Origin of the sequence: Pseudomonas sp. NPDC089408, from assembly GCF_044749445.1 — a bacterium.
GTDB lineage: Bacteria > Pseudomonadota > Gammaproteobacteria > Pseudomonadales > Pseudomonadaceae > Aquipseudomonas.
In genome coordinates this window covers 1-100,163 of sequence record NZ_JBIVHY010000019.1, presented here as the reverse complement: position 1 = coordinate 100,163, position 100,163 = coordinate 1, and the positions used below count along the sequence as shown (strand labels likewise).

Sequence of the window (100,163 nt, the reverse complement as noted above, 5' to 3'; positions counted from 1 at the left end):
TAAGAGCTTTTCGTCTCAACCGAGGCGCGCATTCTACGCTTTCCTCAGAGCCTGTCAAGCGTTTATTTTGAAGTTTTTTGCGAGAAACTCGTTTAACTTCAAACACTTGACTCAACAGGGTGGCTAGCATTGCTCGCTACCGCGTTGGAATGGTGCGCATTATAGGGTGGGGAATTTTTTGGTCAACCTTTAATTTCAATAATTTAGGATATTTTTGAAAAAGTCGCGTTGGGGGTGTCAGGTGCTCGTCGTCAGCCTTGCAGCGCCTGGGAGATCGAGCGCCGCCCGCGCGGCGCTTCGCGGCTAAAGCCGCTCCTACGTTTATTTCGGGCCAATTATGCCTGTGACATCGGCGCGCGCACCCAGGGTGCATGGCGGGAGGTGGATATAAAGAGTGAGCTGGGGTGCAAAACTCTTGGCTAGCACCTTGCTCCACACCCCGACAATTGCGCACTATATTGCTCAGTTGCTCACTTCGCCCAAGGATTGCCGCACACAAATGACCACCCAGCACCGTAGCCTGGCCGCCACCCTCTTCCCGATCGGCCTGCTGCTTATCGCCATGGCATCGATCCAGTCGGGTGCCTCCCTGGCCAAAAGCATGTTCCCCATCGTCGGCGCACAAGGCACCACCACCCTGCGCCTCATTTTTGCCAGCATCATCATGCTGCTGATACTGCGCCCCTGGCGGGTACGCATGACCGCCACCACCCTGCGCAACGTGGTCATCTATGGCATGGCACTGGGCGGCATGAACTTCCTCTTCTATATGGCGCTGCAAACGGTGCCTATCGGCATCGCCGTAGCACTGGAGTTTACCGGCCCGCTGGCCGTGGCAATTTTCTCTTCGCGCCGGCCAATCGACTTTCTGTGGATTGCCCTGGCCATTGCCGGCCTGCTGCTGTTACTGCCGGCAGGCCATGGCGGGCAAGCTCTCGACCCAGTGGGTGCCGCCTATGCATTGGGGGCAGGTGTGTGCTGGGCACTGTACATACTGTTCGGGCAACGTGCCGGCGCCGAGCATGGTATCCAGAGTGCAGCCCTGGGGGTGGTGGTCGCCGCCCTGTTCGTCGCCCCTATCGGCATCGCCCATGCCGGTAGCGCACTGCTCACACCCGCCCTGATCCCTGTCGCCCTGGCCGTTGCCGTGCTATCCACTGCCCTGCCCTACAGCCTGGAGATGATTGCCCTGACACGCATCCCCGCACGCACTTTCGGTACCCTGATGAGCATCGAACCGGCATTTGGCGCACTGTCGGGCCTGCTATTCCTCGGCGAAGTGCTGACCACGACCCAATGGCTGGCGATTCTGGCCATTATTACGGCATCGGTTGGCACTACCTTGTCGATGCGCAAGGAAGCCAGCCCAGCCATCGCAGCGGACTGATATGAGAAATATTTTCATTTGAGACAGCATTAGTGATTGTAGCGGCCCGCCTCGCTGATTAAGCTGTCACAGAATCATCATCTTTACGCTATCTACTGAAGCGAACACGGACGCTGGGGACACTTCAGGAAGAACCGATGCGATAACGACAGGGCCTGACATTTGATTCGCCCTGCTTTTAAGGACAGGAATGAAACGTATTTTTCTCATCCTGGCCATCTTGGCTATTGCTGGATGCGCCGCCACAGCCAAGACTGAGGTCAAAAGGGGCAAGAAGGGCCTGCATATCAATTGTTCCGGCCTTTCGTCCTCGTGGGACAATTGCTACAGCAAGGCCGCGAGCTCTTGCAGCACGCGCGGCTACCGGGTGATCGCCCGCTCGGGAGAGAGTGATGGAGAACCTGGTGACTACTTGTTCGGCATCAACCCCGCGGGTTACACCAGCCGCAGCATGATCGTCATCTGCAAGTAGCATGAAGGGCAGCCCAATGGCTGCCCTTTTCATTGGCCATTACAGCGGCGCAGTACGTGCCTGCAGCCAAGCCAATGCATCCCCGTTGAGCAAAGGGGCCAGGCGCTCGTAAACCGTGGCGTGGTAGCCATTGAGCCAGTCCAGCTCTTCCTGGGTCAGCCGCTCGGGCAGCAGGCAACGGGTATCGATCGGGCACAGCGTCAGGGTCTCGAAGTTCAGGAAGTCACCGAAGGCGCTCTTGCCCACTTCGCGGTTCACCACCAGGTTCTCGATGCGTACCCCCCACTGCCCCGGGCGGTACGTACCCGGTTCGATCGAGCTGATCATGCCCGCTTGCATCGCCGTCTGCGGTGCCGGTGCTGCCTGATAGGCAATCACCTGCGGCCCCTCGTGCACGTTCATGAAGTAGCCCACCCCATGCCCGGTGCCGTGGCCATAGTCGACCTGGTCAGCCCAGATCGGCGCCCGGGCAATGGCGTCGAGTAGCGGAGACAGGACACCACGCGGGAACGTGGCACGCGACAGGGCGATCATACCCTTGAGCACGCGGGTGCAGTCCTCCTTCTGTGCCTGGCTGGGGTTCCCCACCGGCACCATGCGGGTAATGTCAGTGGTACCGCCCAAGTATTGCCCACCCGAGTCGATCAGCAGCAGGCCATCCCCTTCGACCCGCGCATGCGACTGCTCGGTGGCGCGGTAATGCGGCATCGCGCCGTTGCCATTGAAGGCGGCAATGGTCGAGAAACTCAGCGACACGAAGTTCGGGCGACGGGCACGCGCGGCGCTCAATTGTTCGTCAACCGTCAGTTCGGTAATCACCTCGCGACCGAGGTTCGCCTCGAGCCAGGCAAAGAACTCGCACAAGGCCGCGCCGTCCTGCTCCATGACCTGGCGGATGTGCACCAGGTCGTCATCAGTTTTGCATGATTTGCTCAAGGTGGTGGGGTTCAGCCCCTCGACCAGCACCACCTCTGCCGGCAAGTTGTCGAGCAGGCCGCAAGTGACCCGGGCCGGGTCCACCAGTAGCCGGCTGGCCGCTGGAACGGCCCCTAGCGCCTGGCCTGCTTCGCTGTAGTCGCGGACCTCGATGCCATCCGCCGCAAGCACCTGACGCAAGTGCGCATCCACCTTGTCCGGGCCAACGAACAGGATCGCCCGCTGCTGGTTGATCAGGGCAAACGCCAGAAACACTGGGTTATACGAGACATCGCTGCCGCGCAGGTTGAGCAGCCAGGCGATGTCATCCAGGGTGGCGATGAAGTGCCAGTCGGCGCCCCTGGCCTGCAGGCTCTGGCGCAATTGCGCGAGCTTTTCCGCCCGGTTTACCGTGGCGTATGGCGGCAGGTGCTGGTACACCGGGTTGGCCGGCAACGCCGGGCGCCCGTCCCATACCTGGCCCAGCAGGTCCTTGCCGGTCACCAGCCGCGCCCCACGCGCCTTCAGCCGCTCTCTCAGCTGACGCGCCGAGGCCAAGGCCATGACGGCACCGTCCACCGCAACGCTGCCGTTGGGCTCGACATGCTCCCCCAGCCATTCCAGTGCACCGGGCTTACCCGCAAGCAGCTTCATCAGTTCGATACCACTGCCGGCCAGTTCGTGTTCTGCCTGTTCCCAGTAGCGGCTATCGACCCAAAGCCCGGCAAACCCGGAGGTGACCACCAGCGTACCGACCGAGCCATGGAACCCCGATAACCACTGGCGCCCCTGCCAGTAACCGGGCAGATACTCGGAAAGGTGAGGGTCGGCCGAAGGGACCAGCAAGGCATCGATACCTTCTGTTGCCATGGCCTGGCGCACGCGCGCCAGACGCTGTGGCACGCTTTGTTCTAGGGAGGTCTGGACGTTCATGCGCTCTCCTGCGGCTACATCACGGTTGATCCAATCGGCTGATAATGGAACAGCCACCAGAGCCCTGCAATCGTCCCGGCGCAAACAGGACGCTTCCTACATGAGGACCACCGATCAAGTCCCGCTGAACTTCCCCAAGGCCCCGGCTTCAGACACTGTACATTCATCGCACACAGGCAAATGACCATGCCCAGTGCCTGCAACCCGAAAGCCGGCGTGGTGCTGCTCGACACTCGCGAACACACGCCGGAACATGAGCATGCCGTGCACCTCAAGCTTGCCGATGGCCTGGGCCGCCTGCTGGGTTGCCCGCATGTGCAGCCCGGGCAACCGCCCAGCGCTGCCGATGGCTACTATTACCTGCCCACCGAGACCCTGATCGACCCCCGGCGTTATGCCGCCTTGGGCATTCAGGGCGAACAGGACCTGTTTGGCGGTTTGGTGTCACACCCCTACATGGCGACCAAGGCAATCTCCCACCCACTGCCGGCCGGGGGCAACTTCCCGCCAGGCTGGACCGACGCCTTTGCCCGTCAGGCCTGCGACGCCTTGCTGCGCGGCTACACGGTGTTCAGCAAGGCCGATGCCCGCACCGCCGCACAGTTGCTGCTGCTCGACGGCCCGCTGCGGGTCAAACCGGTACTGGCCTGCGCCGGCCGCGGGCAACAGGTGATCAACAGCGCGGATGACCTGGAGCCATTGCTGGCCGGCATGGATGAGCAGCAACTGGCATTGTGGGGGCTGGTGCTGGAAGAGGACCTGAGCGACGTCCAGACCTTCAGCGTCGGCCAGGTGCGCGTCGCCGGCCTGACCTGCAGCTACCACGGCACCCAACAGCTGACCCACGACCACCAGGGCACCGAAGTTTACGGCGGCTCTGACCTGGTAGTGGTCCGTGGCGACTACCAGGCCTTGCTGCAACTGCCGCTGGAGGACCACCTGCGCTTGGCGGTCAACCAGGCCATGGCCTACGAAAAGGCCGCCGAGCAGCATTTCCCGGGCTTTGTCGCCTCACGCCGCAACTACGACATCGCCCGCGGCAGCAACCCTTCGGGCCACCTGTGCAGCGGCGTGCTCGAACAATCCTGGCGCCTGGGCGGTGCCAGCAGCGCCGAGCTGCTGGCCTTGCAGGCATTCGCCGACGATCCGGCCTTGCAGCAGGTACGGGCCTCCACCCATGAAGAGTTCGGCACCCCTGACCTACCCGCTGACGCCACCCTCTTCTATCAAGGAAACGACAGTGAACTCGGACAACTCAGCAAGTTTGCGCGGATTCGCGAGCATGACCATTCAGAGTGAAACCGTTGAGCTACAGGTCGAGAACGACCGCATTGCCGGCACCCTGGTCAGCCCTGGCAGCAAGATGCCGGGCATTCTCTTCGTCCACGGCTGGGGCGGTAGCCAGCAACGTGACCTGGCCCGCGCTCGGCACATCACCGGGCTGGGCTGCGTGTGCATGACGTTCGACCTGCGCGGCCACGAAAAGACCGAAAGCCAGCGCCTGACCGTCACCCGCGAACAAAACCTGCAGGACCTGCTGGTGGCTTACGATCGGCTGATCAGCCACCCGGCCGTCGACAGCAGCGCCATCGCCATTATCGGCAGCAGCTATGGGGGCTACCTGGCCACCTTGTTGACCCGCGAACGGCCGGTAAAATGGCTGGCCCTGCGGGTGCCTGCCATGTATTGGGACGACGAATGGGGCAGCCCCAAGCAAGCCCTCGACCGACAACGCCTGAACGCCTATCGCCAGCGCTCGCTCGGCCCGGCAGACAACCGCGCGCTGGCAGCCTGTGCCGAATTCGGCGGTGATGTGTTGCTGGTGGAATCCGAGCAGGACGACTATGTGCCGCACAGCACCCTGATGAGCTACCGCTCGGCATTCGTCAGCGCCCATTCACTCACCCATCGGATCGTCGACGGCGCCGACCACGCGCTGTCCAGCGAACAAAGCCAGAAAGCCTACAGCTCGATCCTGGCGGCATGGATCAGTGAAATGGTCATGGGTGCCCGCCTGGACCGCTACCCGCACTATGCACCGTGGTACGCCTGAGGCTCGCCCACCTGGCAGTGCAGGCCGCCATCGGCAGCGCGTACCAGGCTGCGCAGGGTCTGGTAGGCGGCGAAGTTGACGCCACGTGCCTGATGCTGGCCCAACAGGTCAAGGAACGGCTCCTCGACGAAGTAAACGGCCGCTGCCGCCCAGGCCTGGCGTGACTGCCATTGCAGGTACTGCAACACCCGGCTGCCATCATCACTGGCCTGGATGCTGACGCCCTGCAGGCCCTCGCAGCGCGCAGCCAATGCTTCGCTACGTGCCACCAGGGCCTCGGCCAAGGCTTGCTGGCACACACTTGGCACTTCGTATTCGATCATCTGGGTGAACCACAAGGTTTGAGGGATTGCCGACATCGACGGTCTCCTGACTATGGGCGCAGGCAGCGCAATGCCGAGCAGGGTAAAACCTCAAGCAAAGTCAAGGTCAAGGGGTTTCTGCAAGGCTATCCCGATACGGCCCCGAAACGGCAAAGCGCCGCCGATAGTCACTGGGCGTCAGGCCAGTGATGCGCTGGAACACTTTGCGAAACGCGCCCGGGTCCTGATAGCCGACCCCCCATGCAATCTGCTCGACATTGCGTCGGGTGAACTCCAGCAAGCGGCACGCCCGCCCCACCCTCACCTGCTGGCAATACTCGGTCGGGCGCAGCCCGGTGGCTGCACGAAAGCGCCGCAGGAACGTGCGCGCCTCCAGCCCCGCGCAAGACGCCATCGCAGCAAGGTCGGCGTCCTGCCCGCCATTTCCTTGCAACCAGTGCTGCACTTTCAATACAGCCTCATCGCCGTGATCCAGTCGCGGGTTGAACAGCGCCCCGGGCAACGGCGCCGTAACCGGCTCAACCGCCAGATAACGGGCGGTCTCGCGGGCCACCGTCGCCCCTAGAAAGCGCTCCAGCAAGCGCAAGCCCAGGTCAGTCCAGGCCATCAACCCCGCCGAGGTGACGATGTCGCCGTCGTCCAGCAGCGGCTGCTGGGCCCCTACCCTCACCCTGGGAAAACGCTGGGCCAACGTATGCACATAATTCCAGTGGGTGCAGGCCGGGCGACCGTCCAGCAGGCCACTGGCGGCGATGAAGAACACGCCGATGCACACCGACGCCAGTACCGTGCCGCGGCCATGCAACTGGCACAGCAACGTGCGATGGCGCGCCAGCAGTTCGCCCTGTGGCGTCGACTCCAGGCTGGGCGGAATGATCAGCACGCGCAGGGCAGACACCTCGCTGGCCGGGCTATCGGCGGCAGGTTGCAAGTGGCCGGCTTCGTTTGCCTGCCAGAAGCTGGTGCGCACCCTTGGCAGCTCGACGGCGCCCAACTCGACAGCCACCCGGTTGGCCACCAGGAACAGGTCGGCCAGCCCATGCACGGCGGCGCGCTGCACGCCGGGGTACAACAGCAAGCCGATGTCCAGGCTGGTTGGGGTGTCAGTTTTTGCCCGCATAGTGTCGTTCGCGCCAATCCTCAGGTCCGTGCACACAGCCTATAACTAACGTCATTGAACGACTACTGCCATAGGAGGCAGCATGAACAAGCAGGCGCTGATCATCATCGATATCCAGAACGACTACTTCCCGGGTGGCAAGTGGACCCTTGACGGCGCCGACACGGCAGCCGACAACGCGGCCCGGCTGCTGGCAGCGGCACGTAAGCGCGGCGACCTGGTGGTGCATGTGCGGCATGAGTTCGACAGCGCCGATGCGCCGTTTTTCGCCCCAGGCTCGCCAGGCGCGGCCATTCACAGCAAGGTCGAGCCGGTGGCGGGCGAGCCGGTGGTGCTCAAGCACAAGGTCAATGCCTTCCTCGGCACCGACCTTGAGCACACCCTGGACCAGCATGGAGTCGAGGCGTTGACCATCGTCGGCAGCATGAGCCACATGTGCATCGACGCTGCTACCCGTGCGGCCGCTGATCTGGGCTATGAGGTGACCGTGGCGCATGATGCCTGCGCGACCCTGCCACTGGCGTTCAACGGTAACCAGGTGCCGGCGGCGCAGGTGCATGATTCGGCGATGGCGGCGCTGGCGTTTGCCTATGCCAAGGTGGTGAAGACCGATGAGTTGCTGGGTCACTGATCAGGTTTGAGATTTTTGGGGGCGCTTTGCGCCCCATCGCGCAAACTCAGATCACCACATTACGCACAAAACGCACTGCTACCGCGCCGTCATTGCGATAGGCATACCGGCAATTGCTGGGAAACACATGAAACTGCCCCACCTTCAGGCGATGCTCAACATCTTCGATGATCAGTGTCAGTTGCCCTTCAGCCACATAGATCTGCTCACTCCAACCCTCGGCATCAGCCTCGCTGGAATAGCACTCACCCGGTGCCAGCGTCCATTCCCAGAGTTCCACTTCACGCCGCGCCGGGCTGGTGCCAAGCAACACCGCCCGGCTCTGCGGATGCTCACCGGCCCAGGCCAGTTCCTCGATGCGCCCGGGGTCACGCAGGTCGGGCGCCTGGATCAGGGTACTGAAGGCCACGCCCAACGCTTCGGCAATCAGGTCCAGGGTGGTCAGGCTCACATTCTTTTCACCCGCCTCGATCGCCACCAGCATGCGCCGGCTGACCCCGGAGCGCTCGGCCAGTGCGGTCTGGCTCATGCCAGCGGCGTTGCGCAGGCTACGGACATTGAGGCTGACGTGTTGCAGCACCGATGCCCGGTGCGTGGAATCTTTGTGCACGTTATTGCTCGCCGGTCAGGATTGCGCAGTATACTGCCCACTTTTGCGGCGATTGTGCGCCGCCTACCGCCGAGTGTGCAAGACCATGAACCAACCCAGCAGCAAGCCGACCCCCGCCATTGCCTTTCGCCTGAGCAAGGCCGAACTGGTGCTGGTGTTCATCACCATGCTGTGGGGCGGCACCTTCCTGCTGGTGCATAACGTGATGACCGTCAGCGGCCCGATGTTCTTCGTCGGCCTGCGCTTTGCGGCCGCAGCGCTGTTTGTGGGTGTGGTCTCGGCGCGAGCACTGCCCGGGCTGACCATTACCGAACTGAAGGCAGGCATGCTGATCGGCGTGTCGATCATGCTCGGCTATGGCTTGCAGACCATGGGCCTGCAAACCATCAGCAGCAGCCAGTCGGCGTTCATTACGGCGCTGTACGTACCGTTCGTGCCGCTGCTGCAGTGGCTGGTACTCGGCCGGCGACCGGGCCTGATGCCCAGCATCGGTATCTGCCTGGCGTTTGTCGGCCTGATGCTGCTGGCCGGGCCGGAAGGCGGCAGCCTGCACTTCAGCGAGGGCGAACTGGTGACCCTGGTCAGCGCCGTAGCCATCGCTGGCGAAATCATCCTGATCAGCCGCTACGCCGGCCAGGTCGACGTGCGCCGGGTCACCGTGGTGCAACTGGCGACCGCCTCGCTGCTGGCATTCCTGATGATCGTGCCGACCCAGGAGCGGATCCCTGACTTTTCCTGGTTGCTGCTGGCCAGCGCAGTTGGCCTTGGCGCCATGAGCGCGGTGATCCAGGTGGCGATGAACTGGGCGCAGAAGTCGGTCTCGCCGACCCGCGCCACCCTCATCTATGCCGGCGAACCGGTATGGGCCGGTATCGTCGGGCGCCTTGCCGGCGAACGCCTGCCAGGCGTGGCCCTGCTCGGCGGCCTGCTGATCGTGATCGCGGTGGTGGTCAGCGAACTCAAACTGCGCCGCCCGCGTGAAAGCGATGCAGCCGCCGAAGCACGTGACGTGCACGACCCAGGCGAGCGCCAGGCCGGGCTGTAAAGCGGCCAGTTGCGGCTATGCTTTGTAAAAAACTGTTATAAAAAAACTGCTTGTCACAGCCTGTTTGTACGATTCTGCGACAGCTTGCGTGTTGGTGATCAACACCTCGGCACGTATGATTCTTTGCAAACTTCTCCAGAATAGGCCGCTATGTCTTTGATAGTGCTATTGCTTCTGCCGTTCGTGGGCAGTTGCCTGGCAGCCGTGCTGCCGCACAACGCACGTAACGCCGAGTCCATCCTTGCCGGGCTCGTAGCCCTGGTCGGTACCGTCCAGGTAGCACTGCTGTACCCACAGGTTGCCCATGGTGGCGTGATTCGCGAAGAGCTCCTGTGGCTGCCCAGCCTGGGCCTGAACCTGGTGCTGCGCATGGACGGCTTCGCCTGGCTGTTCTCGCTGCTGGTGCTGGGCATCGGTACGCTGGTGTCGCTGTACGCGCGCTACTACATGTCGCCGCAAGACCCGGTGCCACGCTTCTTTGCCTTCTTCCTGGCCTTCATGGGCGCCATGCTCGGCCTGGTGATCTCCGGCAACCTGATCCAGCTGGTGTTCTTCTGGGAACTCACCAGCCTGTTCTCTTTCCTGCTGATCGGCTACTGGCACCACCGCGCCGATGCCCGCCGCGGCGCCTACATGGCGTTGATGGTGACCGGCGCGGGCGGCTTGTGCCTGCTGGTAGGGGCTTTGCTGCTCGGCCATGTGGTCGGCAGCTACGACCTGGACAAGGTCCTGGCTGCCGGCGACACCATCCGCCAGCATGCGCTGTACCCGGTGCTGCTGCCCCTTATCCTTGTTGGCGCCCTGAGCAAGAGCGCGCAGTTCCCCTTCCAGTTCTGGCTGCCCCACGCCATGGCAGCCCCCACACCGGTATCGGCCTACCTGCACTCCGCGACCATGGTCAAGGCCGGGGTGTTCCTGCTGGCACGCCTGTGGCCGGTGCTGTCCGGTAGCGAGGAGTGGTTCTGGATAGTCGGCGGTGCCGGTGCCATCACCCTGCTGCTCGGCGCCTTCGCCGCGATGTTCCAGAATGACCTCAAGGGCCTGCTGGCCTATTCGACCATCAGCCACCTCGGTCTGATTACCCTGCTGCTGGGCCTGAACAGCCCACTGGCCGCCGTGGCCGCGGTGTTCCACATTCTCAACCATGCCACCTTCAAGGCCTCGCTGTTCATGGCCGCCGGCATCATCGACCACGAAAGCGGCACCCGTGACATCCGCCGCCTCAGTGGCCTGATCCGCCTGGTGCCCTACACCGCCACCCTGGCGATGGTAGCCAGCGCCTCGATGGCCGGCGTGCCGTTGATGAACGGCTTCCTGTCTAAGGAAATGTTCTTCGCTGAAACGGTATTCATCAGCTCCACTGCCTGGGTCGAGGCCGCGCTGCCGGTGATCGCCACCCTGGCCGGTACCTTCAGCGTGGCGTATGCCCTGCGCTTCACTGTCGATGTGTTCTTCGGCCCGACAGCCCAGGACCTGCCGCACACCCCGCACGAGCCGCCGCGCTGGATGCGTGCACCGGTCGAGCTGCTGGTGCTCACCTGCCTGGTGGTGGGCATTTTCCCTGCCCAGTCGGTCGGCCCACTGCTGGCCGCTGCCGCCCTGCCGGTCGTAGGCGGCACCCTGCCGGAATACAGCCTGGCCATCTGGCATGGCTGGAATGCCCCGCTGATCATGAGCCTGGTGGCCATGAGCGGCGGTATCGTCCTGTACCTGCTGCTGCGCAAGCAGTTGCGCCTGGGCCGCTTCCCTTACCCGCCGCTGATCGAGCGTTTCAACGGCAAGCGCCTGTTCGAGCACGGTCAGGTACAACTGATGCTGCTGGCGCGGCGCATCGAGCGACTGCTCACCACCCGCCGCCTGCAGTCGCAACTGTTCATGCTGGTGGTCGCCGCGTTCCTCGCTGGCCTTACGCCCATGCTGTACAGCGGCCTGGGCTGGGGCGACCGGCCGAAGATCCCGGGTTCCGGTGTGTTCGTCGCGCTGTGGCTGATCGCAATCGCCTGCGCCATCGGTGCCGCCTACCAGGCCAAGTACCACCGTTTGGCAGCCTTGATCATGGTCAGCGTCTGCGGCCTGATGACCTGCATTACCTTCGTCTGGTTCTCTGCGCCCGACCTGGCACTGACCCAGTTGGTGGTGGAAGTGGTCACCACCGTGCTGATCCTGCTTGGTTTGCGCTGGCTGCCACGGCGTATCGAAGGCGTGTCGCCGCTGCCCGGCAGCCTCGAGCGCGCGCGCATGCGCCGCCTGCGCGACCTGCTGCTGGCCGTGCTGGTCGGCGGCGGCATGGCCGTACTGTCGTATGCCATGCTGACCCGGCCAACACCCAACGACATTTCCTCGTTCTACCTGAGCCGGGCGCTGCCCCAGGGCGGCGGCACCAACGTGGTCAACGTGATGCTGGTCGACTTCCGCGGCTTCGATACCCTCGGTGAAATCACCGTGCTGGTGGCGGTGGCGCTGACCGTGTTTGCCCTGCTGCGGCGCTTCCGCCCTCCCAAGGAGAGCATGCAGCTGCCCGCACAACAGCGCCAGTTGGCACCCGACGTGGTGACCGACCTGATCAACCCGCGGCATGCCACCGATACCGCGCTGGGCTTCATGATGGTGCCTGCGGTGCTGGTGCGCCTGCTACTGCCGATCGCCCTGCTGGTGTCGATGTACCTGTTCATGCGTGGCCATAACCAGCCGGGCGGCGGCTTCGTCGCCGGCCTGGTGATGTCGGTGGCGTTCATCCTGCAGTACATGGTGGCTGGCACTCAGTGGGTCGAGGCGCAGATGAGCCTGCGGCCGCTGCGCTGGATGGGCACCGGCCTGCTGTGCGCGACCCTGACCGGGGTTGGCGCGATGCTGCTGGGTTACCCGTTCCTGACCACGCACACCGCCCACCTGCATGTGCCGGTGCTGGGTGATGTGCACGTGGCCAGCGCGCTGTTCTTCGATGTCGGCGTGTATACCGTGGTGGTTGGCTCGACCCTGCTGATCCTCACCGCCCTGGCGCACCAGTCGGTGCGCGCCTACCGCCCGGGCAACCCGGCGAAAACCAGCCAAGCAGGAGCCGCCTGATGGAAGAAGTCATTGCAGTCGCCATCGGTGTGCTGGCCGCCTCGGGCGTGTGGCTGATCCTGCGCCCGCGTACCTACCAGGTGATCATGGGCCTGTGCCTGCTGTCGTACGGCGTCAACCTGTTCATCTTCAGCATGGGTAGCCTGTTCATCGGCAAGGAGCCGATCATCAAGGACGGCGTCACCCAAGACCTGCTGCACTACACCGACCCGCTGCCGCAGGCGCTGGTGCTCACCGCCATTGTCATCAGCTTCGCCATGACCGCGCTGTTTCTGGTGGTATTGCTGGCCTCGCGAGGCCTGACCGGTACCGACCACGTGGATGGCCGGGAGCGTGACGAATGAGTGGCATGAGTCAACTGATCGTCGCGCCCATCCTGCTGCCGCTGCTTACTGCGGCGGTGATGTTACTGCTGGGTGAAAAGCATCGGCGGATCAAGGCCCGACTGAACCTGCTATCGACCTTCGCCGGCCTGGCCATTGCCGTGTGCCTGCTGATGTGGGTACGCACCCAGGGTCAGGCAGAGTCGATTGGCGTCTACCTGCCGGGCAACTGGCCGGCCCCATTTGGCATCGTGCTGGTGGTGGACCACCTGTCGGCGCTGCTGCTGACCTTGACCGGGGTCATCGGTTTCAGCGCGCTACTGTTTGCCCGCGCCCGCTGGGACAGTGCCGGGGCCAGTTTCCATGCGCTGTTCCAGATCCAGTTGATGGGCCTGTACGGTGCGTTCCTCACCGCCGACCTGTTCAACCTCTTCGTGTTCTTCGAAGTGCTGCTGGCCGCCTCCTATGGCTTGTTGTTGCATGGTTCAGGCCGCGCCCGGGTGCGTGCCGGCCTGCACTACATCGCCATCAACCTGTTCGCCTCGTCGCTGTTCCTGGTCGGCGCAGCGATGCTGTACGGCGTGACCGGCACCCTGAACATGGCTGACCTGGCCCTGAAGATTCCGCTGGTGCCGGAGGCCGACCGTGGCCTGCTGCACGCGGGTGCGGCGATCCTGGCCATGGCCTTCCTGGTCAAGGCCGGTATCTGGCCTTTGAACTTCTGGCTGGTACCGGCCTACGCCTCGGCCAGCGCGCCGGTGGCAGCGCTGTTCGCCATCATGACCAAGGTCGGGCTGTATGCCGTGCTGCGCCTGTGGACGCTATTGTTCTCCGGGCAGGCCGGGGCCTCGGCACATTTCGGTGGCCAATGGCTGGTTTACGGTGGCCTGGTTACCCTGGCGGTGGCCGCAGTGTCGATCCTGGCCGCGCAACGCCTGGAACGCATGGCGGCCCTGAGCATCCTGGTTTCCGCCGGCACCCTGCTCGCTGCGGTCGGCTTCGCCCAGTCGGCGCTGACTGGCGCGGCGCTGTTCTACCTGGTCAACTCGACCCTGGCGCTGTGCGCACTGTTCCTGCTCGCTGAGCTGGTAGAGCGTTCGCGCTCGGCCAATGAAGCGCCGCTGGACGAAGAGGAAGACGTCATGCCGCCACCGCTGGAATCACTGCACCCGCCCAAGGGCATCAACCTCGACGATGAGCAGAAGGCGGTGATCGGCCAGATCATCCCATGGACCATGGCCTTCCTCGGCCTCAGCTTCATCGCCTGCGCCCTGCTGATCATCGGCATGCCACCGCTGTCGGGCTTTGTCGGCAAGCTCAACCTGATCAGTGCGCTGTTCAACCCGCAGGGCCTGGGCGTACCCGCCGAGCAGCCACTGAGTGCAGCCGGCTGGGGCCTGGTAGCCTTGCTGATCCTGTCCGGCATGGCCTCGCTGATTGCCTTCGGCCGGGTTGGCATCCAGCGTTTCTGGAAGCCCGAAGAGCGCCCATCGCCGGTGCTGCGCCGCTTTGAATGCCTGCCAATCGTCATCCTGCTCGGCCTGTGCATCATCCTCAGCCTCAAGGCCGAGCCGTTGCTGCGCTACACCCAGGACACCGCCGCCAGCCTGCAGGCCCCCGACGCCTACATCGAAGCCGTCATGGCCGCCAAGCCAGTTCCTGGCCCCACCTCGCTCGACGTACAGGTGCAGCCATGAACCGACTGTTCCCCGCGCCACTGCTCTCGGTCTCGCTGTTCGGCCTGTGGCTGCTGCTGAACCTTTCGGTAAGCCCCGGCAACCTGTTGCTGGGCGCCGCCCTTGGCGTGCTGGCGCCCCTGCTGATGGCGCCCCTGCGCCCGCAGCATGCGCACATACGACGGCCACTGGTCATCGCCCGGCTGATCGGCCGGGTCGGTATCGATGTGATCGTATCCAACCTGCTGGTAGCCCGTGGCGTGCTGCGGGCCGGCAAGCAGCCACCACGCTCAGCGTTCGTTCATATTCCGCTGGCCCTGCGCGACCCGCACGGCTTGGCGGCGCTGTCGATGATCACCACCGTGGTGCCCGGCACGGTCTGGTCCGAACTGGCGCTGGACCGCAGCGTACTGCTGCTGCATGTGTTCGAACTGGACGATGAAGCGGCCTTCATCCAGCACTTCAAGGACACTTACGAACGCCCGCTGATGGAGATCTTCCAATGACTGGCCTGCTCTCCAGTGCTGTTCTTGCCAGCCTGTTCATCTTCGCCCTGGCCATGGGCCTGGCGCTGATCCGGCTGTTCCGCGGCCCCTCTGCCCAGGACCGGGTGCTGGCGCTGGACTACCTGTACATCCTGGCCATGCTGACCATGCTGGTGCTGGGTATCCGTTATGCCAGTGACACCTACTTCGAAGGTGCACTGCTGATTGCGCTGTTCGGCTTCGTTGGCTCGTTTGCCCTGGCCAAGTTCCTGCTGCGCGGTGAGGTGATCGAATGACTGAAACCCTGGTGTTGCCGTTCTGGCTGGAACTGGTCACTGCCGTGCTGCTGCTGACCGGCAGCCTGTTCGCCTTGATTGGCGCAGTGGGCCTGGTGCGCCTGAAGGACTACTTCCAGCGCATGCACCCGCCAGCACTGGCCTCAACCATTGGCGCCTGGTGCGTGGCGTTGGCCTCGATCATCTACTTTTCATGGCTGAAGGACGCGCCAGTGCTGCATGCCTGGCTGATTCCGATCCTGCTGTCGATCACCGTGCCGGTCACCACGCTGCTGCTGGCAAGGGCGGCACTGTTCCGCAAACGCATGTCGAAAGAGCCGGTACCGGAAGAGGTCAGCAGCGGCCACGACCGCGGTAACTGAAGGGCTGCCGCCTCACGCCTGGCTGAGGCGCTGCAACTCGCGGCGGACCATGACGGCATAAGGTGGCGGGCCAAGCCGGTACAGCTCAGCCGCCACCCAGTTCATCCACGCGCCTTGCAGCTCATCGCGCCGGGCCAACAAGCGCTCGGCGTCGGCCACGGCATCTGCCTGGTGCTGCCGATGAAACTCCGCCCGCGTGGCAGGCGTGTCGTCAGCATCGGTCATTCACTGGCCTTGAAGGTGGTCAGTTCACCCTTGCGCCACTTGGCAACTTTGCCGGTCACCGCTTTGAGCAACTTGCCCAGGCCTTCTTGCACTTGCTGCTGCGCGGCAAACACCAGCATCACGCCCTGGCCTTCGCGGAACACAATACCCTCGCCTTCCGGCACGGAGACGAAGGCATAGTCACCTACGCCATACACATTCAGCTTAATTTCGCGAAAGCGCATTTCCAGCTTGCCACCTTCGCGGCTAGGTAATACGGCAGCGCGGAAATGGTCGCCGACTTTCAGCTCCAGGCGCTGCTTGTCATCGACCACCAGTGCACTTTCGGTGTCGATTTCGGCCATGTACAGGCCTTCGGGGCTCTGTTCGGTCACATAGATAAAGCGGCCCTGGAACAGTTGGGCCAATTTACCGCGCAAGTCGCCCAGGGCGAACAACGCATGCGTATCAAGTGTGCTGACTGCCAATGAAGTAATCCTCAACCGGTTACAACCCGCCCTCACCCAAGCTCGGGGAGGCACGGCCATTTCTTATCGATAGGCGAAAAGAGTAATAAAGCGATATGCGAAATGTCTGTGCTCGCTGACGATGCAACGTGCAGGAATCTTTACTCTGGTTTGCCAGAATCGCCCTCACTCGAAGGCGTTTGGCTCATTCCCGACGCGGGAAGCGTGATGCCTGAGATCACTCGCCAGAAAACGCAAACAACGGGGTGAGCCTGTAAAAGCCAAGCCCAAGCGTCGATGTGCGCACTTACTGTAGGACAAATATGCCCGAAAACACTGAAACCCGTCGAGAGGCAATAAACAATTTCAGGCCGCCAGGCCTTTCTTGAGTTGCTGTTGCCACGCAGCCTGGCACTCCAGTGCATCTTCACGTGTGGCAAACGCGGTACCACGGCGCTCACCATTGACCAGTACCACCCAGCAAATACGCTTGCCCAACGCCTGCAAGGTGGCCGGCACGCCTGAACCGATCATCACGGCTACATCGACTCGGCTATTCATCATTCCCTCCGGAATTTAATTAGCACCCTAACGATAAAGCCATGATACGCCTGCCACCTGCGAGGAAACAGCGCATCCCGGTACAGCAGTGTTACGCACGGGGCAACAAAGCCAGCAACCCGCGACAAACGCAAAAAGCCCCAAGGATCGCTCCGTGGGGCTCGGCACCGCCCGCGGGGTTATACCTGGCGCTGGTGGCGGTCGAGCTGCTCGTGGCGCTCCTGGGCTTCGATGCAGTATTTGGTGGTCGGACTGATCAGCAGACGCTTCAGGCCGATTGGCTCACCACTGTCATCGCACCAGCCGAAGCTCTCGTCGGCGATACGGTCCAGGGCCATTTCCAGCTGTGGCAGCAGGCGCTGGTCGCGGTCGATGGCATTTACCAGCCAGCTACGCTCTTCTTCGACCGAAGCCACATCGGCAGGGTCCGACGGGGTGTCCAGGCCTTCGATGGTGGTGCGACTGAGTTCGATGCGTTCATGGGTTTCGACTTTCATCGCCTGCAGCAGCTCAGTGAAGAAGGCCAGCTGGTCGGCGTTCATGTAGTCATCGGCCGACATGGCCAGCAACTGTTCCTTGGTCATCGATTTCTCTATGAAAAAATGTGCATTTGGGCGATTCAGGTGCCGTCGGCGCCGTGGCATCGACAGCGGAATTCTTCAAGCGCCAACTGGCACTCTTTTTACAGGGGGCGGCAGTCTAAGGCGCCACGTCGCGTGGAGCAACTGCAAATGGGTGCGAATTTGCTTCCGGGGCTTACAATCCGCTGGTCGGTGCCTGGGTGGTAGGGCCTTGGTGGGGCCACCGGGTAGATGACGGAGCATTGGATGAGGGCCACCAAATACATGTCGGGATATTGGATTAGGGCCACCAGGTGTTTGCCATGACATTTTCAGCGCCTGGGAGATCGAGCGCCGCCCGCGCGGCGCTTCGCGGCACAAGGCCGCTCCCACATCTGTTTCGGGCCAATTATTCCTGTGACAGAGGCGCGCGCACCCTTGGTGCATGACAGGAAATTGAAGAACAGCAGGTGTGCAACCCTCGATATTGAAGGGAACAAACAAGGCGGACAGAGGTGAAGGCCCAGGAGAGACTGGCCAGAAATAGATGTGGGAGCGGCCTTGTGCCGCGAAGCGCCGCGCGGGCGGCGCTCGATCTCACGGCCACCAGACCTCTCAAGGCATGCACCTGAAGGCCCAGCCCAAATTCCCATCCAGAATCAGCGGTCCTTGAACTGCGCCTCGCGCTTGGCAATAAACGCGGCCATACCTTCTTTCTGGTCTTCTGTAGAAAACGCCGCATGGAACACCCGTCGCTCGAAGCGCACACCCTCGCTAAGGGTGACTTCAAACGCGCGGTTGACGCTTTCCTTGACCATCATGCTCACCGGGATCGACTTGCTGGCAATGGTCGCCGCCACCTTCAGCGCCTCTTCAACCAACTCTGCCTGCGGCACAATCCGCGCCACCAGGCCAGCACGTTCAGCCTCTTCGGCGCCCATCAGGCGGCCGGTCAGGCACAGTTCCATGGCCTTGGCCTTGCCCACCGCACGGGTCAGGCGCTGGGTACCGCCCATACCCGGCAATACACCCAGGTTAATCTCCGGCTGGCCAAACTTCGCATTGTCGGCCGCGAGGATAAAGTCGCACATCATCGCCAACTCACAGCCACCACCCAAGGCAAAACCCGACACCGCAGCAATGATCGGCTTGCGGCGGTTGGCAATGCGATCGGCATCGCTGAACAGGTCGTCGACGTAGATCTGCGGGTATTGCAGTTCGGCCATTTCCTTGATGTCAGCACCCGCGGCAAATGCCTTGGCCGACCCGGTCAGCACCACGCAGCCGATGTTAGGGTCACGCTCGAGCTGATCAAGGGCCTGGTTGATCTCCCCGACAATTTGCGCGTTCAGCGCGTTCAGCGCCTGCGGGCGGTTGAGGGTGATCAGGCCGACCTTGCCGTGGATGTCCAACAGGATGGTTTCGAATGCCATGCAGTCTGCTCCTTCAAAGATTGCGCGCAATGACCATGCGCTGAATGTCGCTGGTGCCTTCGTAAATCTGGCAAACCCGAACGTCGCGGTAGATCCGCTCCAGCGGGAAGTCACTCAGATAGCCATAACCGCCCAGGGTCTGCAAGGCGTCCGAACAGACCTTTTCAGCCATTTCCGAGGCAAACAGCTTGGCCATCGACGCTTCTACCAGCGCCGGGCGCCCGGCATCACGCAGTGCGGCAGCATGCAACACCATCTGCCGGGCCACGGCAATTTTCGTAGCCATGTCGGCCAGGCGGAAGGCCACGGCCTGGTGCTCGATCAGCGCCTTGCCAAAGCTTTGCCGCTCGTTGGCATAATCGCGCGCCACTTCGAACGCCGCGCGGGCCATGCCCACGGCCTGCGAGGCAATGCCGATACGGCCGCCTTCCAGGTTGGCCAGGGCGATCTTGTAACCCTCGCCCTCCGCACCCAGGCGGTTAGCCACCGGCACACGCACATTGTCGAAAACGATCTGGCAGGTGTCGGAGGCATGCTGTCCGAGTTTGTCCTCGACCCGCGCCACCTGGTAGCCCGGCGAATCAGTGGGCACGATGAACGCGCTAATACCACGCTTGCCGGCTTCCGGGTCGGTCACGGCAAACACGATCACCACCCCGGCATTCTGCCCGGAAGTAATGAATTGCTTGCTGCCATTGAGCACGTAGTGGTCGCCGTCCAGGCGGGCGCGGGCCTTCAGGCTGCTGGCATCGGAGCCGGCTTGTGGTTCGGTCAGGGCGAAAGCACCGAGCACCGCACCGCTGGCCAGCGGCGTAAGAAACTGCTCTTTCTGCTGCTCGCTGCCAAAGCGCAGGATCGGCACGCAGCCCACCGAGTTGTGCACGCTCATGATCGTCGAACAGGCACCATCACCGGCGGCGATCTCTTCCAGGGCCATGGCGTAGGCCACATAACCGGTGTCGCTGCCACCCCACTGCTCCGGCACCAGCATGCCGAACAGGCCAAGCTCGGCCATCTCGCCGATGGCTTCCTTGGGGAAGCGGTGTTCCTTGTCCCATTGCTCGGCAAACGGTTTCAGGCGCTCCTGGGCGAAGGCACGTACCGCGTCGGCGATCTGTTGTTGCTCGTCAGTTACCAGCATGGTTCACCTCAGTACAGGCACTCGACAGCCATGGCCGTGGCTTCGCCACCGCCGATGCAGATAGCTGCCACACCCCGGCGCAGGTTGTTCTGGCGCAGGGCCGACAGCAGGGTCACCAGAATACGTGCGCCCGAGGCGCCAATCGGGTGGCCCAGTGCGCAGGCGCCGCCGTGGATATTGACCTTGTCATGTGGCAGGTCAAGGTGCTTCATGGCCGCCAGGGTGACCACGGCGAACGCTTCGTTGATCTCGAACAGGTCGACCTCTGCCAGGTTCCAACCGGTACGCTTCATCAGCTTGTCGATGGCGCCGATGGGCGCAGTCGGGAACAACGCCGGGGCATCGGCGAAGGCCGAGTGGCCGTGAATCACTGCCAGCGGCTTGAGGCCACGTTTGCCAGCTTCGGAGCGACGCATCAGCACCAGTGCTGCCGCACCGTCGGAAATCGAACTGGCGTTGGCCGCCGTCACGGTGCCGCCTTCGCGGAAGGCCGGTTTGAGCTGCGGGATCTTGTCCAGGCGCGCCTTGGGCGGCTGCTCGTCGTCCTTGACCACGCGTTTTTCCTTACCCTCGGTTACTTCTACCGGCACGATCTCGGCAGCAAAGCGGCCGCTCTTGATCGCGTCCTGGGCACGGGTCAGCGAGGCAATGGCGAACTGGTCCTGGGCTTCGCGGCTGAAGGCGTTGGCCTGGGCGCAGTCTTCGGCAAAGGTGCCCATCAGGCGGCCTTTGTCGTAGGCGTCTTCAAGGCCATCCATGAACATGTGGTCGATGATCTTGCCGTGGCCCATGCGGTAACCGCCACGGGCCTTGTCCAGCAGGTACGGGGCGTTGGTCATGCTTTCCATGCCACCGGCCACCACTACATCGGCCGTACCGGCCAGCAGCAGGTCATGGGCCATGATCGCCGCCTGCATGCCCGAACCGCACATCTTGTTCAGGGTGGTGCAGGTGGTGTGCTTGTCCAGCCCGGCGCCCAGCGCCGCCTGGCGTGCCGGGGCCTGGCCCTGACCTGCCGGCAGCACGCAACCGAACAGCACCTGCTCGACACTGGCGGCGTCGATGCCGGCACGCTCGACGGCGCCACGGATGGCGGCGCTGCCCAGTTGCGGCGCAGTCAGGCTCTTGAGGTCGCCCTGCAGGCCGCCCATGGGCGTGCGCACGGCGCTGACGATAACGATCGGGTCGTTGGTGAGGGTCATGTTCGCTCTCCTTACTTGGCAGCCATGCGCAGCGCGCCGTCGAGGCGGATCACCTCGCCGTTGAGCATGCTGTTTTCAATGATGTGACGCGCCAGCGCGGCATACTCCTGCGGGCGGCCCAGGCGCGGCGGGAACGGCACGCCAGCCGCCAGCGAAGCGCGCACTTCCTCGGTCATGCCGGCCATCATCGGCGTTTCGAAAATGCCCGGGGCAATGGTCATCACACGGATGCCAAAGCGTGCCAGCTCGCGGGCGGCTGGCAAGGTCAGGCTGGCAATGGCGCCCTTGGAGGCCGCATACGCGGCCTGGCCGATCTGGCCGTCATAAGCGGCAATAGAGGCAGTGTTGATGATCACCCCACGCTCACCGCCATCATCGGCCGGCCCTTCGGCCATGGCCGCAGCCGCCAGGCGCAGCAGGTTGAAGCTGCCGATCAGGTTGACGTTGATGACCTTGGCGAAGCTGGCCAGGCCATGCGGGCCCTGTTTGCCCAGCACCTTTTCGGCACCGACGATGCCGGCGCAGTTGACCAGCCCGTGCAGGCTGCCAAAGGCGCTAACGGCTGCATCGACTGCCGCCTGGGCGGCCTGTTCGTCGCTGATGTCGGCCACCGCGAAGCGGGCATTGTCACCCAGCTCGCGGGCCTTGGCCTCGACGGCCTGGGCATTGAGGTCGACCAGCATGACCTTGGCGCCGGCCTCGACCAGCATCTGCGCGGTGGCAGCGCCCAGCCCGGAGGCCGCGCCGCTGACGATGAAGTGTTTGTTGGCTATCTGCATGATCGGTTTCCTTTCAGGCGCTGGCAGGGGTGGCCTGTTGCGCTTGTTGTTTGGCGACTTCCTGATTGCGCAGGATGAAGCGTTGCAGCTTGCCGCTCGGGGTCTTGGGCAGCTCGCTGACGAATTCGATTTCCCTTGGGTAGGCATGTGCGTACAGGCGCTGGCGCACATGCTGGCGCAGGGTTTCTTCCAGCTGGGCGCAACCGGTGTAGCCGTTGGCCAATACCACAAAGGCCTTGATCAACTCGGTACGCTCGGGGTCTGGTTTGCCGATTACCGCCGCCTCGATCACCGACGGGTGCTCGATCAGCGCGCTTTCCACATCGAACGGGCCAACCCGGTAACCGGAGGTGGTGATCACGTCGTCGCTGCGGCCGACGAAGCTGATACTGCCGTCCTGATTCAGCTCGACGGTGTCACCACTGAGGTAATACTTGCCAACGAAGGCCTTGGTTGGCAGGCCGTGGTAGCCACCGAACCAGCACAGCGGCGACTGCTCACGGTCGACCGCGAGAATGCCTGGCTGGCCGGCGGGTAGCTCGTTGCCCTGCTCGTCCAGCACCACGATGCGGTGGCCGGGGATGGCAAAGCCCGCCGACCCCAGGTGCACCGGATGCGCCAGGGCGTGGTGGTTGCACAGCACCATGCCCAGTTCGGTTTGCCCGTAGTGGTCATGGATAGTCACGCCCAGTTCATCGGCAAACCAGCGGATCACTTCCGGGTTTAGCGGCTCGCCGGCGCTGCTGACCACGCGCAGGCGGCCCTTGATCGGTGCCGCAAAGTCCTTGCCGGCAGCGATCAGCAAGCGATACGCGGTGGGCGATCCGGCCAGGTTGGTGATGCCCAGCTTGTCGATCACTCGCGCGCAGCTTTCGACGCTGAACGGGCCATCGTAGAAGGTGGTGGCATGGCCCAGCGACAGCGGGCCGGTCACGGCGTAGTACAGTCCATAAGCCCAGCCCGGGTCGGCCAGGTTCCAGAAGTTGTCCTCGGGGCGCAGGTCAATGGCATCGCGCATGTAGCCCTGAAACGCCACAATGGCGCGCAGCGGCACTTCCAGCGGTTTGGCCGGGCCGGTGGTGCCGGAGGTGAACATCAGCAGAAACGGGTCATTGCCCGAGCGCATGACCGGTTCGCATGCACCTGCGGCATTTTCCAGGCACTGTTGAAAATCGAGCTCACCGCTGCGCGCCCTGACCGTGATGATGGTCGGGCAGGCGTGAACGTCATCCAGCTTGGCGCGGTTGTGACTGTCGGTAACTACCAGCCGGGCGCCAGACTGCTCCAGGCGGTGCTCAATAGCCTTGGGGCCGAAGGCGGTGAACAGCGGCTGGTACACCGCACCGAGGCGCCAGGTGGCGAGGATGGTGACCAGCAGCTCCGGGGTTCGCGGCATCAGCCCGGCGACCCGGTCGCCGGCGCTCACACCCTGTGCCTTGAGCACATTGGCAAAACGGGCAGCCTGCGCCTTGAGCTGGTCAAAACTGTAACGTGCACTGTTGCCATCACGGTCTTCGTGAATCAGCGCCAGCTTGCCGGCACCGGCATGGCGGTCGCAGCATTCGACACAGGCATTGAGGGCATCGAGGTCGCCATGCAGCGCCGCAGCGGCGGCCTGGGCATGGTCGAACGCACGAGCGGCCTCGGCGTAATCGCGCATCGTCGGACTCCTGGTTTCTTGTTTTTGGAGTGGAACCATCGGTCCAATGATGTTCGCGCCGCCCAGGCCCGGCGACAATGGCCAAAGCTGTCAAAATGGATGACCGGTTTGGCCTCATCGGTTGGTTACACGGGCCGGGCCAGCGCTTCTTTGGTCAGGCGCAAGCTCAATTCACCGAGTGCCCGCGTGCGCGCCTGCTGCAGGTCGCGCGCCTGCTGCAGATAGCCAGGGTCACCTAACGCGGCCTCGTGGCTGCGCTGTGCCTGCTGATGCGCTTCGACAGCCTGCCACTGTGCGAGGAAATCGTCCTCGATGGCGCTATACAGTGAAGGATGGAGTGCTCGTAACGACATGACCCAAAAACCCAGTTTGCTGATAAATGCTGCGCGCTCCTCGCCGGCCTCGGCCGTCAGCACCGAGCTGTAGGCATTGTCCAAGGCCGCGGGGCTGACCTGCGCCAGTTCGCCAAACAGCATGTTGCCTGGCTGACCCAGCAAATTCAGGCGCTGTGACAGGCCTACCCGATAAGCCAGGCTGACCTCCACTTCCTCTTCATCATGCTGACCACGTTCCCACCGCCCATCTGCATACCGCGCATCCATGTCCGCACGGGCGAACTGGTCGACCTGATTCAGGCGGAACAGGCGCTGGGCAAGAATCAGCCGCTGCTTGGCTGTCGCCCCAGGTTCACCATTGTGAGTGAACTCGGCGACGTGCATGCCCACTTCCAGCTGGCTGAAGCAGTGGGCAGCGCTGTCTGCGCACGTTCGTGGATCGCCGGCCAGATCGAACAGGTCACTGCGCACCCGGGCATCATTGCTGGCCGCTGTCACCACGCGCCAGACCCGTCTTCCAGTCTCTTGCGGGGCCACCCTGAAATCAGCGCTTTCCACCAGCTCGTCCAGCAGAGCGAAAAAGGGGTCGCTACCCGCTTCGACGCGCACAGCGTCCCACAGCGCTTCATGAGCTTGGCGCTGGGGGCTTTCGAGGGTGCCGAGCCACCTGTACTTGGAAACCACCGGCTCCAGCTCGACCAGCGTCGGCTGGCCGGGGTGCGCAGGATTACGCAGCCGGTCCATGACGTCGGCCGACAGCGGGTTGCCCGATAAGATGAGTAGTTGCCGACGCGGCACCGGCGAATCGATCAGCGCCTGTGGCAGGCCGCTGATCTGGTTATTGCGCAGGTCGATGTAGGTCAGTTGCTCACAAAGCTCCAGCCCTTCAGGCATCTCCGCCAGGCCGACGCGGCGCAAGCTCAAGGTTTCCAGGCTGCGTAAAGCGCCTATTTGCAAGGTAGCCCGGTCCAACGGGTTGTCGCTGAGGTTGAGGTTGCGCAGCCCGGTAAGCACTGCCAGTACTGCTGCCTGGGCCTCATCGAGACGGATATGGTTACCGGCCAGGTTCAGCTCGCGCAGCTGACTGAGGTTTTCCAGGCCTGCAGGCAACGCTTGCAATTCGTTGAACGCGAGGTTGAGTACCTGAACGTTTGGAAAAAACGAAAGAAACGCTGGAGGCAAAGCGCTCAGGCGCAGGTTGATCAGCGTCAACTGATCGATATGACCAAAGTCCGTGCCCGGCGGCAGAGCAGGCAATTCGCCCAAAGCGATCGAAACCAGCGACAGATGTGCATCCCTGCCCCGCTGCGGCCGGGCAGGCAGGCGATAGGTCTCCATTCGCCAGGCGCGCTGGAACTCGCGGCACGCTTGCACGCGTTGCTCACGCACGTGCGTGCTGGCATGCCGCGCCCAGGCGTTGAGCTGTTGCGTCAGCTGGTCATATTCAAGTTCCAGGCGCAGCAATGAACTGAACGGTGAAGCGGTATGCTGGTACAGCAAGTCCAGGTAATGCTCGGTCTGCGCTTCGTTCAAGCTCGGATAGAGCGCGTGGATGCGGCGGCGCATCACGCATTCAGGCGATTCCAGGCACGACAGTACCGGGCCGAGCGGGTAACCCACACGGCCGTCGTCCAGCCGCTGCAAGCTAGCGCCAAGCGGTCTGGCTTCACGCCAGCCAAGTAAGGCCAGCAAGGCCTTGGGTTGCGTGGGTAACCAGGCTTGCACCTGCGCCCGAATCAGCTGTGGTGCATCGTCGGCAACCCACTGCATACGGCGCAGGTACGCCGGGGAAAGGCAGGCTGCCAGGACTTCGAACAAGCCTTGCGGCTGCGCGATCTCAACGCCGCTGCGCCTGCCAGCCTGGTCGTAAAGCTCGAAGCGCCCGGCTGAGCGCACCAGGTGCAGGCTTTGCGCAACCTGACCGAACGCCGGCAGCAAGCGCTCCAGTACAGGGCCGCTGGATGAGCGCTGGTGGAGCACCAGGTCGACCTGATCGGCAGCGAGCCCCTGACGTTGTAACAGTCGAAACACCACGCTAACAACATCGTCGCTGTAGCTGTCCTGCAGGCATACCGCTTCACGCAGGCGCGTCAGCCGCGCCTGCTGCTGCAGCAAGCGCGCCGGCAGGGCCAATGCCAAGGGCATGCGCGAAGTGTTGTGCATGGTCGAGCGCATCTCACTGGTAGCAGCCTTGAGAATATCCAGTGCATACGCCTTGGGCAGGTGGGGAAAATGGCGCTTGAACAACGGCCACAGCGGGTCATCCGGTAAGTACTGCTCGGCGAAATGAGCCAGCATCGCCTCGCGCAAGTGACCCGCTTGGGCCATGACCCGGGTAGTTTGCTCAGCCACCGCGTCAGGCGGCACGCCAAGCTGCTGGCTACACCAATCCAGCCGGGCGGCATAGTCACTGCCCTCGCCCGACCCGTTGAAAAATGCCTGATTCTGCCCATGCACCGCGAAGCGCTCCAGCGTGTCACGCAACGTCACAGGTAACGGCAGGCATTCGACCGCCAGCTGTCGCAGTTTCGCGTCGTCTGCACCGGCAACCTGCAGTACCTGCGCCACCTGCTCATCAGACAGTGCTCTGGCCGCTGGCCACAGGCGCGCCAGCAGGGGCGCGCTGCCTTGCCACTGTTGTGGGCGATCCAGGCTCAGCCACCAGCCGCGCTCCCCATTACCGCGCAGAAGCGGGCCGAAGACCTGTGGCCCATCGCGGTGCAGCAAGCGCCAACCGCCCTTGCTGTCCTGATAGACGCCATAGAACTTGCCCTCATGGTGCCACCACAGCGCCTCGTCACCGCTGAATAACCCGTCATGGCGCTCTGTCAATTTCACGCCGGTTGGTACCTGCCGATAGGTCGCCAGCTCGCGCGACCATAATTTTTCTGTTCCGTGCTCGGTAGTCACAGGCTCCAGGGTTTCGACGAAAGTGCTGCGCAGGGTACTCGCAGCCAGCGACGCCGCGCCGGCCGCTGCAACCGTGCCGGCTACTGCCAGCAAGTGCTGCAGGGCTTCGTGCTGGTGCTCTTGGGCCCAATCGCTGACACCTTCATAAACGTGCCCCAGCACCTGCCTCCCCAGATCCGCCAATAGCAAAGTCCCTACCACCGGCACAAACAGACCTGCCAGGTTCAACAGGCCGATACCTGCAGCGGCCAGGCTGGCCAACCGCTGCGCAGACGCTTCGCTGTCAGCCTGGGCCGACGGCACCACCAGAAATAACGCATCCTGCTTGATCCGACGCACCTGCCAAGTGGCCATGTCAGTGAACCACTTTCCGGTCACTGGGGCCCGGCCTGGCTGCAGGTCAGGCCGCGAATCGCTCAAGCGTGCAGCCAACAGCGCCTGAAACCTTGCCCTGTCAGCCAATGCAATGCGCTGCAACAAGGCCTGCCTGGAGGGCGCCTGCGTCAATTCACTTGCCAGGGTCTGATTAATAGCCTGCCAGTTGGCAAATCGGCGTAATGGCGCGGCGCCGACGCCCGGCAGGTAAATGATCATAGCTTTGAGCCGATCAGGCGGCCCCACAGGGAAGTCACCCTGGCGCAGGGTGGGTACCAGCAACTCGAATGCCAGCGCACCGTCCACCCGGCTACCAAGAATTTCCAGCATCTTGGTCCGCACCAGCAGGCCCTGGGGATGAAGGGCAGGTTTGTCCTCGCTGACCAAGCGTAACGCCACGCTGTCGGCGCTGTTCAGGTGCCCTTTAAGACTGGCCAGCTCGATGGCTAGCGCCAGCTCCCGGCACTTGTCCTGTGCCAGCGCAGCCACTACGGCCGGGCCCAGAACCTGGGCAAGGTGCGTCTGGTAAGCCGCCCCAGCGTCGACTTTCCGGCAAACGTCAACCACGTCAGCGATCTTGCTGGTCAATACCGTGGCGGCTTGTTCGCCAGCCGCTTGCGGCCCAAGCACCACCGTCTGTGCGGCGAAGGTCTCGCCTGCAGTGAAATTCTGCAAAAGTTTCTGCAGCAACGGCTCGTAGACGAAACGTGTTTCGAAATCCGGCGGCAACAAACCCGGAATGGGCTGAAACGGGCGCTGTATGACCTTAAGACGCGCTTCACGCCAGACCGCTTTGTCCAGCTCGACGGCCTGCCCCAACCGGGCTGCGATCGCCGGCTGCAATAGCTGTTGGGCAAATTGCCCCGGCGGCTGCAAGCGGCCGCTGAGACGGGCGATCTGTTGCTGGCTTCGCAAATGCTCGGTGACACAGCCTTGCAGACGTTTGACCTGCTGCGCACTTGCGCTGGCCAGCCAGTCGGGCAGATGAGTGGCAATAAAGCCATTGCCAGGGTATGGGGAGGTGAACTGGCGCTTGGCGGAACACATGGGCAAGGGTCCTATCGGGTTGTAAGGCCCTCCACCATGATCAGCCCACCTCGACGCCAGCAGCAGGAATGCTTGCCCGGGGCGGTCGAGCCGCCGGGCAAGCACCTTGATCGCCGTATGCACGGCGCCCCTCGCGGCTAGTCGACGTTGCCAGTCCTGCCTTCCAGAATTTCCTTGGTGTACTCCACGATCATCTTGATGCGCTCCGCTGTCCGCGCATACTCAAGCTCGTCCCAGGTTGCCTGAGCCTCCGGCGCGCCCGCGCCCTGCCCAGCCTCTGCAGTCAGGGCGTCGGCCATGTCCGCGTAGCGCGTGTCCAGCGCCTCGAAGCGCAGTTGATGCTGGCTTTCCACCCAGCCGCTCCAGAAACTGTGCAACGCCAGAAACTCCGCTTGCGCTTCGACAGTTTCGGCCTCCCGCACAAAGGTGCGGGCCGCCTCAAGCTGTGCAGCACTGACATTGGCAAGCTCGCCATACCTGATCGAGGTCGGTTGGCCTGGCAAGTTCATTTCCTGCGCCAGCGCCACGGTGTAGCTGAGTTTGACCTCTATCGGGTCAAGCAACCGGTGCACGCTCTGACGCGTGGCAATATCCATGCGCACAAATGTCTGCAGTCTTTCCAGCCGGAACAAGCCGAGCCCCAGTTGCAGTAATGCCGTTTGCTTGTCGCCGCTGACGCGGCTGGCCTGGGCGACGAGTGCTTGCAGGCGCATGTCGCTGAAGCGCTCGGCAATGCTGTCGGCACAGGTTGTTTCTTCTTCGGCGAGGGCCACAACCCGGGCCAGCAGGTCGGTATCCTCATCCAACGCCTCTAGCAGTGCCCACACCTGAAGGGTAAGGTCGGCACGATGCCGCTCGTAGTCCCTGGTATTTTGCAACGCTTGCAAGACGTGCAGCACGCGTTCCCGACCCGGCACGCCGAACAACCGCAGCCACCGTTCCCGCTGCGCTTGGGTGGCAGTCTCGCCCAACCACAGTTGCCGTGCCGGGACTTGCGCTTGCATTGCAGTGACGGCATGCGCCACATGCGCAGGCGGCGCATGCAAGCCGGCCCACTGTTGGGCAGCTATGGGATTGTGCTGCACATGAAAAGCCATACGAAACGCGTACGGCATTTGCAAGATAGCCTGGGGCACCTCTGCAATCTGGTTGCAGCGCAGGTCCGCCATATTCAACTCGGCGCAGCGTTCAAGCCCTGCTGGCCATTCCAACAACCTGCAGTTTCGCAGGTACAACGTTTGCAGCCGCGGCGCCTGGTTGAAGCGCAACGTCAGGTGCTGCAAGGGGTTGGCGCTCAGGTCCAGCTCGGTCAGATGCTGCAACCCCCTCAGGGTTTCGATACCCCGTACGTTCATGCGGATGCAGTTGTACGACAGCTGCAGGCTCTCAAGGTTGACCAGATGCTGCAGCCCGGTCGGCACGCGGTGCAGATGGTTTCTGGAAAAATTAAGCCTGCGCACTTCGCTGAAGCAGCTGAAAAACTCATTGGGCTCAACCACCAGCGGGGTGTTGATCATCACCAGAGTGGTGACAAAGTTGAAGTCAATGGACTCTGCCAGCTCTGGCAAGCTGCTGACCTGAAAACCGCTCAGGTCAAGAATTCTTCCGCCCAACTGTGCATGCATCGTGTCCAGCGGCAATTGTCGACGCCAAGCCTGACGCAAGCGGGCGGCCAACATCCGCCGCGCTGCCACTTCGCTGGGCCGGGCGTAGGCGATCCACTCGTTCATACGGTGGTTGAGCAATCGGAAGTTATCTTCCTCGAAAAGCATCGCTGCGAAGGGGTCGTCGCTGCGGCTGATCCTGTGCAGGTGCTCATCGATTTCTACTTCACTGTTGCCGTGGTAGAGGTTGCGCAGCCGCATGCGCAATTGCCCCTGGTAGTTCCGGGTGGTCGACTGCTGCCCGCCCAGCAGGTAGCCCACGCGCCCGTCTGGCAAACGTTGCCCTGGGTTGAACCAACCTTGCTGCTGCCGCCAACCGAGGCGATTGAGCAATTGTGCGGGCGTAGCCGGTATCGCCCGAACAACCCTCTGGCGTAGGTCGCTGGCCGGGTTGACAGGGTCAAGCCTCAAGCGCTTTTGCTGCTCGGCCGTGAGTACAGCGGCTAAAGCGGCGAATACATCGTCCGTGGCTTCAAACTGTGCATCGAGCACCTCGCCACGGTAATCGTAGAGTTTGAACAGGCCTTGGGCGCGCACCAGAATCACCGCAGTCGCCTCCGGCGCTTGCGAATTGAGGACCGCTGTCAGTTGGCCCGAGGCCGTTCTGGCACGTAATTCCAGGCGCCGTCCGAACGACCAGTTCGCCAGCTGTGGCAACAGCCGCAACAACAGTTCACCACTTTCGCTGCTGTACGCGTTGCGCAGCATCAGGCCTTGTTGGGCCCGGCTCAACCTGGCCATCTGCAGCAACCCACGGGCTTTTTTCGCAACCGACAGCGGAAGCCGCTGGAGCAGTTCGATCCGCTGCCGTTGTTCGCCCGTAACCGCGTTAGCCAGCTCCAAGGCATAATCCACAGGCAAACCGGGAAAGTCGCGCAGCAGCACGCCTGCTACCCGGTCATCGGTCTTCGGCTGCGGGGTCAGATGGGCAAACAAGCCTTCACGCAAGGCCGAGCCCTGCTCGACAATTGCGGCAGGCAGCTTGGCGTCTGCGATGCCCGCAAACTGAGGTAGTTGCCTGCAGTACGCGAGCAGTTCTCCATCGGGCTCTGCTGCCGCGTCGTCAAGCGCGACGAAGAACGCTTGCAGCCGTCGATCTGCCGCGAAACGGCGCAAAGCGTCGCGCAGGTTAGCCGGCAAGGGGCGGTTATCGACCAGAATGCCACGCAACTCGTCAACATCGCTGCCCGCTGCCTGCAAGATCGTCTGGGCCCACTGCGTGTCCAGTGGTTGTGCCTGTGGCCACAGCCGGTTGAGCATCTGCGCGGCATCGGCCCAACCCGCCGGTTGCTCTACTGGCAAATGCCAGTAGCGCTCGCCGTTGTACGCCAGCGCTGGCCCATAGGCTCCTTCACGCAGTGGATGACGCAAGCGCCAGCCGCCCTGTGCCTGGGGCTGCTGAAGCGCATAGTAATTATCGGCGATGCGCAGCCAGTGCCGTTGATCAGTGCTGTAGAGGCCTCGCTCGTCGAGCTGCGCAGGCTGCGCACGGGTGGCATATACCGTCAGGTCGTCGTGCCAGAGTCGTGCGCCACCTGCGTCCAGGCTGACCGGTACCAGGCCGTCGACGAATGCGCTGCGCTGTACCAGCCGCACAGCGGCCCCGGCACCCGCCACCGCACCCACGGTGATGGCTGCGCCCGCTACAATTTGCGCAACCCCGAGCAAATGTTGCAGGGCCTCGTGGTCATGCCCCGCCGCCCAGTCGGCCATCCCTTCGTAGGTATGCGAGCAGACCTGCCGGAGTAGATCAGCCAGCAATGCCGCCCCCACCAGCGGCACGAAGAACCCTGCCAGGCTGGCCAGGGTCCAGCCTGCCGAACCCCAGGCCGCCAGGCGTTCCTGGCTGGCCTTGGCGTCGGCATCCGCGGTGGGCACCAACAGCACCCGTGCATCTTGCTTGGCGCGGTCAACCTGCGCTGTCACCCAGCGCTCGCAGATAGCGTCATGCCCCGCTTCGCCCTCCACTGCGAGGTCTGGTTGGGCATCCGCCAGGCGCAGTGCCAGCTGGTCAAGAAATGCCTTGCGATCAGATAGCGCCACTCGCTGGCTAAAAGTAGCCAGGTACTGCGCTGTCGATAGCTGGCGTACCAGCTCCTGCTCCAAGGCAAGCTTGCTGGCATAGCGACGCAACGGGCAAGCGGAGCCATCGGCCAGGTAGACAATCACCCCTAGGTCACTGTCATCCGCACCACGCAACTGGATGCACAACGCCTCGTGCACGGTGTAACCGAGCAGGCTCATCAGCCCAGGGTATGCGGTTACAGCGGCGGGCGCCTGCTGCTGATCCTGCTGGCTGCTGGCTGCTGGATCGAAGCACGCCTGCAGCGCTGCTTGAGTCGACAGGTCGATCTGCCCATGCATCAGCGCCAGTTGCATCGCAAGCGCCAGCGCGGCCAGTTTGTCCTCCACCAGCAGCGCCCGGTGCCGGGTGAAATGGTCGGCGAGCAGGGCCTGGTACCTGGCCCCCGCATCCAGGTGGCGGCAAGCGTCTACCAGCGCATCGACATCGTCCGATACCAACGTTTGCGTGGCGGGGTCGTATAGGCCGCTGCCGTCCAGTGGTGTGGCGCCAGCGGCGAAGTTCTGCATCAAGCGTGATAACGCAGGGCTCGGCTTGTAGCTGTACTGCAGATGCGGCAGCGAGACGCCAAGCAGCTCCACTTCTTTGTCGCGCCACTGCAACCTGTCAAGCGATTCGCCTGGCGGGAGGAAGCGGCTCAAGGCCTGGGTCAACTCACTGACAGCAAACTGTTGCAGGGAAGCAACCGGTTGCATGGCGGCCTGCACGCGCTGCTGGCTGACGTTGTGTGCGGCGATCAAGCGGCGCAGATCGGCAATCTGGCCTGGTGTCGCTTTTCTCAACCAACCTGGCAAGCGCTGCAAGATGAAGCGGTCGGTGGCACGCTGCTCGTCTTCCAGGCGGTAGACGAGGGGCGTGGGTGAAGCGGCAAACTGACGCATGGGCTGAGCTCTGATTGGCGGGACGAGCCGCACAATCTTTCACCGAACCGCCCGGACAGTCAGGGGGAACTGCCACACCGGCGACGCCTTCAAGGCCTGCTCACCGCCGGCTGCGGGCCTGGCTTTGCTCGCGATACTGCCCCGGGTTGCAACCAAACCATTTGCGAAACGCCTTGTAGAATGAGCTGCTGTCGGCAAACCCCAAGCGCTCGGCGATTTCAGCCATGCCCGGTTGTGCCTGGCCCAACCAGGCGATGGCGAGTTCGCGCCGGACGCTGTCTTTCAGGCCCTGATAAGACTGCCCTTCTTCTGCCAGGCGGCGACGCAAGGTGGACGGTGACAGGCACAGCCGCCGTGCCAGGCTGTCAGTATCGGGCCAGCGCCCAGGGTCGAGGCCCAGCAGATCGCTGCGGATACGCAAACCCAGGCTGGCCGGATCGCGGTATTTCACCAAAATGTTGCCCGGCGCTTCGGCCAGAAAGCGCTGCAGCTCACCTTCGCTGCGCCGGGTTGGCTGGTCGAGGCCGTCTGCGGCCATGACCAGGCGCGTCAATGGGCGCTCGAAGTGCAGGTTATCGGAGAACATCACCCGATAATCGCCGCAGAACGGCGGCGCACTGCAGCGCAGGTCGATGGCCAATATCGGCAGGCGTCGCCCGGCCAACCAGCACGCCACGCCATGCACGATCATCCAGAAGGTGAAATAGGTGAACGCCCGGCGCGGTTCGTCACGCGGCTCGTTGATCACGATTTCGGCCAGGCCCTGCTGACACACCAGGGCAGGGTGCAGGTCCTCAAGCATCAACGACAGGAATGCCAGGGCCGTTTCAAGGCTGGCGCCCAGGGTGGGTTGCGCCATGCTGGCCCGGCACATGAATGCCAGGCTGCCAGTGCGCAGACCGCGCGGGTCCATGGCAAAAAACTCATCGTTGCAACGCCGCGCCAATAGCCGCCAGAGCCGGGCATAGGCCTGGGCCGGGACGCGTGCCTCGGCCAGGTGGAGCTGGTCGGCGTCGATACCAGCGCGCGCCAGCAAGCCACGGTCGGGCTCGCCGGCCGGGCAGGTTTGCAACAATGCTTCACGCACCAGGTGCATGGATATGGTGTCTTTTGCGCTCATCGCCCACCCTGCCGGCTTGATCCCGGGCATTTGCAGCCACCTTGGAAAAGCGTCATCAGAGGGCCGCCGCCAGACCAAGAAAGGCCTGGATCAAGCGCAGTTCGCGACGCCGCACAAGGCACCCGACCAGATGCTGGTTGACCAGCCCCTGCCCAGCCAGCGGTCGGGCGACCACCCGCGGGTCACTGGCTACCTCGGTGGACGACACCACGCCGATGCCCAACTGCGAGGCTACCGCCTCGGTGACCGCTTCACGGCTGTCCAGCTCCAGCAGCACGCGCGGCTGCACCGTCGCCGCCACACAGGCTTTGTCGAAGGTGCGGCGGGTGGTGGAGCTTGGCTCTCGCAGGACCATGATCTGCTGATGCAGCGCAGCCAGCGGCAGATCGCCCTGCTCTGCCGCCCAAGGGTGCCCGGCTGGCAGCAAGGCGCACAGCCGGGACTGGCAAAGGCTCTGCAGGTACAAGCCCTTGCGCGGTTCGATCTCGGTCAGCACGGCGACATCGGCATGTTCACCCAGTAGCGCGGCCAGCGTTTCCTGGGCATTGCCCAGCCGCAGGTTGACGGTAATGCCAGGGTACCGCTCGCGCAGTATCGCCAGCATGGGCATAACCCGATGCGGGCCGTCGGCTGCCACTTCAAGGCGCCCGGTGAGCAACTGCCGGTTGGCTTCGAGCATGGCTTGCGCCTCATCTGCCAGGCTGAACATGGCCCGCGTGATGGCGGCCAGGCGGGTGCCCTCCTCGGTCAGCTCCACCCGTCGCGCCGTGCGCCGCAGCAGGGTGATCTGATAATGCTCCTCCAGCGCCTTGATATGCCCGGTCACTGCCGGCTGGCTGATGAACAGACGGCCCGCAGCACGGGTAAAGCTGCCCTCACGGGCCACAGCGTCGAAAGCGCGCAACTGGAAAAGGTTCATTGGCATAGGCCTGGCTAATGCTCGGATAACTACGGGCAATTAGACGGATGCCAGCGCCACGTGGCAAGCGCAATCGCCAGGCTGAACCAGCAACAGGCGCGCCGGCTTGCCGGGCAGACGGCCGGTTGCCAAGTGGGGCCCGTGCCCACCTGGCGTGAAGCCCTAGGGCGACTCAGGCGCTTGCAGGGCGACCAGCGTCAGTTCCTGGGCCAACAGGGTAAGTGCCGTTTCACGGCCGTCGCGAATGGCATTCGCGCGGCTTACGTAGTCATCGCTGGTCAAGCTCAGGCGCTGCTCATCCAGCGTTTCCAGCTGCCGGGCAAAGCGCGATTCCACATCGTCAAACCTGGTCGGCTGCTCGGCGCGCAGCACATCCAGCCAGAAGTCGCGCTCACTGATAAACGCCAGGCGCTGATCGGTGGCCTCGGCGTCCAGCACTTCCAGATACGCGGCATCGAGCTGTTCCTGGGTGACCTGGGCCAACACGGCAAACTGCATGTGCCGGGGCTGTCCCAGCAGATTGAGGCGTTCGGCCAAGCCTGACAGATAGGCCAGGTTGACTTCCACTTCCTCCTCGCTGCGCTCCCCTCTGCGCCAGCGCCCGTCGGCATAGCGCGCGTCCATGTCACGCCGGGCGATGCGTTCTACCCAGGCAACCCGAAACAGCCGCCTGGCCAGCTGCAGCCGCGCACTGCGCGTGGCCAGTGGCGCGCCGCCGTGGGTGGCCTCCTCTACCTGCATGCGTACTTCGACGCGGCTGAATACCGTCGAAACGCTGTCGACGCAGGTCGGCGGCTCAGCGGCCAGTTCAAACACCGCATCACGGGTGGCAGTGTGCCGGGAGGCAGCCTCGATGATGGCCCACACGCGTGCGCTGACCTGCTCGGGCGCCCGGCGGAACTCGGCAGTGTCGATCAAGCGACCGAGCAGGTTGAAGAAACTGTCGCTTCGTGGCTCCGCTCGCAGCCCATCCCACAATGCCTGATGCATCTGGCGCTGTGGTTGCGCCACTGAGCGCAGCCAGGTTTGCAGCACGGGATCGGCACTCACCTGGGCACCGTTGAACAGCAACCGCTCTACCCCGTACAAACGGTGCAGGTCTTCCACAGTCAGGCTGTTGCCCTCCAGATGCAGCGCCCGGCGCACCTGCAATGGCGCCTGGAAAAGTACCCGCGGAAACCCGCTGATCTGGTTGTGGCGCAGGTCAGCGAACAGCAACAGTCCACACCATTCCAGCCCGGCCGGCAGCGTACGCAACTGGGTGCGGCTCAAGCGCAGGATGCGCAAGCTGGAAAGCTGATTGAACTGCAGGCTGATGGTCCGCAGAGGGTTGTCACTCAGGTCCAGCGACTGCAACTGAGGCAAGCGGCTCAGCACCTGTGCTTGCGAGGGTGGAATCGTTATCTGATTGCCCGACATCAACAACTGACGCAAGCCGGTCAGGTCCTCCAGCCCATGCGGCAATTCGGTCAGATTGTTGTCGCTCAGGTCCAGTCGGCGCAGACGTGGGAAGCTCGCCAGAAAGCCTTGGGGGATCGCAGACAAGTTCAGCGCAGACAGCCTCAGCTCGGAAATATGCGAGAAATCGGTACCCGGCGGTAGCACGGGCAGTTCACCAACGGCCACCCCTTCCATGCTCAAGCTTAACGCCGCCCGCCGGCCGAGCGCGCCGGCGGGGCGCGCTTCGCGCATCTGCCAGGCTCGCCGAAGTGCATCTTCGATGCGCTGGCGCGTGCGACGCGCATCAGCCAATCCTGCGTCCGACCAGGCGCGCAGGCTGTTATCAAGCTGACGATATTCCTGCTCGACACGCATCAGGTTGTCCAACAACGTGCCTGGGCGTTGCAGCATGTTGTGCAGGTACTGCTCGGCGGCCGCATCGTCCATCGCCGGGAACAAGGCGCGGACCCGATTGCGAATCCTCCGGCGCGGCGTCAGGCTGCATGATTGGCAGCCGCCCAGCGAGTACCCCAGACGGCCATCGGGCAAGCGCCGCATGGGCGAGGCCTTGGGCCTTGCCGGGGTCCATCCCAGCACATTCAGCTGCCCCTTGCTGTCCTCCGGCAGCCAGGCTTGCAGTTGCCTGCGCAGACGGGCCGGGCCTTCAGCCGCGCTCCAGCCCTGGCGCCTGCAGTAGTCTGCGGGCAAGCCGGCGACCAGGGCCTCGAACAAGCCTTCAGGTTCGGCCGGCTCACGCTCGTGCGCAAGGCCCCGGTCGTCATACAGCTGGAACCTGCCGTCGCGCCGAACCAGCATCAGCTGCGCCTCGGTGGCCTGGCTTAACCATTGCGCCTTCACCGGCCCGGTGAGCGGGCTTTCGCGCAACAGCAGATTGGTCTGTGCCGTACCTGGGCCATGCCGCCGCAGCAAGGCAAAAACCAGCGCAACCACGTCGTCCCGGTAGCTATCTTGCAGGTAAAGCCCTTCACGGGCGCGGGTCAGGCGGGCCAGTTGCAGGGTCGCCCTGGCACGCTCTGCCATCGCCAGCGGTAGACGCTGTTCAATTGCCATCCGCACGCGCATGGCCTGGCTAGCAGTCGCCAGTACATCGTGCGCATAGGCGTCCGGCAATGAGGCAAAGTCGCGTTTGATCAACGCCAGCAAGGGGTCATCGCCCAGGTACGCCTGCGAGAAATGCTCCAGCAATGGTGCGCGCAGTGACGTCGCTTGCTGGCCAATCAACGTGCGCTGTTGATCAAAGGGCTCCCCTTGCAAGCGCAACCGGTCGGTGCACCACTGGAACAGCTCTGTGTCCGTGCCAAGGTCGGCGAAAAATCTGTCGAGACGCGCTTGCACAGCAAAACGTTCCAGGGTGTCGCGCAAATTTACCGGCATGCGACGGTTTTCCACCAGCAACCCACGGAGGTAGGCTTCGTCCACGTCGGCAACGCGCAGTATCTCTGCCACCCGCTCCTCGTCCAGCGCAACCGCCGCTGGCCAGAGCCGCCCCAGCAACAAGGCCGCCCCTTGCCACTCCAACGGTCGCTCGGCCCCCAAGCGCCAGGCGGCTTCATTGTTATGCTCCAGCGCCGGGCCATAGCTGGCCTCCCCGTCCCTGTGTAACAAGCGCCAGACCTTGCTGGTGTCACGCCGCAGCCGATAGGCCACGTCGCCCAATTTGCACCAGTAGCGCTGGCCATCGCTCAACAGGCCATTGTCGAGCGCCAGCGCCTGGGTGGGAATGCGGGTTGCTGTGTAGGGGGTCAGGTCATTGCGCCACAGTCGTACCCGCCCAGCCGAGGTCAACACCGGCTCCAGCGTTTCCATGAAGGCATTGCGCAGCAGATGTGCCCCGATCACCACCGCGCCGGCGCTGGATACGGCCTGGGCCAGCTGCAACAGGTGCTGCAGCGCCTCGTGCTGATGTCCCAGCTGCCAGTCGCGAACGCCTTCACAGACCGCCCCTAACAACTGGCGGCCGAAATCAGCCAGCAGCAGCGCGCCAATGGCCGGTACAAACAGGCCCGCCACATTCAGTAAGACCAGGCCCGCAGTCTCGAGGGCCTTTAACCGCATGGCCGCAGCGTTGGCATCGGCCTGCGCCGTGGTCACGGCCAAAAATCGCGCATCCGCCTTGATCCGCTGCAGGTGCCAGGCAGCCAGCGAGACAAACACGTCTTCAGTATCCCGCACCCTGCGCGGCTCCAGGTCCGGCTGGGCATCACGCAAGCGGGTATCAAGGGTTTGCCGGAAGCTCGCCTGATCGTCAAGGGCGATGCGCCGCCGCAGCGCTCGCTGCTGGTCATCGCTGGCCAACAAGCTGGCCAGGGCGCGGTCCATTTCACCCCAGTCGCTGAAAACCCGCAGCGGCCGAGCGGGTGCATCGGGGAAATACAGAATCACCTTTTGCAGGCGTTCGAACCCACCAAAAGGGTAAGTGACGAAGTTGCGCGGCGGCTGCAACCATTCCAGACAGAACGCGCCATCGACTCGGCAGCCCAGGACTTGCAACGCCGCCAAGCGAAACCTCAGAACGCCTGGGGCGGCTAGCGTTTCACCTTTGCACAGCTGGCGCAGCACCTCGACATCATCGCTGCCCAGCTGCCCTTTGATCGCCGCCGTCTCGACCGCCACCGTCAGCTCCAGGCGTTTGTCGGTAACCAGCTTCGTTTCGAAAGCAGCGGACAATACCTCAGCCAAATGCTGTTGATAGGCCGCGCCGACGTCCGCGCGCCTGCACACCTTGACGATGCGGTCGACGTCATCCGACACCAGCGTATCGGCCCCGCCAGGCAGCGCCTGGGATATCAGCGCCGTGCCCAGGTAGTAAGACTCGCCGTCCTTGAAGTTCTGCAGCAATTTCTGCAATGCAGGCACGCGCACGTAATACGGCTGGTAGTCCGGAACTGCACCAGGCTGCGTGTTCAGCCTGGCGCGCTGTTCACGCCAGATCAACGTTGCCAGATCTACATCGAGCTGCAGCTCAGTGTCTTCGGCAAAAGCGCGTTGGAGCCGGGCCGTGGCGAATTTATCCAGCGGCTGCAGTTTGCGGGTCATCTCGGCCAACTGCTTTTGGCTGGCCAGGTAGGGCTTGTAGCACGCGCGCAATGCAGCAATTTGCTGGGGGCTGGCCTTGGTCAGCCATTCCGGCAGGTGTTCGACGATGAAATCATTGATTGGGTGACGCAGCTTCAGCGGTTTCACGGGTTGCGACATGACGGTTCCTTGCGGTTATCGGAGCAGCAGAGTGCGCGTGCCAGGCCGATTGAGTGCAGCTGGAAACACGCGCTTGGCAGTGAGCCCCCATGCATCGGTCTTACTTATAGCTCGGATAACAACAAACAATTTGATTGATGTTTGTGCCGACTGCAACCTAGGCCCCGTAGTTTCAGCCCACCGCTTGTGAGGAATACCGGAATGAGCAACGCCCCGATTCTGCTGACCCCAGGTCCCCTGACCACATCAATCCGCACCCGCCAAGCCATGCTGGTGGACTGGGGCTCCTGGGACCGCGACTTCAACCAGCTGACTGCCAGCGTCTGCGAGCAGCTGCTGGCAATCATCGACGGCAACGCCAGCCACCACTGCGTGCCCCTGCAAGGCAGCGGCACTTTCGCCGTGGAAGCGGCCATCGGCACCCTGGTACCGCGTGATGGCAAGGTCCTGGTGCTGATCAACGGTGCTTATGGCCAGCGCCTGGCAAAAATCTGCAAGGTACTGGGCCGCGCCTACAGCACCTTCGAAACCGCTGAGGACCAGCCAACCACGGCTGCCGACGTTGACCGCCTGCTGGCCGACGACCCGAGCGTTACCCATGTGGCGCTGATCCACTGCGAAACCAGTACCGGCATCCTCAACCCGCTGCCAGAGATCGCCCAGGTGATCAAACAGCACGGCAAGCGCTTGATCATCGACGCCATGAGCTCGTTCGGCGCACTGCCGATCGATGCCCGCGAAATCCCCTTCGAAGCACTGATCGCCGCTTCCGGCAAGTGCCTGGAGGGTGTGCCAGGCATGGGCTTCGTATTTGCCGAAAAAACCGCCCTGGCCGCAGCCGAGGGCAATGCCCACTCGCTGGCCATGGACCTGCACGACCAGCACGCCTACATGGCTAAGACCGGCCAGTGGCGCTTCACCCCGCCTACCCATGTGGTTGCGGCGCTGCACGAGGCGCTGCAGCAATACGTTGAGGAAGGTGGCCTGCCCGCCCGCCACCAGCGCTACGCCGACAACTGCAAGACCCTGCTCGACGGCATGGCCGCTATTGGCCTGCGCAGCTTCCTGCCCGCCGAGATCCAGGCGCCGATCATCGTCACCTTCCATGCACCGAACGACCCGCGCTATCAGTTCAAGGACTTCTACGAGCGGGTCAAGGCCAAGGGCTTCATCCTCTACCCGGGCAAGCTGACCCAGGTCGAAACCTTCCGCGTCGGCTGTATTGGCGTGGTCGGCGCGGACGGCATGCAAGCCGCCGTGAATGCCGTGGCCGAAGTGCTGCGGGAAATGGAAGTGCTGGACATCTGACCCTCTGCCCACCCGAATTCAGGAATTAGCGCACATGAACTACAGCAACCCTACCCAGCTGCAAGCCGCCATCCTCGACTGGGCCGGCACCGTGGTCGACTTCGGCTCGTTCGCGCCGACCCAGATCTTTGTCGAAGCCTTTGCCGAGTTCGACGTGCAGGTGTCCATCGAAGAAGCCCGTGGCCCGATGGGCATGGGCAAGTGGGACCACATTCGCACCCTGTGCGACGTACCGGAGATTGCCGAGCGCTACCGCAAGGTGTTTGGCCGCACGCCGACCGACGAAGACGTCACTGCCATCTACAACCGCTTCATGCCGCTGCAAATCGAGAAGATCGCCGTGCACTCGGCGCTGATCCCTGGCGCCCTGGACACCCTTACCGGGCTGCGCCAGGACGGCTTGAAGATCGGCTCGTGTTCGGGTTACCCGAAGGTGGTGATGGACAAGGTGGTGGAGCTGGCCGCGCAGAACGGTTACGTGGCCGACCATGTGGTGGCTACCGACGAAACCCCGAATGGCCGCCCGTGGCCGGCCCAGGCGCTGGCCAACGTGATTGCCCTGGGGATTGACGATGTAGCGGCCTGCGTGAAGGTTGACGACACCGTACCGGGTATTCTCGAAGGGCGCCGTGCCGGCATGTGGACGGTGGCGCTGGTGTGCTCGGGCAATGCCCTGGGCCTGACCTGGGAAGGCTACCGCGCACTCAGTGCCGAGAAGCTGGAAAGCGAACGTAAACGCATCCATACGCTGTTTGCCGGCTCGCGCCCGCACTACCTGATCGACACCATCAACGAGCTGCCGGAAGTGATTGCCGACATCAACCGCCGCCTGGCCAAGGGCGAGATGCCGCAGGCATTCTGACCTGGGTGGAGGGCTCACCGCGAGATTTTCAGTGCCGTTGAGATCGAGCGCCGCCCGCGCGGCGCATCGCGGATAAATCCGCTCCTACATTTGTTGCAACGTGGCCATGCCTGTGAGGCCATGGTTGTCAGCCGGTTTGCAAGACTCAAGACATGCACCAGAGCAGGCAACCATGGCATAACAGGTTCGGCACGTTGCAACAAATGTAGGAGCGGATTTATCCGCGATGCGCCGCGCGGGCGGCGCTCGATCTGCGCAGCACCGCAAAAACCAAGGCAGGCACCTCGCAGCCCTGACGCAATCGGGCGCAGAACACCCGACATGTCGGATTTAACCCCTTCCCTGTAGGCCATTTCCCAAACATACCCCTGCCGCGCATTTTCCGTTGCCGCTGCTCCGGCAGCGTTCTAGTCTCGGCCTGTCGTTGCTCATCAACGCTACAGCTTTGACAGGCTGTGACGGTAAATCGTATGCGGCTCGCCCTTATGGTGGCTGTACGTGCGGGCATGCTTGCGTGCGCCGGAACTTTGCTATTTCCGCCGGTCTGTCAACCCACGTACAGCTGCCACCCAACTGTTTGACAGCAGGCAGGAGGCGGCACCGATAACGGTAAATCGTAATGTTGTAAATCGTCCCCGATCCACCCCGCACCCCCCGTTCCCTCGAAGAAACCCTGATCACCACAAGCCCCAGGATTTGCACAGCACCTATGGGAGCGGGCGTGCCCGCGAACAGGCGACGCGGTGGCTGGCACCGGCGTTGCCGGCGTTCGCGGCTAAAGCCGCTCCTACAGGACCTTGCGCATGGTACGTTACTGCGGCAACTGCACCTGCGGCTTGGTCGCGGCAAAGATCGCCCAGCTGGACATGAACAGCGCCGCAATCAACGGTCCGATCACAAAGCCGTTGAGCCCGAACACCGCCAATCCGCCCAGCGTCGACACCAGGATCAGGTAGTCCGGCATACGCGTGTCCTTGCCCACCAGGATCGGCCGCAGCAGGTTGTCCACCAGGCCGATCACCAGTACCCCGAACGCAGTCAGGATGATCCCGGGCAAGATCGCCCCGGTCAGCAGGAAGTACGCCGCCACCGGTGCCCAGACGATACCCGCCCCCACCGCGGGCAGCAGCGACAGAAACGCCATCAGCACCGCCCACACCAGCGCGCTGGGGATATCCAGCACCCAGAAAATCAAGCCGCCCAGTGCGCCCTGGGTAATGGCCACCAGGACGTTGCCTTTCACCGTCGCCCGCACCACACGGTTGAACTTCAGCTGCAAGCGACGCTTCTGCTGCTCGGGAAGCGGCACCGCCAAACGCACACGGCGCGCCACTTCGGCGCCTTCGCGCAGGAAGAAGAACAACAGGTACATCATGACGCCGAAGCTGACCACCAGCTCGAAGGTACCCTGGCCAAAGTTGAACGCCTGACTTGCCAGTACCTGGCTGCCCTGGGTCGCCCACTTGGTGATCTTGTCACGCAAACCATCGAGGTTGCCCATGCCCAGGTTGTCCAGGCCGTGCTGGGCAAATGCAGGCAGCAGGTCCTTGCCGCGCTCGACATAACCGGCGATATCCAGCTGCCCGCTCTCGATACGCTGATACAGGGTGGCGCCTTCCTGCACCAGCAGCGCGCTGGTGATGAACACCGGCAACACCGCCACCAACAGGCACACCAGGGTCGTCGCCGCCGCCGCCAGGTTACGCCTGCGCCCAAAACGGATGAGCAGGTTGCGCTGCAGGGGGGCAAACAGGATTCCCAGTACAACCGCCCAGAAAATCGCGCCGTAGTACGGCAGCAGGATCCAGATAAAGGCAATGGTCACCACTGCCAGTAGCACTGCCAGGGCTTTGTTCTGTAGAGCGGCTTCGTTCATCGCAGGTCCTCGAATGGCTTATGCAATATTAGTGCGCGCCGCTTGGCTAAAAGTGCCGCCACTCCCTTGATGTAAATCAATACGTGTACTGGCCGAGGCTTTTAGCATGCGCGCCCTTTGCCCCGGTGCGCACCATGACCTCTATCGCCAAGCCCGAACTGCTGGCCCCCGCCGGCACCCTCAAGACCATGCGCTACGCCTTTGCCTACGGCGCCGACGCGGTCTATGCCGGCCAGCCGCGCTACAGCTTGCGGGTGCGCAACAACGAATTCGACCATGCCAACCTGGCGCTGGGCATTGAAGAAGCACATGGGCTGGGCAAGCGCTTCTATGTGGTGGTCAACATCGCCCCGCACAACGCCAAGCTCAAGACCTTCCTCAAGGACCTGGCGCCGGTGATCGCAATGGCGCCAGATGCACTGATCATGTCTGACCCCGGCCTGATCATGCTGGTGCGCCAGCACTTCCCGCACATGCCGGTGCATTTGTCGGTACAGGCCAACACGGTCAACTGGGCCAGCGTACAGTTCTGGCAGCAAATGGGCCTGAGCCGGGTGATCCTGTCGCGCGAGCTGTCGCTGGAAGAAATCGAGGAAATCCGCCAGCAGGTGCCGGGCATGGAGCTGGAGGTGTTTGTCCACGGCGCCCTGTGCATGGCCTATTCGGGCCGTTGCCTGCTGTCGGGCTACCTCAACAAGCGTGACGCCAACCAGGGCACCTGCACCAACGCCTGCCGCTGGAAGTACGACGCCACGCCCGCCACCGAGAACGCCACTGGCGATATCGTCCGCGAAGTGCAGCCCACCTTGGGCCTCGGTACGCCCACCGAGCAGATGTTCCTGCTGCAGGAGAGCAACCGCCCCGGCACGGAAATGCCGGCGTTCGAGGACGAACACGGCACTTACATCATGAATGCCAAGGACCTGCGCGCCATTCAGCACGTCGAGCGCCTGGCCGGCATGGGCGTGCATTCGCTGAAGATCGAAGGCCGCACCAAGTCGCACTTCTACTGCGCCCGTGCGGTGCAATCGTACCGCCAGGCGATCGATGACGCAGTGGCCGGGCGGCCATTCGACAAAGCCCTGATGGGCAACCTCGAATCGTTGGCGCAACGCGGCTACACCGAGGGGTTCCTGCGCCGCCACGTACACGACGAGTACCAGAACTACCAGCGCGGCAACTCGGTGTCCGAGCGCCAGCAATTCGTCGGCGAGCTGACCGGCGTGCGCGTGGATGGCCTGGCCGAGGTCAAGGTGAAGAACCGCTTTGCCGTGGGTGATCACCTGGAGCTGATGACCCCGCGCGGCAACTACCATTTCGACCTGCATCGCCTGTGCAACGGCCAGCAGCAGGCGATCGAGGTGGCACCGGGCGACGGCCATGTGGTGTACCTGCCGATTCCGGAACAGGTGGCCCTCGACCACGCCCTGTTGCTGCGCGACCTGGGTGCCGACGAAGCCGCCAACTGACAACGCTGTAATGTTCGCCTCAGCTACCTGACAGGCGCCTGGGGCGAACATCGTGGCTCTCCTGCATGAGGCCACGCCATGTTGCGCAACCCCTCCCGCCGTACCTTCGTCAAAGGCCTGGGCGCCGCCAGCACACTGGCGGGCCTGGGGCTCTGGCGCCCGCTGGCCCAGGCTGCCGAAGGCCGTGACCTGGCCGGCCAGCACTTTGAACTGCTCATCGGCCAGACGCCGGTCAACATCACCGGTCGCCCGCGCACCGCGCTGACCCTCAACAACAGCCTGCCCGGCCCGCTGCTGCGCTGGCGCGAAGGCGACACGGTGAGCCTGCGCGTGCGCAACCACCTGGCGCAGGACACTTCGATCCACTGGCACGGCATCATCCTGCCGGCCAACATGGATGGGGTGCCAGGCCTGAGCTTCGCCGGCATCGAACCCGGCGGCGACTACCTGTACCGGTTCACCCTGCGCCAGAGTGGCACCTATTGGTACCACAGCCATTCGGGGCTGCAGGAACAGGCGGGAGTGTACGGGGCAATCGTGATCGAACCACGCGAGCCCGAAGCGCACCGCTACCAGCGTGACCATGTGCTGCTGTTCAGCGACTGGTCGGACCAGACGCCGGAACAGTTGATGGCCACTTTGAAGCAGCAGTCCGACGCGTTCAACTACCACAAGCGTACCGTCGGCGACTTCATCGACGACGTCGCCGAAAACGGCTGGAGCCCGACCGTTGCCGAGCGCACCGCCTGGGCACGCATGCGCATGAGCCCCACGGACCTTGCCGACATCAGCGCCGCCACCTACACCTACCTGCTCAACGGCCAGCCGCCAGAAGGCAACTTCACCTGCCTGTTCCAGCCCGGCGAAACCGTGCGCCTGCGGCTGATCAACGCTTCGGCGATGACCTACTTCGACTTCCGTATTCCCGGGCTGAAGCTGACCGTGATCGCTGCCGACGGCTTGCCGGTGGTGCCCGTGACCGTGGATGAACTGCGCATTGCCGTGGCCGAAACCTACGACGTGCTGGTGACTGTGGGCGACCTGCCCGCCTATACCCTGTTCGCCCAAAGCATGGACCGCACCGGCTTCGCCCGCGGTACCCTGGCCCGCGCCGCCGGGCTGCAAGCACGGGTACCCGTACCCGACCCACGCCCGGAATTGAGCATGGACGACATGGGCCATGGCGGCATGGGTGCCATGGCTGGCATGGACCACAGCAACATGGCCGGCATGGATCACGGCAATATGGCCGGCATGGGCCAGGCTGCCATGCCAGCCATGCAGCAACACCCGGCCAGCGAAACCGACAACCCGCTGGTGGACATGCAAACCATGGCCCCGCGCGCCAACCTGGCCGACCCTGGCATCGGCCTGCGCAACAATGGCCGCCGCGTACTCACCTATGCCGACCTGCGCAGCCCCTACCCTGACCCTGACGGCCGCACGCCCTCGCGCGACATCGAGCTGCACCTGACCGGCCACATGGAGCGTTTTGCCTGGTCGTTCGACGGCATCAAGTTCAGCGATGCCAAGCCGCTGCGCCTGAGATACGGCGAGCGCGTGCGCATCACCCTGGTCAACGACACCATGATGACCCACCCCATCCACCTGCACGGCATGTGGAGCGACCTGGAGGACGAGCACGGCCAGTTCCTGGTGCGCAAGCACACCCTCGACATCCCGCCCGGCAGCCGCCGCTCGTACCGGGTGACTGCCGACGCCCTGGGCCGCTGGGCCTATCACTGCCACTTGCTCTACCACATGGAGACCGGCATGTTCCGCGAGGTACGCGTCGATGAATGACCCCCGCACCCGCAGCATCGTGGCCGGCGTGACCCTGCTGAGCCTGCTCGCCAGCGAACGGGCGATGGCCGCTGGCATGGAGCACATGAACCATGGCCAGATGAACCATCAGGCCATGCCGATGAACCACGCCGGCATGAACCATGAAAGCATGGGCCATGGCCCGGCCACCGCCAGCCAGCCGCGCACGCCCCTGCCCGCCATCAGCGACGACGACCGCCGCGCCGCCTTCCCGCCCCTGCCCGGGCACCAGGTCCACGACCGGGCGCTGAACTGGGCCGTGATCGTCGACCAGCTCGAATACCAGAACTTCGAGAGCAGCAGTGCGCTGAACTGGAACGCCACCGCCTGGGTCGGCGGTGATATCGACCGTCTGTGGCTGCGTACGGAAGGCGAACGCGAACAGGGCACGACGCACAAGGCCGAGCTGCAAGCGCTGTGGGGCCATGCGGTAAGCCCATGGTGGGAACTGGTGGCGGGTGTGCGCCAGGACTTCAAACCCGCCAGCGGCCAAGCCTGGGCCGCCTTCGGTATCCAGGGCACGCCGCTGTACGGCCTGGAGCTGCAGGCCACGGCCTACGCCGGCGAGCGGCAACAGACCGCGCTGCGCCTGGAAGCCGCTTACGCTATGCTGCTGACCAACCGCTGGATACTGGAGCCAACCCTGGAGGCCAACCTCTACGGGCGCAACGACGCCGGGCGCGAGCAAGGCGCGGGGCTGGCCGATAGCGAAGTGGGCCTGCGCCTGCGCTACGAGATCACCCGCAGCTTCGCGCCGTACATCGGGGTCAGTTTCAACCGCCTGCACGGCCAGCGTGCCGACCAGGCCCGCGAGGACGGCGAAGACCTCGGCCAAACCCGGCTAGTCGCCGGTATCCGCCTGCGTTTCTAAAGGAGAGCTTCACCATGCTGCGCAAACATCTGCTGACCCTGGGCCTGCTGGCCGTAACCGGGCTAGCCCAGGCCGCCGAGACCATTGACGTCTACCGCGACCCCAACTGCGGCTGCTGCAAGGCCTGGATCAGCCACCTGCGTGACAACGGCTTTACCGTCAACGATCACGTCGAACCGAACATGAGCGCGGTCAAGCAGCGCCTGGGCGTGGCACCGCGCCTGGCGTCGTGCCACACCGGGGTGATCGACGGCAAGTTCGTCGAAGGCCATGTGCCGGCCGAGCAGGTCCGCCTGCTGGCCAAGCGCAGCGACCTCAAGGGCCTGGCCGTGCCAGGCATGCCGATGGGCTCGCCCGGCATGGAAATGGGTGACCACAAGGATGCCTATCAGGTCATCGGGGTAACCCAGGATGGCCAAGACACCGTGGTCGCCAACTACTGATGCTCAGCCTGTGGGCGCTGTTCTTCAGCGCCTTTGGTGCCGCCACCCTGCTACCGCTGCAATCGGAGGCCGTACTGGTCGGCCTGTTGCTACGCCAGCCCGACGCCTGGGCGACCCTGCTGTTGGTAGCCACCCTGGGTAATGTGCTGGGTTCGGTCGTCAACTGGCTACTGGGCCGGGCCATCGAGCACCTGCGTGACAAGCGCTGGTTCCCGTTCAGCGCGGCGCAGCTGGCGCGCGCGCAGCAGCGCTACCAGCGCTGGGGGCAATGGTCGCTGCTGCTCAGCTGGATGCCGGTGATCGGCGACCCGATGACGTTGATCGCCGGCATCATGCGCGAGCCGTTCTGGCGTTTCCTGCTGCTGGTGACCGTGGCCAAGGCCGGCCGCTATGCGGTGTTGGCGATGATCACCCTGGGCTGGTTTCACGCCTGGTAACACCTTTCACGTTCCGCGCAGTCCATGGGCTGTTACATTCGCCTTTTCCTACATGGTCCTACATGGAGTGCCCCCATGCTGCGCGCAACCGCCCTGGCCCTGGCCTGCCTGGCAGGCGGTTCGGCCTTCGCTGCCGAATCGCCCACCTATGGCCCTCAGCTCGAAGGTTTCAGTTACCCGCACCCGCTCAAGCATTTTGACTTCAAGTCCCAGGGCCAGGCCCTACAGATGGGCTACATGGACGTGCCCGCCCAAGGCCAGGCCAACGGCCGTAGCGTGGTGCTGATGCACGGCAAGAACTTTTGCGCCGCCACCTGGGAAACCACCATCGATGCCTTGAGCAAGGCTGGCTACCGGGTCATTGCCCCGGACCAGGTCGGCTTCTGCACCTCGAGCAAACCGGCGTATTACCAGTACAGCTTCCAGCAACTGGCCGACAACACCCATCCCCTGCTGGAACAGCTGGGTGTGAAGCAAACCATTGTACTTGGCCACTCCACCGGCGGCATGCTTGCCACCCGCTATGCACTGATGTACCCGCAGCAGGTGGAACGGCTGGCAATGGTCAACCCGATCGGCCTGGAAGACTGGAAAGCCCTTGGCGTGCCTTACCGCACCGTGGACCAGTGGCATGCCCGCGAGCTGAAGCTGGATGCCGAGGGCGTGCGCGAATACGAACGCAAGACTTACTATGCCGGGCGCTGGAAGCCCGAATACGAACGCTGGGTACAGATGCTGGTGGGCCTGAACAAGGGGCCGGGGCATGAAGCGGTGGCGTGGAACTCGGCACTGATCTACGACATGATCTTCACCCAGCCGGTGTACCACGAGTTCAAGGACCTGCAGATGCCGACCTTGCTGCTGATCGGCGACAAGGACACCACGGCGATTGGCAGCGATATCGCGCCGCCAGAGGTGAAGGCCAAGCTTGGCAAGTATGCCGAGCTGGGGCCGCAGGTGACCAAGCTGATCCCCAAGGGTGAGCTGATCACCTTCGAGGGCATGGGGCATGCGCCGCAGATCGAAGAGCCGGTGCGGTTCAACCGCACGCTGGTGGAGTGGTTGGCCAAATAAAGCGGGTTCGGCTGCTGTTCAGGCGAAGCGTTGCAGTTGCATCTCCCGTAGCCGGCTTAACGTCCGTTGGTACGGGAACGCCAGATACCCTTGGGTGTAGAGGGCATCGAGCGGCACCTGCGCTTCCAGGTACAGGGCTACGCGGCGGTCGTAGCATTCGTCGACCAGGGCAATGAAACGGCGCACTGCGTCGTCCTTGGGTGACAATGCGGGGAGTTCGCGATCGCCCGCCACCACCCGCGCCGCCGCATCCTCGGTACCACGGGCAATGCGCCCGGCCCGCTGCTCACCGCCCAGTGCTGGAATCTCCGATACCAGAATGGCCGCAAAACGGTCGCACAGGGCCATGAACTCCATGGCAGCCAGCGGTTGTTCGCACAGGTCGCTGAAGCGGCACCAGATGGCCTGTTCGCTGCGGCGTATCACGTGTATGGGCCGGGAGCCGATCGCCAATGGCTGATCTGTGCCGAGGTCGTCCGGGCTCAGTTGGCGGAACACCTCGTTCAACTGGCTGGCCTGGCCCGCCGCTGCCACCCAGTAACGCTGGCGTTCGGCACCGGGGTGCAGACGGTGGTCCTGCCCGCCCGCCACCGGCAGAACCTGCATGTGCCGCTGGATCGCGGCGATGGCCGGTATGAAGCGATCACGGTTGAAGCCGTCGCGGTAGAGCTGTTCGGGAGGCTGGTTGGAGGTGGCGACAAGCACCACGCCTTGGTCGAACAGTACCTGGAACAGGCGACCGAGGATGATCGCGTCGCCGATGTCGTTGACGAACAGTTCGTCGAAGCACAGCACGCGGATCTGCCCGGCAAGCTCCCGGGCCAGGGCCAGCAGTGGGTCGGCGGTGCCGTTGAGCTGGAACAGGCGTTGGTGAACCCAGGCCATGAAGTGGTGGAAATGCTGGCGTCGGCTGGGTACGCGCAGGCAGCGGTGAAACTGGTCCATCAGCCAGGTCTTGCCACGCCCGACCGGGCCCCAGAGGTAGATGCCTTGGGTCGGGCGGGCCTGTTCGACGGCCAGGAAGCAGGCTTGCAGGGCCTCGACGGCGCGGGCCTGGGCGGGGTCGGCGACATAGCCCTGAGTGGTCAGGGCTTGCTGGTAGAGGGAATGGGGGTCGATGGCCATGCGGCATTCTACACGGCTAGCGCAGTGCATACCTTTTGGACGAATTTCCCGGCCTGACGCGGGCCCCTGTAGGAGCGGCCTTGTGTCGCGATGGGCCGCAAAGCGGCCCCGGCAATCTATGCAGCGCTGCTGAAACCCTGGGGCCGCTGCGCGGCCCATCGCGACACAAGGCCGCTCCTACAGGACCGCGTCAGGTCTCGCTGCCCAGGCCTACCTTGAGCAACGCACCATCCTTGTCATCGGTCAGCACATACAGATACCCATCCGGCCCCACCCGCACATCGCGAATCCGTGCCTTCAAATCACCGAGCAAGCGCTCTTCGTGCACCACCTTGTCGCCATCCAGCTGCAAGCGGATCAGTTCCTGGGTAGCCAGCGCACCAATGAACAGGTTGTGGTCCCAGCCCTTGAACGTGGGGCTGTCGTAGAACGCCATGCCGCTGATGCCCGGCGACTTCTCCCACACATGGTGCGGGTCGACCATACCGTCCACATGCTTGCCCTTGGCCTCGGGGATCGGCAGCAGCGAGTAATTGATGCCGTGGGTCGCAATCGGCCAGCCGTAGTTCTTGCCCGGCCCGGGGATGTTGATCTCATCACCGCCACGCGGGCCGTGTTCGTGGGTCCACAGTTTGTCTGTCCAGGGGTTGAGTGCGGCGCCTTGCTGGTTACGGTGGCCATACGACCAGATCTCCGGCCGCACATTGTCCTTGCCAACGAAGGGGTTGTCCTTGGGCACTTCGCCGTCCGGCAGGATGCGTACGATCTTGCCCTGCAGTTTGTCGAGGTCCTGGGCGGTCGGGCGCTGATTGTTCTCGCCCAGGGCAATGAACAGGTAACCGTCGCGGTCGAACACCAGCCGCGAGCCGAAGTGGTTACCCACCGACAGTTTTGGCAGCTGGCGGAAGATCACGTTGAAGTTTTCCAGCCGGGCGCGATCCTCGGACAACTGTCCGCGTCCGACCGCAGTACCGGCCTTGCCGTCGCTGCCCTCTTCGGCGAAGGAAAGGTACACCGTGCGGTCCTTGGCGAAGTCCGGTGACAGCACCACGTCCAGCAAGCCACCCTGGCCTTCGGCCCAGACCTTGGGCACGCCGCTGATCGACGGGCCGACCTTGCCTTCGGCGTTGACCAGCCGCAGGTTGCCGGAACGCTCGGTGACCAGCATGTCCTTGCCGCCCGGCAGGAAGGCCAGCGCCCAGGGGTTACGCAGGCCGTCGGCCACAGTGCTGACGGTCAAGGTGCCCTTTTCGCTGGGAAACTGCTGTTCGGCCGCCGCCTGCGCCAGCAAAGGCAGCAGCGCGGCGGCGGTCAGGGTGGCTAGCCAGGGTGCTCGAAGCATGCAGGGTTCCTTTCAGATGGGCTTACGGCGCACGCGGGTTGTCGCGCGGTGGCCGGGTGGGTTCCAGGTTCGGGGTTTGCTGCTGGCGGCGCAGGTTGTCGCCGTTGCCGATGCCGCGGTTGTCCAGTGTCGGCGGGCGCTGGTACGGGTCGGTGGACGGGCCGCGTACCGGCGGCGTGGCCGGCATGCTGCCTTGGCGGCTATTGGGGTTGGCGCGCTGGATCGGGCTGTTGTAGGGGTTGTTGTTGCCGGCGGCGAGCTGCAAGGGTGGTTGCGGGGTAGCGTGCGCGGGCAGGCACAAGGCCAGGCCAAGGGCCAGGATGGGCAATGTCGGGGTCATGCTTCACCTCCTGTACGAAAATGCCGCGCCTGGTGGATTTGATAGCCTAAGACGCGAAGGGTTCGCGGCAAAAGTGTGAATATGGGTGGAGTTGATTCGTGATGTTTCAGTATGCGCCTCGGGGGCTGCTTTGCAGCCCATCGCGACACAAGGCCGCTCCTACAGGAATACGCATTCCCCTGTAGGAGCGGCCTTGTGTCGCGATGGGCCGCAAAGCGGCCCCAGGTTACTGGTCCTTGTCTACCTTGTGCCGCGCCGCATACAAGCACAGCATCTCCATCGCCAAAGTCGCCCCGGCCAACGCCGTGATGTCGGCATGGTCATAAGCCGGCGCCACTTCCACCAGGTCCATGCCGACCAGGTTGATGCCACGCAGCCCGCCGAGAATCTCCAGCGCCTGCACCGTGCTCAACCCACCACACACCGGCGTACCGGTGCCAGGCGCGTAGGCCGGGTCGAGGCAGTCGATATCGAAGGTCAGGTACACCGGCCGCTCGCCCACGCGCTGGCGAATCGCTGCAATCACCGCCTCGGTGCCTTGGCGGTGCACCTGACGAGCGTCGAGGACGGCAAAACCCTGGCTGTCGTCATTGGTAGTACGCAGACCGATCTGCACCGAGTGCGCCGGGTCCACCAGGCCTTCGCGGGCGGCATGCCAGAACATGGTGCCGTGGTCGATGCGCTTGCCTTCTTCGTCCGGCCAGGTGTCGCTGTGGGCATCGAAATGGATCAACGCCAGCGGGCCGTGCTGGCGGGCGTGGGCCTTGAGCAGCGGATAGCTGATGAAGTGGTCGCCACCGAGGGTGAGCATGGCGCAGCCAGCCTGCAGGATATGCTTGGCATGGGCCTCGATGCTGTCTGGCACCGACTGCGGCGTGCCGCTGTCGAAGGCGCAGTCGCCATAATCGATCACCGCCAGGTGGTCGAACGGGTCGAACGCCCACGGCCAGTGGCGCGCCCAGGCTTGCTGTACCGAAGCGGCACGGATCGCCCGCGGGCCGAAGCGTGCGCCGGGGCGGTTGCTGGTGGCGGTATCGAACGGTACGCCGCTGACCACCACATCCACCCCGCGCAGGTCGCGGCTGTAGCGGCGCCGCGAAAAACTGGTAATGCCGGCGTAGGTACTTTCTGCGGCAGTGCCATACAGGCTGTCGCGGGTCATGGCCTGGTCGTTGTTTGTGGCTTGATCCACGGTCGGGCTCCTTTGTCGTTATCCGTTACTGGCGGGTGCGGAAGGCGGTCCACAGGCGGTTGCGCTGACGCAGGTCGGCCAGGGCCATGCTGCGGTCGGCATACAGGCGCTGGCGCACCTCGGCCGACGGGTAGATGTCCGGGTCGTTGCGCACCGCTTCGTCCACCAGCGGCGTGGCGGCCTGGTTGGCGTTGGCGAAGAACAGCGTGTTGGTCAATGCCGCCACCGACTCGGGCTTGAGCATGAAGGCGATGAACGCGCGGGCCGCCTCAGGGTGCGGGGCGTCCTTGGGGATGACCAGGTTGTCCTGCCATACCAGCGTGCCTTCGCGGGGGATGCGGTAGATCAGTTCGAACGGTTTGCCGGCACGCCGCGCCTGGTCGGCGGCCATTGCCGCGTCGCCGTTGTAGGTCAGTGCCAGGCACACGCTGCCGTTGGCCAGGTCGCTGATCTGCCGGCCATTGGCGACGTAGCTGATCGATGGCTGCAACTGGCTGAGCAGGTTCTGCGCGGCGGCCAGGTCGGCCTTGTCTTGGCTGTAAGGGTCCTTGCCCAGGTAATTCAGGGCTACGCCGATCACTTCCTGTGGCGAATCGGGCATGGCGATGCCGCACTCTTTCAGGCGGCTGGCGTATTCGGGCTTGAACAGCAGGTCGAGGCTGTCCAGCGGCACATCGCCCAGGCGCTGGCGCACCGCCTCCACGTTCACCCCCAGGCCCAGGGTACCCCAGGTGTAGGGCACGGCATGGCGGTTGCCGGGGTCGGCCTCGGCGAGCTTGGCAAGCAGGTCCTTGTCGAGGTTGGCGTAGCCGGGCATGGCCTGGGCGTCCAGCGGTTGCAGGGCATTGGCCTTGAGCGCCCGCGCCAGTACGGTGGACGACGGTACCACTACGTCGTAGCCGCTGCCGCCGGTCAGCAGTTTGGTTTCCAGTACTTCGGTGGTATCGAAGGTGTCGTAGCGCACCTTGTAGCCGGTTTCCCGTTCGAAACGCTGGAGCGTTTCCGGGGCCACGTAGTCGGCCCAGCTGTAGAGGTTGACGACCTTATCTGCAGCTTGCAGCGGCAGGGCCAGGACCAGGGACAACAGGCACAACGATCGACGCATGACGGACACCTCGGCTAATGGGTGGATGCCGCGAGCATGCCAGCCGGGTTACATTGCCGGAATGACAACTTTGCAAAGCTGACATTCATCAGGAGCAATGTAATGCTCGGACAAGTGCACGACCCCGACCTGCACCTGCTGCGGCTGTTCGTCACTGTAGTCGAGGCCGGTGGTTTCAGCGCCGCGCAAGGCGTGCTGGGCCTGAGCCAGCCCACCATCAGCCAGCGCATGGCGCAGTTGGAGGCACGCCTGGGCTACCGTTTGTGCAGCCGTGGCAAGGGCGGTTTTCGCCTGACGGAAAAAGGCGAAATGCTCCTGGAGGCGGCGCGTGGTTTGTTGCTGAACATCGAGCAGTTCCGCCAGCAGGCCAATGGTGTCGCAGGGCGGCTGCTGGGCACCGTGCGCATTGGCCTTGCGGAGAACCAGGACAAGGTGGTCAGCCTGAAACTGGCCGCGGCTATTGCGGCGTTTCGCAGGCGTGACGAGTCGGTACAGCTGGAACTGATCAGCGCGCCGCCGGCGGAGCTGGAGCGGCTGTTGCTGGAGCAGCGGCTGGACTACGCCATCAGCTACTTTTCCGGCAACCAGGCGGCGTTTGATTATCAGCCGTTGTTCGAGGAGCGGCAGCGGCTTTATTGCGGCAAGGGGCATGGGCTGTTCGGCAAGTCGGGCGTCAGCCGTGAGCGCTTGCTGGAGCTGGATCAGGTGCGCCATCCGTACCGGTTTCTAAAAGGCGACGAGCCGTTCCAGAGCAGGCGCAGCATGGCGGTGGCGGAGCAGATCGAGAGCGTGCTGACGTTCATTCTGTCGGGGCGGCATATTGGCTATCTGCCGTGCCATTGCGCTCAGCAGTGGGAGGCTGAAGGGATGCTGTGGGCGCTGGACCCGGGGCTGGATTTTGTGGTGCCGTTTACCTTGGCTCGGCACAGGGCGCATGAGGTTGGGGAGGCGGCAAGTGTATTCGCGCGGGATTTGCTGACGGTGTTTACCTGAACCTGCCTCTTCGCGGGTAAACCCGCTCCTACACAGGTACTGCGCAGCCCGCAGGCTGTGTGAGATCCCTGTAGGAGCGGGTTTACCCGCGAAGAGGCCTGTTCAGGCAACATCAATCAGTAAGCCATGCTCCAGGTCAAGGTGTAGGTACGCCCACGCCCCTGATAGTCATACAGGTAGGCCGGCCCGTAGGTCGGCGAATAGAACAGCGTCGCCCGCTGCCCCCAGACCGTGCTGTACTGCTTGTCCAGCAGGTTCTGGATCCCTGCGCTGAAGGTGCCGAAGCCGGTGTCCTGGCTGGCCAGCAGGTCGAAGGTGGTGTAGCCGTCGATCTCGTGGTCGGCGTCATCTTTCAGGCTAAAAGCATGGTTGGCCTGCAGCCGCGCGCTGCGGCCATCGCCCTTCCAGCCAACAAACCCGGTGGCCTTGGACAGCGAGGCATAGCGGGCATCACGCTTGATCCAGCCGCCATCCACATCCTCTTCCTCGGAGCGGGTCAGGTGCAGTGTGCCGCCGGCTTCCCAGCCCGTCTGGAAGTGCCGGGTAAGCGCACCTTCAAAGCCGAAGTCGCGGCTTTTCTGCTCTTCCACGTTGATGGTCAGCGTCTGCGAGTCGACGTTGATGATCTTGTCCGACCAGATGTAGTACAGCGCCGCCTGGGCATCCCAGTCCAGGTCGGCATAACGCCAGCCCATTTCCACCTGGCGGCTCTTGATGCCGGCCAGCGGGTTGTCGGCCACGCTCAGGCCCGGCTTGCCGTAGTACTTGGCCGGGTCTGGCAAGTCGAAGCCTTCACCATAGTTGGTCCACACCTGGTGGCCGTTCTTGAAGTCGTAGATGGCACCGACGTTGAACAGGTTGACCTGGTAGTCGTTACTGCCGCCGGGCACGCCCTTGAAGTCGCTGACATCCACATCCATTTGTTGACGCCGGGCGCCGCCGGAGACGGTCAGGTTGTCAGTGGTATGCCAGTCCAGCTGGGCATACACCGACACACCATCGACCCGGTAGCTGGGGTAGCGCGCAGCCTTGCTTTCCTTCTCCAGCTCAAGGCCGCCCGACTCGGACGAGGTCTGGGCGTTGAAGGTGGTCTGCTCGGCGTTGAAGCGCTCGCGGTCCAGGTCAACGCCATAGGTCAGCTTCAGCGTGTCCCACTGCTTGGCAAACAGGCCCTTGAGGCTGGTGACCTCGAAGTTTTGCTGCGACGCGGCAAAGTACACCCCGCGCGAGCCGGTGGGCGTGGCGCGGTTGTAGTACGGGAACGGGTAGAAGTTGTCGTCTTCCTTGCGGTACGAGGCCTGCAGGTAGAAGTCCTGGCCCAGTACGTCGTTGTGGTGGTAGTTGGCGTTAAGCAGCAAACGCCGGGTACGCGGCTCCAGGTCGGACGAGTAGCCGCTGCGCAGCTCGGCGTTTTCCAGGTCCGAAGGCGCGTTGTAGTTCAGGTTGGGGAAATAGATACCGGTGCTGCCGTGGTTGCCCGAGTCGTAGTACTGGGCCAGCAGGTCGAGGCTTTGCTGGTCGTTCAGTTGCAGGCCGAGGGTGCCGAGCACGTCGATGGTGCGGTTGTACTGCAGGTCGGTCTGGGTGTTGTCGATGAAAACCTGATCGCCAGCACCGTCGTAGGAGGCTTCGTTCTGCTCGCCGGATATACCCAGGCGGGCATTCACCCGCTCATTGCCGCCGCTGATCGACTGGGCGAAGCGGGTGGCCAGGTCGTCGCTGTTGTTGAAGCCGCTGCTGGCACCCAGCTGGGTCTCGAATCGCACCGGGCCAGGCTCACCCTTCTTGGTCACGATATTGATGATGCCGCCAGTGGCACCGCCACCGTAGATGGCGCTGGCGCCCGACAAGACTTCGACTCGCTCGACGTTGAATGGGGAAATGCTGTCGAACTGGCGCGAGAGGCCACGCGAGCTGTTCTGGCTGACCCCGTCGATCATCACCAGCACGTTGCGCCCGCGCATGTTCTGGCCGTAGTTGGTGCGCCCTTCCGGCGCCAGGTCGAGGCCCGGTACCAGCTTGCCGATGGCTTCCTTCAGGCTGACGCCGCTGTCGATCTGTTCGCGCAACTGCTGCTGGTCGACCACCCAGACAGTACCGGGGATTTCGCTGATCGCAGTGCTGGTACGCGAGGCCACGCTGACTTCGATCGGCTTAAGGTTGACTGCCTGCGGCGCAGCTTCGGCCTGGCGCAAGGTAACCGTGCGGGCATCGCTGAACTGCCAGCCCATGCCACTGCCGGCCAGCAACTGCTGCAGCGCCTGCTCGACGCTGTAGCTGCCATGCAAGGCCGGGCTGGCCTGGCCGGCGACATCGCCAGTGGTGTACAGCAGGTGCAGGCCGGCCTGGTCGGCGAACGCGGTCAGGGCCTGGTCCAGCGGCTGGGCAGGCAGGTCGAGCTGCACCAGACGGGCCTGGACCTGGGCCTGTTCGGCAGGGGTCGCAGCCCATGTCGGCAACGTGCCGGCCAGCATGGCCAGGGCACTGCAGGAGATCAGGGCGTGGTGAACAGGACCGCGACGGCGGTGCAAGGGCTTGAGCATCAGAGGCACGAAGGAGCTTCCTGACAAGTCGTAAATGAGAATGGGTTGCTGATCAGTCCCACTACGACGATCTGGCTTGCAGGAACTTGCAGTGCGGCTTGGAAATTTTTTCTGGGCTGGCCTCTTCGCGGCTAAAGCCGCTCCTACATCGACCGCGTGATGTTCGGGGCATGCAATCCCCTGTAGGAGCGGCTTTAGCCGCGAAGAGGCCAGCACAGGCCGATCAATGCACCACAGCCAACCAAGGCAGATAAGTCACCTTCAGCCCATAACGCTGTTCCAGGGTACGCAACAGGGCCTCTGGCTCATCCAGGTCAAACACCCCGCTCACCTCCATCGCCGCCAGCTTGCTATCGGACAACACAATGCGCCCATGCCGGTAACGTTCAAGCTCTTCCAGCACCTGCCCCAACGGTTTGCCGTTGAAGATCAGCTTGCCGCGCTGCCAGGCCATTTGTGTACCGGCATCAGCCGCTACCGCCAGTGGGTGCTCGCCGACGTTGACTTCACCGTGCGCCAGCACCACACGGCCATCACGGCGCACGCTGAAGGTGGCGGCCCGGCCTTGCACCCGCTGACCGCCTGTGTCGACCACAAACGGTCGTGCATAGTCCGCCGTTTCGAACAACGCCTCGCCAGCATCCAGCACCACCCGCCGCTCATGCTCGCTGAACACCACGCTCAGGGCACTGGCGCTGTTCAGGGTTACCCGCGTGCCGTCTGCCAGGGTAATCACTTGCCGCTCACCCACTGCGGTGTGGTAGTCCGCCAGCAGCATCGGTGCCTGCTGCCAGGCGGCCAGGGCAGTGATCAGCAATACCAGGGAGGCCGCCACACCCGCCTGTTTCAGCCAACTGCGGCAGTGGCGCAAGGCCTGGCCGATGTACTTGGCCACCATGCTTTCGGAAACGCCCAGGCGTTGCGCAACCTGCTTTTGAGTCAGGCCGTCGACGCGGTTGAGCAACAGTGCCTGGCGGGCCTTGATGGGCAACTGCAACAGCGCCTGGTCAAGGATCTGCAGGCGCTCACGGGCCAGCAACACCGCCTCGGGCGACGGCGCCGGGCAGGCCAGCTCGCCTGCCCCGTCGCTGTCACCGTGGCTGGCAGCGATACGCTGCTCGCGGCGCAAGGCATCGATCGCCAGGTTGCCAGCCACGCGGAAGATGAAACTGCGCGCGTGCAGCACCGGCAGCACCTGCTCGTCGATGTTCACCAGCTTCAGGTAGGTTTCCTGCGCCACGTCGGCGGCGCGCTGGCGGTCGCTCATGCGCCGGGTCAGGAATTGCAGCAGGTCGTCGTAGTGCTCCTGGAAACTCGCCAGCAGGCCCGACACAGGTGAAGTGAGCATGGGATCAAGAACGGCCAGTAGGAGAAGTTATCGGGCGTTAATGAGAAACAGTATCTTTCATCTAGGCCGATATTTTCAACGTGGCTTTAGCGTCGCCTGTGAGATCGAGCGCCGCCCGTGCGGCGCTTCGCGGGGCAAGCCCGCTCCCACATCTGTTTCGGGCCAGTTATTCCTGTGCCTTTGGCGCGCGCACCCTGGGTGCATGGCTGGAGATTGATGAAGAGCATCAGTGTCCCCTTCGATATCGAAGGGAACAAACAAGGCGGACTGAGGTGACTTCACAGGCGGGACTGGCCCGAAACAGATGTGGGAGCGGGCTTGCCCCGCGAAGCGCCGCGCGGGCGGCGCTCGATCTCACAGGCCCTCGTCTCAAGGCAAGCACCTGTCAGCCCATACCGCTGAACTGAATGGCATTAAGGCAAGCCCGCGCCTACAGCCCACCCGGCGGGTTATGTTCAGCGGTTGCCACTGGCCGCTGCCATCAGTTTGTTGACTTCGCTACGCACCATGCTGGCGTATTCAGGCGGCGACATGCTGTCCAGTTCGGCGCGTACCCACTCGGCCCATTTGCCCTTGCGCCGTGGTTTTTCCGCGATCAGCCGAGCCGCTTCGCCCTTGGCCTTGCCCAGGTTAGCCTGCCAAAACTCGAACAGCCGGGCCTTTTCTGCCTCGATCTGTGCCCGTTCCTCAAAGCTCATATTGGCCAGATTGAAACTCATGAATCACCTGCTTGATCGTAAATGGCGGCTATCTTACACCAACGCCTGGCTGCAACGCCGAAGCAACTTTTCTGGCGCACAAGTATCCATTGTTCAAGTAACCCATCGACGAGGACGAGTTCATGGCCCGTAAAAACTCCGTATTGGCTGATAGCGATCAGATCAAGGACCAGGTATTCAGCGAGCTGCAGTCACTGATCGAAGAATCGGAAAAGCTGCTAAACGATAGCGCCGCCCTGGTAGGCGACGAGGCAGAAACGCTACGTGCGCAGGTAAGCCTGAAGCTGCGCCAGGCCCGCCAGGCGGCCAGCAACGTGCGCAGCAAGGCGCAACCGGTGGTGGACGCCACCCAGGACTATATCGGTGGGCATCCATGGCAGACCGTGGCGATTTCCGCTGGCCTTGGCCTGGTGGTCGGCCTGCTGTTGGGCCGACGCGACTGACGAACGCTTGGCCGGCTTGGGCCGCCGGGTGCGAATCAGGCGGCCAGCGCCTGCGGAATGCCGCTGTGGAAGCGCAGCTCCTGGTCGGGTGACTGGATCAGCTCCATTTCAGCAGCGCGTACCAGCTCTACTCGGCGGGCGATGTCCGCCTCTTCACCGTAGTTGTGCGCCAGTTTCAGGTAGCCCTGGTAGTGGCGCGCCTCGCTTTTCAGCAGGCCGTGGTAGAAGCGGCCCAGCTCTTCATCCAGGTGCGGTACCAGCGCGGCAAAGCGCTCGCAGCTGCGCGCCTCGATAAACGCCCCCACCACCAGGGTGTCCACCAGTTTGACCGGCTCGTGGGCGCGCACCAGGCGGCGCAGGCCCGAGGCATAGCGGCCCGCCGACACCGGGCGCAGCGGCACGCCACGGCGCTTCATCAGGCGCAATACCTGCTCGTGGTGCACCAGCTCTTCACGGGCCAGGCGCGACATCATGTTGATCAGGTCGAGGTGGGTGTTGTATTTGGCGATCAGGCTCAAAGCGGTGCTGGCGGCCTTGAATTCGCAGTTCTTGTGGTCGATCAGCAAGGTTTCCTGGTCGGCCAGCGCCGCTTCGATCCAGGCATCTGGCGTCGGGCAGCCAAGAAAGGCGTCGATTTCGGAGATCAGGGACATAAGCGTACAACCACACAGAACAGGCAGGGCCGGCGATTATACCGGCGGCGGCGGGCGGCGCCAGTGACTATGCTTGATGTACATCAAGCGCCAGCGGGGGAAGTGCCGACTATAGTCAGGCATTGGTCGCCACCTTTGAAGGGAGCTCACGCCCATGCAAGCCGTCCGCAGCATCCTCGTCGTCCTCGACCCCGAGCACGCCCACAGCCGGGCGCTGACCCGGGCCAAGCTGATTGCTGGCGTCACCGGCGCGCGCCTGCACCTGCTGATGTGCGACAAACGGCATGATCACAGCGCGCTGCTGAGCCTGCTGAGCAGCCAGTTGCACGATGACGGCTACGACAATGTCACCCATGAAGAAGCCTGGCGCGACAACCTGCACGACACCATCATCTACGTGCAGCAGGCCGAGGGCTGCGAGCTGGTGATCAAAGAACACCGCCCGGACAACCCGCTGAAAAAAGCCCTGCTCACCCCCAGCGACTGGAAGCTGCTGCGCCAGTGCCCGTGTGCCGTGCTGATGGTCAAGAGCGAGCGGCAATGGACGGGCGGCAAGATCCTGGCGGCGGTGGATGTGGGTAACCAGGACCAGGACCACCGTCGCCTGCATGCCAGCATAATCGACCATGGGTTCGAGATTGCCAAACTAGCCAAGGGCGAACTGCATGTGATCAGCGCCCACCCGTCGCCGATGCTGTCGGCGTCGGACCCGGTGTACCAGTTGAGCGAAACCATCGAGAAGCGCTACCGCGAGGCGTGCTCGGCGTTCCAAGCCGAGTACGGCATCGCCGAAGAATGCCTGCATGTGGCCGAAGGACCGGCGGATGTGTTGATTCCACATACCGAGAAGCTGCTGGATGCCGTGGTGACGGTGATCGGGACCGTGTGCCGCACGGGGATTACCGGGGCGTTGATCGGCAATACCTCGGAAGTGGTGCTGGATGCGCTGGAGGGGGATGTGCTGGTGCTGAAAAGTGAAGAGGCAATCGCCCACCAGGCTGAATTGGCCCGAGGCTGACTGCCGCTTCATCTCCCCGGATTGACGGGGCTTTTGTAGGAGCGGGTTTACCCGCGAATGCGGCGGTTAGCCCAACGACGCCTTCGCGGGTAAACCCGCTCCTACATGGATTTCTTATTGCCCAGAAATCTCTAGGCCAACGCCTCACGCACCTTCGGGTCCAGCCCCTCCCCTTCATTGGCTGCAATCCATTCCACCAGCTGCCGGCGCATGGCCGGCGTCCAGAAGCTTTGCAAGTGCTGGCGCACGCCCTGCACCGCCAGCGCCCGGTTCGGCTCGCTGTCGAAATAATGGGCAATCTGGTTGGCCATCTTGACCAGGTTGTCGCTGCTCATCGACGCACCTCGGCTTTTTCCGCTGTGCGGCGTTCCTGCAGCAGGCGCCGCTGTTCTTCACTGAAGTCCTGGTAGCGCTTCTGCCATTGCGAGGGCTGGAACACTTTCACCACCTCCACTGCCGTCACCTTGTACTCCGGGCAGTTGGTGGCCCAGTCGGAGTTGTCGGTGGTGATCACGTTGGCCCCCGACTCGGGGAAGTGGAAGGTGGTGTACACCACCCCCGGTGCCACCCGCGCACTGACCTTGGCGCGCAGCACGGTTTGCCCGGCACGGCTACCGATACCCACCCAGTCGCCGTCCTGGATGCCCCGGCTTTCGGCATCGGTCGGGTGGATTTCCAGGCGGTCGGCGTCATGCCAGGCGACGTTGGCGGTACGCCGGGTCTGGGCGCCAACGTTGTACTGGCTGAGGATACGCCCGGTGGTCAGCAGCAGCGGGTAGCGGGTGTTGACCTTCTCGTCGGTGGGCACGTAGCCGGTGAGCATGAAGCGCCCCTTGCCACGCACGAACTGGTCGATGTGCATGGTCGGTGTGCCATCAGGTGCGGCGTCGTTGCACGGCCATTGCAAACTGCCGTGGCGGTCGATTTGTTCGTAGCTGACCCGGCGGAAGGTCGGTGTCAGACGGGCGATTTCATCCATGATCTCGGAGGGGTGGCGGTAGTTCATCGGGTAGCCCAAGGCGTTGGCCAGGGCCACGGTGGCTTCCCAGTCGGCTTTGCCGGCCAACGGCTCCATCACCTTGCGCACCCGCGAAATGCGCCGCTCGGCGTTGGTGAAGGTGCCGTCCTTCTCCAGGAACGAGCTGCCCGGCAGAAACACATGGGCGAACTTGGCGGTTTCGTTGAGGAAGATATCCTGCACCACCACGCATTCCATGGCATGCAAGGCCGCCGTCACGTGCTGGGTGTTGGGGTCGCTCTGGGCAATGTCCTCGCCCTGGCAGTACAGCGCCTTGAAACTGCCGTCCAGCGCCGCCTCGAACATGTTGGGGATACGCAGGCCCGGGTCGGGCTGCAGGGTTACGCCCCAGGCACGCTCGAACTCGGTGCGCACGCCCTCGTTGGAAATATGCCGGTAACCAGGCAGTTCGTGGGGGAACGAGCCCATGTCGCAAGAGCCCTGCACATTGTTCTGCCCGCGCAGCGGGTTCACCCCTACCCCTTCACGGCCGATGTTGCCGGTGGCCATGGCCAGGTTGGCGATACCCATTACCGCCGTACTGCCCTGGCTGTGTTCGGTCACGCCCAGGCCGTAGTAGATCGCCGCATTGCCGCCGGTGGCATAAAGCCGGGCCGCGGCGCGAATCTGCTCAGGCGGCACGCCACACACCGGGCCAAGCGCTTCGGGGGCGTTTTCCGCCAGGCTGACAAAATCGCGCCAGCGGGCAAAGTCTTCGGTCTCGCAGCGGGCATCGATGAAGCGCTGGGCCAGCAGGCCTTCGGTGACGATCACATGGGCGAGGGCATTGAGCATGGCCACGTTGGTGCCCGGGCGCAGTTGCAAGTGCAGCTCGGCGCGCGCATGCGGCGAATCGACCAGGTCGATGCGCCGTGGGTCGATCACGATCAGCCGCGCGCCCTGGCGCAGGCGGCGCTTGAGCTGCGAGCCGAACACCGGGTGGGCGTCGGTGGGGTTGGCGCCGATCACCAGCACCACGTCGGCCTGCATCACCGAATCGAAGCTTTGCGTACCGGCCGACTCGCCCAGCGTTTGCTTCAGGCCGTAGCCGGTGGGTGAGTGGCACACCCGCGCGCAGGTATCGACGTTGTTGTTACCAAACGCCGTGCGCACCAGTTTCTGCACCAGGTAGGCTTCTTCGTTGGTGCAGCGGCTGGACGTGATGCCACCAATGGAATCGCGCCCGTACTTGAGCTGGATGCGGCGGAACTCGCTGGCAGCATAGGTGACGGCCTCGTCCCAGCTGACTTCCTGCCATGGGTCTTCCAGGCGCTTGCGAATCATCGGTTTGGTGATGCGGTCCGGGTGGGTGGCGTAGCCCCAGGCGAAGCGGCCCTTGACGCAAGCATGACCGTGGTTGGCACCGCCGTTCTTGTCCGGGACCATGCGTACCAGTTGGTCGCCCTTCATTTCTGCACGGAACGAGCAACCGACGCCGCAATAGGCGCAGGTGGTGATCACCGAGCGTTCAGGCTGGCCCAGCTGCACCAGGCTCTTTTCGGTCAGGGTTGCAGTCGGGCAGGCCTGCACGCAGGCGCCGCACGACACGCACTCGGAAGCCAGGAAGTTGTCGCCACCCGCTGCCGCCACCCGCGACTCGAAACCGCGACCGGTGATGGTCAGGGCGAAGGTGCCCTGGATGTCTTCGCAGGCGCGCACGCAGCGGCTGCAAACAATGCACTTGCTTGGCTCGTAGTCGAAGTACGGGTTGGAAACGTCCTTTTTCTCTGCCAGGTGGTTGGCCCCGTCATAACCGTAGCGCACCTCGCGCAGGCCCACCTGGCCGGCGACGGTCTGCAGTTCGCAGTTGCCGTTGGCCGAGCAGGTCAGGCAGTCCAGCGGGTGATCGGAAATGTACAGCTCCATCACGTTGCGGCGCAGGCCGGCCAGGCGCGGGGTTTCGGTGCGCACCACCATGCCTTCGCTGACCGGCGTGGTGCAGGACGCCGGGTAGCCGCGCATGCCTTCGATTTCCACCATGCACATGCGGCACGAGCCGAAGGCTTCGAGGCTGTCGGTGGCGCACAGTTTGGGGATGCTGGTGCCGAGCATGGCCGCCGCACGCATCACCGAGGTGCCGGCAGGCACGCTGATGGCGCGGCCATCGATGTTCAGGCTGACCTGCACGTCGCTGTCGCGCGCCGGGGTGCCGAGGTCGCTGCTTTTATCAGAAGCGGGGTCGAAGAAATTGATCACTGTGCGGCCTCCGTGGTGGTCAGCCCGAAATCGGCGGGGAAGTACTTGAGCGCGCTGGCCACCGGGTAGGCGGTCATGCCGCCCATGGCGCACAACGAGCCGTACTGCAGGGTGTCGCACAGGTCGCGCAGTAGCAGGGCCTGGTCGTGGCGTTCGGTCATGTCGCTGCTGGTGATCAGCCGGTCGACCACCTCCATGCCGCGGGTCGAACCGATGCGGCACGGGGTGCACTTGCCGCAGGATTCCTCGGCGCAGAACTGCAGGGCGAAGCGTGCCATGCTGGCCATGTTCAAGGTGTCGTCCGCCACCACGACACCGCCATGGCCGAGCATCGCGCCCATGGCGGCAAAGGCTTCATAGTCCAGCGGCGTATCGAAGTGGCTGGGCGGCACCCAGGCGCCGAGCGGGCCTCCGACCTGCGCAGCCTTCAGCGGCCGGCCACTGGCCGTGCCGCCACCATAGCCTTCCACCAGCTCGCGCAGCGTCAGGCCGAAGGCGCGCTCCACCAGGCCGCCCTGGCGAATGTTGCCGGCCAGCTGGAACGGCATGGTGCCCAGCGAGCGGCCCATGCCGAAATCACGGTAGAACGCCGCCCCCCTGGCCAGGATGATCGGCACCGAGGCCAGGGTGAGCACGTTGTGCACCAGCGTCGGCAGGCCGAACAGGCCCTGCAGCGCGGGCAGTGGCGGCTTGGCGCGAACGATGCCGCGCTTGCCCTCGATTGACTCGAGCAGTGCGGTTTCTTCGCCGCAGATATAGGCACCGGCACCGACCCGCACTTCGAGGTCGAAGGCCCGGCCGCTGCCGGCCACGTCATTGCCCAGGTAACCGGCCTCTCGGGCGATGGTGAAGGCCTGGTCGAGCACGCAGATGGCGTCGGGGTATTCCGAGCGCACATAGATGTAACCTTTGTCGGCACCCACGGCGAGGCCGGCAATGATCATGCCTTCGATCAGCAGGAACGGGTCGCCTTCCATCAGCATGCGGTCGGCGAAGGTGCCGGAGTCGCCCTCGTCGGCGTTGCACACCACGTATTTCTGCCCGGCCCCGGCGTCACGCACGGTGCGCCATTTGATGCCAGCCGGGAACGCCGCGCCCCCCCGGCCACGCAAGCCGGAATCGAGTACGGCAGCAACCACCTCGGCACCGTCCAGCGCCACGGCGGCCTCAAGCCCGGCAAAACCGCCGTGGGCGCGATAGTCGTCCAGCGACAATGGGCGGGTGATGCCAGCGCGGGCGAACAGCAGGCGTTGCTGGGTCATCAGGTAAGGGATGTCCTCGACCGGCCCTAGCGCCAGCGAGTGGCCACCGGGCTCGCCGGCCAGGGCATCAAGCAGGGCCGGCACGTCTGCTGGCGTGACCGGGCCAAAGCCCAGCCGGCCTTGCCCGCTGTCGCACTCGATCAGCGGCTCCAGCCAGTACAGCCCACGGGAGCTGGTACGCTGGATTTCCAGCGGCAACTGGCGGCGCTCGGCTTCACGTTGCAAGGCGTCGGCAACCTGGTCGGCACCCACGGCGCGGGCGACCGAATCACAGGGAATGTACAGCTTCAGCATGCTGCGTCCTCCCGGCAACCGTTGACCAGCGCGCGCAGGCGCTCGGGAGTTAGACGCGCGTGCACCTGGCCGTCCAGCTCCAGCGCTGGCGAGCAGGCACAGGCACCCAGGCAATACACCGGGCGCAGGCTGATGGCACCGTCGGCGCTGGTGCCATGGTCATCCAGTGCCAGCTGCTCGCGCAATTGCGCGGCCAGGGCTTCGGCGCCCCGGCTCTGGCACGACTCGGCGCGGCACAGGCGCAGGGTGTGGCGTGCCGGCGGCGCAGTACGGAAGTCGTGGTAGAAGCTGATTACCCCGCGCACCTCGGCCAGGCTGAGGTTCAAGGCATGGGCAATTTCAGCAACGGCGGCATCGGGGATATAGCCGATGCCGTGCTGGATGGCATGCAGGATCGGCAACAGCGCGCCGGGGGTACCCTTGTCGCGGGCCAGAATATGTTGGACTGCGGGCAGGTGGAGCAATTCATCAGGCATACAGCGGACCTCGGCATCACGGCCCCTGCCTGAATTATTGTGAGGGCAGGTAACCGGCGTGTTCTGCTGCGGCGCGCCGGCCACGTCACGGTTGCGTGGGTTCGGCGGCCTCCTCGCCCACGGCCGCGCGTCTGTGCGCGCTGGTCTGTGGGCATCCTGCAAGCATGGCACTTGTGGCGCTGAGGGGTTGCGTGCGAGCGACCAGGCGCATTCTGAAACCGACGCAGTGCTTGTCTTGAGCTTTGCACTGCCTGGGCGATCGAGCGCCGCCCGCGCGGCGCTTCGCGGCACAAGGCCGCTCCCACATCTGTTTCGGGCCAATTATGCCTGTGCTTTTGGCGCGCGCACCCTGGGTGCATGGCTGGAGATTGATAGAGACCAGCGGCGCCCCCTTCAATATCGAAGGGAACAATCAAGGCGGATAGAGGTGACTTAATAGGATGGACTGGCCCGAAACAGATGTGGGAGCGGCCTTGTGCCGCGAAGCGCCGCGCGGGCGGCGCTCGATCGCATAGGCGATGCTAAAGCCATGGCGAACACCTCGCCTTTTCTTACTGACTGGTCTTTAGGCCAAGCCCGCTCCCACCTTCAGATCATCGGTGCTTGCGCATGCCCATGTGGGCGTCGTCCATCAGCGCCTTGGCCATGTCACCCAGAAAGTGCGATGCCCAGACCAGCACCGGTTCGTTGTCCACTACCCCGATAAACGACGCCCGGCGTGAACAGTCACGCATGACTGCCAAGGGCATGCGGGCGGTGGGAGGCTTGGGTAGCGTGCAGATGGCGTGATGGTCTACCAACAGGGCGCGAAACGCGTATTCGGTGGCCTGGGTCAGGGTACTTTCCAGGTGATGCGGTCAGCTTTGCCTATGACGCACTGGGGCGGCGCCTGTACAAATACTCACGTGTTCGCGGGTAAGCCCGCTCCTGCAACGACGTAACCGGCGCCCCTGCGGCCTCCCGCTTCGCGAGACGTGAAGGCGCATGAAAGATTATTTATCAAGATAAATTCTCAATTGATGTAATTTCTCATTAGCGCACCAAGCACATCCCACGACCACTCCCCCGCCCAGGACTTGCCCCTTTGAAACGTCACCTCCCTGCCCGTCTGCTGCTGGCCGGCGCCTGCAGCGCCCTGCCTGTCGTTCACGCCGCCGACAACCTCACCCTGCCCGCGACCCAGATCGACAGCACCCGCGAAGCAGTAGACGGCATCAGCCAGGGTTACGAAGGCCGGGCATCCTCCAGTACCACCAAACTGGGCCTGACCGACAAGCAGACGCCGCAGGCGGTGACCACCATCACTCGGCAGGCACTGGACGATTTCAAGATCACCGGCATCAAGGACGCCCTGCGCGCTGCACCTTCGGTAACCGTGGAGCAAACCGAGACCGACCGCACCGAGTTCACCTCGCGCGGTTTCGATATCGATACCTTCGAATACGACGGCATGGGCATGCCCTTCGTCAGCAGCACGCTGGTCGGCGACCAGGACCTGGCCGAGTATGAGCAGATCGACGTGCTGCACGGGGCCAATGGCTTGATGAGTGGCGCCGGCAACCCGTCCGCCACGGTCAACTTCGTACGCAAGCGCCCGACCGATACCTTCCAGGCCCAGGTCGATACCAGCGTCGGTTCGTGGGACAGCCGTCGCATTGACATCGACGTGGGCGGCCCGCTGACCGACAGCGGCAATGTGCGCGGCCGTTTCATCTACTCCCACGACAAAGGCAACTCGTGGATGGACCGCTACAGCCACGAACGCAATGTGGCAGCAGGCCTACTGGCGTTCGATGTGTCCGACGCCGACACCGTGACCGTGGGCTTTTCCCAGCACAGCAGTGATTCCAACGGCAGCACCTGGGGCAACCTGCCGCTGGTCGACAGCAAGGGCAATGCCATCCACTACAGCGGGCGCAGCAACAGCATCGGCCAGCCGTGGACCTACTGGAACCTGCACACCCAGCGTGCCTTCGTCGAGCTGAAACACGATTTTGGCAATGACTGGAACGCCACCCTCACCGCCACCGGGGTGCAGGAAAAACAGAATACCAACATGCTCTACGTCGGCTCGGTGACCGGTGATGTTGCCGACGCCTATGCCAACCATACTCGCAGCGAGGCCCACCAATTGCTCGGCGAGGCCAAGGTGCAAGGGCCGTTCAGCCTGTTCGGGCGGGAGCACCAGCTGACCTTCGGCGCTGCGTATGGGCGCACGCACCAGAAAGGCCAGGAATACGACGAGGACCTGGAGCACGGCAGCGCCTTCCAGACCTCGTTCTCGGGCATTCTTGCGGGCACTACCCCCATGCCATCGTTCGGCGCTACCAGCGAAGGGCTCGGGCAAAACTTCCAGGACACGCAGAAAAGCCTGTTTGCCGGGGCACGCTTCAGCCTCGCCGATAACCTGCACTGGGTAGCCGGCGCACGCTTGCTCAGCGCCGACGGCAAGGGCGAAAGCTATGGCACCGCGCACGACACGCGCGAGCACGGCAAGGTCACCCCCTACACCGGCCTGGTCTACGACTTGAACGACGCCTGGAGCGTGTATGGCAGCTGGACCAAAATCTACAACCCCCAATACGTATCCGGTACCGACCATTCGGTACTCGACCCACTGGAGGGCAAAAGCATGGAGGTCGGCGTCAAGGGCAGCGTGATGGACGAACGCCTGCACCTGACTGCCGCGCTGTTCAAGACCGAGCAACGCAATGTGGCGGTGGATGCGGGGTATGACGGGGTTCAGGAAGTCTACACAGCAGAGGACTTCAAGAGCCACGGCGTGGAGTTGCAGGCCTCTGGCGAAGTGGTGCCGGGCCTGGACCTGCTCGGCGGCTACACCTACGTGCGCATCGACAATGACAACGGCGAGCGGGCGCGTAAATATGTGCCGACGCACAGCTTGCGCGGCATGGTCACCTATCGCCTGCCGAGCCTGCCACAGATGAAGGTGGGTGCCCGCCTCAGCTGGCAGACGGCGATCGAAAACGACGAAAACAGCGCCATTCACCAGAACGCCTATGGCCTGGTTGACCTGATGACCAGCTACGACATCGACAGCAACTGGAGCACGTCACTGAACCTGAACAACGTCACTGACCGTAAGTACCTGTTGTCGCTGTACAACAATGCGACCACCGCCAGCTACGGCGCGCCGCGCAACCTGACGGCTTCGGTGACCTGGAAGTATTGAGCGGGCCTGCACGATACCTGTGGGAGCGGGTTTACCCGCGAATGCGTCGGAAAACCACCATCGCATTCGCGGGTAAACCCGCTCCTACAGGGGACTGCGCAAGTTTCTGCATTTACGTTGCGACCACCAAGGCGATCATTCAAGGCGCCAGAAGCTCATTGAAGAAACGGATGCCCATATCGGCGTTGGTATGCACCCCCAGCACCTCCCCCGCCTCATTCTGCACCACCGTATGGCCACCTTCGATGGGCTTGCCGGTGCGTCGATCCAGCGCTCGCTTGCTGGATGGCAGGCTGAACAGCAAGCGCCCGTCACGGCTGCGCACTTGAATGTCGGCCGGATAATGCACCTGGCCAAAATCGACAGCATGGTTCAGGAAGCCATCCCAGCTGCGCGCCGGTCCATAAGGCTGCGCCATACGCATGCTCAGCCAACGCAGCTCCATGCCCAGCACCTGGACCGGGGTACCTTCGGACCTCGCCTCCCACTCAGGGGCGCTGGAGAACACCCTCACCGGCCCAGGCCAGACGATGCCACCCAACTCGGTACCCGGCGCCAGATAACACTGATGCAGCTTCCATTCGGCAAATTTGAAATGCGCACCGAAAGGAAACTCGAACTCGACCTCCCCAGGCTCGCACTTCCAACCTTCCAGTTCATGCGCAGATACGGTTTCGACAGTGGCATTGCCATGGCCCTGCCACAGTTTCAGACGCCGCACGGGCATACCCATGATGGTCCCCGGCGTGCGGTCGAACTCGGCATGGTCCAGGCTCTGTATGCCATAGGGGACGGGCTTGCCGCTGTAATCCACCCTGTCGTCAAGGTTGTCCAGGTGCACCTGGGTGCCCGCAGGCAATACCAGGTCGCCCAGCACTTCTTCATGCTCCAGCCGCGGGTTGTGCGCGCGCCACTGCTGCCAGTGGCTGAACTCCGACTCGACGTAAGGCACGCTGCCGACCGCCAGCAACACCGCCAGCAGGCCGAAGCGCCAACGCCGCGCCAGCACATACCGCCGACTACGCGGAATCAGCAGGGCAACCAGGCAGGCGCTGAGCAGCCAGAGAAACACTTCGGAAAAGATGTAGATCATGTAGCCGAGCAGCATGATCGGCATATCGACGGGAATCATGAACGTCCTTGTTAACCCTGATACACACTCAGCAGTTGGCCATTCCTGATCGATGCCCCCTTCTCGTTCGTACTCGACACCGTGCTGCTGCCCTACGACCTGACAGCCTTTTTGCCGGAAGACATGGGCGGCGATCCTTACGAGTGCACGATCAAGGGTGGGTTGAACGTGATCATGTGAAGGTAACTGCCAAGCCTACGCCGACTGGGTCGTGGTGCCTTCGGGCGCTTCGTTCGCCGCAAGGCCAGCTGGCTGGCCATCCGCGTACCAAAAAATGCAGAAGCGGGTTTACCCGCGAATGCGATGCTGATTTTACCGCTGCATTCGCGGGTGAACCCGCTCCCACAAGATCCGCGAAACGCTTGCGAGCTCGAGATACGTCAAGCCAGCGTTCGGGGCTGGAGACAGCCCCGTCAGTCGCGTACGACTGGGCTCAGTCGGCAGCTTGCACTGCTTCAGCGTCGGCGGCGGGGGCCGGGGCCGGAGCCTGCGGTTTGGCCTTCGCCCGGTTGCGCCGGTCCTGGCTACGCTGACGCGAAGCCTGTTGCTTGGCATGCAGTGCCTGGGCAGCGGTCACGGTGCCAGCGGCATGGCCAGCGAGGTCCAGGCGCGGTGCGTCCTCGACCATGCTTGCCCAGTAGCGCGCACCCCGGCACCAGGTCGAGATACCCAGTTTCAGCTGTTCGCGGGTCAGGCCAAGCAGCTCCAGGTGTTGCTCGGCATCCTTGAAAATGCCCTCCTTGAGCGGCACCTTGGGGGCCGGGTTGACCGGGAAGGCCAGTGGAAAATGCTTCTGCAAAGGCCAGATCGCAGCCACCGCCGGATCCTGCTCACGCGGCTTCGCCTGCGGGGACGGCTTGCGCTTTGGCTGTTTCGCGCTCTCGGCCTTTACCTGCTGTTTTTCCGCCCGCAGGCGGTCGCGTAGCTCTGCTAGTTGTTCAAAACCCATCGTTCAGTTCACTGCTTGAAGTTGATTGCGTGGTGCAAGGATAACCCATGCAGCCTCTTCATTGTTCGCAGGTCATCTTTCCATCAGCTGAACACCCAAAGCACGCGTGTGGGTTTGTCGGTCAGATTGGCGTAGCGAAAGCTTGCATGGGGCTGCAGCTGAAAGCTGTCACTGGCGCGCAGCGTTACCGGCTCACCGCCGCCCAGCCACACAGTCAGCTCGCCTTCAAGCACGAAGCAGCCCTGCTCCGAGCTGTCGTCCAGGTACTCCTCGCCACTGCTCGCCCCCGGCTCCAGGTGGCTGTCGAGCATGGAGAACGCACCCGTTATCGTGGGCGATGCCAGCACATCGGTAATGCCACCGGCCAAGTGCAGGGTGCGGCGCTCGTGGGGGCGGGTGACCCAATCGAGTTCACGGGGTTTGTCCAGCTTGTAGAAATAGGCGGTGGAGACACCGAGCTCTTCGCTGATGGCTGTAAGGTCGGCCACGGTCGGGCGCGATACGCCCCGCTCGACCTGGGACAGAAAGCCTACCGAGCGGCCGATGCGCTGTGCCAGCTCGCCCAGGGTCAGGCCTTTGAACTTGCGCAGGTCGCGAATCAGTACTGCCAGGCCTTCGATTTCTTCGTGCACTTTCATAGTTGAATCGCGACTTTCGGACGGGAAAAGAATGCCCTGAAAAGTACATGATTCGACTCGCAAAGCAAAATGCTTCACAGAGCAGTTGACGCGGTCACCTGTAGGAGCGGCCTTGTGTCGCGATCGGGCTGCGCAGCAGCCCCAGCGATATTTGCATGTACGCTGAAATCCTGGGGCTGCTGCGCAGCCCGATCGCGGCACAAGGCCGCTCCTACAAAGACCGCGCTAGGGATGGGAGACTTGTTCTGCCCTTAGCGCACAACCTCGTACGTCAGGTCCAGGCACTTGCGGGCTTTTTCCACCAGCTCGTCGATCTCTTCAATGCTGATGACCAGCGGCGGCGCGATGATCATGGTGTCGCCCACCGCGCGCATGATCAGCCCGTTGTCGAAGCAGTGTTGGCGACAGATCATGCCCACGCCCTTGCCTTCATAACGGGCGCGGGTGGCCTTGTCTTTCACCAGCTCGATCGCACCAAGCATGCCCAGGCCTCGTACTTCGCCTACCAGCGGGTGGTCGGCCAGCTCGCGCAGACGCTGTTGCAGGTAAGGCGCGGTTTGCTCATGCACCTGCGTGATGATCTGCTCGTCCTTCAGGATACGCAGGTTCTCCAGCCCCACTGCCGCCGCCACCGGGTGGCCGGAATAGGTGAAGCCGTGGTTGAAGTCGCCGCCTTCGCTGATCACCTTGGCCACTTCGTCGCGCACGATCACCCCCCCCATCGGGATGTAACCGGAGGTCAGGCCCTTGGCGATGGTCATCAGGTCGGGCTTGAGGTCGTAGTAGTCAGTGCCGAACCACTCACCGGTGCGGCCAAAACCGCAGATCACTTCGTCAGCAACGAACAGGATGTCGTACTTGGCAAGGATCTCCTTCACCTTCGGCCAGTAGGTCTGCGGCGGTATGATCACCCCGCCGGCGCCCTGGATCGGCTCGGCGATAAAGGCCGCGACGTTGTCTTCGCCCACTTCGAGGATCTTCTTCTCCAGCTGCTCGGCCGCCCACACACCGAAGTCGGCCTCGGTCATGTCGCCGCCCTCACCAAACCAGTAAGGCTGCGGGATGTGCACGATGTCCGGGATCACCCCGCCCTGCTGGTGCATGCCGCTCATGCCACCCAGGGCCGCGCCTGCCACGGTGGAGCCGTGGTAACCGTTGATGCGGCCGATGATCACCTTCTTGCTGCTCTGGCCTTTCAACGCCCAGTAGTGGCGGACCATGCGCAGCACAGTGTCGTTGCCTTCGGAGCCGGACCCGGTGAAGAACACATGGTTCATGCCTTGCGGGGCAACATCGGCGATGGCCTTGGCCAGTTCCAGCGCAGGCGGGTGCGCCGTCTGGAAGAACAGGTTGTAGTAAGGCAATTGCTTCATCTGCTGGCTGGCCACCTCGGCCAGCTCATCGCGGCCGTAGCCGACCGCCACGCACCACAGGCCGGCCATGCCGTCGAGAATTTTGTTGCCTTCGCTGTCCCACAGGTACACGCCCTTGGCCGAGGTGATGATGCGCGGGCCTTTCTCGGCCAGCTGTTTCACATCGCTGAACGGGGCCAGGTGATGGTCGCGGCTCAGTGCTTGCCAGGCCTGGGTTTGCGAATTCTGTTCACTCATTGTCTTCACTCCATCAAGTTGCGCAGTCGTGCTGCGCAGGTACTTTTTTGTAATTGGGGAAAGCCGTCGTTCAGGCGCTGAGCAACAGCTTCTGGCGCAGCACCGAGCGCTGCCGGCAGGCCTTGCCAAACGACTGGAAGATGGTCAGGTAATGCGGGTTATCCATGACCTGGAACTCGGGGTGCCACTGCACGGCCAGCGCGAAGCCCTTGCCGTTCTCGACCGAAATCGCCTCCACCAGGCCATCGGGTGCCAGCGCTTCTACCCTCAGCCCGGGGGCCAGTACATCGATGCCCTGGCCGTGGATGGAATTGACGTCGAAGATTGCCGGCAAACCCATGCGGTCGAGTAGCCCGCCTGGCTCCACATGCATGGTATGGCGCGGGCCGTACTGTTTTTCGATCGGTTCGCCCTTGCCTTCGCGGTGGTCCATGAATACGCCAGCCTCGTGCACCTTCTGGTACAAGGTGCCGCCCAGCGCCACGTTCATTTCCTGAAAGCCGCGGCAAATGCCCAGCACCGGTACCCCGGCGGCGATGGCCGCACGCATCAGCGGCAGCGTGGTGGCGTCACGCAGCGGGTCGTGCTGGGTGCCCTCGGCACTGGCCGGGCCGTTGTAGTGGTACGGCTCGATATTGGACGGCGAACCCGTGAAGATCAGCCCGTCCACCACATCCAGAATATCGGCGCTGTCCATAAGCTCGCCCAGGCTGGGTATCACGATGGGCAGGCCATACGCCGCCTTGGCTGCCGCGCGTGCGTACTTCTCGGCAATGGTCTGGGTGGCATGCTGCTCAATCATGCTGGTGCATGCGGTAATGCCAATAACGGGCACACGTGGCATATCTTCCTCCGGCAAATCGGTATTGCGCGTGGTGTTTGAACGTTGGAAAGGCGTCGTTTTTCGAACCGCAGCTGCTACAGGAACCAGCGGTACTCGCGGGCGTCGATGTGGCGCATGAAGTCCAGTTGCTCCTGGTACTTGTTCTCGCAATAGACCATCACGAACTCACTGCCCAGGCCTTCGTTGACCGCCGGGTGATGGCGCATGGCGGCCAGGGCACTGAGGGCATCCTTGGGGAAGTCGATGCCGCTCTGGCGGTTTTCATTCAGCGGGGCGATGGGTTCGACGCCGCGGTCCAGGCCGTGCTCCATGCCGGTCAGGATGGCTGCCAGCACCAGGTACGGGTTGGCATCGGCGCCCGCCAGGCGGTGCTCGATACGCAGGTTGCGCGGGTCGGACTCGGGGATGCGAATACACGCATCGCGGTCTTCGAAACCCCAGCTGGCTTTGCTCGCGGCATTGACCATAGCGCCATAGCGGCGGTAGGCATTGTGGTTGGGGGCAAAGATCGGCATGCAGTGCGGCAACAGCTCCAGGCAACCCGCCACCGCATGGCGCAGCTTGCGCTGTTCAGCACCGGCAAGGAGGTTGTTACCATCGGCGTCGTACAGGCTGACATGCACATGCATGCCGCTGCCAGGCGCATCCAGGTACGGCTTGCTCATGAAGCTGGCGCGGTAGCCGTGCTTCATCGCAATACCGCGGGTACTGCGGCAGAACAGCGCCGACCAGTCCGCCGCGCTCAACGCATCGTCACTGTGCGAGAAGTTGATTTCAAACTGTCCAGGGCCCAGCTCGGCAGTGATGACGTTGGCCGGCACGCCCTGCTCGTTGGCGCCGTCGACCATCTCGTGCAGCACCGACGAGAAGCGTGACAGGCGCTCGATGTGCATGTTCGGTTGATCGTCTTCGTCGCCGGTCGCCGTGTCGCGCGGGTACTGTGGCAGGCCATTGTCCAGCGTGCGGTCGAACAGGTAGAACTCCAGCTCGAACGCCACCACCGGGTGGATGCCGCGCTTGGCCAGGCGCTGCAGCACGCGGGCCAGCACCTCACGGGGCTCGAACTCGATCGGCGCTGGGGTACCGTCGGAGGTGATCAGCATCTGCGCGATCACTTCTTTTTCCCAACGCACTGGCTTCAGGGTGCCCGGCACCAGGCGCCGTGCGGCATCCGGGTCGCCGTCGGCGAAACAGTAGTCACCAATCGGGTAAAGGCCCCCTTGGGTACCCAGCAGCACGCAGTTCTGCGGCAGCTTCAGGGGTGCGCCGGCGGCGACTTTCTCCAGCATGTCCATGGGGTAGCGCTTGCCATAGAAGTGCCCGGGGATATCCAGCGCAATCAGGTCGACATACCGTATTGCCGGGTGTTCTGCGCGGAACGCGCGCACTTCAGCCAGCAGATCCGCAAAGATGACACTCATCTTCTTATCCTTGTGAGGTGAACGAATTCAATTGAAGACCCAGAGCACGCGGATGGGCTTTGCCGTCAGGTTGGCGTAACGGAACTGCGCGTGGGGTTGCAGCTGGAAGCAGTCGTTGGCTTGCAGCGTCACGGCCTCGCCGTGGTCCAGCCATACCGTCAGTTCGCCTTCAAGCACGAAACAGCCCTGCTCGGAGCGGTCGCTCAGGTAGGCCTCGCCACTGCTGGCGCCCGGTTCGAGATGGCTGTCGAGCATCGAAAAGGCGCCGGCGATGGTGGGCGACGCCAGCACATCGGTAATGCCTGCCTCAAGGTACAGCGTGCGCCGCTCGTGGGGCCGCGTGACCCAGCCGATGCCGCGCGGCTTGCTCAGGTTGTAGAAGTACGCGGTCGATACACCGAGCGCTTCACTGATGGCGGTAAGGTCAGCCACGGTCGGGCGCGACACACCGCGTTCGACCTGGGACAGGAAGCCGACTGAGCGGTTGATACGCTCGGCCAGTTCACCCAGGGTCAGGTTCTTGAATTTGCGCAGGTCGTGAATAAGGATCGCGAGGGCTTCAACCTCTTCATGCATCTTCATCGTTTCGGACTGCCGTGAAATTTTTAGAGTTATTTTTCATGAAAAATTACATGAAAATTTTCACGAGTCAAGCCGAATGTATACTGGCCACAGTTAGCTGTTTTCTTTCAGCGCCACCGTAGGTGTGACAAGAGCAATCGAAAGGCAATAGTTTATCTACTGATTTCGAAAAGCCTGGCTGCCTCCCTCACCAGGGTAACCGTTGCTAATCTGAATGCACTCAAGCAATCAGCAGTTCACACTCCGGAGGCAGCATGACAGTAGCGAAAGTTGCAATTATCACGGCCGGTGGCAGCGGCATGGGTGCCGCAGCAGCACGGCGCCTGGCGGCTGACGGTTTCAAGGTTGGCATCCTTTCCTCTTCGGGCAAGGGCGAGGCACTGGCGGCCGAACTTGGTGGCATCGGGGTAACCGGCAGCAACCAGTCGGTTGAAGACCTGCAACGCCTGGTCGACGCAGTGGTAGAGAAATGGGGCCGTATCGACGTGCTGGTCAACAGCGCCGGCCATGGCCCGCGCGCGCCGATCCTGGAGATCAGCGACGAGGACTGGCACAGAGGCATGGACACCTACCTGCTCAACGTCATTCGCCCGACGCGCCTGGTAACGCCCTACATGCAGCGCCAGAAGGGGGGCGTGATCATCAATATTTCCACTGCCTGGGCCTTCGAGCCGAGCGAACTGTTCCCGACGTCTGCCGTGTTCCGCTCGGGACTGGCAGCATTCAGCAAGATTTTTGCCGACAATTTCGCTGCCGATAACGTGCGCATCAACAACGTCCTGCCCGGCTGGATCGACAGCCTGCCGGCCACTGAACAACGCCGCGACAGCGTGCCGCTCAAACGGTATGGCACCAGCGAAGAAGTGGCCGCGACCATCGCGTTTCTGGCCAGTGATGGCGCTGCCTACATTACCGGGCAGAACATCAAGGTCGATGGCGGTGTGACACGCAGCGTCTGATTGCCGCGTCGCTCCCACAATTTCAGCACCAACACCGTACTTGTAGGAGCGGCTTTAGCCGCGAACACCGGCGCAGCCGGTGCCATCCAACGCGTCGCCTGCTTCGCGGCGGTTCGACGCCTCGACACGCCCGCTCCCACAGGGCAGGCGCCAGGTTCAGCGCCAAGTTACAACCCTACTTGCTGGCAATCGACTGATTGGCCAGGCAGCTCTGCCCGTTCAAATACCGCGACGTTTTCAGCCAGTCCTGTTGCGGGTAATAGGCAAACACATAGCTGCCGCGTTGCAGTGTCTGAATCAGCTTGCCGGCAATGGCCGGGCGTACGGCAGGGCAACCCTGGCTGCGCCCCAGGCGACCGAGGCCAGGCACCACCTTGGGGTCGGCATACGCAGCGGCGTGCATGACAATCGCCCGCGACATGCTGTTGTCATTAAAGCCCGGCTCCAGGCCCTGCAGGCGCAGCGAACGGCCGTGCTTGCCGCTGTAGGTCTGGCCGGTTTCATACAGGCCGATGGAGGACTGATAGCTGTTCGGGGCGTTGGAGAACGCCGTGGGCACATCGGCGCCGCTGTTCTTGCCATGGGCAACCCACTCTTCGAACAACAGCTTCCTGGCGCGCAGGTCGAACACCCACAGGCGTTTGTCACGCGAGGCCTTGGAGTAATCGATCACCGTCAACAGCTTGTCCCCGTCGCTGTGGCTGGCACAGTCATAGGCGGTGAGCGCCAGGGCCAGGGTCGAAAGGCTGGCTTTGGGCGCCAGTTGTTGCAACTCGGCGGCGCTAGGCAGCGATTGCGCCTGGGCGCTGTGCCAGGCACTGAGGAAAAACAGGCCAAAAGTGGCCACCGAGAGCCGCACGGCTCCCCGCAATGGTTTGAACATCGACATGGATTACCCTGTTGAAAAACTGGCTTTTCTTGCCTTGTTTGCTGCCAAAAGCGCCTACTTTGCTTGATTGCTGCAGAATTGCCGATCACTTCTTGACCAATGGCTTATGTTCTTCAGTGTCTTCTGTGCTGATTACCGTGAATTTGCCGTCGCTGCGGGTATCGCGGGTAGACGCCCAATCGGTAATCACCAGCATGGTGCCAACGTCCATCGCCGCACGTAGATGGCGGCGGAATTCCGGGTTGATGTTCAATTGGCCCAATTGCTCATACGGCGTGTCGCCGTACTCCGGGTTGCTCAGGCCCACCACCGACCATCGCAACGGTAGTGCGGCATCGAGTGCCATGGCAGATGGTTTTTGCAACAGCGAATACACCGCCATGCCACTGCGGTGCTTGCTGTTTTCCAGCGAGAGTGCCGGCGCCGAGCCAATCAACTGGCCATTGCGAAACACGTAGGCGCGCAGGTCGGCGCGGCTGATCAGGATCGACAGTGGCCCTGCGCCCGGGTCCGGGTCGTTCCAGAACTGCTGGTTGCTCAGCACCAGCGGGCCTTGGGCTTTGCCATCGCTGACCGTCGGCGCCAGCACGCCGGGGTGGTAGACCTCTACCGGGGCACTGTTGGTGTCGGAAACAATCACCGTGGTCGAACTGAAACCGGTGACTTCATACAGCTTCTTGGCAAAGCCCATCGGCAAACGCACGCAACCATGCGACGCGGGGTAACCCGGCAGATGGCCAGCGTGCAGGGCAATACCGTCCCACGTCAGCCGCTCCATGTAAGGCATGGGTGCACTGTTGTAGAGGCTGGATTTGTGCTCGACCTTTTTCTGCAGAATGCTGAACACCCCAGTCGGGGTTTCCCGGCCGGCCTTGCCGCTGCTGACGGTACTGACGCCAATGGCGATGCCATTGCGGTAAACGTAGGCGCGTTGCTCGGTGAGGCTGACCACCACGGTGACCGGCCCCACCGGCGAAACCTGTGGGTACCAGAGAAACTGGCCAGGCTTGAGGCTTTCAAGCTGGCTTCTGAGTGCTGCCGGGGTGGGCACCTGCAGGGGTGCTGCGTCAGCCAATGCGACAGCCAGTAACAAACCCAGCCCGAGCGGTACATGCAACATCGAATAGCCCCCTGATACGCCTGCGGCCAGCTTAGCCGCAACGCGCCCCGCCAGCCACTTGCTCAACGCACCATGCCCCCTCTGACGAGCAGTACAGCAACCCGTTCTGGCCCGAGTGGTAACAACCGTGCACACATAATGTGCACAAACTTCCCACCTCAGGACGCTGAACGCTACGGAGCAATTGGCCATCCAGCCCGGAAGCCGCGAACTCCCTGCGCGTTACAGAGTGGTACGAATCTTGTTTGTATACAAAACCAAAAATAAAAGTACACAACCATCATGGAGTCCCGATGGCGTCGATTTCGCGTTCCGATGTTAGCCCGCTGGGTGCCCTCCCCACCGACACGACCGCGCCCGGTCAGGTGGCGTTGAGCCCACGCTTGTACAGTGCCGACCTTGCGCCCACCCGCGCAGCCAATCGCACCTGGGGGCGCTACAGCCTGTTTGCGCTGTGGACCAACGATGTGCACAACATGGCCAACTACTCCTTCGCCATCGGCCTCTTCGCTTTAGGCATGAGCGGCGCGCAGATTCTCGCAGCCTTCGCCTTGGGCGCACTTGTGATCTACGGCCTGATGAACCTGTCCGGCTACATGGGCCAGAAGACTGGCCTGCCCTACCCGGTCATGTGCCGGATCAGCTTCGGCATCCATGGTGCGCAGATCCCGGCACTGATTCGCGCAGTGATCGCCATCGCCTGGTTCGGTATCCAGACCTACCTCGCTTCGGTCGTGCTGCGCGTGCTGCTCATCGCCATCGCGCCGGACCTCAAGGCTTACGACCTGAACGCGATCCTTGGCCTGTCGACCCTGGGCTGGGTTACCTTCCTCGGTATCTGGTGCGTGCAGGTGGCCATTTTTGCCTACGGCATGGAAATGGTGCGCCGTTTCGAATCGTTTGCCGGGCCGATCATTCTGGTGGCCTTCGCCAGCCTGGCGGGCTGGATGTACTGGCGCAGCGGCCTGTCGATCGCCTGGTCCAGCGGCAACGCGCCAAGCGGCTCCGCCATGTGGTTGAAAGTGCTCGGTGCCGCCGCCCTGTGGGTATCGCTGTACGGCACCATGATCCTCAACTTCTGCGACTTTACCCGCAACTGCCCGGACCGCCGCACCATCAGCGTCGGCAACTTCTGGGGCCTGCCGGTCAACATGCTCGGCTTTGCGTTGATTGCGGTGGTGCTGGCCGGGGCGCAGTTCAGCATCGACGGCAAGCTGGTACAGGGCCCGACCGAAATCGTCGCGGCCATCCCCAACACCGCCGGCCTGGTACTGGCCTGCCTGGCGTTCCTGATCGTGACCGTGGCGGTGAACATCATGGCCAACTTCGTCGCCCCGGCCTTTGTACTCACCAACCTGGCGCCCAACCTGCTGAACTTCCGCCGCGCCGGCCTGCTAAGCGCTGCCATCGCGGTAGTGATCCTGCCCTGGCACCTGTACAACAGCCCGTCGGTGATCGTGTACTTCCTCGGCGGCCTGGGCGCCCTGCTCGGCCCGCTGTACGGCATCATCGTCACCGACTACTACCTGGTACGCCGCAGCCGGGTGAACCTGCCGGAGCTGTACAGCGAGAGCAAACAGGCGGCCTATCACTACACCGGCGGGGTCAACCTGCGCGCAGTAGCGGCGTTCATCCCGGCTGCATTGATCGCCATCGTGCTGGCGCTGGTGCCGGCGTTCGAGACGCTGTCGCAGTTCTCCTGGTTCTTCGGCGCCGGCCTGGGCGCGCTGATCCATTACGCCATCGCCAACCGCAGCGCCCGCTACACCGAGGTTTGCGGTGAATGTATTGCGGTGGAGAGTGCGCATCACTGACTCGGGGGCGGCAGCGGGTTCAATGGAATTGGGGGCCGCTTTGCGCCCCTTCGCGGGCACGCCCGCGAAGGGCTGCAAAGCCGCCCGAACAAAGCCACTGACGCTTAATTGACTGGCATCAGCCCTACCGCTGTAGGAGCGGGTTTACCCGCGAACACGGGCGTAGCCGATGCCAGGCAGATCTGTTTACAGGGCGGCTTGAGCTTTGCGTGTGCTCGCTCAGGTCTTTAAGCTGTAATCATCAATACGGATTACCTTTCCGCCAGGGGCCAACCATTGTCTACAGATCCGCTATGTCTCGTTTTCGTACCCGCGCTTGTTACTCTGCTCAAAGCGGCAGAGGATCGTAAAGGCTCCGCACTCAGCGAGCCTGAGGTGCTTGAAATTCGTGATAATGCAACCGCGACGGCAGTGCCGTTCAGTGTCGCCTTCGCGATGGAAGAAGAGCGGGGTTATAGAGACATCGTTCCAGAAGAATGCTGGATGGAATGGCAGCAGGTACGCACCTCTTTCTGATCACCCTTGCTCACACAACCGTTCGGGGCCGGAAAATGGCCAGGCCCCGCTTCTGCACAGTCTGCTAAGGGTCGATAGCAGACGCTCACGACCGGCTGCTTTCGACCCAAAGCGGACATTCCCATAGCCAAGACGATGGGTAGACCAAGCTTACACCTGGCCGGCACGCATGTCGGGAGGGCTGCCTTAAGCATTACGCGAGTATAGGGCGAAGGCCACTATCAGGTTCATCGTCGATTTCCGCCATGCTCAGTCGCGATGTTTCGGGCAACAACAACGAGCACAACGCGACTAATGCCAGCGCGCCAGCTCCATACAACGCCACGCCTAGCGGATTGTGGTCAGTAAAGATAAGGATTGCAGTGGCGATGCTAGATGCCGTGCCGCCGCCCAGTGCTGCACCGATCTGATAGCTGGCCGAGATTCCGGAGTACCGCATATTGCGCGGGAACTGCTCCCCCAGAAACGATGGTATGGGACCTTGGGTTGCGCCCATCAGCAGACCGGTCAAGCTGTAGGCGAACACGGCAATACCGAAGCTCATCATGCCTACCAGTTCGAAGAAGATGAACAGCCCGAGCGCCATAACCACAGCACCGAACACCATTACCGTGCGCCGGCCCAGACGGTCGGACAGGTAGCCGAACAGCGGCGCGGAGAACACGATTGCGATCGACAAGGTAAGGTCGAACATCAACGCCTGGGTGCTGCCGAAGCCCACCTGGGTAGCGTAGGTCAGGAAGAAGGTGCTGCCGATATAGGCGATGGTGCAGTAGCCGAAGGCGATTCCAGTGCACAGCAGCAGCTGGCGTGGACGCTGCCGCAAGGCATCGGCCAACGGTGCGCGGACCGCCTTCAGCGTGGGGGCGGCGACCGGTACCGCAGTTTTCAGGCGCGCATACAGGCCGATCAGCACCAGCGTGCCACCGAGCCAGAACGGGATGCGCCAGGCAAAGTCCACCAGGTTGTTGTTGAAGGCGGCACTGACGATGGCGAACACCGCAGCGCCGAGGATGCCACCGACGCCGATGCCCATGCTCGTGAAGCTGCCCCACAACCCTCGCCTGCCTGGCGGCGCCGACTCGATGCCGAACAGCGCGGCACCGCCCCATTCACCACCGGCGGCAAAGCCTTGGATCAGGCGCAACAGCACAAGAAGGATCGGGGCAGCGACGCCGACACTGGCATGGCTTGGCAAGCAACCGATGAGGAAGGTGCTCAGGCCCATGAGCAGCAAGGTCGCGACCAGCACCTTTTGGCGACCGATGCGGTCACCGTAGTGGCCGAACACCAAACCGCCCAGCGGACGGGCGAAGAAGCCGGCACCAAAGGCGCTGAAGGCCACCAAGGTCGCGGTCAGGTGGTCCATTTGCGGGAAGAACACTTGGGGAAACACCAGCGCAGCCGCGGTGCCGTAGATGATGAAGTCATAGAACTCCAGCGCAGTGCCCATGCCGGAGACGCAGAAAGTCCGCAGCGCAGACCGGGACGACGCAGGGTTGGAATGTTCCGCATGCATTGTTGTTCTCGTTGTCAGCGGGTGCCGCCCTGTTCAAGCAGCACCGGGTGGGCTCAGAAACGTTCGAAGCCAGCCTTGGCCAGTTGCAGCGGCGTGCCCGCTGCGTATTCCAGCGCGCAGCGCTCGGTATCGATCCCCACGCTCAGCAGGGTTTCCCAACGCTCGGTATCGGGCATGGCCATGTCCGGGTGGAAGCAGATCGGTGCGCTGTCGCCTTGCGCGCCGCACATGGCTTCGGCACGGGCGCGCAGATTGGCGCTACCCATCTGGCCGATCACCTGCTCCAGGTGCCCCAGACGACACTGGGTGTCGGCGCGGTCGGCAACCTGTTCGCCCAGGCTCAGCTGCGGGTCGAGGAAGTGGTTGGTGTGCAGCAACCAGCCGTCTTCACGCGGCAGTACCAGCGCCGTGCTCTCAGGGCTTAGCTCGATGCTGACGGCGCGCGGGCTGCTGTCCTCGCGGGAGAACACGGTGAGCACGGTGGAGGCGCTGACCCGCGCCGAACGGGCCAGTTCGATGGCTTCCTCGACACTGCTGGCGTCTTCGAGCAGACGGCGGGCAATCGCGTGCACTGGCACACCCCCGCTGTCGTTGTCGCTGGTGTGATGGAGGATGTTGAAATGCAGGCCCAGACCTGCGCTGTTCACCCCCAGCTTGGCGAGCATGCCGAATTCGCAGAACAGCTTGACGTTCATGCCACGCTCGGTGTGCAGCGCCAGCATCAGGCCGTGGGGGCAGAGGCTGTCGTGCCAGTCCCAGGTCTGCAAGGTCTGCGGCGCACGCGGCCCGCGCGGCGCATGCACAGTGGTGGAACATTCGCTGTGACGGGTGCGCGCCGCCAGCACCTCGGTACGGGCGTTCAGGCTTGCCAGCTGCCACAACGGCAGGTCGGCGCCGCTGGCCATACCGATCACCTCGGCCGCCAGGTTCGGGCTCCAGGCTTCCAGGGCGGCCAGGCTGCTTTCACCGATGCGCTGCGCCTCACGCAGGGACACGCCCACCCGCGGGAAGAAGTTCAGGTACAGCTGGGTGGTATGGCGGATCTGCTCGGCGAAGCGCTCGCCGATCTGACGACCACGTTCGGCGGGCGTGCGGATATCGGTGACTAGGGTGTGAATCTTCACTGCGGGGAACTCCTGGTACAGCAGGCTCGAGGCATCGTTGCTGTTCTGGAAAGAGTGAGGCCGCCTCGCCCACCTGGTGCATGTACCTGCCGTGAGAGTGACAGAGCAATGGACCGGGCACGAAGTGGCAGCTGTGTTCAAGCAACCACCGCTAGCCTAGCGAGCCACTGCCGGCCGATCATCGCCACAACCCGCACAACTTTTGTGCCTGAGTGGAACAATTGAACCCCGCAGCCTGGTTACAGCCCCTGGCTGCGCAGTTGTTCGTGCAGCAAGGCGATGAAGGCCTGCACCTTGCGCGTGTTGCGGCGATGGGGGAGGTACAGCACGTGCACCCAGGGCCCGAAAGCACTCAACGCCCGCCAGTAGTCGGGCAGCACTTCCACCAGTTGCCCCTTGGCCAAATAGGGCGCGGCGCACCAGGTGGGCACGAACTGCAGGCCATGACCATCGAGCAGGCAGGCAAGCAGGAAGTCGAAGTTGTCGCTCACCAGTCGAGGCGTGGGCTGGCGCACGCGCAAAGTCTGGCCCTCGTGCTCGACCCACCAGAAGCTGCGATTGAGCAGAGGATGGCGCAGCAGCAACCAGTCGTGCTGGGCGTAATTCTCCAAGGTGATGGCCTCGCTACGCCGGGCCAGGTAGTCGGGGCTGGCGCAGAGGATCACGCGGTTCTCGATCAGCGGCTGGGCGATCAGCTCGGGCTGGTCTGTGGGGCCGTCGCGCAGCGACAGGTCGTAACCGCCGTCGATCAGGTCTTCGTTGGCGTCGTTGAGGTTCACCTCCAGGCGCACCTGCGGGTGTTCGCGCATGAAGCGAAAGCACACCTGGTTGAGAAACGCCGGGCCGAACGACGGCGGCGCGGTGATGCGCAAGGTGCCACGTAGTTCGTGCTGCAACTGCTCCACTTCCTCAGTCACCCGTTGCAGGTGCATCAAGGCCTGGCGCGCTCCTTCCAGGTACAGGTTGCCGGCCTCGGTGAGCGCCATGCGCCGGGTGGTGCGCTCGAACAGGCGCACCCCAAGCTCGGCCTCCAGGTGGGCGACGGCCTTGGTGATGGCCGAAGGCGTCTTGCCCAACTGCTCGGCCGCACGACTGAAGCTGCCGTGTTCGGCGGCGGCGACGAAGATAGTCAGGGCCGTCATTTTGTCCATGGTTTCTTCCTGTTCGGCACAAGCGAGGCAATGGAGAGAGCGCGCAAGTATCCACGCCTTTCCATCAGGCCCGCAAACAGCGCGGATTTGAATAGGCGTCGAGCGGCGTGTGACTTGCACCATGGCAATCAAAGGCATGGGATTGTTTCCCGATCGCGAAAAAAGTTGTGCCTGTCGCAGCATTTAACCGGCCTTGCGCGTTGGCTAGGCTGCGGCGCAATCACAACAAGAACGAGGCACCGAATGAAGCACCTCCTGAAGATGACGATCAGCGCGGGCCTGGCCTGCACCTCCCTGCACAGCTTCGCGGCAGTGGACGTGATCTTTCACAACGCCAAGGTCTACACCGCCGAGCCAGGCCAACCGCTGCAGCAAGCGGTGGCGGTCGAGGGCGAGAAGATCATTGCCGTGGGATCCGACCAGGCCGTGCTGGGCCTGAAGGCCAAGGGCACCCAGGTCATCGACCTGGGCGGCAAGGTGCTGATGCCAGGCATGCTCGACTCCCACTCCCATGCCATCAAAGGTGGCCTGCAACTGGAGCTGGCCAACCTAATGGGCGAGCAGATCCCCCTCGAGGAACTGGAGCAACGCCTGCGCGAGTGGCACAAAGATGGCAAGGCCGTGCGTGGCGAGTTCCTGGTCGTCGGTGGCATACCGGGCACCTACTGGGACGACATCCCGGCCCTGGAGCAGCGTTTCAACCATGGCGAATGGGCCGACCAGCCGATCCTGCTGGCCGCCAACGAAATGCACACCGGCTGGGCCAACCAGGCCCTGCTCAAGCGCGCCAAGATCGACGCCAAGACCATCGCGGCGTTGACCGCCGAAGCACGCAGCACCATTGGCCAGCATCAGGACGGCACGCCCAACGGGTTTCTGGCCGACGCCAGCTACTACCCGGTGACCGACCTGCTGCCGCCGCTGTCCCACGACACCCTGATGACCGCCGGGCGCATGGCCCTGGACTACTCCAAGCAGCTGGGCATCACCGGCTGGATGGACCCGCTGGCCAACGAGCTGCCCGGCGCGGATGTGAAGAACGACTCGCTGGGCGTGCTGCCGGTCTACAAGGAACTCTCTGAACGAGGTGAACTGACAGCGCACATCGCCGCACTGCTGATGGCCGACTCCAAGGCCCGCCCAGCCGGCCTGGATGAGCTGGACAAGGTACGCCAGCAGTTCTTTGGTGTACGCAATCTCACCCTGCCCGGAATCAAAGTGTTCGCCGACGGCGTTGCCGAAATGCCAGCGCAAAGCGCGGCGATGCTTGAGCCCTACAAAAACTCCGGCCAACGCGGTGAACTGCTGCTGGACCCGAAGCACTTCGGTGAACTGGTCGATGCCGCCGATGCCCGTGGCTGGCTGGTTCATGTGCATGCCATCGGCGATCGCGCCGTGCGCGAGGCACTCAACGGCGTGGAACAGGCCCGACGCGCGCGACAAAGTGGTGTCCCGCACTCGATCACACACTTACAGATGGTCAGTACCCAGGACTATCCGCGCTTCAAACAGCTCGATGTGATTGCTTCCATGCAATTGTATTGGGCCAGTGCCGACGAAACTAACATCGACCTGGTCAAGCCGTATGTCGATGAGCATGCCTTCGCCCACAGCTACCCGGCCCACTCGCTTTACAAGGCCGGTGCGACCATCGCCGGCGCAAGCGACTGGCCGATCACGACCCCGGAGCCGTGGAAGGCGATCTACCAAGCCGTCAGCCGCAAGGGCGCCAAAGGCGTGCTCAATGCCGACGAAGCCATCGACCGCAAAACCATGTTCCAGGCCTACACCCTCAATGCCGCCCGCGCCATGCGCCTGGAGCAGCAGGTCGGCTCACTGAAGGTGGGCAAGCAGGCCGACATGATCGTCCTCGACCGAGACGTGCTCAACGTCGATCCCGAAGCGCTGCGTGACACCCAGGTGCTGCAGACCTGGTTCGCCGGCAAGCAGATCTACCAGCGCTGATCGCATCGCAGAGAAACCTGTTTCCACGGACTCGACACGAGTTCCTGTGGGAGCAGTTGCAGCCGCTAAACGCCCCCCCGTTTCACCGTGCACAACAACAATAAATGGAAAGCACCGAATGACCGTACGCAACCTAATCGCAGGTGGCCTGCTCGCCAGCGCCCCGCTGGCCCATGCCATCGACCTCAACGACGATTTCAGCCTCGAGGCTAAGGCTGGCGTTTTCAGCGACTACCGCACCCGCGGCATCTCCCAGACCCAGAACGATCCCGCCCTACAGGGCTCGTTGACCCTGGCTCACGCCAGCGGCCTATACGCAGGCGTATGGAGCTCGAACGTCGACTTCGGCTTCGGCAGCAGTACGCGCCAGGAGCTGGACTACTACGCCGGCTACTTCTGGCAGATCAACGACGACGTCACCCTCGACACCTCGTACATCAAGTACGCGTACCCGCGCCAGGGCGACTTCAACTACGGCGAGTATCATGCCGAACTGCGCGCCTGGGGCGTGCTGCTGGGCGGCAACTATTCGGACAACTTCAACGGCGACCAATCGATGTTCTATAGCTACGTGGGCTACACCACGCTGCTGCCGTACGACACCAACCTGCTGGTGCGCTACGGGCGCAACGACTATAAGGACCCGAGCTGGTTCGCCAATGATGGCGCCACCCGCGACGACTACCACGAATGGGAAGTGAAGCTAACCCGCACGATGCTGTCGCTCGACTGGTCGGTCAGCTACATCGACACGGACCTCTCCAAGAGCGAATGCGCCAGTTACCTCGGCTTCAAGGATATCTGCTCGGCCACAGTGGTGGTCTCGGCCAGCAAGACGTTCTAAAGCTGCGAGTTGCGAAAAGCTGGCTGTTATGGGTCGAAGGAAGCCGGGTGGCTGCTCTCGACCCATAGCGGACGATGCATGCCTGGGTTTTGTGCGGTGTTCGGGTGTACTCGTCGTGAAATTTCCAGCGCCCACCAGATCGAGCGCCCCCAGCAGGCAAACTGCCCTTGCGCTGCGCTCGATGAAACGCGACCCCGGCTCTAGTTCGCGGGCAAGAGGATCACGAAGTTCTTTTTCATGTCTTCCAGCACGGTCCACTTGCCCTTGGCGCCCGGTTCGATAATGAACGTGTCACCAGCGGCGAGTGTGGTGGGGGCACAACCCTCAAGCTCGATGACGCAGCGTCCGCTCAGGACATGGCAGAACTCCCACACTTTGTAGTCGATGCGCCAGGCGCCGGTGCTGGCTTCCCATTCGCCGGAAATACGGCCTTGCTGTTCATCGTGGTAGTACTTGGACGTCAGCGTATGAGGGGTGCCTTCCACGACCTCTTCAAAAAAAGGAAGGTCGCGCACCGGCTGGATATCCAGTTCGCGAAATACGGTCAGTTTCTGGTTCATGGCTTTTTCTCGAGCACGTTGTTGATTGGGCGATACATCAAATAGGCTTCACCGGTTACGCCCAGCATCGGGTGCGGAACGATCTGGCAGGTTTTAACAATTTGAAAACCGTGACGTTCGTAGAAGCGGCGTGCACCGTGGTTTTCTGCATAATCGATCAGGCATAGCCCATTCAGGCCAGCGTTCTCGGCGCGCTGCTGGGCGTGGCGAAGAAACTGGACGCCCAGCCCCTGGCTGCGCCAGGCCTCATCCAGGGCCAAGCTGGATATGTACAAGGTGTCGGGTATTTCCATGTCGGAATAAGGTGCGAGGACCGGGTCTGTCTCGACAGGCCTGTCTGGGGATTCATGCAAGGCATAGCTATGCATCATGCCGATGACACGCCCTTCGAAAGTGGCCATCAGGCAGTTCTTGTAGGAGAAATCGCCCTGCTCCCTGGCATAGCGAGATGCACCGACACTGCGCAATGCTTCTCCAGGTGCGGCAAGCTTGCTCCATATGTAATCGGCCATGCCCTCCGATGTCAGTTGAAAGAAGCGCGCAATATCGTGCGCGTCCGAGGCTTGAGCGGGCCTGAAGTCGATAGGCATGTACTGTGCTCCGATGGGATAGGCTGGTCGGTTTTCAAGGATTGCGCCTTGGACAGGCGTGGTAGGGTAAGCGGATTGAACGGTTCCCACCTTGCTCTGCGCGACTCCGTCAGCACGGGGTACGACGCGGCCCCATGCTCATAATCTCTATCGCCCCATGTCGGCCAGTGCTTGTTTTTGGGTCATATCACTTTTACCGCCCGGCCAATGAACTTCACCGGCCCAGTCGGTAGCCCGGTAGGCGAACCGCCGGATTTCTCCAAGGTCAGCTCGAACAACTGATTGGCCTCCAGCGGTGGCAGACTTTGTAGCGGAACACGATAGGGCTCACCGGGTTTGACCAGGCCCAGCGAAACCGGTGCGCGCCACTGCTCACCCTTGGTCCAGAACTGCAGGGCCATGCCCTCGGGGACTGCATCCTTGCCAAGCGGGATCAGCTCGATCATACGGCCGTCGCTGGTCTGCACCACCCAGCCAGGGGCCTGGCTGCTCGGCGCCACGAGCACTACCACGAATTGAGTGCTGGGCGCAGGTGCCGCAAGCAACATGAACGCCAGCAACACGCTTGCGGCTAGCCCCGCAGCACTCAGTGCCTGCCACAGACCGAGGCGTTGCCACCCTTTGACTGAGGGTGTGGCCAGTTCATTCATGCTGCGCTGGATACGGCCCCACAGGCGGGCGCTCGGTGGCTGTGCAGGCGCCAGCGCGGTCAGCTCCAGCAGGCGAGCCTCCCAGGCATCCACTGCGGCGCGCAAGGACGGGTCGGTGCTCAGGCGCTCGGTCACGGCGGCGTATTGCTCTGGCGACAACGTCCCCAATACGAACTCGCCGGCGAGCGCGTCCAGTGCTTCGGCAGCATCCGGGTTCATTCCAGACACTCCCGCAACGCCTTGAGGCTGCGCTTGATCCAGGCCTTGACGGTGCCCAAGGGGGCACCCAACCGCCCGGCGATTTCGGCGTGGCTGCAGCCGTCCACATAGGCGTGCAGGATGCAACGCTGTGGTGCGGGCTGCAATTGTTCGAGACAACGGTAGATTTTCGCCGAGCCTGACCAGAGGTCAAAGTCATCGAACCCCGCGTGCACTGCTGTAAAGGTATCAATATCGGCGTCCTCCAGCACGGTTTCACGGCGCGTATCGCGGATCGTATTCAGCGCCAGGTGGCGGGTGATGCTGTAGATCCAGCCCCGAGCCGAGCCGCGCGCCGGGTCGAAGGAGGCAGCGCGGGTCCAGATGCGAATCATCGCATCGTGGACGATATCTTCGGCGGTGGCATCATCACGTGCAATGCGCCGGGCAACACCCAGCAGGCGTGCACCTTCGTGATCGTACAGCGCCTGAAGGGCTCGCCTGTCGCCCTGTGCGCAGGCCTCCAGGCAACGGTGGAAGTCGAAGTGGGTGACTGGCGCGTCCAACGTGTGCGGCTTCCTTGTTCTGTGCAAGGTACCCCGGCCGTCCAGCCGGGGGCTTGCCAACGAGCGTAGATCAACGATTGCCAGGTGTCTGCTCAAGCGCCCTTCACTTGGCTGTCCAGAACACATAGTCGGCCTGATACTGCACGACCTGCTTTGTACCCTTGTTTTGCGCCGTGCAGTCGCTTGCCGGCGCTACACCACCGCGGGTGGCCAGGCGCTGAATGTAGCTGACGCCTTGCATGGCGCCCTTGCCTTCGGCCGGGTTGGCTTTGACCAGTTGATACGGCAGCGCGTCTTTATCCGCTGGCGCCACCGCCAACTGAGTGCCGGTTACTTTCGACCCATCCTTGGCCTGCCAGGTGGCAGGCGGGCCGAAGTAGTCGCCCACCTGTTTTCCGGCACGGTCATTGAGCACGGCCTTGGGGCCCACGAAAGTCCATTCGGTTTGGCCGGGGGTATTGGCCTTGTCTCGGCACTCGTAGGTGATCTGGCCGACGCCGACGGTCTCAAGCAAGACGCGATGGCCATCGGGGACCTTGATCGTATCGGGCAGCGCGGCTTGGGCGTGTGCGGGCTGCAGGGCCAGGGCGAGGCTGCAGGTGAGCAGGCAGATGGAGGTTTTGAGGATCATGGGTAGTGCTCCTGACAGGTCAGTTGGACGGGCAGTCAAAGGCTGCCCATTAGCACTACCCGCCAACGGGCGAACTGGATGCATTGGATGGGAAAAAGAATGTCGCCCAGATTTTGCCGATAGTCGGCGGCACAACAGGCCGCTTGCGACCCATTGCGGACGCTGAGCGATAGCGAGTTTCATAACTGCGACGCGCACCCTGTGGGAGCGGGTTCACCCGCGAAGCAGGCGACGCGGTGAATGGCACCGGCTTTGCCGGTGTTCGCGGGTGAACCCGCTCCCACAAAGTCCGCTGGAAGACGCAATGTCCGCAAGGGGTCGCTGGCGACCAACCTCAACCACTCCCCCAGTCGACTGCCCAAGCCAGTCCAGTTACCCTGCCCTTTTCCACCTGCACGGAAGCACCAGTGAAAGAGGCCTACCAAGGAAGCTGCCTGTGCGCAGCGGTCAGTTACCTGCTGCTCACCCCGCCCAAGGCCGTGAGCCATTGCCACTGCAGCCAGTGCCGCAAATGCCATGGCGCCGCGTTTGCCTCGTATGGCAGCGTGCCGCGCAACCGCCTGCGAATACTTCGCGGCGCCAGCAACATCAAGGCTTTTGCGTCTTCGCCAACGGTCATGCGCGAGTTCTGCGCAGAATGCGGCTCAAGCCTGTTCTGGTCCCGCTCGCAAGGCGAGTTTACCGACTGGGTGTCCATAGCGCTGGGCACACTGGACACTCCCTTCTTGCCCAAGAAGCAGAAACATCTGCACCTCGAGTGCGCTGCACCCTGGCACGTCCCCAGCGCCCGCTGCTCCTGAGGCAAAGCACGTTTAAAAGACCTGCAATTTATGAGCTGCTGCAAGGTAAGCAGCCCCAAGGAACTACGCGGACTGTTGTGGGAGCGGCCTTGCGTCGCGAAAGGGGCGCGTAGCGGCCCCGGATCTCCGCAGCCTTGCAAGATTGTCGGGTCTGCTTTGCAGCCCTTTCGCGACGCAAGGCCCACACAACGGCACGTGCAAGCCGGAAGGTTATGTACCCACCGTCAGAAATCAACCTGCCCGGACACACACGGCTGCACAGCCCCGCCCACCCAGACAACCCCACCAACTTTTTCGATATACAGCCGCCCCCGCCGCCCCAGCGCGGTACCTTGGCTGGCGGTATAGCGCTCACTCAGCGCACCCGCCCCAGTCAGCCACTGCGCCAGGCTGGCATTGAGGCTTCCAGTGACAGCGTCCTCGTTGCACTCCTCGCCCATAAAGGCCCTGACTTCCACGTCCGCCTCAGCAGCGCCCCCAACCCACGGGGCGATAACACCGACATTCAGCCCGCGCAGTGCCGGGTAATCGGGCTTGATCGCCAGCACTTCCTCACGACTGGCCAGCAACACACCCGCCCAACCCGGGCCATTGTCTACCCATTGGCTGGCCTGCACCTGGCCGGGCGCCAAGCCCAGCCCTCGCTCGATCAGTTCCAGCGTCGTGGCATCCAGCGGCCCGCTGCGCACCAACGGTGGTGCCGAAAACGCCAAGTGTGCGCCTTGCCTGCGTATGCGAACCAAACCCGCCGAGCACTCTTGAACAATCTCGGCAAGATCGGGATTGCCGTTCTGCCCCAGCCACACCTTGCAGCTTCCCAAGGTGGGGTGGCCTGCAAACGGCAGCTCACGCAGCGGTGTGAAAATGCGTACGCGGTAATGCGCTTCAGGGGTTGAAGGCTTCAGCAGAAAGGTGGTTTCACTGAGTTGCGTCCAGCGGGCAAACGCCTGCATCTGCTCGGCAGTCAGCCGATCGGCATTCACAACCACCGCCAGCGCGTTGCCTTCGTAGCGGCGCTCGGCAAAGACATCGACTTGTTCGAACTGCAAAGAAAGCGACATTGAGCATCCTTGATTGATTGAGGCGGCCCGATCCACCCCGCGCGCACCGACAAAACCGGTGCCATCCACGCTATGGTAAGGGCAATCGCCAACAGCGCAATCACGGCTAGGCGCCTAGATAGCTGAACAACGGATGCTAGCGCTCACCGCACCTTCCGGAGACTCCGTTCGTTGACTGACTCACAGCACAGCCCCGCTTACGCCAAACGGTTCGAAACCGTGCTTGCCTACATCGACAGCCACCTTGAAGGCGACCTGTCGTTAACGGCCCTGAGCCGCATCGCCAACTTCTCGGCGTTTCACTTTCACCGGCAGTTCACGGCATACATGGGCGTACCGGTTTCGCGGTATGTGCAATTGATGAGGCTTCGACGCGCGGCGCACCAATTGGTCGCAACGCCTGCCACCACAGTGCTGGAGGCGGCCTTCGGCGCTGGTTTCGAAAGCCCCGAGGCCTTTTCCCGGGCGTTCAAGCGCGCCTTCGGCATGGCCCCGAGTGTGTTTGCCAAGGCCCCGAACTGGCAGGCCTGGAGTGCGGTGTTTGTTGTTCCTCATCTATCCAGGAGTATTACCATGCAGATCCAGATTGTGGATTTCGCCGAAACCCGCGTAGCCGCGCTCCTACACATCGGCGCCCCCGGCCTTGTCGGTGAAAGCGTTGCACGCTTTCGCCAATGGCGCATGCACAGCGGCCAGTCGCCGGTCGCCAGCAGCCGCACCTTCGGCATCCCCTACGACAACCCCGACACCACCCCGGCACACGCCTTCCGCTTCGCTGTGTGCGGTGAGGTGGAAGAAGCCGTGCGCCCCAATGATTTCGGCGTGCACGAACGGGTGATTCCGGCAGGGCGTTGTGCGGTGGTTCGTCATGTTGGTTCGCCAGACCACATCAGCGAAACCATTTACCCGATCTACCGTGACTGGTTGCCTTCGAGTAACGAAGAGTTGCGTGACCATCCGCTGTTCTTTCACTACCTGAGCGTGTACCCGGAAACGCCGCTGGAGGAGTGGCAGACGGATATCTATGTGCCGTTGAAGTAGGTTTGGACTTGGGCGGCAGGTCAAGCCAACCATCACCGGGCCGGATGTGGGGCTGGGCATATTGGTAGACTATGGCCTTTGGGCAAAAAAGCCCGCCGAGGCGGGCAAGGGCTATCACGTAGGGTTGGCTTCAGATTGCACAAGCGAGTGTTAAAAAGAAGTAACAGGAACGCCCTGAGTATGTTTCTAGCGCCTGAAGATGTTTCCGGATTTGAGAAAACGCCTCAGAGTGCTACACCGCGATGGGCACGATGCCCCCCCAAGACATATGCTCTATTTCTTCAGCGCTTGGAACGAACTAACCATATCTTTCGCCCAGCCATCCAGAACTGCTTTTGCATCCTTCGCCAGCATGACTTGAGATGAGTTATCGAGCTCTGCGCCCGCTCCCTTACGTACCACCTCTGCCACAACTTGGTTGGTTTCGCCATCCAGGAAGGCCGCCTCGGTGGCAATGCTTGTATCCTGATCTCGAATCCCCGTCGCCGTACTGATGCCTGCGGCTACCAAAGCGATCGGAATGACTTCATAGGGACGCAAACTCTTTGTCTGGGCACTAACAGCGGTAATCGCCGGACGCACTACCAGTACTCCTGGCCCAGGGCTTGTCGCCAAGGGCAGCGCTTGGGAGAAGTGATTTTTTAGGGTCTGATCGTAATAATTAGTTATGCCCTGTAAAGTAGATTGCGGGATCTTTTCCGTGGGCTGGGGTTTCGGGTAGAGCTGGCTGGGTTCCAGATACACGCTGGTGTACCGTCTGACGTCTACTCCTGGCTTGATCCAGCGCATGACTGCCGCACCCGAGGGTGACTTGTCCTCCTTCAATATACTGTAATCCTTAAGGAATCCCGAATATTGATCGGCTTCCACATATTTGCTGGCGCAGCCATGCAGTATGAGCGTGGTGAGACATAGACTTGCGGCCAATACTTTGGTTTTCATGGAGGATCTCCTTCCTTACGTTAGCAATGAGTCGCATCACTTAGAAGCGCCAAGTCGCGCCTCCACCGATGATGTGCAACGCGCTGTTGTCATAGCTGCCTGACAATGTGGTGCCGGAACGGCTTTTGGTCTGATCGACATCCATATCCCCCAACCACACCAGGGTGTAGGCAAGGTGTAGGTCCAGCCCTTCATCAACCGCGTAGTTGATACCCGCAGCTAATCGCCACGCCTCACCCATCGGATTATCGACGGTGCGGTCCTCGTCATCGACCGCCGAACTGTCGTATCCCAGTCCTACGCTGTACCGCCATCGTGGGGTAGCTTGGTACATCGCACCAAGGGAGACATGCCAGGTGTCTTTGTATTTGCGGTCAACCGTCCGGCTTGTGCCGCCACCGTTAGCATCGACATCTACGCCAACATCACCGAATTCGCTCCAGTCCTGCCAACCGATGCTGCCCAAGAGCGTCCATTGCTCATCAAGTTCATGCACAATGCTGGCTGTCACGGTCTGCGGAACGTTCAAGTCGAGCTCCAGAGAATCGACATCCAAGCGGCGCAATGCAGCATTTAGTAGTGGGTTGCTGATATCGCTCAGGTGGGGTTTATCATCGAACTCGAGCTTGACCTTGCTGGTGTACGCAAGGCCAAGGCGGGTCTGGTGGTCTACTTGGTAAAGCACACCCAGATTCACGCCAACGCCGACATCGGTGTCCTTGTACTCCAGTTGGCCATCAGGGCGGTCGGCCAGCCCTAAAAGATTGTTGTTGATGGCCATCTCAGTGCGGTAGTAACCGACCATGATACGTGGGCCGATGCCGACCGACAGATCATCGGTGAACTGGTAAGCCCAGGTGGGCTGCAGCGAAACGCCAATGATCGCAGCCTCTTGCGTAAAGTAGCGGCCCGCCCAGTCATCGTCATAATCCAATGCCAGGCCGAAGTTACCGTACATGCCGAATCCGATTGCAGAGCGCTCGTCAACTTGATGGCTGATGAACAGACTGGCCCCTGGCAGATACTCCAGAGAGTTGCCTCCCTCGTTGCCGCCAAACTGATTGTTGCTGTCTCGGGAGAAACGCAGATTGCCAAGAATCACCTGAGCATTGGCACTAATCTGGGTACCCGTGAGCCGAGTGATACCCGCAGGGTTGCTCATGATTACACTAGGATCATTGGCCAGAGCAGCGGAACCTGCGTTCGCCAGTCCATTTCCTTCCTGGCCCGCTTCATAAATCAGGATCCCTCCCGCCCAGGTGGGGCTGGTATGGATCGCTGTGGCGAGCGCGAGTAACGGCAGGCTCATTGCGCGCACAGTCGCACCGAGCGCGCAACGGTCTCGATAGCTTCTCATGATGGCTCACTCCGACTTTGAGGGCTGCAAGGTTTGCCAGCGCCTTCAATCATTGAGCGCGACAAGGCCTCGACTGAGTCGAGAGCCTTGTTTGCACCCGCTAGCGATCTTGAACCATCAAGGTGTGACGATCGGGAACCAGAACTCAAAGTTGTCCATGTAGCTCATCAGCTCTTCGAGCTTGCCTTCAGCCCCATCAATCTTGACTGAGCCAGCAGTGGTTGCATCCTTGAGCGTGGTTTCTTTGAGCATCAGTTTGTTCAAGGTGTCACGGGTTAAGGAAATGCTGGCATCCGCGTTTTTGGCCTGCATGCCTTCGGTGTGATTAAGCACGCCATTGACCATTTCGAGGGTGTATTGCTGCTTTAGGTCGGTAAAGTCAAGGTTAAGAGTTATGTGCTTTTCAGCCACCTCAGGCCCTTTCAAGCGCATGGCCAGGTAGTCAAAGAACAGGTCCAGATCCATCGCCTTGACAGTGTCCGGACTTGCAGTATCCGGCGTCGGCAACTGTTTGACACCCTCACGCAGCTCCTTGGCTCCGGTCAAGTAGAAGTTGCGCCACGGTCCGCTTTCGGCCTGATAGCCGAGCTGCTCCAAAGCATCGGCTTGCATGTTTTTCGCGGTCTGGTTGTTCGGCTCAGCGAATACCACGTGATTGACCACTTCGGCCACCCAGCGGAAGTCGCCCTTGTCGTAGTACTCCTTGGCTTTTTTCAGGACTGCCTCAGAGCCCCCCATCATGTCAACGTAGCGTTTGGCTTGCTCGTCCGGAGGCAACTCCCAGAGGGTGGCGGGGTTGCCGATGAACCAGCCAAGATAGAGGACATACGTGGCTTTGACGTTGTGGTTAAGCGAACCGTAATAGCCACGGTTAGAGAATCGATTGGCGATACCACTGGGCAATTTAACCTGCTCAGCGATCTCGGTCATGGTGTAACCCTTGTTCGCCAGGCGCAGGGTTTCGTCATTGATGTAGCGGTACATGTCGCGCTGCGAGGACAACTGGTCGCGCACCTCTTTGTTACCCCAAACCGGCCAGTGGTGCATGGCATACATCACTTGAACGTCATTACCCCACATTTTCAAAGCTTCATTGAGATACTTGGACCAGGGCAGTGGCTCGCGGATTTTTGCGCCCCGAAGCGAATAAGTGTTATGCAGCGTGTGGGTGGAGTCTTCGGCAGTGTTAAGTGCTTTCTTTTCGTGAATGTAATAGAGCATTTCAGCGGGTGCTTCACTGCCGGGCGCATACAAGAACTCGTAGGTCAGACCGTCAATAGTGCGCTTTTCGCCTGTCTTCTCAATGATGTCAGTTGGCGGGATAAGCGTCACAGTGCCGGCCGAGGTGGTGGTCCCCAACCCCGCGCCCAACTGGCCAGTCTCGTTGGGCGGCAGCAGGTTGCCATACATGTAGCTGGCCCGGCGACTCATGGCAGTACCGGCCATGACGTTTTCGGCCACCGCATGCTCAAGGAAGGGCGGCATCAGGTTCCAAGTGCAACAGTCAGTTGATAATGTTGAGCCGATTGGTTGCCAGCAGTTGCAGATGATCCGTCAACACTTCAACAGGGA

Annotated in this window: 85 protein-coding genes and 1 pseudogene; 32 read left to right on the top strand and 54 right to left on the bottom strand. The window is 62.9% G+C overall.

Features of this window, described 5'->3' with window-relative positions:
• Window positions 1–499: 499 nt before the first annotated feature.
• Together rhtA and ACIP02_RS23455 are read left to right on the top strand one after the other, a co-directional pair.
• Complete coding sequence (gene rhtA / locus ACIP02_RS23460; protein WP_400621263.1) at window positions 500–1,387, top strand: threonine/homoserine exporter RhtA; 888 nt, start codon at window positions 500–502, stop codon at window positions 1,385–1,387.
• Between the two features lie 190 nt (window positions 1,388–1,577).
• Window positions 1,578–1,859, top strand: a complete 282-nt coding sequence (locus tag ACIP02_RS23455) for a hypothetical protein (protein ID WP_400621260.1) — start codon at window positions 1,578–1,580, stop codon at window positions 1,857–1,859.
• A 39-nt stretch (window positions 1,860–1,898) separates the two neighbouring features.
• On the opposite strand, the gene ACIP02_RS23450 is transcribed toward ACIP02_RS23455, so the two are convergent.
• The gene (locus ACIP02_RS23450) at window positions 1,899–3,707 is read right to left on the bottom strand and encodes an aminopeptidase P family protein (protein WP_400621258.1); all 1,809 of its coding nucleotides are present in this window, start codon (window positions 3,705–3,707) and stop codon (window positions 1,899–1,901) included.
• Between the two features lie 180 nt (window positions 3,708–3,887).
• On the opposite strand from ACIP02_RS23450, the gene ACIP02_RS23445 reads away from it, so the two are divergent.
• Window positions 3,888–5,006, top strand: coding sequence for a DUF3182 family protein (locus ACIP02_RS23445; protein ID WP_400621255.1), 1,119 nt, complete (start codon window positions 3,888–3,890; stop codon window positions 5,004–5,006).
• On the top strand, window positions 4,990–5,760 hold the full coding sequence (locus tag ACIP02_RS23440; protein ID WP_400621253.1) for an alpha/beta hydrolase family protein: 771 nt from the start codon (window positions 4,990–4,992) through the stop codon (window positions 5,758–5,760). Before ACIP02_RS23445 ends, ACIP02_RS23440 begins: the two co-directional genes overlap by 17 nt.
• Here ACIP02_RS23440 and ACIP02_RS23435 read toward each other — a convergent pair.
• Window positions 5,739–6,119: an antibiotic biosynthesis monooxygenase gene (locus ACIP02_RS23435; RefSeq protein ID WP_400621250.1), complete on the bottom strand. Its 381-nt coding sequence runs from the start codon at window positions 6,117–6,119 to the stop codon at window positions 5,739–5,741. The genes ACIP02_RS23440 and ACIP02_RS23435 overlap by 22 nt on opposite strands.
• 70 nt (window positions 6,120–6,189) lie before the next feature.
• Window positions 6,190–7,203, bottom strand: coding sequence for a GlxA family transcriptional regulator (locus ACIP02_RS23430; RefSeq protein WP_400621247.1), 1,014 nt, complete (start codon window positions 7,201–7,203; stop codon window positions 6,190–6,192).
• Window positions 7,204–7,285: 82 nt separating this feature from the next.
• Here ACIP02_RS23430 and ACIP02_RS23425 point away from each other — a divergent pair, with 82 nt between their 5' ends.
• Window positions 7,286–7,834: a cysteine hydrolase family protein gene (locus tag ACIP02_RS23425; protein ID WP_400621244.1), complete on the top strand. Its 549-nt coding sequence runs from the start codon at window positions 7,286–7,288 to the stop codon at window positions 7,832–7,834.
• Window positions 7,835–7,880: 46 nt separating this feature from the next.
• Here ACIP02_RS23425 and ACIP02_RS23420 read toward each other — a convergent pair whose 3' ends face one another.
• Entirely contained in the window at window positions 7,881–8,444 is a 564-nt protein-coding gene (locus tag ACIP02_RS23420) for a helix-turn-helix domain-containing protein (protein WP_400621241.1), read from the bottom strand.
• An 85-nt stretch (window positions 8,445–8,529) separates the two neighbouring features.
• Between ACIP02_RS23420 and ACIP02_RS23415 the strand changes: the two genes are divergently transcribed.
• The 7 genes from ACIP02_RS23415 (at window position 8,530) to ACIP02_RS23385 (ending at window position 15,697) form a co-directional block, all read left to right on the top strand.
• A complete protein-coding gene (locus ACIP02_RS23415; RefSeq protein WP_400621238.1) occupies window positions 8,530–9,489 on the top strand; it encodes a DMT family transporter in 960 nt (319 codons plus the stop codon).
• Between the two features lie 150 nt (window positions 9,490–9,639).
• Window positions 9,640–12,555, top strand: a complete 2,916-nt coding sequence (locus tag ACIP02_RS23410; RefSeq protein WP_400621235.1) for a monovalent cation/H+ antiporter subunit A — start codon at window positions 9,640–9,642, stop codon at window positions 12,553–12,555.
• Complete coding sequence (locus ACIP02_RS23405) at window positions 12,555–12,899, top strand: Na+/H+ antiporter subunit C (RefSeq protein WP_003250128.1); 345 nt, start codon at window positions 12,555–12,557, stop codon at window positions 12,897–12,899. The genes ACIP02_RS23410 and ACIP02_RS23405 overlap by 1 nt, the downstream gene beginning before the upstream one ends.
• Window positions 12,896–14,575, top strand: a complete 1,680-nt coding sequence (locus tag ACIP02_RS23400; RefSeq protein WP_400621231.1) for a monovalent cation/H+ antiporter subunit D — start codon at window positions 12,896–12,898, stop codon at window positions 14,573–14,575. The genes ACIP02_RS23405 and ACIP02_RS23400 overlap by 4 nt, the downstream gene beginning before the upstream one ends.
• A complete protein-coding gene (locus ACIP02_RS23395) occupies window positions 14,572–15,060 on the top strand; it encodes a Na+/H+ antiporter subunit E (RefSeq protein ID WP_400621228.1) in 489 nt (162 codons plus the stop codon). Before ACIP02_RS23400 ends, ACIP02_RS23395 begins: the two co-directional genes overlap by 4 nt.
• Complete coding sequence (locus ACIP02_RS23390) at window positions 15,057–15,335, top strand: K+/H+ antiporter subunit F (RefSeq protein WP_110748175.1); 279 nt, start codon at window positions 15,057–15,059, stop codon at window positions 15,333–15,335. Before ACIP02_RS23395 ends, ACIP02_RS23390 begins: the two co-directional genes overlap by 4 nt.
• Window positions 15,332–15,697 carry a Na+/H+ antiporter subunit G gene (locus tag ACIP02_RS23385; protein ID WP_400621225.1) on the top strand — a complete coding sequence of 122 codons (366 nt, stop codon included), beginning with the start codon at window positions 15,332–15,334 and terminating at the stop codon, window positions 15,695–15,697. The genes ACIP02_RS23390 and ACIP02_RS23385 overlap by 4 nt, the downstream gene beginning before the upstream one ends.
• Window positions 15,698–15,709: 12 nt before the next feature.
• Here the strand turns inward: ACIP02_RS23385 and ACIP02_RS23380 are convergent, their stop codons facing one another.
• The 14 genes from ACIP02_RS23380 to ACIP02_RS23315 form a co-directional block, all read right to left on the bottom strand.
• Window positions 15,710–15,922 carry a hypothetical protein gene (locus ACIP02_RS23380; RefSeq protein ID WP_400621223.1) on the bottom strand — a complete coding sequence of 71 codons (213 nt, stop codon included), beginning with the start codon at window positions 15,920–15,922 and terminating at the stop codon, window positions 15,710–15,712.
• Window positions 15,919–16,389, bottom strand: a complete 471-nt coding sequence (locus ACIP02_RS23375) for a hypothetical protein (RefSeq protein ID WP_400621221.1) — start codon at window positions 16,387–16,389, stop codon at window positions 15,919–15,921. Before ACIP02_RS23375 ends, ACIP02_RS23380 begins: the two co-directional genes overlap by 4 nt.
• A gap of 345 nt (window positions 16,390–16,734) precedes the next feature.
• Complete coding sequence (locus ACIP02_RS23370) at window positions 16,735–16,929, bottom strand: hypothetical protein (RefSeq protein WP_400621218.1); 195 nt, start codon at window positions 16,927–16,929, stop codon at window positions 16,735–16,737.
• A 179-nt stretch (window positions 16,930–17,108) separates the two neighbouring features.
• Window positions 17,109–17,513 carry a TraR/DksA family transcriptional regulator gene (locus ACIP02_RS23365; RefSeq protein WP_003250099.1) on the bottom strand — a complete coding sequence of 135 codons (405 nt, stop codon included), beginning with the start codon at window positions 17,511–17,513 and terminating at the stop codon, window positions 17,109–17,111.
• 635 nt (window positions 17,514–18,148) lie between these two features.
• Entirely contained in the window at window positions 18,149–18,922 is a 774-nt protein-coding gene (locus ACIP02_RS23360; protein WP_003250095.1) for an enoyl-CoA hydratase, read from the bottom strand.
• A gap of 13 nt (window positions 18,923–18,935) precedes the next feature.
• The gene (locus tag ACIP02_RS23355; RefSeq protein ID WP_400621214.1) at window positions 18,936–20,063 is read right to left on the bottom strand and encodes an acyl-CoA dehydrogenase; all 1,128 of its coding nucleotides are present in this window, start codon (window positions 20,061–20,063) and stop codon (window positions 18,936–18,938) included.
• An 8-nt stretch (window positions 20,064–20,071) separates the two neighbouring features.
• Window positions 20,072–21,265: an acetyl-CoA C-acyltransferase gene (locus ACIP02_RS23350; protein ID WP_400621211.1), complete on the bottom strand. Its 1,194-nt coding sequence runs from the start codon at window positions 21,263–21,265 to the stop codon at window positions 20,072–20,074.
• Window positions 21,266–21,276: 11 nt separating this feature from the next.
• The gene (locus tag ACIP02_RS23345) at window positions 21,277–22,044 is read right to left on the bottom strand and encodes an SDR family NAD(P)-dependent oxidoreductase (RefSeq protein ID WP_400621208.1); all 768 of its coding nucleotides are present in this window, start codon (window positions 22,042–22,044) and stop codon (window positions 21,277–21,279) included.
• 13 nt (window positions 22,045–22,057) lie between these two features.
• On the bottom strand, window positions 22,058–23,704 hold the full coding sequence (locus tag ACIP02_RS23340; RefSeq protein ID WP_400621206.1) for an acyl-CoA synthetase: 1,647 nt from the start codon (window positions 23,702–23,704) through the stop codon (window positions 22,058–22,060).
• 125 nt (window positions 23,705–23,829) lie between these two features.
• Window positions 23,830–28,371 carry an NEL-type E3 ubiquitin ligase domain-containing protein gene (locus ACIP02_RS23335; protein WP_400621203.1) on the bottom strand — a complete coding sequence of 1,514 codons (4,542 nt, stop codon included), beginning with the start codon at window positions 28,369–28,371 and terminating at the stop codon, window positions 23,830–23,832.
• A 137-nt stretch (window positions 28,372–28,508) separates the two neighbouring features.
• On the bottom strand, window positions 28,509–32,999 hold the full coding sequence (locus ACIP02_RS23330; protein ID WP_400621201.1) for an NEL-type E3 ubiquitin ligase domain-containing protein: 4,491 nt from the start codon (window positions 32,997–32,999) through the stop codon (window positions 28,509–28,511).
• 100 nt (window positions 33,000–33,099) lie between these two features.
• Complete coding sequence (locus ACIP02_RS23325; RefSeq protein ID WP_400621198.1) at window positions 33,100–34,119, bottom strand: AraC family transcriptional regulator; 1,020 nt, start codon at window positions 34,117–34,119, stop codon at window positions 33,100–33,102.
• Window positions 34,120–34,174: 55 nt separating this feature from the next.
• Window positions 34,175–35,038: a LysR substrate-binding domain-containing protein gene (locus ACIP02_RS23320; protein ID WP_400621195.1), complete on the bottom strand. Its 864-nt coding sequence runs from the start codon at window positions 35,036–35,038 to the stop codon at window positions 34,175–34,177.
• Between the two features lie 162 nt (window positions 35,039–35,200).
• Entirely contained in the window at window positions 35,201–39,694 is a 4,494-nt protein-coding gene (locus ACIP02_RS23315; protein ID WP_400621193.1) for an NEL-type E3 ubiquitin ligase domain-containing protein, read from the bottom strand.
• Window positions 39,695–39,895: 201 nt separating this feature from the next.
• Between ACIP02_RS23315 and ACIP02_RS23310 the strand changes: the two genes are divergently transcribed.
• Window positions 39,896–41,002 carry a 2-aminoethylphosphonate--pyruvate transaminase gene (locus ACIP02_RS23310; protein ID WP_400621191.1) on the top strand — a complete coding sequence of 369 codons (1,107 nt, stop codon included), beginning with the start codon at window positions 39,896–39,898 and terminating at the stop codon, window positions 41,000–41,002.
• 34 nt (window positions 41,003–41,036) lie between these two features.
• Window positions 41,037–41,864, top strand: coding sequence for a phosphonoacetaldehyde hydrolase (gene phnX, locus ACIP02_RS23305; protein ID WP_400621188.1), 828 nt, complete (start codon window positions 41,037–41,039; stop codon window positions 41,862–41,864).
• Window positions 41,865–42,675: 811 nt separating this feature from the next.
• On the opposite strand, the gene ACIP02_RS23300 is transcribed toward phnX, so the two are convergent.
• A complete protein-coding gene (locus tag ACIP02_RS23300) occupies window positions 42,676–43,740 on the bottom strand; it encodes an AI-2E family transporter (protein WP_400621185.1) in 1,065 nt (354 codons plus the stop codon).
• A 134-nt stretch (window positions 43,741–43,874) separates the two neighbouring features.
• On the opposite strand from ACIP02_RS23300, the gene yegQ reads away from it, so the two are divergent.
• The 6 genes from yegQ (at window position 43,875) to ACIP02_RS23270 (ending at window position 49,858) form a co-directional block, all read left to right on the top strand.
• Window positions 43,875–45,209: a tRNA 5-hydroxyuridine modification protein YegQ gene (gene yegQ / locus ACIP02_RS23295; protein ID WP_400621182.1), complete on the top strand. Its 1,335-nt coding sequence runs from the start codon at window positions 43,875–43,877 to the stop codon at window positions 45,207–45,209.
• Between the two features lie 78 nt (window positions 45,210–45,287).
• Window positions 45,288–47,012 (top strand): copper resistance system multicopper oxidase, encoded by a 1,725-nt coding sequence (locus ACIP02_RS23290; protein WP_400621179.1) that lies wholly within the window; start codon window positions 45,288–45,290, stop codon window positions 47,010–47,012.
• Window positions 47,005–47,904 carry a copper resistance protein B gene (locus ACIP02_RS23285; RefSeq protein WP_400621177.1) on the top strand — a complete coding sequence of 300 codons (900 nt, stop codon included), beginning with the start codon at window positions 47,005–47,007 and terminating at the stop codon, window positions 47,902–47,904. Before ACIP02_RS23290 ends, ACIP02_RS23285 begins: the two co-directional genes overlap by 8 nt.
• Window positions 47,905–47,918: 14 nt before the next feature.
• The gene (locus tag ACIP02_RS23280) at window positions 47,919–48,347 is read left to right on the top strand and encodes a DUF411 domain-containing protein (protein ID WP_400621174.1); all 429 of its coding nucleotides are present in this window, start codon (window positions 47,919–47,921) and stop codon (window positions 48,345–48,347) included.
• On the top strand, window positions 48,347–48,784 hold the full coding sequence (locus ACIP02_RS23275; RefSeq protein WP_400621171.1) for a YqaA family protein: 438 nt from the start codon (window positions 48,347–48,349) through the stop codon (window positions 48,782–48,784). The genes ACIP02_RS23280 and ACIP02_RS23275 overlap by 1 nt, the downstream gene beginning before the upstream one ends.
• 75 nt (window positions 48,785–48,859) lie before the next feature.
• Entirely contained in the window at window positions 48,860–49,858 is a 999-nt protein-coding gene (locus ACIP02_RS23270; protein ID WP_400621168.1) for an alpha/beta fold hydrolase, read from the top strand.
• Window positions 49,859–49,876: 18 nt separating this feature from the next.
• On the opposite strand, the gene zapE is transcribed toward ACIP02_RS23270, so the two are convergent.
• The 5 genes from zapE to ACIP02_RS23245 form a co-directional block, all read right to left on the bottom strand.
• Window positions 49,877–50,983, bottom strand: a complete 1,107-nt coding sequence (zapE, locus tag ACIP02_RS23265; protein WP_400621165.1) for a cell division protein ZapE — start codon at window positions 50,981–50,983, stop codon at window positions 49,877–49,879.
• A 190-nt stretch (window positions 50,984–51,173) separates the two neighbouring features.
• Window positions 51,174–52,325 (bottom strand): PQQ-dependent sugar dehydrogenase, encoded by a 1,152-nt coding sequence (locus tag ACIP02_RS23260; RefSeq protein ID WP_400621162.1) that lies wholly within the window; start codon window positions 52,323–52,325, stop codon window positions 51,174–51,176.
• Between the two features lie 22 nt (window positions 52,326–52,347).
• Window positions 52,348–52,665 (bottom strand): hypothetical protein, encoded by a 318-nt coding sequence (locus tag ACIP02_RS23255; protein WP_400621159.1) that lies wholly within the window; start codon window positions 52,663–52,665, stop codon window positions 52,348–52,350.
• A gap of 226 nt (window positions 52,666–52,891) precedes the next feature.
• On the bottom strand, window positions 52,892–53,857 hold the full coding sequence (gene speB, locus ACIP02_RS23250) for an agmatinase (protein WP_400621156.1): 966 nt from the start codon (window positions 53,855–53,857) through the stop codon (window positions 52,892–52,894).
• 25 nt (window positions 53,858–53,882) lie between these two features.
• Window positions 53,883–54,962: an extracellular solute-binding protein gene (locus ACIP02_RS23245; RefSeq protein WP_400621153.1), complete on the bottom strand. Its 1,080-nt coding sequence runs from the start codon at window positions 54,960–54,962 to the stop codon at window positions 53,883–53,885.
• Between the two features lie 102 nt (window positions 54,963–55,064).
• Here ACIP02_RS23245 and ACIP02_RS23240 point away from each other — a divergent pair, with 102 nt between their 5' ends.
• Window positions 55,065–55,955 (top strand): LysR family transcriptional regulator, encoded by an 891-nt coding sequence (locus ACIP02_RS23240; protein WP_400621150.1) that lies wholly within the window; start codon window positions 55,065–55,067, stop codon window positions 55,953–55,955.
• Between the two features lie 116 nt (window positions 55,956–56,071).
• On the opposite strand, the gene ACIP02_RS23235 is transcribed toward ACIP02_RS23240, so the two are convergent.
• From ACIP02_RS23235 to ACIP02_RS23225, 3 genes are all read right to left on the bottom strand, one after another.
• A complete protein-coding gene (locus tag ACIP02_RS23235; protein WP_400621271.1) occupies window positions 56,072–58,498 on the bottom strand; it encodes a TonB-dependent receptor in 2,427 nt (808 codons plus the stop codon).
• A 223-nt stretch (window positions 58,499–58,721) separates the two neighbouring features.
• The gene (locus tag ACIP02_RS23230; RefSeq protein ID WP_400621147.1) at window positions 58,722–59,846 is read right to left on the bottom strand and encodes a sigma-70 family RNA polymerase sigma factor; all 1,125 of its coding nucleotides are present in this window, start codon (window positions 59,844–59,846) and stop codon (window positions 58,722–58,724) included.
• Between the two features lie 455 nt (window positions 59,847–60,301).
• Window positions 60,302–60,565 (bottom strand): hypothetical protein, encoded by a 264-nt coding sequence (locus ACIP02_RS23225; protein ID WP_400621144.1) that lies wholly within the window; start codon window positions 60,563–60,565, stop codon window positions 60,302–60,304.
• A gap of 122 nt (window positions 60,566–60,687) precedes the next feature.
• Here ACIP02_RS23225 and ACIP02_RS23220 point away from each other — a divergent pair, with 122 nt between their 5' ends.
• Complete coding sequence (locus ACIP02_RS23220) at window positions 60,688–61,008, top strand: YqjD family protein (protein ID WP_400621141.1); 321 nt, start codon at window positions 60,688–60,690, stop codon at window positions 61,006–61,008.
• A gap of 35 nt (window positions 61,009–61,043) precedes the next feature.
• Here ACIP02_RS23220 and ACIP02_RS23215 read toward each other — a convergent pair whose 3' ends face one another.
• On the bottom strand, window positions 61,044–61,661 hold the full coding sequence (locus ACIP02_RS23215) for a tRNA-(ms[2]io[6]A)-hydroxylase (protein WP_400621138.1): 618 nt from the start codon (window positions 61,659–61,661) through the stop codon (window positions 61,044–61,046).
• A gap of 154 nt (window positions 61,662–61,815) precedes the next feature.
• On the opposite strand from ACIP02_RS23215, the gene ACIP02_RS23210 reads away from it, so the two are divergent.
• Window positions 61,816–62,679 carry a universal stress protein gene (locus tag ACIP02_RS23210; RefSeq protein ID WP_400621135.1) on the top strand — a complete coding sequence of 288 codons (864 nt, stop codon included), beginning with the start codon at window positions 61,816–61,818 and terminating at the stop codon, window positions 62,677–62,679.
• Window positions 62,680–62,810: 131 nt separating this feature from the next.
• Here the strand turns inward: ACIP02_RS23210 and ACIP02_RS23205 are convergent, their stop codons facing one another.
• The 5 genes from ACIP02_RS23205 to ACIP02_RS23185 form a co-directional block, all read right to left on the bottom strand.
• Window positions 62,811–63,014, bottom strand: a complete 204-nt coding sequence (locus ACIP02_RS23205) for a formate dehydrogenase subunit delta (protein ID WP_400621132.1) — start codon at window positions 63,012–63,014, stop codon at window positions 62,811–62,813.
• Window positions 63,011–65,893, bottom strand: a complete 2,883-nt coding sequence (gene fdhF / locus ACIP02_RS23200; RefSeq protein WP_400621129.1) for a formate dehydrogenase subunit alpha — start codon at window positions 65,891–65,893, stop codon at window positions 63,011–63,013. The genes ACIP02_RS23205 and fdhF overlap by 4 nt, the downstream gene beginning before the upstream one ends.
• Complete coding sequence (locus ACIP02_RS23195) at window positions 65,890–67,449, bottom strand: formate dehydrogenase beta subunit (protein WP_400621126.1); 1,560 nt, start codon at window positions 67,447–67,449, stop codon at window positions 65,890–65,892. The genes fdhF and ACIP02_RS23195 overlap by 4 nt, the downstream gene beginning before the upstream one ends.
• Window positions 67,443–67,925 (bottom strand): formate dehydrogenase subunit gamma, encoded by a 483-nt coding sequence (locus ACIP02_RS23190; protein WP_400621123.1) that lies wholly within the window; start codon window positions 67,923–67,925, stop codon window positions 67,443–67,445. The genes ACIP02_RS23195 and ACIP02_RS23190 overlap by 7 nt, the downstream gene beginning before the upstream one ends.
• Before the next feature lie 593 nt (window positions 67,926–68,518).
• Window positions 68,519–68,659: a DUF3077 domain-containing protein gene (locus ACIP02_RS23185; RefSeq protein ID WP_400621120.1), complete on the bottom strand. Its 141-nt coding sequence runs from the start codon at window positions 68,657–68,659 to the stop codon at window positions 68,519–68,521.
• A gap of 377 nt (window positions 68,660–69,036) precedes the next feature.
• Between ACIP02_RS23185 and ACIP02_RS23180 the strand changes: the two genes are divergently transcribed.
• A complete protein-coding gene (locus tag ACIP02_RS23180) occupies window positions 69,037–71,118 on the top strand; it encodes a TonB-dependent siderophore receptor (protein WP_400621268.1) in 2,082 nt (693 codons plus the stop codon).
• Between the two features lie 139 nt (window positions 71,119–71,257).
• Here the strand turns inward: ACIP02_RS23180 and ACIP02_RS23175 are convergent, their stop codons facing one another.
• Window positions 71,258–72,250: a hypothetical protein gene (locus ACIP02_RS23175; RefSeq protein ID WP_400621117.1), complete on the bottom strand. Its 993-nt coding sequence runs from the start codon at window positions 72,248–72,250 to the stop codon at window positions 71,258–71,260.
• 36 nt (window positions 72,251–72,286) lie between these two features.
• Between ACIP02_RS23175 and ACIP02_RS23170 the strand changes: the two are divergent.
• Window positions 72,287–72,430, top strand: a pseudogene (locus tag ACIP02_RS23170) (YceK/YidQ family lipoprotein); the annotation flags it as partial.
• 253 nt (window positions 72,431–72,683) lie between these two features.
• Here the strand turns inward: ACIP02_RS23170 and ACIP02_RS23165 are convergent.
• The 6 genes from ACIP02_RS23165 to ACIP02_RS23140 all read right to left on the bottom strand — a co-directional run bounded on the left by ACIP02_RS23165 (window position 72,684) and on the right by ACIP02_RS23140 (window position 78,294).
• Complete coding sequence (locus ACIP02_RS23165) at window positions 72,684–73,199, bottom strand: ProQ/FinO family protein (RefSeq protein ID WP_400621114.1); 516 nt, start codon at window positions 73,197–73,199, stop codon at window positions 72,684–72,686.
• An 83-nt stretch (window positions 73,200–73,282) separates the two neighbouring features.
• Window positions 73,283–73,837 (bottom strand): helix-turn-helix domain-containing protein, encoded by a 555-nt coding sequence (locus ACIP02_RS23160; protein WP_016485777.1) that lies wholly within the window; start codon window positions 73,835–73,837, stop codon window positions 73,283–73,285.
• Window positions 73,838–74,088: 251 nt separating this feature from the next.
• The gene (locus ACIP02_RS23155) at window positions 74,089–75,447 is read right to left on the bottom strand and encodes an aspartate aminotransferase family protein (protein WP_400621111.1); all 1,359 of its coding nucleotides are present in this window, start codon (window positions 75,445–75,447) and stop codon (window positions 74,089–74,091) included.
• A gap of 70 nt (window positions 75,448–75,517) precedes the next feature.
• Complete coding sequence (locus tag ACIP02_RS23150) at window positions 75,518–76,291, bottom strand: gamma-glutamyl-gamma-aminobutyrate hydrolase family protein (protein ID WP_400621109.1); 774 nt, start codon at window positions 76,289–76,291, stop codon at window positions 75,518–75,520.
• Between the two features lie 74 nt (window positions 76,292–76,365).
• Entirely contained in the window at window positions 76,366–77,712 is a 1,347-nt protein-coding gene (locus tag ACIP02_RS23145; protein ID WP_400621106.1) for a glutamine synthetase family protein, read from the bottom strand.
• A gap of 27 nt (window positions 77,713–77,739) precedes the next feature.
• The gene (locus tag ACIP02_RS23140; RefSeq protein WP_400621103.1) at window positions 77,740–78,294 is read right to left on the bottom strand and encodes a helix-turn-helix domain-containing protein; all 555 of its coding nucleotides are present in this window, start codon (window positions 78,292–78,294) and stop codon (window positions 77,740–77,742) included.
• Between the two features lie 254 nt (window positions 78,295–78,548).
• On the opposite strand from ACIP02_RS23140, the gene ACIP02_RS23135 reads away from it, so the two are divergent.
• Window positions 78,549–79,253, top strand: a complete 705-nt coding sequence (locus ACIP02_RS23135; RefSeq protein ID WP_400621102.1) for an SDR family oxidoreductase — start codon at window positions 78,549–78,551, stop codon at window positions 79,251–79,253.
• A gap of 175 nt (window positions 79,254–79,428) precedes the next feature.
• On the opposite strand, the gene ACIP02_RS23130 is transcribed toward ACIP02_RS23135, so the two are convergent.
• Window positions 79,429–80,136: a murein L,D-transpeptidase catalytic domain family protein gene (locus tag ACIP02_RS23130; RefSeq protein WP_400621266.1), complete on the bottom strand. Its 708-nt coding sequence runs from the start codon at window positions 80,134–80,136 to the stop codon at window positions 79,429–79,431.
• A 91-nt stretch (window positions 80,137–80,227) separates the two neighbouring features.
• Window positions 80,228–81,262, bottom strand: coding sequence for a L,D-transpeptidase (locus ACIP02_RS23125; protein WP_400621099.1), 1,035 nt, complete (start codon window positions 81,260–81,262; stop codon window positions 80,228–80,230).
• Between the two features lie 293 nt (window positions 81,263–81,555).
• Here ACIP02_RS23125 and ACIP02_RS23120 point away from each other — a divergent pair, with 293 nt between their 5' ends.
• A complete protein-coding gene (locus ACIP02_RS23120; protein ID WP_400621096.1) occupies window positions 81,556–83,076 on the top strand; it encodes an NCS1 family nucleobase:cation symporter-1 in 1,521 nt (506 codons plus the stop codon).
• A 276-nt stretch (window positions 83,077–83,352) separates the two neighbouring features.
• Entirely contained in the window at window positions 83,353–83,592 is a 240-nt protein-coding gene (locus tag ACIP02_RS23115) for a hypothetical protein (RefSeq protein ID WP_400621094.1), read from the top strand.
• Between the two features lie 193 nt (window positions 83,593–83,785).
• Here the strand turns inward: ACIP02_RS23115 and ACIP02_RS23110 are convergent, their stop codons facing one another.
• The 3 genes from ACIP02_RS23110 to ACIP02_RS23100 all read right to left on the bottom strand — a co-directional run bounded on the left by ACIP02_RS23110 (window position 83,786) and on the right by ACIP02_RS23100 (window position 87,386).
• A complete protein-coding gene (locus ACIP02_RS23110) occupies window positions 83,786–85,111 on the bottom strand; it encodes an MFS transporter (RefSeq protein ID WP_400621092.1) in 1,326 nt (441 codons plus the stop codon).
• A gap of 53 nt (window positions 85,112–85,164) precedes the next feature.
• Window positions 85,165–86,235: a C45 family autoproteolytic acyltransferase/hydolase gene (locus tag ACIP02_RS23105; RefSeq protein ID WP_400621090.1), complete on the bottom strand. Its 1,071-nt coding sequence runs from the start codon at window positions 86,233–86,235 to the stop codon at window positions 85,165–85,167.
• Window positions 86,236–86,474: 239 nt separating this feature from the next.
• Entirely contained in the window at window positions 86,475–87,386 is a 912-nt protein-coding gene (locus ACIP02_RS23100; RefSeq protein ID WP_400621088.1) for a LysR family transcriptional regulator, read from the bottom strand.
• Between the two features lie 243 nt (window positions 87,387–87,629).
• On the opposite strand from ACIP02_RS23100, the gene ACIP02_RS23095 reads away from it, so the two are divergent.
• Window positions 87,630–89,351, top strand: a complete 1,722-nt coding sequence (locus tag ACIP02_RS23095; protein WP_400621082.1) for an amidohydrolase — start codon at window positions 87,630–87,632, stop codon at window positions 89,349–89,351.
• A gap of 118 nt (window positions 89,352–89,469) precedes the next feature.
• Window positions 89,470–90,195: a TorF family putative porin gene (locus ACIP02_RS23090; protein WP_400621079.1), complete on the top strand. Its 726-nt coding sequence runs from the start codon at window positions 89,470–89,472 to the stop codon at window positions 90,193–90,195.
• Between the two features lie 200 nt (window positions 90,196–90,395).
• On the opposite strand, the gene ACIP02_RS23085 is transcribed toward ACIP02_RS23090, so the two are convergent.
• The 5 genes from ACIP02_RS23085 to ACIP02_RS23065 all read right to left on the bottom strand — a co-directional run bounded on the left by ACIP02_RS23085 (window position 90,396) and on the right by ACIP02_RS23065 (window position 93,390).
• Complete coding sequence (locus tag ACIP02_RS23085) at window positions 90,396–90,755, bottom strand: cupin domain-containing protein (RefSeq protein WP_400621076.1); 360 nt, start codon at window positions 90,753–90,755, stop codon at window positions 90,396–90,398.
• Window positions 90,752–91,345 (bottom strand): GNAT family N-acetyltransferase, encoded by a 594-nt coding sequence (locus ACIP02_RS23080; protein WP_400621074.1) that lies wholly within the window; start codon window positions 91,343–91,345, stop codon window positions 90,752–90,754. Before ACIP02_RS23080 ends, ACIP02_RS23085 begins: the two co-directional genes overlap by 4 nt.
• A gap of 182 nt (window positions 91,346–91,527) precedes the next feature.
• Window positions 91,528–92,214, bottom strand: a complete 687-nt coding sequence (locus ACIP02_RS23075) for an anti-sigma factor domain-containing protein (RefSeq protein ID WP_400621072.1) — start codon at window positions 92,212–92,214, stop codon at window positions 91,528–91,530.
• Entirely contained in the window at window positions 92,211–92,759 is a 549-nt protein-coding gene (locus tag ACIP02_RS23070; protein ID WP_400621068.1) for a sigma-70 family RNA polymerase sigma factor, read from the bottom strand. The genes ACIP02_RS23075 and ACIP02_RS23070 overlap by 4 nt, the downstream gene beginning before the upstream one ends.
• Window positions 92,760–92,862: 103 nt before the next feature.
• Window positions 92,863–93,390, bottom strand: a complete 528-nt coding sequence (locus ACIP02_RS23065) for a DUF3455 domain-containing protein (protein WP_400621065.1) — start codon at window positions 93,388–93,390, stop codon at window positions 92,863–92,865.
• Window positions 93,391–93,797: 407 nt separating this feature from the next.
• Here ACIP02_RS23065 and ACIP02_RS23060 point away from each other — a divergent pair, with 407 nt between their 5' ends.
• Window positions 93,798–94,190 (top strand): GFA family protein, encoded by a 393-nt coding sequence (locus ACIP02_RS23060; RefSeq protein ID WP_400621062.1) that lies wholly within the window; start codon window positions 93,798–93,800, stop codon window positions 94,188–94,190.
• 224 nt (window positions 94,191–94,414) lie between these two features.
• Here the strand turns inward: ACIP02_RS23060 and ACIP02_RS23055 are convergent, their stop codons facing one another.
• On the bottom strand, window positions 94,415–95,251 hold the full coding sequence (locus tag ACIP02_RS23055) for a PhzF family phenazine biosynthesis protein (RefSeq protein ID WP_400621059.1): 837 nt from the start codon (window positions 95,249–95,251) through the stop codon (window positions 94,415–94,417).
• Window positions 95,252–95,422: 171 nt separating this feature from the next.
• On the opposite strand from ACIP02_RS23055, the gene ACIP02_RS23050 reads away from it, so the two are divergent.
• Window positions 95,423–96,292, top strand: coding sequence for a GyrI-like domain-containing protein (locus tag ACIP02_RS23050; RefSeq protein WP_400621057.1), 870 nt, complete (start codon window positions 95,423–95,425; stop codon window positions 96,290–96,292).
• Between the two features lie 273 nt (window positions 96,293–96,565).
• Here ACIP02_RS23050 and ACIP02_RS23045 read toward each other — a convergent pair whose 3' ends face one another.
• From ACIP02_RS23045 to ACIP02_RS23035, 3 genes are all read right to left on the bottom strand, one after another.
• On the bottom strand, window positions 96,566–97,234 hold the full coding sequence (locus tag ACIP02_RS23045) for a DUF3313 domain-containing protein (RefSeq protein WP_400621054.1): 669 nt from the start codon (window positions 97,232–97,234) through the stop codon (window positions 96,566–96,568).
• A 40-nt stretch (window positions 97,235–97,274) separates the two neighbouring features.
• Window positions 97,275–98,543, bottom strand: a complete 1,269-nt coding sequence (locus ACIP02_RS23040) for an OmpP1/FadL family transporter (protein ID WP_400621051.1) — start codon at window positions 98,541–98,543, stop codon at window positions 97,275–97,277.
• Window positions 98,544–98,708: 165 nt separating this feature from the next.
• Entirely contained in the window at window positions 98,709–100,037 is a 1,329-nt protein-coding gene (locus ACIP02_RS23035; protein ID WP_400621048.1) for an alkyl/aryl-sulfatase, read from the bottom strand.
• Window positions 100,038–100,163: the final 126 nt, after the last annotated feature.

Bases quoted from the DNA above. Each gene is read 5' to 3' on its own strand.
- ACIP02_RS23370 (WP_400621218.1), bottom strand. From the start codon at position 16,929: ATGAATAGCCGAGTCGATGTAGCCGTGATGATCGGTTCAGGCGTGCCG.
- ACIP02_RS23355 (WP_400621214.1), bottom strand. From the start codon at position 20,063: ATGCTGGTAACTGACGAGCAACAACAGATCGCCGACGCGGTACGTGCC.
- ACIP02_RS23150 (WP_400621109.1), bottom strand. From the start codon at position 76,291: ATGCCACGTGTGCCCGTTATTGGCATTACCGCATGCACCAGCATGATT.
- ACIP02_RS23160 (WP_016485777.1), bottom strand. From the start codon at position 73,837: ATGAAAGTGCACGAAGAAATCGAAGGCCTGGCAGTACTGATTCGCGAC.
- ACIP02_RS23210 (WP_400621135.1), top strand. From the start codon at position 61,816: ATGCAAGCCGTCCGCAGCATCCTCGTCGTCCTCGACCCCGAGCACGCC.
- ACIP02_RS23425 (WP_400621244.1), top strand. From the start codon at position 7,286: ATGAACAAGCAGGCGCTGATCATCATCGATATCCAGAACGACTACTTC.
- ACIP02_RS23410 (WP_400621235.1), top strand. From the start codon at position 9,640: ATGTCTTTGATAGTGCTATTGCTTCTGCCGTTCGTGGGCAGTTGCCTG.
- ACIP02_RS23135 (WP_400621102.1), top strand. From the start codon at position 78,549: ATGACAGTAGCGAAAGTTGCAATTATCACGGCCGGTGGCAGCGGCATG.
- ACIP02_RS23320 (WP_400621195.1), bottom strand. From the start codon at position 35,038: ATGAACCTTTTCCAGTTGCGCGCTTTCGACGCTGTGGCCCGTGAGGGC.
- ACIP02_RS23255 (WP_400621159.1), bottom strand. From the start codon at position 52,665: ATGACCCCGACATTGCCCATCCTGGCCCTTGGCCTGGCCTTGTGCCTG.
- ACIP02_RS23130 (WP_400621266.1), bottom strand. From the start codon at position 80,136: ATGTTCAAACCATTGCGGGGAGCCGTGCGGCTCTCGGTGGCCACTTTT.
- ACIP02_RS23365 (WP_003250099.1), bottom strand. From the start codon at position 17,513: ATGACCAAGGAACAGTTGCTGGCCATGTCGGCCGATGACTACATGAAC.
- ACIP02_RS23315 (WP_400621193.1), bottom strand. From the start codon at position 39,694: ATGTCGCAACCCGTGAAACCGCTGAAGCTGCGTCACCCAATCAATGAT.
- ACIP02_RS23085 (WP_400621076.1), bottom strand. From the start codon at position 90,755: ATGAACCAGAAACTGACCGTATTTCGCGAACTGGATATCCAGCCGGTG.
- ACIP02_RS23390 (WP_110748175.1), top strand. From the start codon at position 15,057: ATGACTGGCCTGCTCTCCAGTGCTGTTCTTGCCAGCCTGTTCATCTTC.
- ACIP02_RS23075 (WP_400621072.1), bottom strand. From the start codon at position 92,214: ATGAACCCGGATGCTGCCGAAGCACTGGACGCGCTCGCCGGCGAGTTC.
- ACIP02_RS23405 (WP_003250128.1), top strand. From the start codon at position 12,555: ATGGAAGAAGTCATTGCAGTCGCCATCGGTGTGCTGGCCGCCTCGGGC.
- ACIP02_RS23345 (WP_400621208.1), bottom strand. From the start codon at position 22,044: ATGCAGATAGCCAACAAACACTTCATCGTCAGCGGCGCGGCCTCCGGG.
- ACIP02_RS23045 (WP_400621054.1), bottom strand. From the start codon at position 97,234: ATGAAAACCAAAGTATTGGCCGCAAGTCTATGTCTCACCACGCTCATA.
- ACIP02_RS23325 (WP_400621198.1), bottom strand. From the start codon at position 34,119: ATGAGCGCAAAAGACACCATATCCATGCACCTGGTGCGTGAAGCATTG.
- ACIP02_RS23205 (WP_400621132.1), bottom strand. From the start codon at position 63,014: ATGAGCAGCGACAACCTGGTCAAGATGGCCAACCAGATTGCCCATTAT.
- ACIP02_RS23185 (WP_400621120.1), bottom strand. From the start codon at position 68,659: ATGCGTGACTGTTCACGCCGGGCGTCGTTTATCGGGGTAGTGGACAAC.
- ACIP02_RS23095 (WP_400621082.1), top strand. From the start codon at position 87,630: ATGAAGCACCTCCTGAAGATGACGATCAGCGCGGGCCTGGCCTGCACC.
- ACIP02_RS23380 (WP_400621223.1), bottom strand. From the start codon at position 15,922: ATGACCGATGCTGACGACACGCCTGCCACGCGGGCGGAGTTTCATCGG.
- ACIP02_RS23055 (WP_400621059.1), bottom strand. From the start codon at position 95,251: ATGTCGCTTTCTTTGCAGTTCGAACAAGTCGATGTCTTTGCCGAGCGC.
- ACIP02_RS23195 (WP_400621126.1), bottom strand. From the start codon at position 67,449: ATGCTGAAGCTGTACATTCCCTGTGATTCGGTCGCCCGCGCCGTGGGT.
- ACIP02_RS23290 (WP_400621179.1), top strand. From the start codon at position 45,288: ATGTTGCGCAACCCCTCCCGCCGTACCTTCGTCAAAGGCCTGGGCGCC.
- ACIP02_RS23140 (WP_400621103.1), bottom strand. From the start codon at position 78,294: ATGAAGATGCATGAAGAGGTTGAAGCCCTCGCGATCCTTATTCACGAC.
- ACIP02_RS23065 (WP_400621065.1), bottom strand. From the start codon at position 93,390: ATGATCCTCAAAACCTCCATCTGCCTGCTCACCTGCAGCCTCGCCCTG.
- ACIP02_RS23235 (WP_400621271.1), bottom strand. From the start codon at position 58,498: ATGCTCAAGCCCTTGCACCGCCGTCGCGGTCCTGTTCACCACGCCCTG.
- rhtA (WP_400621263.1), top strand. From the start codon at position 500: ATGACCACCCAGCACCGTAGCCTGGCCGCCACCCTCTTCCCGATCGGC.
- ACIP02_RS23215 (WP_400621138.1), bottom strand. From the start codon at position 61,661: ATGTCCCTGATCTCCGAAATCGACGCCTTTCTTGGCTGCCCGACGCCA.
- ACIP02_RS23335 (WP_400621203.1), bottom strand. From the start codon at position 28,371: ATGTGTTCCGCCAAGCGCCAGTTCACCTCCCCATACCCTGGCAATGGC.
- ACIP02_RS23165 (WP_400621114.1), bottom strand. From the start codon at position 73,199: ATGGGTTTTGAACAACTAGCAGAGCTACGCGACCGCCTGCGGGCGGAA.
- ACIP02_RS23385 (WP_400621225.1), top strand. From the start codon at position 15,332: ATGACTGAAACCCTGGTGTTGCCGTTCTGGCTGGAACTGGTCACTGCC.
- ACIP02_RS23400 (WP_400621231.1), top strand. From the start codon at position 12,896: ATGAGTGGCATGAGTCAACTGATCGTCGCGCCCATCCTGCTGCCGCTG.
- ACIP02_RS23340 (WP_400621206.1), bottom strand. From the start codon at position 23,704: ATGCGCGATTACGCCGAGGCCGCTCGTGCGTTCGACCATGCCCAGGCC.
- ACIP02_RS23440 (WP_400621253.1), top strand. From the start codon at position 4,990: ATGACCATTCAGAGTGAAACCGTTGAGCTACAGGTCGAGAACGACCGC.
- ACIP02_RS23450 (WP_400621258.1), bottom strand. From the start codon at position 3,707: ATGAACGTCCAGACCTCCCTAGAACAAAGCGTGCCACAGCGTCTGGCG.
- ACIP02_RS23080 (WP_400621074.1), bottom strand. From the start codon at position 91,345: ATGCCTATCGACTTCAGGCCCGCTCAAGCCTCGGACGCGCACGATATT.
- ACIP02_RS23285 (WP_400621177.1), top strand. From the start codon at position 47,005: ATGAATGACCCCCGCACCCGCAGCATCGTGGCCGGCGTGACCCTGCTG.
- ACIP02_RS23110 (WP_400621092.1), bottom strand. From the start codon at position 85,111: ATGCATGCGGAACATTCCAACCCTGCGTCGTCCCGGTCTGCGCTGCGG.
- ACIP02_RS23445 (WP_400621255.1), top strand. From the start codon at position 3,888: ATGACCATGCCCAGTGCCTGCAACCCGAAAGCCGGCGTGGTGCTGCTC.
- yegQ (WP_400621182.1), top strand. From the start codon at position 43,875: ATGACCTCTATCGCCAAGCCCGAACTGCTGGCCCCCGCCGGCACCCTC.
- ACIP02_RS23220 (WP_400621141.1), top strand. From the start codon at position 60,688: ATGGCCCGTAAAAACTCCGTATTGGCTGATAGCGATCAGATCAAGGAC.
- ACIP02_RS23155 (WP_400621111.1), bottom strand. From the start codon at position 75,447: ATGAGTGAACAGAATTCGCAAACCCAGGCCTGGCAAGCACTGAGCCGC.
- ACIP02_RS23300 (WP_400621185.1), bottom strand. From the start codon at position 43,740: ATGAACGAAGCCGCTCTACAGAACAAAGCCCTGGCAGTGCTACTGGCA.
- ACIP02_RS23100 (WP_400621088.1), bottom strand. From the start codon at position 87,386: ATGGACAAAATGACGGCCCTGACTATCTTCGTCGCCGCCGCCGAACAC.
- ACIP02_RS23430 (WP_400621247.1), bottom strand. From the start codon at position 7,203: ATGCGGGCAAAAACTGACACCCCAACCAGCCTGGACATCGGCTTGCTG.
- ACIP02_RS23125 (WP_400621099.1), bottom strand. From the start codon at position 81,262: ATGTTGCATGTACCGCTCGGGCTGGGTTTGTTACTGGCTGTCGCATTG.
- ACIP02_RS23225 (WP_400621144.1), bottom strand. From the start codon at position 60,565: ATGAGTTTCAATCTGGCCAATATGAGCTTTGAGGAACGGGCACAGATC.
- ACIP02_RS23090 (WP_400621079.1), top strand. From the start codon at position 89,470: ATGACCGTACGCAACCTAATCGCAGGTGGCCTGCTCGCCAGCGCCCCG.
- ACIP02_RS23455 (WP_400621260.1), top strand. From the start codon at position 1,578: ATGAAACGTATTTTTCTCATCCTGGCCATCTTGGCTATTGCTGGATGC.
- ACIP02_RS23270 (WP_400621168.1), top strand. From the start codon at position 48,860: ATGCTGCGCGCAACCGCCCTGGCCCTGGCCTGCCTGGCAGGCGGTTCG.
- ACIP02_RS23175 (WP_400621117.1), bottom strand. From the start codon at position 72,250: ATGATTCCCGTCGATATGCCGATCATGCTGCTCGGCTACATGATCTAC.
- ACIP02_RS23230 (WP_400621147.1), bottom strand. From the start codon at position 59,846: ATGCTCACTTCACCTGTGTCGGGCCTGCTGGCGAGTTTCCAGGAGCAC.
- ACIP02_RS23330 (WP_400621201.1), bottom strand. From the start codon at position 32,999: ATGCGTCAGTTTGCCGCTTCACCCACGCCCCTCGTCTACCGCCTGGAA.
- ACIP02_RS23360 (WP_003250095.1), bottom strand. From the start codon at position 18,922: ATGGCATTCGAAACCATCCTGTTGGACATCCACGGCAAGGTCGGCCTG.
- ACIP02_RS23240 (WP_400621150.1), top strand. From the start codon at position 55,065: ATGCTCGGACAAGTGCACGACCCCGACCTGCACCTGCTGCGGCTGTTC.
- ACIP02_RS23275 (WP_400621171.1), top strand. From the start codon at position 48,347: ATGCTCAGCCTGTGGGCGCTGTTCTTCAGCGCCTTTGGTGCCGCCACC.
- ACIP02_RS23145 (WP_400621106.1), bottom strand. From the start codon at position 77,712: ATGAGTGTCATCTTTGCGGATCTGCTGGCTGAAGTGCGCGCGTTCCGC.
- ACIP02_RS23040 (WP_400621051.1), bottom strand. From the start codon at position 98,543: ATGAGCCTGCCGTTACTCGCGCTCGCCACAGCGATCCATACCAGCCCC.
- ACIP02_RS23395 (WP_400621228.1), top strand. From the start codon at position 14,572: ATGAACCGACTGTTCCCCGCGCCACTGCTCTCGGTCTCGCTGTTCGGC.
- ACIP02_RS23190 (WP_400621123.1), bottom strand. From the start codon at position 67,925: ATGCCTGATGAATTGCTCCACCTGCCCGCAGTCCAACATATTCTGGCC.
- zapE (WP_400621165.1), bottom strand. From the start codon at position 50,983: ATGGCCATCGACCCCCATTCCCTCTACCAGCAAGCCCTGACCACTCAG.
- ACIP02_RS23435 (WP_400621250.1), bottom strand. From the start codon at position 6,119: ATGTCGGCAATCCCTCAAACCTTGTGGTTCACCCAGATGATCGAATAC.
- ACIP02_RS23310 (WP_400621191.1), top strand. From the start codon at position 39,896: ATGAGCAACGCCCCGATTCTGCTGACCCCAGGTCCCCTGACCACATCA.
- ACIP02_RS23245 (WP_400621153.1), bottom strand. From the start codon at position 54,962: ATGCGTCGATCGTTGTGCCTGTTGTCCCTGGTCCTGGCCCTGCCGCTG.
- ACIP02_RS23260 (WP_400621162.1), bottom strand. From the start codon at position 52,325: ATGCTTCGAGCACCCTGGCTAGCCACCCTGACCGCCGCCGCGCTGCTG.
- ACIP02_RS23035 (WP_400621048.1), bottom strand. From the start codon at position 100,037: ATGGCCGGTACTGCCATGAGTCGCCGGGCCAGCTACATGTATGGCAAC.
- ACIP02_RS23280 (WP_400621174.1), top strand. From the start codon at position 47,919: ATGCTGCGCAAACATCTGCTGACCCTGGGCCTGCTGGCCGTAACCGGG.
- ACIP02_RS23415 (WP_400621238.1), top strand. From the start codon at position 8,530: ATGAACCAACCCAGCAGCAAGCCGACCCCCGCCATTGCCTTTCGCCTG.
- ACIP02_RS23120 (WP_400621096.1), top strand. From the start codon at position 81,556: ATGGCGTCGATTTCGCGTTCCGATGTTAGCCCGCTGGGTGCCCTCCCC.
- ACIP02_RS23350 (WP_400621211.1), bottom strand. From the start codon at position 21,265: ATGACCCTCACCAACGACCCGATCGTTATCGTCAGCGCCGTGCGCACG.
- phnX (WP_400621188.1), top strand. From the start codon at position 41,037: ATGAACTACAGCAACCCTACCCAGCTGCAAGCCGCCATCCTCGACTGG.